The following is a 115,343-nucleotide window of genomic DNA, read 5'->3' as shown; positions in this document are numbered from 1 at the left end:
ATGAATTCCTTAAAAGGCTCAATCACTGCCTCTCTCATGGTTAGTGGCGGAGGGCCGTACTCTCTTGGCTCTGACACCAACAGCGTTGTCAAAATACCTGGGAGCATGAATAAGCCGGTGATAAAAAACACCCAGTCCCAAGTGATGATGTCTGACAAAATCAATGACAGTGATCCAGGCACCAGTGTTGACAACTTATAAGCATTCACAAAGAGCGCTGTACCAGAACCCATTTGACCTTCGGTCAACCACTCGCGTCGATGAGCATCGACCACGATGTCTTGGCTTGCGGAGAAAAAAGCAACAATAGATGCTAAAAAAACCACGATCCAAATTTCGGTACTTGGATTGAATTGACCCATCAAGATCACAGCCAACATCACAGCAATTTGTGTCACGACCATCCAGCCGCGGCGACGTCCCAAAAATGGTAACTTGAATCTATCCATCGCAGGAGCCCACAAGAACTTCCACGTGTAGGGCATGCCGACCAAGGCAAACAAACCAATTGCTTTTAAATCGACGCCCTCACTTTTTAACCATGCTGAAAGCAAGTTATAAAGAATGAATAAAGGCAGTCCACTAGAGAACCCTAGAAAAATACAAACAAGTAATGCTTTGGTTCTACTTGGCCCGACGTGCACGATAGACTGCAAGACTTCCCCTTAGGTTAGGCAAAAATTCCACCGACTGTCCGTCATGGAAAACCACGCGATCAAGTAATTCAAGACCAACCGCTGGTGCTAAAGCTTCAAAATCAGCAATCGTTAAAACTCTGACGTTGGGCGTGTCGTACCATTGGTATGGCAGCGACTTAGAAACGGGCATCCTACCCAATAAAACTGCTGAGCGGTGCGACCAATGGCCAAAGTTAGGGAATGAAACAACGCATTCTTTTCCGACCCTGGCAATTTCACTCAAGATCCTGGCAGTTTGATGAATCGTTTGCAATGTTTGCGAGAGGATCACTTTGTCAAAACTTTGATCTTCAAACAAAGCCAAACCACCCTCAAGATCCTGCTGGATAACATTCAAACCTTTTTGCGCACAAGCCAAAACCTTGTCATCAGCCAACTCAACACCATACACATGGGCTTGCTTGGCTTCTTTTAAGTGGTGCAATAAGCTGCCATCACCACAGCCAACGTCTAACACCTGAGAGCCGGGCTCTACCCACTTCGCGATCGCGGCAAAATCTGAACGCATCATGATTGAAGCTCCTGGGCAATTTGCTCAAAGTAGGCTCTAACCAAGTTGTGATATCGAGGGTCTTCTAACAAAAAGGCGTCATGGCCATGAGGCGCATCAATCTCGCCATAAGTGACATCCAACTTGTTGTCCAACAATGCTTTAACAATTTCACGACTGCGCTCTGGCGCAAAGCGCCAATCGGTTGTGAAACTCACCACCAAAAACTTAGCGGCAATATTTTTCATGGCTGCGCTGAGATTGTTAGCAAATGATTTTGCAGGATCAAAATAATCCAAAGCGCGAGTGATCAACAGATAAGTATTTGCGTCAAAATAATCTGCAAACTTCTCGCCTTGATATCTCAAATAACTTTCAACCTCAAACTCAACATCAAAATTAAAGTTGTATTCATCAGAATCACCATCGGCACGTCTTAATTCACGACCAAATTTTTCAGCCATGTCATCGTCCGACAAATAAGTGATATGGCCAATCATGCGCGCCACTCTCAAGCCACGGCGTGGCTTGACATCATGGGCGTAGTAATCGCCTCCATGAAAATCTGGGTCGCTCAGAATCGCACTGCGAGCCACTTCATTGAAAGCAATATTTTGTGCTGATAATTTAGGGGTTGATGCAATCACAATGCAGTGACCAATACGCTTTGGATACATCATGCTCCAAGCCATGGCCTGCATGCCGCCAAGGCTGCCGCCCATCACTGCAGCAAATTTCTCAATTTGAAAATGATCGGCCACGCGTGCCTGAGCATTCACCCAATCCTCAACCGTCACAACCGGGAACGATGCGCCGTATGGCTTACCTGTTTCTGGATTCAAACTCATCGGCCCAGTAGAACCAAAACATGAGCCCAGATTATTTACGCCAATCACAAAAAATCGATTTGTATCTACAGGCTTGCCAGGGCCAACCATGTTGTCCCACCAACCCACATCATTGGGGTCGCTTGCACTGACGCCAGCCACATGGTGAGAAGCATTTAATGCATGACAAATCAGAATGGCATTACTTTTTTGAGCATTTAACTGCCCGTATGTTTCAACCACCAAGTTGTAATCAGCAATACTTGCCCCACTTTGCAACTTCAATGGTGTTGCAAAATTAAGTACTTGAGGCGTTACAAGCCCTAAACTCATGCTGAGAATAAAACTCTCATTGGTAACTCGTTAAATTCAGTCGGTGACTTCTTAAAGCCACTTCTTGCGTAACGATGCCAGCGACCAACCACATAGCTCATCATCATGGCTGCTCTGGCGCTCACCTCTTGACCATCTGAAGACTGTGTCAAACGACCCTGAGTTTGAGCAATGCGCAAAGATTGTTTCAATGAAGATTCAATGCGTTCAAAAATCTGCAAAATTCTTTCTTGCAAACGCTCATCTTCAAGCCATAAAGCATCACCCAATAAAACCCGAATCATTCCTGGATTCTTTTCACCAAAACCCAATAACAACATCAAAATTTCTTGAGCTTGGCGATCGCCCGCTTCTTCACGCTCTGTGATTTGATTGATCAAACCAAAAATGGTTTGCTCAATAAAGGCAATCAGCCCCTCAAACATCTGGGCTTTGCTAGCAAAATGTCGGTACAAAGCTGCTTCAGAGACCTCTAATTTTGCAGCCAAGGCAGCAGTGGTCACGCGATCACCCTTTGGGCTTTCTAACATTTCTGCCAATACTTGCAAAATTTGTATTTTTCGCTCGCCTGGACGAGGGCGTTTACGAACTGGTGCTGAGGCTGCGCTCTCGGCTTCGTCAGAGATGGGCATTTGATTAAATGGTGAGTTCATTTGAGTTTTTGCCAACTTTTAAATAAGTGATGCATTGATTGTACTTCCAGAGACACGCTTCCTCGATTTTGAGTGTAAGCCCTAACATGTCTTTTAAACCATACGGTCTTTATGCCCAATTTTGAGTACTCTAGCAAATGACCCAATGTGTCATCCACCAAAATAGCTCTTTGAGGAGCGCATCGGTACTTATTTAAGAGTCTTTTGAGCATCAAGTGATCGGGTTTGGGTCGCCATTGTTGATGAAGCTCCATATCTTCGATGGCCTCTACCGCTTTGAAACAACCCATGAGGCCCAGCTCCTTCAAAACCTTCAATGCGTAAGATTTTGGGGCATTGGTGAGTATGATTTTTTCACCAGGCAAACGATTCAATATCTGCCGAAGACCTTTTTCACCACGAACCATTCCTGAAAGATCTTGCAAATGCTTGCCGCTGACTTCGTTAAAGAGGTGGGTTTCACGCAAAAAATGGTGTGGATCAACCGCATGATGTTTGACCAAGCCCAACAATGTTGCGCCATACATGCGCCAGTAATGGTCTCTTAATTGACTGGCAGCTTGGGTATCTAAATTTAAATGACGAGCCACATAGCTCGTCATTGCATGATTGATAGAAGGAAAAATTGCACTTGATGCATCGTGCAAGGTGTTATCTAAATCAAATAACCATAAAGGTTGGCGCATGCCAATCTCAATTAGCTCAATGAGATCGGATCATCGTACCAAAAGCTTGCTCGGTCAGAATTTCCAAAAGCAAGGAGTGTTCGATTCGACCATCAATGATGTGCACTGAATTAACACCACTCTTAGCAGCATCTAAAGCAGAAGAAATCTTTGGCAACATACCGCCAGAAATTGTGCCGTCCGCAAACAAGGCGTCAATTTCTCTGGCAGTTAAATCAGTCAACAAATTACCGCTCTTATCCATCACACCAGGAATATTGGTCATCATGACCAATTTCTCGGCTTTCAGAATCTCAGCCATCTTGCCTGCCACCAAGTCAGCATTGATGTTGTACGCCTGACCATCTTCACCAAAACCAATTGGTGAGATCACTGGAATGAAGGCGTCATCTTGCAAGGCTTTTACAACGGCCGGGTTGATCGAATCAATTTCACCAACAAAGCCAATGTCTAGCATCTCGCCTGGCTTTTCTTTGTTTGGGATCATCATTTTGCGCGCATGAATCAAGCCACCATCTTTACCAGTCAAGCCAACTGCCTGCCCGCCAAAATGATTGATCAACATCACGATGTCTTGTTGCACTTCGCCGCCAAGAACCCACTCCACGACTTCCATGGTTTCTTCATCGGTCACACGCATGCCCTGAATAAAAGTTCCAGCTTTGCCAACTTTTTTCAAAGCATCATCAATTTGCGGGCCACCGCCGTGCACCACTACAGGATTCATGCCCACCAATTTCAACAAAATCACGTCGCGAGCAAAACCTTCTTTTAGACGATCCTCAGTCATAGCGTTTCCGCCGTATTTGATAACAATGGTTTTACCGTGGTACTTCTTAATGTACGGCAAAGCCTGTGCCAAAACCTCGGCTTTGACTGCAGGGGAAACGTCTTTAAGTTCAGCTAGTGGTGTGCTCATGCGCGGATTGTAAGATCAGTTGCCATGCTTGGCTAGAATTTTTATTCAATTATGTAAAAAGGCGGCCTAAAGCCGCCTTTTTACGCAATCTACTGGCCTTAAACACCAGTAGCTGGGTTAATTACCAAATAACTTTTGGCGCAGTTCGCGGCGCTCTTGTGCCTCTAAAGATAGATTGGCTGTTGGACGTGCCAATAAACGCGGGATGCCAATTGGCTCACCAGTTTCTTCACACCAACCATAGTCACCTGATTCAATGCTCAACAAAGATTGCTCTACTTTTTTGAGAAGCTTGCGCTCGCGATCACGTGTGCGCAATTCCAAAGCATGCTCTTCTTCAATCGTGGCACGATCTGCTGGATCAGGAACCAAAACGTTTTCACGTAGATGCTCAGTGGTTTCGTTAGCGTGCAGCAAAAGGTCTGCCTTCAAAGCCAATAACTTTGCTTTGAAAAATTCTAATTGAGCAGCATTCATATAATCCTTTTCAGGCATTTTTACGATATCTGCTTCTGTTAATGCTTTCTTGCTCATCTCTTGTCCTTTCGGGACTTTGTTCTTACTTCGCTTAATTTAAAACTCTTGTTGTCTCTTTACAAGCTCTTTACGAGTCATTTATTACGCCACAATGCCATTCAAATTTATAAGAGCTCAGGGCGCGGATTCTACTCTAATCTATAAAGATTACACCAAACATGTTTCAAGACCACCCAATAAAACGTCTTTAGGTAGGTCAATTCCAATGAAAACCATCCTGGTTTCTTTTTTATCTTTACCCCAAGGAGCACCCATATCGGAGCCCATCATTTCATGAACACCCTGAATGATGACTTTACGTGCACCGCCCTTGATGTACAAAACACCTTTATATCTCAACATCTTAGCGCCGAACACGGACAAAATTCCGCCCAAAAAGTCCTCAAGCTTCTGCGAATCAAAGGGGCGATCGCTTCTAAAAACAAAGGATTGGATTTTGTCTGTGTGGGTCTTTTTCATGAATTGCACAGGTTGAGCGTGCTGGTGACCATGCTGATGGTCATGCCCGTGGTTGCAGTCCGGGCCATGCTCGTGATGCTCGTGACCACAATTTGCATGATCATGGTCGTCTTGCTCCAAGAAATGCGGGTCAATATCCAACTTGTCATTCAAATTAAAGCCGCGCAAATCCAAGACCTGATCCAAAGACACAGTTCCCTGAGTAATCCCTGTGATTGGCGCACGAGGATTCATGTGCATCAATCGATGTTTTAACTGATCAACCGCTTTTGCATCGACCAAATCTGTTTTGGTGATAAAAATTCTGTCAGCAAAACCAACTTGCTGTTGCGCTTCTTCATGTTGGTCCAATTGTTGGTTGCCGTGCTTGGCATCAACCAAGGTCACAACGGCATCCAAAATGTAGTGGCTGGCAATCTCATCATCCATGAAAAATGTTTGAGCAACAGGGCCAGGATTAGCGACACCCGTGGTTTCAATCACCACGCGATCAAAAGAAATCTTCTTGTCTTTACGAGACTCGAATAAATCATTCAGCGCTTTGACCAAGTCACCGCGGATGGTGCAGCAAACACAACCATTGCTCATCTGAACAATTTGCTCATCACTGTCCTGAATCAAAATGTCATTATCAATATTCTCTTCACCGAACTCGTTTTCAATCACGGCAATTTTTTTGCCATGATTTTCATGAAGAATATGTTTGAGCAAAGTTGTCTTGCCACTACCCAAAAAACCGGAAAGAATTGTTACTGGTATCAAAGCCATGATTGCATCCTTGTGTGATCTATTAATTATGAGCCTATCGAGCGCAGATGGCTATAGCCTCTGAAGCAACAAGCCCTTTAAGTAATCCCCTTCGGGAAAACTTGTTAAAAGTGGGTGATCGGCGCCAGAAGATAAACGCTGCATTAATCTAAAATCCATCGAGGTGCTGCCTGAATGCGCCATCGCCTCGGCACTCGCCATCGCAATGGTTCTTTCGAACAATGCTGAATCAACCGCGCCAGAGCAAGAAAATGTGAACAGTAAGCCGCCTGGTTTTAATAACTGCATACCAGCACGATTAATCTCTTTGTAAGCACGCAAAGCCTTATCCAAATGATGTGAAGATGGAGCAAATTTAGGCGGATCTAAAACAACGATGTCGAATTGCTTTTCTTCTTTTCTTAACTGCGTCAAAACTGCGAACGCATCTGAATCAATCCATGTGGCTCGTGACTCATCAAATCCATTCAACAGCATCTGTCTTTGCGCCATCGCCAAAGCTTCACCTGAAGAATCAACGGAAGTGACATGCTTTGCACCACCTTTTAAGGCTGCCAAAGAAAAGCCGCCGGTGTAGCAAAACATATTTAAGACTTCTTTATCCTTTGATAGCTCACTTAAAAGATGTCGGCTATCTCTTTGGTCAATATAAAAACCTGTTTTGTGACCATGCACCACATCGACGCTGTAAAGAACACCGCATTCGTTCACATTGACAGGAGCCTCTGGCATCTCACCAAAGAGAGCGCCAATGTGTGGCTCAAGACCTTCACGGGCGCGAACTGCGGCATCCGATCTCTCAACAATGGTTTTGCACCCTGTTTGCTGAACCAATGCCTGCACAATCGCTTCTTTCCAATGCTCCATGCCAACGAATAAAAATTGACACACCAAGGTATCTGCATACTGATCAACCACCAAACCCGGCAGGCCATCGCTCTCGCCAAAAATCAAACGAATCGCGTTGGTGTTTTTTACCCACTGCGCTCTGTGCGCAAGAGCTTTAGAAATACGCTCTTTGAAAAAGGCATGGTCAATTGTTTTGCCTTCATCCCAAGTCAGCACTCGAACTCTGATTTGCGATGTTGGGCTGTAAAGACCTTTGGCAATGAACTTGCCTTCATCAGATAAAACTTGAACTGTTGCGCCAGGATAAATCTTGCCATCGACGCGTTCGATCGCATTCGAGTACACCCAAGGATGTCGTCTTAGGAGTGGGCGCTCTTTACCGGCTTTTAATGTGATGCTCGCTTGCATTATTGACTCTTCTTATTTTTAGCTCTTGGATGGGCCAAGTCATAGGCTTGAGCCAAATGCTGAAAATCCAAGGCGGTATAAATCTGCGTACTGGTGATGCTGGCATGCCCCAACATTTCTTGGACTGCACGCAAATCACCCGATGATTGTAGAACGTGGCTGGCAAAACTATGTCTCAACATATGTGGGTGAACATGTGTGGGCAATCCTGCCTTGACTGCCAGTGCTGCCAAATGTTGCTGAACTGTTCTAGCTGAAGCTCGTTTACCTTGTTTATTGATAAAAAGAGCCTGAACCACACCTTTATCAGTCGAGACGTAATTAGCCCGGACAACTAGCCAATCTTTCAAAGCATGTAAAGCTGCCTCACCAACGGGCACCGTTCTTCTTTTTTTACCTTTACCCAAGACCATCACTTCACCAGCATCAAAATCAATCCAGCCAGCAGAGGCATATTCTTTGGTTTCGATTGGGGTCAGATCAACACCGAGTAACTCTGATAAGCGCAAACCAGAGGAATACAGTAATTCAACAATCGCCCGGTCTCTTGCTCTTAAAAAATCATCTGCTTGAACGCTTTCTTTATTAGCGCTTTCCACCAAATTAATCGCCTGCTCAACAGACAGAGCTTTGGGTAAAGGCTTGTTGCGTTTGGGAGCCTTGATATCACTCAAAGGACTTTTATTGACCAAGCCTTTTTGATTGGCTAACCACAAATAAAAACCTCTCCAAGCCGACAACATCCTTGCAATGCTTCTTGATGCTTGACCCTGAGAGTGGAGCTTTACAACCCAGGACCGCACCTGATCTGATGTGACATCTGCCAGCTCCAGTCTTTGTTCCTCAAGTCTGGCCAACAAATAATCAAGGTCTTTTGTATAGGCAGCAATTGTGTGCTGAGATACCTGCCTGACCACATGAAGTTCACGCAGGTATTCTTGCGCGAGCAAAGACTTCATGATTAGATCAATCCTATTCTTTTGAGCGGGTTAATGCTGCTAAAGCAAGTTCGCCGATTTGATCTAAGTAAACGCGGCCCATGTCAGATGTGAACTTTTCGACATTGCGACTAGCAAGCAATATTTGAACTTTTAACGGTGATAGATTAACCACTGCAAGACTCTTCATCTCTTCGTTTAGATGAGCTTTGACAGCATCGCTGACCTGATCAGCTGAGCCACAAAAATTATCATGCTCGCCATCGAGAAGCTCAACTTGCTCAATATCAAAAATCTTGGCCAGTCCAGAGCTGATGGCAGCTCTGACGTCGGCTTCAGATTTGGCGGACAATAAATTTGATAACCACTGAATCATCAAACCCTGAGTTTTATCGTTTTGACTACCAAAGCGCAGCATGTCTGACAGGCGCTGATTCAAAGCTTGGTTTTGTTGACGCAAAACACCCAACTGACGCTCTTGCAAAGAAATGGCGCGATCACCATGCGGATTTTTTAATTGAATGTCTGCCAATAAATCAGCATGTCTTTCAAAAAAACCTGGGGTTGCCAAAAGCCACTCTGCCACTAAAGCTTCGCGCTCTTGTTGCTCAGCCGTTTGATTGTTTTCTTGTGTCATGATTGATTTAACTTATCCGTGAGTAATTTGTTGACTTGCTGTGGATTGGCCTTGCCTTGTGTTGCTTTCATGATCTGACCAATCAAAGCATTAAAAGCTTTTTCTTTGCCAGCGCGGAATTCCTCTACTGACTTTTGATTAGCAGCCAACACTTGATCAATGATCGTCTCTAAGGCACCGCTATCGCTGATTTGCTTAAGCCCTTTTGCTTCAATGATGCGATCAACCGCATCAAGGTCAGATGCTTTTTCATCCCACATCGCCGTGAAAATTTCTTTCGCGATTTTGTTAGAAATCGTGCCATCGGCAATTCGCTGAATTAATTGCGCCAACTGAGAAGGGTTCAGTGGTGATTGCGCTGCACTGATGCCTTCTTTATTCAGAGCTGAAGCAAATTCACCAGTCATCAAATTGGCGGCTGCCTTGGCTTGATCTTTGCCGACCTTTTTAAGCAGGTCTTCATAAAAATCAGCCGTGGCTCGCTCTTGCGTGAGAACCTGGCAATCGTACGCAGACAAACCGAACTCTGACTGCCAGCGTTCTGATTTTTGTGCTGGCAATTCTGTCATTTCAGAACGCTCTTTAGCAATCCACTCTTCAGAAATCATCAGTGGCAATAAATCAGGATCTGGGAAATAGCGATAGTCATTCGCGTCTTCCTTGCTGCGCATGCTGCGTGTTTCTTTTTTATCTGGATCGTATAGTCGCGTTTCTTGAACAACTCGGCCGCCATCTTCGATCAATTCAATTTGACGACGAACTTCGTATTGAATCGCCTCTTCTAAAAAGCGGAAAGAGTTCAAGTTTTTAATTTCGCAACGGGTGCCGTATTCTTTTTGCCCGACGGGTCTAACTGAAATGTTGGCATCGCATCGGAAAGAACCCTCTTGCATATTGCCATCGCAAACGCCCAACCAAACCACCAAACTATGCAGCGCCTTGGCATAAGCCACAGCTTCAGCTGCACTTCGCATATCTGGCTCTGTAACAATCTCCAGCAATGGCGTGCCAGCACGATTCAAATCGATACCGCTGGATGATTCGCCATGAGGACCACGAAAATCTTCATGCAATGATTTGCCCGCGTCTTCTTCCAAGTGAGCCCTGGTCAGCTGAACAGTTTTAGCTTCACCGTCTAAAACAATGTGAACCTTGCCACCTTGCACCACTGGAATTTCAAATTGACTAATTTGATAACCCTTAGGTAAATCAGGATAGAAATAGTTTTTACGGGCAAAAATACTCAATGGTGCAATGTGTGCGCCAACGGCCAAACCAAAACGAATCGCGTGGGCCACTGCGCCTTTATTTAAAACAGGTAAAACGCCTGGCAAAGCCAAATCAACCGCACACGCTTGTCTGTTTGGCTCTGCACCAAACTCAATCGAGGCGCCGCTGAATATCTTTGAATTGGTTCTTAGTTGCGCATGGGTTTCCATGCCAATCACGACTTCCCATTTCATCACGCACCACCTTTCACTGCAAAAGGTGATTGGGCTTGATGCCAATTGGTTTCTTGTTGATAAGCATGCGCCACCTGAAGCAAAGCAGCTTCAGAGAAGTAATTACCAATTAACTGCAAACCAACAGGCATGCCATGATCGCCAAAACCACAAGGCACACTCATCGCTGGCAATCCTGCCAAATTTGGTGAAAGCGTGTAAATATCTTCTAAATACATTTGTGTTGGATCTGAAACTTTTTCACCAAGCTTGCCTGCAACATTCGGTGCAACTGGTCCTGCGATGATGTCGCACGCATCAAATGCATTTTGAAAATCTTGCGCGATGATGCGACGAATTCTCTGTGCTTTTAAATAATAAGCATCGTAATAACCGTGCGACAAAACGTAAGCACCAATCATGATGCGGCGTTTAACTTCTGCGCCAAAACCTTCAGATCTTGAGCGCTTGTACATGTCTGATAAATCGCTGTACTCTGCTGCACGATGTCCATAACGAACGCCATCAAAACGACTCAAATTACTGGAGGCTTCAGCGGGAGCCAACACGTAGTAAACCGGAATCGATAATTCTGTTTTAGGTAAAGACACGGGCACACACTCGGCGCCCATTTTTTTCAATTGCTCAATGGCAGCATCAACCGCTGTTCTAACATCTGCATTCAAGCCATCGCCAAAATACTCTTTGGGCAATCCAACCCTTAAACCTTTGAGAGGCAAGCCTGGCTCACCTGACCAAGTTTTCCCAAGTGCTTTTGTGTAATCTTCTTTGGCACGATCCAAGCTTGTGGAATCTTTTGCATCATGTCCTGCCATGGCGTTGAGCATGATGGCGCAATCTTCTGCCGTCTTGGCCATTGGCCCGGCTTGATCAAGAGAAGATGCATAAGCAATCATGCCGTAACGTGACACTCGGCCATAGGTTGGCTTAATGCCCGTGATGCCGCAAAAAGCTGCGGGCTGACGAATCGATCCGCCAGTATCTGTTCCTGTTGAAGCAGGTGCTAAACCCGCAGCAATGGCTGCAGCAGAACCACCTGAAGAACCTCCGGGTACTCGCGCGAGATCCCAAGGATTTTTAGTGGGGCCTGCGTAAGCACTTTCATTTGAAGATCCCATGGCGAACTCATCCATGTTGACCTTGCCCAAACAAACCATGCCGGCACGACCAACTCCGAGCTCAGCAACCACATGCGCATCAAATGGACTGATGTAGTTATTCAATATTTTTGAACCAGCAGTTGTCTTCCAATGCTTGGTGACAAATATATCTTTGTGCGCCAATGGCACACCTGTCAAAGTAGTTGCAGAGCCATCGGCCAGCTGAGCATCAGCCGCCTTCGCTTGCAACAAAGTTTGCTCAACGTTCACATCAACAAATGCGTTTAGCTCATTAGATTGCGCAATGCGAGTCAAAAAGTAATTTGCAAGCTCTTGGCTGCTCACTTCTTTTGAATGAAGTGATTTTGATAGCTCTGCAATGGTTTTGGTGTGCCAACTCATTCGATCACCTTTGGCACAAGAAATAAACCATCATGCTCTGCGGGTGCATTTTTTAAATAAGCATCCCTTTGATCATGCTCCGTGACGACGTCTTCACGCAATGGCTGGGCAATGGCCATGATTTGCTCAATTGGATGAGCCAAAGGCTCAATACCATCGGTATTAACTGCCTGCATTTGCTCTACTAAATTGAAGACTTTCTGCAATTGGCCCAAAGTGGCCTTTGCCTCGTCTTCCGAGAGCGATAAATGGGATAAATGCGCTATGCGCTTAACATCTTCGAGATTCATTTGTCCTGCTACGGTATCATTAAAGGGTTCATTAACGTATTAATTAATCTATTTTCCTACTTATATTATGTTTGGTCTCTTTCGCAATTACTTTTCTAATGATTTAGCCATTGACTTGGGTACCGCAAATACCCTTATTTACATGCGTGATAAGGGCATTGTCCTTGATGAGCCATCGGTTGTGGCGATTCGTCAAGAAGGCGGTCCGAACGGCAAAAAGACTATTTTAGCCGTAGGTAAGGAAGCCAAGCAGATGCTTGGTCGAGTTCCAGGCAATATTGAAGCAATTCGCCCTATGAAAGATGGTGTTATTGCCGATTTCACGATCACTGAGCAAATGCTCAAGCAGTTCATCAAAATGGTTCATGAGACCAAATTGCTCAAACCAAGCCCAAGAATCATCATTTGCGTGCCTTGCGGCTCAACACAGGTTGAAAGACGCGCCATTCGTGAATCTGCCCTAGGTGCTGGCGCCTCACAGGTCTACTTGATTGAAGAGCCAATGGCCGCAGCCATCGGTGCCGGTTTACCAGTATCAGAAGCTTCTGGCTCAATGGTGGTGGACATCGGTGGCGGTACAACAGAAGTGGGCGTGATGTCCCTAGGCGGCATGGTTTACAAGGGTTCTATCCGTGTTGGCGGTGACAAATTTGACGAAGCCATCATCAATTACATTCGCCGTAACTACGGTATGTTGATTGGTGAGCAAACCTCTGAAGCCATCAAGAAAACGATTGGCTCAGCCTTCCCAGGCTCAGAAGTGAAAGATATGGAAATCCGTGGTCGCAACCTTTCTGAAGGTATCCCACGCAGCTTCACAGTAACAAGTAATGAAATTCTAGAAGCCTTGACCGATCCATTGAATCAAATTGTGACGGCCGTGAAGGTAGCCCTAGAGCAAACACCTCCAGAATTGGCTTCTGACATTGCTGATCGCGGCATGATGTTGACTGGTGGCGGCGCTTTGCTTCGCGACCTAGATCGCTTATTGCTTGAGGAAACTGGCCTTCCTGTTCATATTGCCGAAGATCCATTGACCTGCGTGGTCAGAGGCTCTGGCATTGCGCTTGAGCGCATGGACAAGCTAGGCGGCGTATTCTCACAAGAATAACTTCGCTAAGCAGCTAGAGAGATTTCATTGCAGCTTAGCCCACCTCCTCTCTTCAAACAAGGTACGCCAGCTCTTATCAAGCTGGCTATCTGCCTTTTCATCAGCATTTTGTTGATGGTCATGGACCATCAATTCAAGGCGCTGAATGAGGTTCGTTCGGTGGCAAGCTACTTGCTCACACCATTTCAATATGCCATGCAAATGCCCAGAAATGCTTTGGTGGGCAGTTACGACTATCTGACAAGCAAAGGCTCTCTAGAGGTTGAAAACGAGGCTCTCACCAAGCGAGTGGCCGAATTAACACTCTTAGCGAATCAGTCAGAGCTGTTCATGTCTGAAAATACACAATTGCGAAACCTGATTGGCATCAAAGAACAGGCTCGCTTCAAGATTTTGATTGCCCAAATTCTTTACAGTCCATCTAATCCAATGTCTCAACGCGTCGTGATTGATCGCGGGGCATCAGACAACATTTCACTTGGACAAGCAGTTTCTGATCACCAAGGCATTGTCGGTCAAGTGGTTCGGGTCATGGAAAACAAATCTGAAGTGACTTTGTTAGACGATAGAGACATGGTGATTCCAATTCAAGTTGCTAGAAATGGGCTCAGGGGCGCCCTACACGGCAACGGCAGAGGTCGACCACTGGAATTAAGACACATGGCCGCTGTGAGCGATTTGCAAGTGGGTGACGTTTTAATGACATCTGGCATTGATGGTATTTATCCACCAGGATTTGCAGTGGCCACCATCGATAAAATTGAACGCAACGTGGATAAGAACTTTGCCTACGTTTACTGCTCTCCTGTGGGCGGTGTGAATCGCTTTCGTCACGTGATGATTCTTTTCTACGATTCTGGATTTGGTCCTAAGCCAGAAGCAAGTAAAAATTTCAAAGAAACTGACTCAAAGTCCAATCGTTTATATAGAGGTAAGCCATGATAGATAGCGGCTACATCCTTCGTCCTGCGAATCCTCTTTTTATTGCCTTTAGCTTGCTAGCGGCCACCTTGCTGAATTTCTTGCCTCTTGGCAATGCTCCATGGGTGCCTGATTGGTTGTTGCTTTGCTTGGTGTTTTGGACCATTCATCAACCAAGAAAAGTCGGTGTGATTTGGGCCTTTTGTTTAGGCTTGGTCATGGATGTTCACAATGGCAACTTGCTTGGTCAATACGCATTCATGTACCCGCTCGTTGCTTACTTCGGTATTTTTTGGCAAAGACGAGTGATGGGCTTTACGCGCATCCAGCAAGCCTTGCATCTATTACCTCTTTTCATCTCCGCCTCTATTTGGCCACTGATCATTCGTTGGGTTGCAACTGGTGAAATTCCATTCTGGGCATGGTCTAGTCTTTTCTCTGGTTTTATTGAAGCCCTTTTGTGGCCAGTAGCAGTGTTCTTATTATTAGCACCGCAACGCAGGCCGACCGATGTTGACCTCAACCGTCCGATTTAATTGACGGCACATGAATCGATTTAAACAATCTCAACCAACAGTTAAGTCATTTCAAGATCGACTTTCTGTTGCAATGATTTTTGTATTGATTTGTTTTTCAATACTTTTATTGAGATTTGTTTGGTTGCAAGTGGTCACGCATCAACGCCACTCTTTGGCGGCCGAAAATAATCGCATTGCCTTGATTCCAGTTCCAGCCAATCGCGGCCTCATTTATGATCGCAACGGCATTGTGATTGCGCGCAATTACTCTGCTTACACCCTAGAAATAAATCCTTCGCAAGTTGAGACTAACTTAAATGATTTGCTTGATCAACTATCAGCAGTCGTTGATATTCAAGCAAAAGATCGTCGTAACTTTTTGAAGTTAGCAGCAGAGTCAAAAACCTTTGATTCATTCCCGGTCAGAACTTTACTCAGCGATGTTGAAGTTGCCAGATTCACAGCTCAACGCTTCAGATTTCCTGGCGTTGAAATTCGTGCGCGCTTATTTAGACAGTACCCGTATGGTGAGCTTGGCTCACATCTGATTGGATACATCGGCAGAGTTTCACAAAAAGATCGTGAAAAATTAATTGCCGAATTAGACTCCAGCAAAAGTATGGATGAAGATTGGGCTCAGAGAAAAAATATCAACTTATTAGGCATGCCATACATAGGCAAAGTTGGCATTGAACAAAGTTACGAACAAGCGCTCAGAGGCTCTCCAGGATTTGAACAAGTTGAAATCACCGCTGGCGGAAGAGCAGTCAGAACACTTTCAACATCTTCCTCTACGCCAGGAAAAAATCTAGTACTAGCCGTTGATATCAAACTTCAACATATGGTTGAACAGCTATACGGAAAAAGGCGCGGCGCATTTGTGGCGATTGAACCAAAAACTGGCGACATCCTTGCGTTTGTTTCAAAGCCTAATTTCAACCCAAATGATTTTGTGGAAGGTATTGATGCAAGCACCTGGAAAGACTTGAATGATTCTCCAGAAAAGCCTCTCTACAATCGCCCATTAAAAGGCACCTACGCCCCTGGATCAACTTATAAGCCATTCATGGCACTGGCAGCTCTTGAAACCGGTAAACGTACTCCTAGTCAATCGATCGCGGATCCTGGCTACTTCATTCTCGGCAACAATACCTTCCGAGACGATAAGGTCGGCGGTCACGGTTCAGTCGACATGGCCAAATCGATTGTTGAATCTTGCAACACCTATTACTACCATTTAGCACGTGATATGGGCGTCAACCCGATGCACGACTTCATGAAGCCGCTTGGGCTTGGTCAAATCACTGGCATTGATCTTGTGGGCGAAGCACGAGGCATCTTGCCTTCGACCTCCTGGAAAGAAAAAGCATTTAAAAAACCAGAACAACAAAAATGGTTTGAAGGTGAAACCATCTCTTTAGGTATTGGGCAAGGCTACAACAGCTTTTCTATTTTGCAATTGGCTCATGCCACAGCAAATATTGCCAATCAAGGTGTTGTGATGAAACCTCACCTGGTGAAATCAATTGAAAACCCAATCACCAAAGAGCGTTTTTTAACAACGCCGCAAGAGAGTTACAAAATCGATCTCAAGAAAGAAAATATTGATGTGATCACTAACGCCATGGTGGATGTGAATAGATTCGGCACATCAGCAGGCGCATTTAAAGGAGCTGGTTACAACGCTGCCGGTAAAACTGGTACGGCCCAGGTTTACAGTTTGAATGCCAAAAACTATAACCACGGCGCTACCCCAGAATTTTTAAGAGACCATGCTTTATACGTCGTCTTTGCTCCAGCAGAAAATCCAAAAATTGCCATTGCCATGATTGTTGAAAATGCTGGCTTCGGCGCTGCTCACGCAGCCCCTATCGCACGACGTGCGCTTGATTACTATCTTGAGGGTCGCTGGCCTAAGGAGGTTCCTGAATGGAAAAACGCTCCTTAATTCATAAAATTGATTTTCTTTGGAACGGCCTAGACAAAACTTTAGGTCTGATTGTTCTGGCTCTTGTAGCCATCAGTATCGTCACATTTATTTCAGCGACGAGCGGAACGCATGTGCAATTTGTTGATCAAGCACGCAATCTGATTGTATCGATTGGTTTGATGTTGATTGTTTCCAGAATTCCACCCAAGTGGCTAGAAAAATCTGCGATTTGGATTTACACCATTGGTATTGCATTACTTCTTGCAGTAGCGGCTTTTGGCTTGATTAAAAAAGGTGCGCGACGCTGGGTCAATATTGGCATCGTAATACAACCCTCAGAGATCATGAAGATTGCTATGCCGATGATGTTGGCTTGGTACTTTCAACGTCGTGAAGGTGTCTTAAAGACTTGGGATTACGGTGTTGCAGCTTTGTTGTTAATTTTGCCGGTTGCCTTGATTGGTAGACAGCCTGACCTTGGCACAGCGTTACTTGTTTTAGCATCTGGTCTTTACGTCATCATTCTTGCAGGCTTTCCATGGAAGTACATCATTCCAGTGGTTGGTGCAGGAACACTCGGCATTTTATTGATCATCATTTTCGGTGGTTATATTTGCGAACCAGAAGTTAAGTGGCCCTTTCTTCATGAGTATCAAAAAAATCGTGTCTGTACGCTTTTAAACCCTAGTTCAGATCCTCTTGGTAAAGGCTTTCACACGATTCAATCAATCATTGCGATTGGCTCTGGCGGACTTTTTGGCAAGGGCTGGCTCAACGGTACTCAAGCACACCTTGAGTTCATTCCAGAAAAACATACTGACTTTATTTTTGCTGTTTTTGCAGAAGAATTTGGATTGCTTGGCAACATCATTTTGTTGGGCTTATTTACTGCCTTGATTCAAAGAGGTCTTGCTATTTCGTCTAATGCCCCAACGCTCTTCACAAGACTTTTGGGCGGTGCTGTGACAATGATTTTCTTCACTTATGCCTTCGTTAATATGGGCATGGTCAGCGGTCTGCTACCAGTGGTCGGTGTACCACTTCCATTCATCAGCTATGGTGGCACAGCCCTTGTGACCTTGGGCATCGGTGTTGGTATTTTGATGAGTATTCATCGCTACCGAAGACTCGTACAAAGCTAGAGACTAATAAAGTTATCTATCGAGATAGATTAAAAAGAGTCATAAAAAAAGCCCAGCTAAACAGCTGGGCTTTTTAATATTGCAAATCAGCGAATTACTTCTTACGCTTATTCACGGCATCTTTAAATGCTTTACCTGCAGTAAATTTAACTGTCTTAGCTGCAGCAATCTTGATTGCTTCGCCAGTCTTTGGGTTACGGCCCATACGAGCAGCACGCTTACCAGAACCGAAAGTACCGAAACCAATTAACTGAACGCTATCACCTTTAGTAACAGCCTTCTTGATGTTATCCATAACTGAATTCAATGCAAATTCAGCCTTGGCTTTTGACAATTCTGATTCTTCTGCAATTGCGGAAATAAGTTCTGCTTTATTCAAGTGATGCTCCTTATCAATCATTGTTGGATAGTTGCACGTAGAACCCTACGTGCTTCAAATTGTAACCATAATTTTTGGAAAGAATATTAAATTTGAGTTAAATGTTTAAAGTAACAAAATAGCGAACAATTTGTTATATTGAAGGCAATGTACTCCGCCGTTTTTCTAAGTCCCGCCCTGATCAGTATTGCCGCCATTCTTTACGCGGCAAGCTTTTCAATCAACTCTTATGTCATGGGCTCGTTTTCATTTTCGCTTGGGGTATCTTGGGTTTTTTTGCCGGCAGGATTAAGGCTTTTGCTGACTTTGCTATTAGACAAAAATGGGGCTCTAGGCATTGCCATTGCTTCAATTGCCATCAGCTTGGGCTTCTATTTTGAGGATCCAATCCTTGGCATTGGCGCAGGAATCATCAGTGGTCTTGCGCCCTATATTGCGAAATTACTCGTGTTTAGAGACTCTGACTTAAAGCAAGACCTCTCACAACTCGATGCGAAGCAATTGCTTAACTGTGTTTTTGTTTTTTCAATTGTCAGTCCTCTCATGCACCAAGCATGGTACTCACTGCATAACAAAGATGGTTTCTTCTTTGAACACTTGGGGGTGATGATCATTGGAGATCTGATTGGTACCTTCATTGTTATTTACTTTGCCAAGGCTGTTATTTTTCTTTACAAGAAAAGAAGCTTTAATCAAAAAGCTTGAGTCACGCCACTAAACCACTGAGGGCTTAATCCCTATTTTGAGTGTTGATTTGATGCTTTAGAATCACATCTTCTTTCAAAAGAAGAGTGTCTTATGACCAAAGAAAATAATCACTTCTCCACAAGAGAAGCAGAAAAAACAGATATTAAATTGATTGATAGCAAAGAATTGATGGGTAAGTCCAATTACTTGGACATTGCACATGAGGGTGAAGTCTATCGACTGAGAATCACCAAATACAGAAAACTAATTCTGACCAAGTAATTAATCAACAATTAGTATGTCTTTAACAAAATGACCTGTGTCACCAAAACAGGTCGTTGGAATGCCCACGTGCTCTTCATATACCAATGAAACGCGCTTACCCATGCTTTCATTGATTTTTTTGACCACCGCTTCATCATGAACAGTGAAATTGAATTTTTCAGTCAAAGTTCCGGGCATGTTAATCATGGCCAACTCACCTTCCCAGGTTTTACATACCCAACCTTTTTTAGAAAACTTTTGCACATACCCAGCGCGTTCACCAGCTGAATAGCTCCAAGTCAAAGCCAACCAGGTGTAAAGGCAGAAAAGTAAAACCAATAACAACAAGAATCCTAAAAATTTTTTCATGCTCACTCCGGGGTTGAATCGTGCCAAGTTGGGTATTTATGCATCACACTCAAAAACAAAGGTGACTCGGTATGTTCATTTAACCACTGTTTTAAGAATTTCAGGCCTGATTGATCAATCCAGTCAGGATTCACCATTGCAAACTGGCGCACAAAAGGAAATATCGCTATATCAGCCAAACTGATCTTTGGCCCTAACAAATAAGCGCCTTTCTTTAGCTCCTCATTAATTGGACCTAGAAATAATGATGTTGCTTGACTCAAAGTCTCTTCAAGAGAAATATCTGGGTATCTATCGGGGTACTTGTATTGATCCAATAACTTTTTAAAAGGGCCATCATTCTTCTCAATCCATTCATCGGTGACATTTTCCGTCTCTGCAGAAAGCCACTGGTCTGGATCAAACTGTTTTAAGGCCCACTTCATGATGTCGTAACTTTGTTCAATCACTAGATCATCACTTTGCAATACTGGAACAGTTCCTTTGGGTGATATGGCCAATAAAGAGGCTGGCTTTTCTCTTAAAGAAATTTCTCGGATTTCAACTGGAATGCCTGAATAAGCCAAAGCCATTCTGGCTCTCATGGCATAAGGACATCTTCTGTATGAGTAAAGAATGTTTGAGGCCATCAATTATTTTAGATAAGCCATCTCTAGCATTTTCACCAAGGCATAAACGCTTTGATTAGCCGGTGTTGGAATCTGGTGAACCAAGCCACGCCTAACAATGTAGCCATTTAAAAAATCAATTTCAGTTTTTTTAAACTTCATCAAATCTTGCGCAGTAGAAGACTTTTGTTTTGTCATGGTCTTAGCAATTTGCTCATTTGCCAAGATTGCTTGCTCAAGGGTGATGTTAAGACCTTCTTTTCCTGCAACAGCTAAAAACTCTTTGGTGATCTGCTCAATAAGGGTATTGATGTGCGTTGATTGAACCATTTGCCCATACTCAATTTGGCCAATTCCAGAGATTGCGTTGTAACTGCAATTCACTAAAAATTTTAACCACATATCATGTTTAATATTTTTAGAAATGCCGCAAGGAATATTTCCCTTTTTTAGGTACTCTTGAAGCATGTTCAGCTGATCAAGGCAAGCTTCGTTACCTTCTAGATCACCAATCACCAACTCGCCTCGACCAAAATGCTTCACGTGACCGGGGCCAGCCATTCCTGTTGCAACATAGACAACGGCTGGGTAAACAGGATTTAAAAGCACTGCTCTTATGCGCCCAGCGTTATCAACCCCATTTTGTAGGCTCAATATGATTGAGTCTTCGGACAAATAGGGTTTGATCTCTTTAGCAACAGATTCTGTATCAGGTGACTTAACACAGAACAAAATAAGGTCTGCGTTCTTGATGGCTTGATATTCGGTGCTGGCTTTGACTGAAACGCGCTCTTGAAAAGATTGGCACTCCATATACAAACCATTTTCTTGAATGGCTTTCACATGGTCTTGGCGCGCAATCAAGGTGACGTCATACCCGGCTCTTGCCAACAATCCGCCAAAGTAACTGCCAACAGCTCCAGCGCCAATAACCGCTACCGCTGATATTTTATTTTTCATTTCTTAATTTTACGCCTTTGAATCCAGCACAGCATCAGCAAATTTATCAAAAATCCTTTAGAGTGGGTAAGGTATACATACTCTAGAGGCAAGCCCATGAAAGCATTCTTAATCAACCCCAAGCTCAAAGAAGTCACAGAAGTTGAAATTGAACCAACCATTGAAGCAGTTCAAGATTTGATTGGTTTCAAAACGGTCGACTCTGATGAAATCGATGCTAATTTTGACCAGCTATTCTTTGATGAAGAATGTTTTATTCGCCAACAAGATCAGGTTGGCCGCTTCAAGGTTGATAACTTGGCACCCATCGCAGGCAAGGGGGTGGTTGCCAACAGTGCAGACAATGGCAAAACAATCGCCAGCCCTCAAGTCACCCTAGAAGCTCTGACCAAACGTGTCACATTTTTGTGATCTAAATGACCATTGATAAAAACAGCTATCAGATAGATATCTCTGATGGCATTGTGCTGATCAAGAATCAAAACACGACGATTGCTTATTGTAGATTTTTAGATTCTGGTGACATTGAGTACATCTATGTCAACTTGGCCTATCGACGCCAAGGCTATGGCAGGATCTTGATCGATGAAGTAAAAAAGATCACGGGCAAGATTGGCGAGGTTCATGAACCAATCTCACCCTTGGGCTCTCAGTTCTTCAAGGGCATTGGAATTCTTTAAATACTGCCCAAAGTATTTAAATACTACCAAAAGCCCCTCGATTGAAATCATTAATCGCTTGTTCGATCTCTTCTCGGGTGTTCATCACAAAGGGTCCATGACCAACGATGGGCTCATTAATTGGTTCACCACTTAATAACAATGCCACTGTATCTTCAAGGGCTCTGACTTTGATATCTTCTCCATCTTGACTGAACATCAGCATCTTTGCGTCTTTTGCAACAACGCCATGATCTCCAGCATTGCCAGAGCTCTCTAATGCTCCGCGCAAAACGACCACAGAAGTATTCCAACCATTGGATGCCGGCAAAACAAGTTCTTCACCTTTTTTCAAACGAATATCAAACACATTCATGGGTGTGAAGGTTTTTGCAGGGCCCATTCGTCCTTCATAATCGCCCGCAATCACTCTGATTGATCCGCTTGAGTTTGATAATTCAATCTCTGGAATAGTTTGACTCAAGATAGGCTGATAGCCAGGCGCAGTCATTTTATGTTTTGCTGGCAAGTTCACCCACAGCTGAACCATTTGCAAAACTCCGCCTTGCTTTGCAAAAGCATCTGAATGAAATTCTTGATGAAGAATCCCTGCACCAGCAGTCATCCACTGAACATCTCCTGGGCCAATCGTTCCACCTTGACCCGTTGAGTCTTTATGTGAGACCTCGCCGTCATAAACAATCGTCACAGTCTCAAAACCACGGTGAGGATGAGTGCCCACGCCCTTGCGCTCTGTTGTTGGCGGGAACTCCGCAGGACCGGCCAAATCAAGCATTAAAAATGGGCTCATCTCTTTACCCAGTTGCTGATAGAAGAATAGAGTGCGCACGGGGAAACCATCGCCCACCCAATGGCCTTGATCATTTCCCTGAATACCCAGAAGACGCTTCATATTATTTACCTTAGCTCGCTCATTTGTTTAATCTTATCTTTCAATATTAATCACTATCTGAATAATTTTCAGGCGCATTGCATAATAAGGACATCTTCTGTCTTCTTATAAACATTAAATAAGTCATCAATTCATGTTCAGCACACCAACCCTCAGCTTTTTCCAAGAAATCATTGAGTTGATTGGTATCTTCTCGTTTGCTGCTTCAGGACTGATTGCAGGTCTAAAGAAAAAATTAGATCTGGTGGGTGTCAGCATCGTGGCTGGTTTGACGGCTTTTGGTGGTGGCACATTAAGAGACATTCTTTTGGATCGCAGGCCCTTCTTTTGGGTTGAACACTCTTACTGGCTTTGGGTCATCATTGCACTGACCAGCATCAGCATTTGGTTCATCAAAAATAAACACTTGATCTATACAGAAAAAATGATTCAGCTACCTGATGCCATGGGTCTTGCCTTGGCAACCATACTGGGCACTCAAATTGCACTTCAATTTGACATGCCTTTGGTGGTGGCTATTTTGCTGGGTGTTATTTCTGCAACTTTTGGCGGTGCCCTGCGAGACATCGTTTGCGGAGAAATTCCTCAACTGTTCTCTGACAACCGACCCTATGCAGTGATTGCCTTTGCTGGAAGTGGTTTGTACATTCTACTAAGCACTTACTTGCTAGATGAATCAATGGCTGCAGTTATTTCATTCATGTTTATTTTCATTATTCGTGCCATTGCTTTGTATAAGAATTGGCACCTACCCACATTCAGGGCTTAACCATGAACATCAATGCAGACTTCAGCCAAAAAGCTGTGGTCAACACTCACGAATCAGCTTGGTTGCCATCACCCATGGCAGGCGTTAATAGAAAACCTTTGGATCGCATCGGTGATGAAGTTGCCATTGCAACAACCATCGTGAGCTATGCACCGAATTCTTCTTTTCCAAAACACGCTCATCCTGCTGGGGAAGAAATCTTGGTGCTTGAAGGCACCTTCTCAGACGAAAGTGGTGATTACTCAGCGGGCATGTACCTGCGCAATCCACCCAACAGCTCGCACACGCCTTACTCAAAAGAAGGCTGTACGATTTTTGTCAAATTAAGACAATTTCATCCAGACGATTCAGCCACCATCCGAATCGATACCAACAACACTGCTTGGTATCCAGGTCTTGTTCCTGGACTATCAGTGATGCACTTGCATGAATTCGATGGCGTGAGTACAGCGCTTGTAAGGTGGGCACCGAATACCATCTTCAATCCTCATGTTCATCCAGGTGGCGAAGAGATCCTCGTTTTAGAAGGTGTCTTTCATGATGAGCACGGTTCGTACCCGAGTGGCACGTGGATCAGAAGTCCTAGATACAGCAAGCACGCACCCTTCACAAAAGAAGAAGGTGCGCTCATCTATGTCAAAACAGGGCATCTGAATCACAAGCTAGAGCAGTAAATTAATCATCGACGCAATAAAAAACCACCCGAAGGTGGTTTATTGATTCTTTGTAAAGTGAAAAAATCAACAAAGTCTCAGACCCAATAAATTTATCTGGACTAATGGACTTGTTGTCATCCAAAACCCAATTACACAAATAACAATTCCAAACCCATACATTAGGGCTTTTTGAATTTTTAAATTGTCCTTAAGCCGTTGCATGTGCGGTCCTATCAATCGGAACTTCTTTGATTGGTAAGTTAATTAATGCGGCCATTATTCCTAAGCCTATTGAAATAATCCATACGGAATCATATGACCCTACAAGATCGTACATTTTGCCGCCAAGCCATCCGCCTAAAAATGCGCCAACTTGATGAGCTAAAAAAACAAAGCCGCCCAACATTGAAAGGTTCTTCACTCCAAAAATAGTAGCAATTGCGCCATTGGTTAGAGGAACTGTACTCAACCACAAGAACCCCATGATGAAACCAAAAACATAAGCAGTTATTTGGCTCATAGGAAGCATAATAAATAACAAAAACAATAGCGCTCTTCCAAAATAAAGTGCGCTCAGTAATTTAGCTTTTGGATACTTTCCACCCCACAAGCCTGCGTAATATGATCCTAAAATATTTCCAAGCCCTATCAAACCCAAAACAATTGATCCATCTAAGGCTGTTAAACCACTGTCAACCAAATAAATTGGTAAATGAACAGCAATAAACACAATATGAAAACCGCACACAAAAAAGCCGCCGCACAACATCCAAAATGCTTTTGAATAAAATGCCTCACTTAGTATTTCTTTGAGTTTCATTTCTGGCTCAGGAGCTTTAGTTTCAGTTGCATTCTTTTTTTCCATCAAAGGAACCGCCAATGGAAAGATCAATAAGGATAAGAAGGCCATCGCTATCAAGGCGCCAGACCAGCCCAATCCATCAATTAACCCAACCGATCCCGGTAGCAAAACAAATTGCCCCAATGAGCCTAAAGACATACATACACCCATGGCCATACTTCTTTTTTCTGGAGATACAGACCTGCTAACCACACCAAAAACAATTGGAAATGTAGTTCCTGATAAGCCCAGGCCAATGAGCAGGCCTGCGGAAATCGTGAACTCTGTTGTGCTGGTGGTCAGTGCCATTAAAAGCAACCCTATCGCATAAAGCGCTCCGCCTGCGAGAATCACTTTACCGGCGCCATACTTATCAGCAATGCGACCTGTAATTGGTTGTGCAAGACCCCACATTAAATTTTGTAGCGCTATACCAAAACCAAATACTTCTCTACCCCAATGAAAATCAGAAATCATGGGCATCATGAACATGCCAAATGAATGCCTAATACCCAACGATAATGTCAGAATGACACCGCCACAAAAAATAATATATTTATAGTTCTTGATGGTTTGTGTGTTCATGCTGTTTCCTTAACCAATTGATTGAGATAACTCACTTAGTTTTTTATTGAGCTCAATATAAAACTCAAGGTCTTTACCCAACACTTTTTTTGCTTTCTTTTGAACATCTTCCCAAGAGGTCTGAGCTTTTTTTAAAGCCCTCTCACCACCCTTAGTAAGTCTCACAACGCTTCTACGCAGATCCTCGGGATCGCTAATGAGTTCAATAAGTTCGCCGCTTTCCAAGATTGCTAGATTTCTTGTCAACGTTGTACGATTTAATTTAGTTAGCTTAGAAAGCTCATTAATAGTGATTTCGGAAGCGCCATATATCTTTTTTAATAAAGAATACTGGGTCACTTTAATCCCAGATTTTGCCAATGCCTCATCATATAAATTGGTTAGGGCATTAGCGGCTTTTCTAGTTGAAATACAGACGCATGGATCTGTAAGAGTTTGATTATTTAAGTGCATATACACATATTAGCACAAGGATGAATAACTAATTTGTCCCTTTAAAAGACATTTCTTGCGGAAGATATCTGAGGATAAGGGCTGCCAATTCCCAAAAACGAAAAAACCACCCGAGGGTGGTTTATTGAATCTTGGTGGCCCGGGGCGGAATCGAACCACCGACACAAGGATTTTCAATCCTCTGCTCTACCGACTGAGCTACCAGGCCAAGAATCGAGAATTGTACTATAAAAGGCTTTTTACCCCAAACTGCCCACCCCAACTAAAGGCTTGAGTACCCATGGAGCCTAAAAACATCCTTGGCTTTGGGGCTTTGCAGATAGGCATAAAAATCCACAACCGACCTGGGCGGGTTCTTCAATAACACCATTCTCTGCTTGATTGGCTCATGAAAGTTATTAGGAATTAAAAGATGATCTGCTAATTGCAGCACCTCTTTAGATTTGGCCAAAGAATAGGCTGTTAATCCGATGCCTGCCGAACCAGAAGTCACAAACATGGTTGCCGATGAAATGTTTTCGCCAAAAACAATCTTATTCTTTGCTGACTCATATAAACCTAGAGCATTCAAAAAATCAGTCGCTGCCTTTCCATAGGGGGCTGTATCAGGCTTTGCAATCGCAATCTTATTTGTATCCTCAATGATTTTCTTCAACTCAACTGGATTGAGGCTCAACTTGATTTTTCTTGATTTATGAGCAATCAAAGCCAATCGGCCAATCGCATAAACCTTTCCCTCATCCACTGTTAAACCCTGGTGATGCAAAGCTATTGGAAAGCTCTCGTCAGCAGACACAAATAAATTAAACGGTGCGCCCTGTTGTATCTGACGAGCAAAATTACCGGATGAGCCATAAATGATTCTGAGATCTTGGCCACCCGCCATTTTGTATTGCCGGTAAATCTCTTCCATGGCTGGCTTCATATTTGCAGCAACCACCACCGTTGCCTGTTGAGCATTTACCAATGTGGCAAAGAAAACTGTTACTACTGATAACAGAGTCTTTGATAGAAAAAATCTTTTAAGCTTCATGGTCACGCGTAACTTAGCAAAAGACCAGCTAGTCACCTTTGTAATTACCAACATCAATGCCAAGGGCCTTAAGTTTTCGGTAAAGGTGCGTTCTCTCCAGACCCGTCTTTTCAGCAACGCGTGTCATGCTGCCTGAGGCTTGATTGAGATGGTATTCAAAATAAGCTTTTTCAAATAAATCCCTGGCTTCTCTTAATGGCAGATCGATGTAACTTAAATTGAATTCAGCTTGATTGCTTTCAGCTTCTTCAACAATGAATTCCTCAATCTTGCTGCTTATTTGTATAGATCCATCGGCCTTGATGTCCGTTTTAGTTTCAACAGAAAATAGCTCTTTGGGTGGCGCTTTTTCTAAAGCTTGCTCAACTGTTTTTAATAACTTCTGTAAAGCAATTGGTTTCTCTAAAAAGTTCACTGCACCAATTCTGGTGGCTTCCACGGCCGTATCAATGGTGGCGTGTCCTGACATCATCACCACCGGCATCGTCAGCTGACCATTGTTAGACCATTCTTTTAAAAGAGTCACGCCATCAACATCAGGCATCCAAATGTCTAAGAGAACCAAATCAGGCTCAAGATTTTCTCGGGCCTTTCTGGCCTCATCTGCATTCTGCGCAGACACCACTGAGTGCCCCTCATCCGTAAGGATCTCATTGAGGAGCTCTCTGATGCCCATCTCGTCGTCAACAACTAAGATACTTGCCATAACTAACTTTGCTTTACCAGTTGATTGAAATAAATAGACACCTCAGCACCAATGAGCTGATTGTCTGCCATGCGATTGCGTAATTCAATTCTTGCGCCATGCTCATCCACAATTTTCTTCACGGTAGCAAGGCCTAAGCCGGTTCCCTTTGCTTTAGTTGTTACATAAGGCTCAAAGGCACGACTTAAAATTCTTGGGGCAAAACCTGTGCCCGCATCCAAAATACTCAACTTAACAATGCCCTTGCCAACTTTATCAACATCATTTGAATCTGGGTAAGGCAAGAACTCTGTTTTCACCAAAATTGAAAATTCGCCTTTGTTGGCCTCAACGCTGGCATCTAAACCATTTTGAATCAGGTTATGAATCACCTGACGAATTTGCGTCGCATCAGCCAAGATCAGTGGACACGCTTGATCAAGATCGGCGCGAACCGGAGTGCCGCCATATAAGCCCAAGACATCAAGCACCAATTCATTGATTGATAACTCTTGTAACTGCGCATCTGGAGTTTTGGCAAAATCTCTAAAGTCGTTCACCATTTGTTTCATGGCCTCAACTTGAGTGATGATCGTGGTTGTGCTGCGCTCAAGGAATTCTTGCTGCTGAGGATCTAAATGCTCTTTTAACTTCAGTTGAATTCTCTCAGCAGACAATTGAATTGGCGTTAAAGGATTTTTGATTTCATGAGCCAAGCGTCGCGCCACATCACCCCAAGCAATCGATCGCTGGGCGGTAATCACTTCTGAAATATCATCAAACACCACAATGAACAGACCGCTTGGTAAATGTGTGCCACGCACCAATAAGGTAATGCCATGATCATGCTGTGAATCTATATGACTTGATGCATCCAAAATAATTTGTTTTTGCCAGTGATCACTTTGGCCATTGCTGGAGACTTCATGAGCACTGAACGCATCTTTGATGGCGGCCTCAAACTCTTGCAAGCGCGGGATGCCCCCCAAACTCTTCCCGATAAACTCATCTAATGGAGTTCCAAAAATTCGGGAAGCGCCCGCATTAGAAACCACCAACTTAAATTCTTTATCTAGAACACAAACACCCGCAGTTAAGTTAGATAAAACACTTTCAGAAAATGTTTTTGAATCTTCTAATAAGTTTCTAGCTTCTAAGAGCTGTCTGGTCATTACATTGAATTGCTTGGTTAACAAACCAAGTTCATCGCCGGTGTTCAATTCTGGTCTGGGCGAGAGGTCGCCCTCTGCAACTGCCTTGGTTCCCTTGAGCAGCATGATCAAAGGGGTGGCCAACTGACGACCCAGTAACAAGGCTAAGGCCATTGCGATGAATAGGGCTAAAAATAAAGTGATGGTCAGGGTACCGATATACATCTTTCGCAAACCGGAACGACCAAGCGCTTTCTCTTGATACTCAATATAAGCACTTTGAACAGCCAAAGCGTTATTGCTGAGACTCTCTGGCATATTTTTAACCAGTAGCAAATACCTGTCTTCTGACTGAGAGCGCAAATTAAATCCACCCAAACCACCCCCAGAAAGACCATCAATTGGAATTAATAATTTGATCGTATAAGTCTTTTTAGACAGATCTGGATTCGGCTCATCTATCTGCGTGAAATATCCCACTGATTTTGCTTGTTGCAATTTATCCGCTTGAGACATCTCCGAGACAGCGGAACTTAATCCAAGGCTTGCGCTGGCAACAACCTTCGAGCCCAAGCCAAACAAAGTGATTTCTTCAAGGCTGTTTTGATCCCGCTGCCTTGATAACAACAAGGTTAAAGCACCTTCACCTGAGGCGCGTGAAGTCGCTTGAATCTGGCTAGCAATCTCGCGGCCCTTGCTCAACAACTCTGTGCGAGAAATCTCAATCGATGTTCTACCAAGCTGTAAGCCCGCCTCAAGAGCGCGCTCAACCTTGACGTCAAACCATGATTCAATACTGCGCGACACAAACTGCAAAGAAACGCCGTAAAGAATAGCTCCTGGCAAAACACCCACCAAAGCAAAGAACATCGCTAACTTTGCAATCAATCTTGAGCCAAAATACTTTTGGCGCAAGCGCATGGCCAAGTTAAAAACTAAGGCAATGATCACCAGTAAAAACAGGGTGCCAATCAATACATTGGCCACGAACAGTAAAGCAAAATATTCATCAAAAAATGATGTGTTGGCCGAAGCAAAGGCCAATAACAACAATAAAATAAGCGCTAAAAATACTACAAGCCCAATCAAAAATGGCTTAGCCAACAATCTCATCATGGCTGTGCTCCTGGGGCTTGCGAAGCTGGCTGTGCGATTGGCGCGAAGTCAAAACGATGCCAATCACTTTGTAAATTCCAAGATTTTGAATTGATCGCATTGACCTGAAATGGCTTTGCTAATTGATTGGTGTCCAAGCGTATCCGAAGAGCCGCTTGATAGGTCTGTTTTGATTCAATGGCAGTTGCATCAAGAACCATCCAATCTTCAATCGTTTTAACGGCCGCTAATGCTTGCTTTAATGTCGCAGCAGTCAAGCTGAAGGTACCTAGGGTCACCCGGTATTGATTCGTTAATGCTTGATAAGATATTTTTGATACTCGTTGGACATCCACAATTTTGTTGTCCAACCAATACCATCTTTTTTTACTTAACTGAAACTCAGTGACAAAGTGAAGCGTCACTCCTTTGTTAACGAGTTGCTCAAGAGCGGGGCTGAGTTCTAATTGAACATCAGCGTTCAAAGCCCATGATTTTTCAAGGGGGGTCAGCCTAACATTGCTTAAGGTAATGTCATTGGCGTGCGCAAAGCTGACCGTTGCGATCAGCAAGAAAATCTTAGCAATCCAATTGAATAGTTGGCGCATGCTTATTGTTAATCTGAAGCTTTCATTTTTCAAAAAGCGCATAAAAAAATCCATCGTGCTGCTTTGATGGCAAAAGCTGTCCAGGGGCCTTCAATCTGACTGCATCTGGCATGGCATTCAGCCACCACTTAGCTTGCAGCTCTCCTTCATCTGGAAATACTGAGCAAGTGACATATAGTAACTTACCGCCTGGCTTTAACAAGCCCCAAAGGGCTGTGAGTATTTTTCGTTGTGCCACCTGCAGATTCTTGATGTCGCCCTCTTGGCGCAAATAAGTGATGTCGGGATGCCGCCTCACAATGCCCGAAGCAGAACATGGCACGTCTGCAATGATCGCATCGTACAACTCGCCGCCGAACCATTCTTTTGGATTTGAGGCATCACCAATGATGATGTGTCCACCTGTCAGTTTTAATCGTTTGAAATTTTCTTCAATTCTTTTGGCTCTTGATGCATCTATCTCTAGGGCATCTAGGTGAACATCGTATTTTTCTAAAAAGTGTGCGGCCTTACCACCAGGTGCAGCACATGCATCAAGTACCCTTTGTCCCGGTTCGAGTTTTAGCAATTCTGCCGCCACCTGTGCACCCGCATCCTGAACCGAACAAGAGCCATCAAAGAAGCCCGGAATCTGTGCAACTGGCATTGGGTTTTTTAGTTCGATCGCGCCTGATAACTTTTGCCCAGCAACTGTATTGATCAATTGATACTCAATATCAGCCTTGCTTAAATCATCTAAATATTTTTGAACGCCTGCTTCATCTTTCAGATATCTATGATTTAAACGCAGGGTTAATGGTGGCTTTTCTTTAGATGCGGCCAACATATTCAAATGCTGCTCTGGGTAAGAGTACTTTAATTTTCTTGTCCACCATTCTGGATAAGAAGGGTGCTGTTCTTCCGGAATTTCTTGATAAAGCTTTTCATTTCTAAGAGCTCTGCGCAATACAGCATTGATCAAGCCTCTGGCAAAGCCAAGATTGCTATCCAAGCTACTTGCATTTACCGCCTCATTCACCAAAGTATGTGTGGCATACATGGGCTCGCCATTTTTTTCTGGCAACAAAGCAATCGCAGCCCAAAGCAAATAAAGGGTTAGGCCCGGTGGAGTTTTTTGAACATATTGATTCAAAACCTCCTGAGCCCAAAAACCTCTTCTCAGGGCCTGAAAAGCAATGCTCTGTACAGCAGGCCTTAAATCTTGGGGTGTGCTCTGCAGAGCAAGGGTCAGCGAGGTCCCGTTTTGAACATCCTGCAATACCTTGGCAGATGCAAAAAGTGCTTTTGAAAGACTGATGCCTTGTTGTTTGATATCAGCCAGGATATGTTCCAGTTCTTGCCATTTGCATCAAACGAGCAACGCGCTCTTCGGTTGGCGGATGAGTTGAAAACAAACCCGCTAGACCACCACCAGATAGAGGGCTCATGATCATCATTTGTGCAGTTTCTGGGTGTCTTTCAACCGCATCAAAATGTCTGCCACTGGCAACTTGGTGAATCTTGTCCAATGCCATGGCCAGCGCCTCTGGGTCATTACAAATTTCTGCGCCACCTCGATCAGCTTCATATTCACGAGCACGAGAGATCGCCATTTGAATCAAGCTCGCCGCTAACGGCGCCAAGATTGCTACCAAAATACTCGCCATCGGATTGCTTGGACGACCATCAGAGTTTCTGCCGCCAAAGAACATGGCAAAGTTTGCAAGCGCAGACAAGGCGCCTGCCATTGTGGCTGAAATGGTTGAAATCAAAATATCACGATGTTTGACGTGTGCCAACTCATGGGCCATGACTCCACGAATTTCTCTTTCAGATAAAACTCTCAAGATACCCGTGGTCGCAGCAACTGCAGAATTTTGCGGATTGCGACCTGTGGCGAAAGCATTTGGAGAGTCTTCTTCAATTAAATAAACCTTTGGCATTGGTAACTCAGCTTTTTGCGCAAGCTCACGCACCATTCGATAAAAATGAGGTGCAGTCACTTCATCCACCTCTTTGGCATTCATCATCTTCAAGACCATTTTGTCTGAAAACCAATAGCTAAAGAAGTTCATGCCAAAGGCCAAAAGCAAGGCCATCAACATCCCCTGCTCGCCGCCAATCATTCCGCCCACCACGATAAACAAACCCGTGATGCCGGCCATTAATACGGCTGTCTTGAACCAATTAAACATCTTTAAAATCCTTCTTGAAAACAGATTTAGAAATTCTAAAATTAATACTCATCTCTAGCATACCCCGTCTTAATTGTTGATTATCGCTTGGGGTTGTTAATTCAGCACTTGGCCGGGCTTCCAGCCCAAGGTTTGAGCAAGCTGTGACGCTGACATTTTCTTGCCGCCAGCTCTTTGTAATTCAGTCAATAAAACGCTGCCCTTTCCACAGGCCAACTCCACACCCTCTTGAGTGATGTTCATGATCTTTCCTGGCTCACCCTGCAATTGATCATTGATCAAGGAGCTATTCCAAATTTTGATGATCGATGTTCCATCAAGCAACGTCGCTCCCGGAAAAGGATTGAATGCTCTTATTTTTAAATCTATTGCCTTGGCATCTTTCTGCCAATCAATCTTTGCCTCATCCTTCATGATCTTGTGAGCATATGTGATGCCTTCAAGTACCTGAGGTTCAGACTTCAAAATTCGCTCTTGTGCAAATCGGTTCAAGGTTTCCACAATCATCAAAGCGCCCATCTTTGCCAATGCGTCATGAAGTGTTGCTGTTGTTTCGTTGGCCGCAATCGGCATTTTGTTCATCGCAATCACGGCACCAGTATCCAAACCTAAATCCATTTGCATGATCGCAATTCCGGTCTCAAGATCTCCGGCTTCAATGGCTCTGTGAATCGGGGCGGCTCCTCGCCAGCGCGGCAATAAAGAAGCATGAATATTCAAGCATCCAGCTCGGCCAGCCTGCTCTGCAATATCAAAAACCTCTTGGGGCAGAATCAAACCATAAGCAGCCACGATCATCACATCAAAATCTAAGCTTTGTAAAACACTCAAAGCCTCTCGAGCTTCATCGCCATAAGGACCTGTTACTTTAAGTGACGTGGGCTGCATGACTGGAATATTTTTTTCTAACGCAAATTGCTTGACTGGGCTGGCGTGCAATTGCATCCCTCGGCCTGCAGGCCTGTCAGGCTGAGTCATGACCATCACCACTTCATGACCTGCATGAACGATTGCCTCTAGGGCAACTCTGGCAAATTCAGGGGTTCCTGCAAATACAACCTTCAACATCAGAGGGCGCCTGCTTTTGTTTTCTTTTTCAGTTTGCCGGCTATTCTCATGCGCTTTAATGATGACAAGTACTCAACAAACACTTTGCCTTTGAGGTGATCCATTTCGTGTTGGATACAAACTGCCAATAATCCATCAGCATGTATCTCAAATGACTTTCCCTCTAAATTTAATGCACGAACTTTTACTTCAGAGGGACGCAAAACCTCATCAAAAAAATCTGGCACCGACAAACATCCTTCTTGCCAAACTTTCTTTTCTTCACTGCTCCAAATAATTTCTGGATTGATGAAGACTTGTAGCTGATCTCTTTCATCAGATAGATCAATCACGATCACTTGTTGATGAACATTTACTTGGGTAGCAGCCAATCCAATACCAGGGGCTTCGTACATGGTTTGCGCCATGTCGGCCACCAATTGACGAACAGCATCGTTCACAGCCACAACTGGTTTTGCAACCGTGTGTAAGCGAGGGTCTGGGTAACAAAGAATAGGTAATGCAGCCATTTCAGAAATTTCTTACAAATAAGTTCAGGGTTCTCTGACAGTTCAATCAATCTTAATTCATAGACTGCTTGTCTATGAGCTCAATTATCACCGTTAAACAATCACACCCCTATTATCCAAGCAGATTGCTGGATTTGCCTGATGCCCCTCAAGAAATTTACTGCCTAGGTAATCTTGAAGCGCTGAAAATCCCAGGTCTTGGCATTGTTGGGTCTCGTCAAGCATCCAATGAAGGCTTGAAAACTGCCTCTTATTTTGCGAACGCTGTGGTTGACCATGGCTTATTGGTCGTTTCTGGGCTGGCCGAGGGTATCGACTCAGCGGCCCACTTAGGGGCTCTACAGGCTAGGCCGCTTCTATCGACCATAGCCGTTTGTGGGACAAGCTTAGATCGCTGCTACCCCAGCAAAAATCAATCCCTATTCCAAACTATTGCTCGTCAAGGCTTACTGATTTCAGAATATCCATCTGGCTCGGTCACCAAACCATACTTCTTTAGACAAAGAAACCGGCTGATTGCCGCACTCTCTTTAGGGATATTGGTGGTTGAGGCAGCTATTCGCTCAGGCTCTTTGACAACTGCAAAATACGCCAATGATTTGGGGCGCGAGGTGTTTGCCATCCCCAACTCCATTCACCAACCCCAATCATTGGGGTGTCACCAGCTCATTAAGGAAGGTGCAAAGCTAGTGGTGCGGCCTGGGGATATATTTGAAGAATTAAGGTTTTTTGAAAAATAATCCATATTAATCAAGGACTAATGGCTGGTTAGGGATATGGGTTTTCTTAATTATTTCCTTCTTTTCCATTTATCGGTTAATAATGAAAAAAGGAAATTCATTTAATTAGACCCATTGGGGAAGCTGTCACGTGGCAAAAACAACTGCTCAAACTGGACCTTTTAAGGCCTTAATCATTGCTGAAAAACCATCGGTTGCAGCGGATATCGCGCGCGCACTGGGCGGATTCACAAAACATGAGGATTACTTTGAAAGTGATCAGTTTGTTGTTTCATCTGCCGTTGGACACCTGCTTGAAATAGCCGCTCCTGATGCGTATGAAGTTAAACGAGGCAAATGGTCATTTGCTAACTTACCAGTGATTCCACCACACTTTGATCTTCGTCCGATTGCTAAAACAGAAGCCCGGTTAAAAGTTTTACAAAAACTGATCAAACGCAAAGATATCAACCGTTTGATCAATGCTTGTGACGCGGGTCGAGAGGGTGAACTTATTTTCCGCTTGATCGCACAGCACACCAAAGCCACTCAAAAAGTTGAGCGCTTATGGCTACAGTCCATGACGCCTCAAGCCATTAAGGATGGTTTTAGTAAATTGCGCAGCGATGAAGAACTGCTCAACCTTGCCAATGCAGCACGCTGTCGCTCAGAGTCTGATTGGTTGATTGGTATCAATGGCACGCGTGCCATGACCGCCTTTAATAGTAAAAGCGGTGGCTTTTTCTTAACCACCGTAGGGCGTGTGCAAACGCCAACGCTCTCGATCGTGGTTGAAAGAGAAGAGCTGATCAGAAAATTTATCTCTCGAGATTACTGGGAAGTCACTGCTGAATTCATTTGTGCAGCAGGTATTTATCAGGGCAGATGGTTTGACCCTAAGTTTAAAAAAGACTCTAAAGACGCGAACGCAGATCCAGAGAAAAAAGACAGTCGCTTGTGGAGCGAGGCAGCAGCTGCAAGTATTGTTGCCGCTTGTCACGATAAAACTGGCAAGGTCCGCGAAGAATCAAAGCCAAGTTCTCAGGCAGCTCCGCAGCTTTTTGACTTAACCAGTTTGCAACGTGAGGCGAACGCTAGGTTTGGTTTCTCAGCAAAAAATACCTTGGGCTTAGCTCAAGCTTTGTATGAAAGACACAAAGTTCTTACTTACCCAAGAACTGATTCGCGCGCCCTACCAGAAGACTATCTACCTACTGTCACCAGCACTTTAGAAATGCTGGCCGAGAGTTCTGATAACTACTATCCGCATGCCTCACAAATCTTGAATAACTCTTGGGTCAAGCCTAATAAGAAGATTTTTGATAACAGCAAAATTTCTGATCACTTTGCGATCATCCCAACTCTTCAGGCTCCAAAAAATCTTTCTGAGCCAGAGCAAAAACTTTATGACTTGGTGGTTCGTCGTTTCATGGCAATCTTTTTCCCATCTGCCGAATTCAAAGTCACCACTCGCATTACTGAAGTAAGTGGTCATCTATTTAAAACAGATGGCAAGATTTTGATCAATCCAGGTTGGCTAGCAGTTTATGGAAAGTCGTCACAAGACGACAAAGAGCTTGTTGTGGTCGGCGAGAATGAAAAGGTTCAAACTGAGTCCGTCACGCCAAATCCATTAAAAACAAAACCTCCAGCACGGTACACCGAGGCAACGCTTTTATCTGCCATGGAAGGTGCGGGCAAACTCATTGATGACGAAGACTTCCGTGAAGCCATGTCTGAAAAAGGCTTGGGTACCCCCGCCACTAGGGCAGCGATCATTGAAGGTTTGTTATTTGAAAAATACATGGTTCGTGAAGCAAGAGAAATTATTCCAACCGCCAAAGCTTTTCAGTTAATGACTTTGTTGCGAGGTCTGGGCGTTGAAGAATTAACCCATCCAGAATTGACGGGCAACTGGGAACACAAACTTGCGTTGATGGAAAAAGGTCAAATTGATCGCAATACCTTCATGCAAGAAATTGCACAAATCACTCAGCGAATTGTTAAGCGTGCCAAAGAATATGACAGCGATACGATTCCTGGTGATTACGCAGATCTAAAAACACCTTGTCCTCATTGTGGCGGCTTAGTCAAAGAAAACTACCGTCGCTTTGCTTGTGAAAAATGTGGCTTCTCTATCAGCAAAATTCCTGGTGGCCGCGCATTTGAATATCACGAAGCCGAAGAGTTCATTAAGAATAAAGAGATCGGCCCACTCCAAGGTTTTAGAAGCAAGATGGGGCGCCCATTTGCTGCGATCATTAAATTAGTCTCTATTCCTGAAGACGACAAAGACTATCCAAATGCTGGCTACAAACTTGAGTTTGATTTTGGTAACAGCGATGAAGACAACAATGAAGAAGTTGACTTCACTGGTCAATCGTCATTAGGCGCCTGCCCTAAGTGCTCAGGCGCAGTTTATGAGCATGGCATGAAATATCTCTGCGAACGCAGTGTGGGTCCGAACAAATCCTGTGATTTCTCTACCGGCAAAGTTGTCTTGCAACAAGAGATTTCTCAAGAGCAAGTATCAAAACTTTTGAATGAGGGTAAAACAGATTTACTCACCAATTTCAAATCGTCCAGAACTGGCCGAGGCTTTAAAGCCTATTTGGCACGTCAGGCGGATGGCAAAATCGGTTTTGAATTTGAAGCGCCCGCTAAAAAACGCGCAGGCAGCAAAGCAGAAACCAAGTCTTCTGATAAGCCTAAGCCAGCTAAACGAGCACCTGCAAAAAAACGCGCGTCCAAAAAAGCTGATTGACGAATCTCTTCTGCCAGATGTTCTGTGAACATCTGGTGGGCGAGCGCTGACCACATCACACCTCTTGATCCCAAAGAAGTCAAGATGTACAAACCGGGATATCCTTTGACAGGGCCCATGATTGGTAGACGATCGCTGGCCACGCAACGTATCCCAACAAACGCATCCAATGGTTCAATTTCTGCAAGGTCACATTCCTTGCCCAGCATTTCCTGAATGAGACTTAAGTTTTCTTGATGGCTTTTCTGCCATACATTCAAATCTTCTTCGTGCTCATCGTAGCTTGATCCAACCATCCATTGGTAAGAGCCATCATTCATTTCAATCGGGGGTAAACAATACGCCTTGCCAGAAATGGCCACGCTTGGTCGGCATCTAGCCCATGAGCTTTCTTTTTTGTAGCCAAAGGTTGATAGTTGTCCGCGAACAGGCTTCAAAGGCAAATCAATCTGTGTTGATGCTGCCAATGATTTAACTCCTAAACCGCTCGCCAAAAACAATCGAGGCGTCACCCCAATGATTTTTTGCTCTTCGTCATAAACAACCCAAAGTTTGTCACGATATGCAATTTTTGTAACTGTGCATGACATCCTGACCTGCTGGTCTGTTAATTCAGAAAACAGATCCTCGCAAATTTGCTTGAGGTTCACCCAGCCGCCTTCTGGGAAAAATGTGCCCGCCAATGACACCCCACAAAGTACCTTAGCTTCATCAGGAGAAACTACTTGAGCATTTTGATGATTGAATCCTTGGGATAGTAGGCGCTCACTCATTAGTTTTTTATCATGGTTTTCTGCATTTCTAGCCAGATGTAAAACACCCTTACCAGACCAATAATTAGCCCAAGTTTGCTTGGCTTCGTTGAAGGCAAGCATGCTCAAACGTTGAAGTCTTGAGGCTCCTCGCCCAACATAAGGATGACATAGCGCGCCATCATGCCCACTGGTGCCCTGAGCAGGTGAGCTTCCTGAGTCAATCACTAAAAAATTATTTAAGTCATTGTTTTTTAATGATTTTATGATCGATGAGCCCGCAATACCTCCGCCAATCACAATTGCTTCATGGGCTTGAGGGGGAGTTGGCATATTCATGGGAGCCTTTATAATGCATGTCTGATCAAAATGAGCAAGATTTATGCAGTTAATGTGGGTTTCTGGTCCAACAGGCCGGGTACGAAAAATATCGATTACCTTAAGAACCGTTTCAATCGCGGTTGGTATTCTCGCAGCACTTTTAGTGGCGGCGGGCGGTATTCTGCATTTTGTCGGCTTAAGAATTGCGATTGAAGCCAGGCCTGATTTGGCCAGAGCGATGGGCGGTGTTTTAACCCAGGCAGAACAAGATCAAATAGAACAAGCTTACAAAGAGCGTCTTCAAGCAATTCAAGAAAAGCTTCAAACAACCTCTGATGAAATTATTCAAATTCAAAAGCTAAAAGATAAATTCATGGACATGGCCACGCCAAGCGCGGTCAAGTCTCAGATTCCTGGCGGTAACGGCAAGGGCGGTCCTCACAAACTTCCCGAAATGAAAGTCAAAAAAGATGTTCGCCTGATTGACGCCCTTGATAGCTCGCTTCAAGACATGACGGAGTTCAAAAAGAGCGTTTCTGAAATCAATGCCTTATGGGAAAAGCAGCTCACTTGGTTGAATGGCTTGCCAACAGGCATTCCTGTTAAAGATAACTACAGCTTAAGCAGTGGCTTTGGCTTAAGGCTAGACCCTTTCTTGCACACCATGGCAAAGCATGAGGGCTTGGACTTCTCTGCACCTGTCGGCACGCCGATTCTTGCCTCTGCAGGTGGCGTTGTTAGCCGATCAGGCTGGGACTCTCAATACGGCAATGTGGTTGAAATCAATCATGCTGAAGGTTTTAAAACACGCTACGCCCACGCAAGCCAATTATTGGTCAGAGTAGGTCAAACAGTTAAACGTGGTGACATGATTGCCAAGGTTGGCAACACCGGAAGATCAACAGGCCCACATCTTCATTATGAAGTCATGAGAGCTGGCAATCACATCAATCCAGCAAACATGTTCCCAAAGCGCGCCAACTAATTAAGCCCCAATAAAAAAGCCCCTTGCTTGAAAACTCAAACAAGGGGCTTTTTGTTTCTATTGATTGTTTAGCTGGCTAAACGCTTTTCTAGAGCCTGCTTTGTTTCAACCAACTCTTTTGGCAAATGATATGAGAGCTGATCAAATAACTGATCATGCAACTTCATTTCTTCTTGCCATGCAGCTTTATCAATTGAAGTTACCTGATTGAACTGGTCTTCGCTGAAATCAAGACCTGCCCAATTGATATCTTTGTGTGAAGGTGTCGTGCCAAAAATATTTTCCTGTCCTTTGGCTTTACCTTCGATGCGCTCAAGCATCCAAGCTAGAACGCGCATGTTTTCACCGTAGCCTGGCCATACAAACTTTCCAGCTTCGTTTTTACGGAACCAGTTAACACAGTAAATGCTTGGCAATTTTGCGCCTTCTGCTTCAAGCTTTTTACCCATGTTCAACCAATGTTGGAAATAGTCGCTCATGTTGTAACCAGCGAAAGGCAACATCGCGAATGGGTCGCGGCGAACAACACCTTGCTGACCAGCAGCAGCGGCAGTTGTTTCAGAGCCCATGGTTGATGCCATGTAAACACCTTCAACCCAATTACGTGCCTCTGTCACCAATGGCACCGTTGTTGAACGACGACCACCGAAAATGAATGCATCAATTGCAACACCATCAGGATTGTTCCACTCTGGATCAATCACTGGATTATTAGTTGCGGCAACTGTGAATCGAGCGTTTGGATGTGATGCTTTTCTTCCTGCTGCGCCATCTGCAGGAGTCCAGTCTTTGCCTTGCCAATCGATGAGGTGATCTGGAGCTTTGTCAGTCATGCCTTCCCACCAAACATCGCCATCATCTGTTAGTGCCACGTTTGTAAAGATGACATTCTCATTCAAAGAAGCCATGCAATTAGCATTGGTCAATGTGTTGGTGCCTGGAGCAACACCGAAATAGCCTGCTTCTGGATTAATCGCAAACAAGCGGGTTTTTCCTGTGACAGGATCCTTACGTGGCTTGATCCAAGCAATGTCGTCACCGATGGTGGTGACTTTCCAACCTTGATAACCTTGTGGTGGAATCAACATGGCAAAGTTAGTTTTGCCACAAGCTGATGGGAATGCTGCAGCCACGTGGTATTTTTTACCTTCAGGTGATGTAACACCCAAAATCAACATGTGTTCAGCCAACCAGTTTTGATCGCGACCCATGGTTGAAGCAATTCTCAAAGCAAAGCATTTCTTACCTAACAATGCATTGCCGCCGTAACCGGAACCAAAAGACCAAATTTCACGAGTTTCTGGATAATGAACAATGTACTTGGTGCTGCTGCATGGCCAAGCCACATCTTTTTCACCCGCCTGTAGTGGCTTGCCAACTGTGTGAACGCAAGGCACGAAATCACCTGTGGAACCCAACACATCAAAAACACCCTTGCCCATGCGAGTCATGATGCGCATGTTGATAGCAACATACGGGCTGTCTGATAACTCAACACCAATGTGGGCGATTGGAGATCCTAGGGGCCCCATTGAAAAAGGCACAACATACATCGTTCTGCCTTTCATGCAACCTGTGAATAATGGCTGTAGCGTCGTGCGCATTTCAGCTGGATCCATCCAGTTATTGGTTGGGCCCGCATCTTCTTTATTTTTAGAACAAATATAAGTTCTGTCCTCAACCCTGGCCACATCGCTTGGGTCTGAACAGGCTAGATATGAATTTTTTCTTTTTGCTGGATTTAGCTTTTTTAGTGTTCCAGCTTCAACCATTTGAGCGCACAAACGATCGTATTCTTCTTCACTACCATCACACCAATAAACATTGTCTGGCATTGTCAAAGCAGCCACTTCAGCCACCCAGTCAATCAACTTTTGATGTTTAACATAAGATGGCACATTAAGGGTGGCCACGCCCTTCATCGTTGGTTGGTTCATAGTTAAGTTAGTTAAATTGGAATAGCATAAGGATACCACTTTGTAGGCTGTTTTACCCCCGGAAGGCTCCCTTGAGTCTGACCCTAATTAGACAAAAATGCCATTAGTGACAGCTTGCTGGGCATCCCTTTTTCCCAGCTCATAGGCCCGTGGCATCAGATCGTGTCTTGAATAGTCCCAGCTTGAAATTGGAACTTTTTGGCTTGGTTGTATGTATGTCAGCCTTAAACCTGGCAGCTCTTGAATAAATGGATTGGGAAGGTCATATCTTCTAGTTAACAAAACAAGGGCTTCCTGATTTTTTTCACCAGGAATTGCAGGAGTCAGCCCATCAATCGGCACATTATCAATTAAGCCCCCATCCAAAATGGCCTGACCATCTCGGTACATCACTGGCGTAAATGGCGGGGTACACGATGACTGCAAAATTGTTTCTATGAGTTCATCGATGTCGGCGCATGCTTTGGATGAAACAAACAACCTTGAAAAGCCAAGACGCTTGCCGGACTGAGGATGAAGTGGTCGCTGAAATTTCTTTTCAAGCTCGTATGCCAACAAACCCATGGCGACGGAAAGTTTGGGGCTTAAATAACTCGGAGTCTTAGCCAGCCCAATCAAAATCTCTGGGCCCTCCTGAATTCGCTCAAAACCATCAGCCAAAATATTTTCAAGGGCTGCTCTGTACAGGCGATAGTGGGGGAAAAGTGGCTCGCTTGAGAAAAGATTTTTCCAATCCACATTGCTTGAAACAGAAGCCAATGCTTTTGAGTAGTAATGAAGGCCCCATTGGGCACCTTCATCGCCAGGCCTGGCTGAAAACAAACAAGCAGTTGCAGCGCCAGCACTCACAGCAACAATTTTTGTGGGGCGCTGGGGAATGGCCTCATTCAGAGCATTCCAAAATCCGGCCTGCCACCAACAACGATTGCCGCCGCCCGCCAAAACAACTTGATCGAATTGCATGGCCACGACTTACTTACCAATGCAAAAGGTGCTGAAAATTTTTCCCAACAAATCATCTGGCAAAAATTGACCTGTGATGGTCGAAAGCTCATCTTGAGCAAGCCGCATTTCCTCAGCAGCCAACTCTATGGATGATGTTTGTGCCTTTAATAAAACCAAAGCATTCTTAATGTGTTGTTCTGCATTTAAAAGTGCTTCAACGTGTCTTTTTCTAGCCAGGATGCCGCCCTCTGACTCGGGCTGCCATCCAGCAACTTTTAATAATTCACTCTTTAATTGTTCTAGGCCCTGACCAGTTTTAGCAGACACAAACAATTGATCTTGAAGATCAATTGTTTGTTTTGATGATTGATCAAGCTTGTTCCACACTATTTTTATCGGAACGTTCTTAGATGTCTTGAGTTTGATTCGCTTAATTAAATCTTGGTCTTCTGTTGATATTTGAGACCCCTGGGTGAGATCCATTAAGTGCAAAACCAAGTCGGCCTGCTCAATCGCTTGCCATGTTCTTTCAATACCAATTTGCTCAACACTATCTTGAGTCTCTCTCAAGCCAGCGGTATCAATGATGTGAAGCGGAACGCCATCTAGCTGAATCGTTTCTTTGAGTCGGTCGCGCGTCGTGCCAGCCACGTCCGTCACGATGGCAATATCCTCGCCCGCAAGAGCATTCATCAAAGAACTTTTACCAACGTTTGGCTGACCAACCAAAACCACTGTTAAACCATCGCGAATAATCGAGCCTTGCTGAGCAGCGTTTTTTACGTCTTGAATGTTTGCAAGAATTTTCTCTAATCGATTAAAGACATCATGCTGCTCAATGAAATCAATTTCTTCTTCCGGAAAATCTAAGGTTGCCTCAGTCAAGGCCCTGATTTCAATTAACGCATTTAAGAACACATCAATTTTTTTAGAAAAATCACCTTTGAGAGATTTTGCGGCACCCTTAGCAGCCAAAGTACTGCTGGCATCAATCAAATCCGCCACAGCCTCGGCCTGAGCCAGGTCCATTTTTCCATTCAGAAAAGCTCTTTCAGTGAACTCACCGGGGCGAGCTAAGCGCAAGCCCATACTTTTTCCAAGCTGAAGACAATGATCGAGCAGTAGATTTAGTGCAGGCGTGCTGCCATGACACTGCAGCTCTAAAACATCTTCACCGGTATAAGAATGTGGCGCAGGAAAAGCAATCGCCAAGCCTTCGTCAATCAAATCACCTGCGGCATCATTGAATTGAACCAAGGTTGCATGTCTTGATGCTAGCTCTTTAAGACAAAGGGCCTTGCTAATCTGCAAGACCCCTGTTCCCGATAAACGAATTATTCCAACACTGGCGCGACCATTAGCCGTGGCTAAAGCAATGATTGGTTCGCGCTCATGAATCATACTTAAGCAGGTTTTTTAGCCCCGCCGTAAATTTTATTAATTTGCCACTGTTGTGCGATTGACAAGATGTTGTTCACGACCCAATACAAAACCAAGCCTGATGGGAAGAAGAAGAACATCACTGAGAAAGCAATTGGCATGAACATCATGAGTTTTGCTTGTATTGGATCTGGTGGCGTTGGATTGAGTTTTGTCTGAATGAACATTGAAACAGCCATTAGGATTGGCAACAAACCAATAGGCGCGCCGAACCAAACACCAAACAATGTATCTGGTTTTGACAAGTCCTGGATCCAGCCCAACCAAGGGGCGCCCCTCATCTCTACTGAAGACAACAACACCCAATACAAGGCAATAAAAACGGGAATCTGAATCAATACCGGGAAGCAACCACCCAAAGGATTGATTTTCTCTTTGCGGTACATTTCCATCATGGCCTGATTAAGCTTCTGTGGCTCACCCTTATGACGCTCTTTCAGTTCTAAAACTTTTGGCTGAACAAGCTTCATGCGAGCCATTGATTTATAGCTCGCTGCAGATAGTGGGAAGAAAACAAGCTTGATCAACATTGTCAAAAGAATGATTGACCATCCCCAGTTATTCACTAAGGCATGAATCTTTTCAAGCAACCAGAAAATTGGTTTCGCCAAAATAGTGAACCATCCATAGTCTTTAACCAACTCTAGGCCCGGAGCAATTTTTTCTAATACGTGCTCTTCTTGAGGACCAACAAATAATTTAAGTGTTTCTGTTTTCTCTTGGCCAACACCCAATATTTCTAGCTTTGATTTAACGCCAATTCTGTATTGGTTGCCATCTAACTTTCCTACATACAAATCTTTTTGGAAGTTATTAGATGGAATCCATGCAGAAGCAAAATAATGTTGCACCATGGCAACCCAAGTTGGACTGTCTTTCTGCTGAGAACCTGGTATTTTTGCTTTGTTTTTTTCAATGTCAGTAAATTCTATTTTTTGGAATTTTTCTGCATCGGTATAAAGCGCTGGGCCAGTGAACGTCGCATAAAACATGCTCTCTTCTAGCTTGCTGTTATCGCGAACCAATTCTGCGTACAAAGTCACATCTGCTGATGGGTTGCTCAAGTTTTTGATGGTGTGCTTTGCATCAACAACATAAGAACCATTTTCAAGCGTGAGAACCTTTTCTAGACGAACGCCATTCTTTTCAGCAACCAAAGTAACTGAGTTGCCTGCAGAGTTTTTACTGACTGAAAAAAGCTGCGTGTGATTTGGCAACTCAACACCAGACGCTGAAACCAAACCAGATCTCGCGAAATATTGACGCGCACTGCTACGCTCAAAAATTAAAACGCCAGATTTATCTTCTTCGAAATGTTTTGTTAATTGCGCTTTGCTGATAACGCCACCGAGCGTATCAATTTCCAAGCTAATGACATCATTTTTTAACGTAATGATTTCACCAGTTTTATTTGGTGCAAACAATGTTGGTGCATTTGGGGTAGCTGATGTTGTTGCTACAGCTTTAGGCAAATCAGCCTTTGGTGCGCTTGTTGTAGCTGGTGCATCTTTAGCAGCAGGTTGTTGAGCTTCAACTTTAGGCTTAGAAAAGAATGAGTTTTGGCCATTGTGCATCTGCCATGCATCGAACAACAAAATGGCCGATATTGTAAAAATTGCCCAAAGTAAGGTTTTTCTGATGTCCATTATTTTTTCTGTATTAAATAGCGTAAGCAGGAATTGTAGTGTTAGATTGTTACTTCTTTGTGTTCTTTTCTGGTACTGGGTCAAGACCACCATTGGCCCATGGATTACATCTCATTATTCTGTAGATTGCCAACCCCGAACCCTTGATCGCGCCATGTTTTTCCAAAGCCTCCATGGCATAACAAGAGCAAGTTGGGTGAAAACGACATTGCGCCCCCCAAAAAGGGCTTAGTAATAACTGATAAAGCCTAATCAAGCCTTTTAACAAGCTAGCAATCATTTGCTCGCGCCCACCTGATTAAACAGTTGTTCTTTAATTTGACGTCTTTCTCGCTCTCTTAGCTTGCCTCGACTAGATTCGCCAATTTTTTTTCGCAACCTTAAAACCACCAGCTGGCCATCTAAGTTAAGAAGGTTCTGACGATACGACTCTCTCATCAAACGCTTGATTCGATTTCGATCAATCGCTCTTTTGGCTAATTTTTTGGGAACGGTCAATGCGATGCCAGGCTCACCAGCAAGGGTGTGTATGGCGAGATGTTTGGTGTTGCTTGGTTTTTGAGCCAATATTGATCTAATCAAATTGGCGTCGGAAAGAGAAAAAGAGCGAGCCACTTGATTGCTCGCTTTTCTATCTTTTTCTTGCTGTTGCTTAAACAGCGAGGCGTTTACGACCCTTGGCACGGCGCGCATTCAAAACATGGCGACCACCTTTTGTTTTCATGCGAACACGAAAACCGTGGGTACGTTTACGACGGGTTACTGATGGTTGATATGTACGTTTCATAATTATTTCCTAGCGAACCTTAGATTCTCGCTTTTTTCCTTTACACCGTCAATAGCTATTTACGGTGTATTTTTTTATTTTGGCATTTATCTTGTTGTTTTTGCTAATTTTTTTATGTTATCAACATGTTATCCACAGCTTATCCACCGACTTATCCTTTGTGGATAACTTTTAACAGCATCTACAATTGCCTCGTGAATACAAATACCCTGACAAATTCCGCGTTAATAGCAAATTCAAACCTTGAGACATTTTGGGCGTTTGTAGCAGATTCTTTTTCTAAAGAGCTTTCCCCACAACAGTTTAAAACATGGATCAAGCCTCTTTTTCCTCTTTCTTTTGACCAAGAAAACTTAACTCTTTCCCTGGCGGCGCCCAATAGATTTAAGTTAGATTGGGCAAAAAACCAATTTAATCAAAGATTTATAGAGCTTGCTCAAACACATTTTGGGGCCCCAATTGCGCTTGATTGGGTGCTTGATCCTAAAGTGAAGCTTCTTAATACAGAAGAGCAGCAATCTGAATTTATTAGTGAAGATCTTGGTCAGACCAATCTCTCGGCTAGCTTTCCAGGCACAGGTGAGGGCGTAGATGAAGTTAACGAACTTCCAAGCATTGGTATTGATGGCCGGTCGCGCCTAAACCCCGGTCTTACTTTTGATAGTTTTGTTACTGGTAAAGCCAACCAGCTTGCTCGTGCGGCCGCAATACAAGTGGCCAATAACCCCGGTTCATCTTATAACCCAATGTACCTTTACGGTGGCGTAGGTCTTGGTAAGACTCATTTGATTCATGCTATCGGCAATCATTTGTTACAAGAAAAACCGAAGGCAAAAATCAGATACATTCATGCTGAACAATATGTATCTGATGTGGTCAAGGCCTATCAACAAAAGTCTTTTGATAAATTCAAACAGTACTACCACTCTTTGGATTTGTTGTTGATTGACGATATACAGTTTTTTGCTGGAAAGCCTCGCTCTCAAGAAGAATTCTTTTATGCATTTGAGGCTCTAACAGCCAATAAATCTCAGGTAATCATGACCAGCGATACATATCCGAAAGAAATTTCGGGTATTGATGATCGCTTGATTTCAAGATTCGATTCAGGTTTAACGGTCGCTATTGAGCCACCTGAACTTGAAATGCGGGTTGCCATCTTGATGAAAAAGGCATTGGCAGAAGGCTTGCCGCTGACCGAAGATGTTGCCTTTTTTGTTGCCAAGCATCTACGTTCTAACGTTCGCGAGCTCGAGGGTGCTTTAAGAAAAATCCTGGCCTATGTGCGTTTCCATGGAAAAGAAATCACGATAGAGGTTGCTAGAGAGGCCCTGAAAGACCTTCTTTCCGTACAAAACAGACAGATTTCTGTTGAAAATATTCAAAAAACGGTCGCTGATTTTTACAACATCAAAGTCGCGGATATGTACTCAAAAAAGCGACCTGCTAATATTGCTAGACCAAGACAAATTGCCATGTATATTGCTAAGGAATTGACTCAAAAAAGCCTTCCTGAAATTGGCGAGTTGTTTGGTGGCCGGGATCACACCACGGTGTTGCATGCAGTTAGAAAAATCACCGATGAAAGGTCTAGAGACAATCAACTAAACCATGAATTACATGTGTTAGAACAGTCTCTAAAAAATTGATTTTTGCTTGTGGAAATCCTTGTGGATAATTGCTGTATAAGTATGTTTATAAGTGTGTGAATGGATTGTTGATGAATTGTGGATAAGTACAACAAACATGACAAAACAGAAAAGTTATTAAATCTTATTCAAAGCTTATACAAAACATATCCACAGGTATTTATTGAAGGTAAAATACTGATTAATAAATGAATTTTTAGTTATCCACAGAATTTTGTTGCTTTATTAACTACTACTATAAATATATATACATATAAATAAATACAGGAATAAGAACCATGGAACTGGTCAGTACAACAAGAGACAAATTACTAAAACCACTTCAACTAGTGAGTGGCATTGTTGAGCGTCGTCACACGCTTCCGATCTTAGCTAATTTGTTATTCAAGAAAAATGGATCATCTGTTTCTTTGATTTCTACAGATATTGAAATTCAAATCACAACCCATGCAGACTTTGGTGTTGGTTCAGACAACCTCAGTACAACTGTTGGTGCAAGAAAATTAGTAGATATTTTGCGTGCGTTGCCAGAGGGTGCAATGACCTTGTCTTTGAAAGACAGCAAGATGGTTGTTCAAAGTGGCAAGAGCCGTTTCACTCTTCAAACATTGGCAGCCAACGAATTTCCAATCATGTCTGAATCACCAGATTTTTCAGCCAGTTGGGAAATGTCTCAAAAATCATTGAAGCAATTGATTAGCCAAGTGCACTTTGCAATGGCACAACAAGACATTCGTTATTACTTGAATGGTATGTTGTTTGTTTTAGAAGGACAAAGAATCATTGCTGTAGCGACCGATGGTCATCGCTTGGCCTACAGTCACGTTGATCTTGATAAAGCACCATCTGGTAATGGTCAAAAACAAGAAGTGATCATTCCACGTAAAACAATTCTTGAGCTACAACATTTATTGGAAGACTCAGAAGATCCAGTGGTTGTTTCTCTAGCAAGCAATCAAGTTAAATTTAACTTCGGCGATGTTGAACTTTTGTCAAAGCTTGTTGAAGGTAAATTCCCTGATTTCCAGAGAGTGATTCCAAAAGGTCAGAATAACAAGTTGGTGGTCAGCCGTGATGCACTACAAGCATCATTACAAAGAGCAGCGATCTTAACAACCGATAAATTTAAGGGTGTGCGCTGTATTCTTTCTGATAACTGTTTAACTATTCAATCAACTAACGCAGAACAAGAAGAAGCTCAAGAAGATATTGAAACTGAATACAGTGGTGACAAGATTGATATTGGTTTCAACGTGTCTTATTTGTTAGATGTTTTAGCAAACCTAAAAAATGAATCAATTCAAATTTGTTTGGGTGACTCCAATAGTAGTGCAGTGATCACCCTTCCAGAACAAGAAGGTTTCAAATACGTTGTCATGCCAATGCGCATTTAATAGAGTTACTAGAAAAGAATAATCAATGACTGTTGAAGCAAAAACACCAGAGCAGTATGGCGCATCCTCGATTCAAATTTTAGAAGGATTAGAGGCAGTAAGAAAAAGACCAGGTATGTACATCGGCGATACGTCCGATGGAACTGGTTTACACCATTTAGTTTTTGAAGTTCTAGATAACTCAATTGACGAAGCGTTGGCTGGTCATTGTTCAGAAATTACAGTAACAATTCATACTGATAATTCAATATCAATTATTGATAATGGTCGCGGCGTGCCAACAGGCATTAAGTACGACGATAAGCACGATCCAAAGAGAAGCGCTGCTGAAATCGTGATGACTGAATTGCATGCGGGCGGTAAGTTCGACCAAAACAGCTATAAAGTTTCTGGCGGTCTCCATGGCGTAGGTGTGAGTTGCGTGAACGCACTCTCAAAGTGGTTACGCTTGACGGTTAAGCGCGATGGCAAAGTTCATTTCATGGAGTTTGCAAGAGGCGTTGCTCAAAACCGTGAATTGGTTGAGGACGCAGGCAGCATGACTTCTCCAATCAAAGTCATTGGTGAAACAGACAAGCGCGGTACAGAAGTTCATTTTTTGGCCGACGTAGAAATTTTCGGTAATGTTGAATACCACTATGAAATTCTTTCTAAGCGAATCAGAGAACTCTCATTCTTAAATAACGGCGTTCACATTCGTTTGATTGACCAGAGAACTGGCAAGGAAGAAAACTTTGCCTTTTCAGGTGGAGTAAAAGGTTTCGTTGAGTACATCAACAAGAGTAAAACAGTTTTACACAGCAATATTTTCTATGCAGAAGGCGAAAGACCATCTGATTTAGGCGGAACAATCACGGCCGAAGTGGCCATGCAATGGAATGATGGTTTTAACGAACAGGTTCTTTGCTTCACGAATAACATCCCTCAGCGTGATGGCGGTACACACTTAACTGGTTTGCGTGCTGCAATGACTCGCGTCATCAACAAATACATTGATGAAGAAGAGCTAGCGAAAAAGGCAAAAGTAGAAGTTACTGGCGATGACATGCGTGAAGGTTTAACTTGCGTTCTTTCGGTCAAGGTGCCAGAGCCAAAGTTTTCTAGCCAAACAAAAGATAAATTGGTATCAAGTGAGGTGCGTGGCCCGGTTGAAGAAATCGTCAGCTCCTTGTTGACTGATTATTTACAAGAAAACCCACAAGACGCAAAAATCATTTGCGCAAAAATCATTGAAGCGGCTAGAGCCAGAGAGGCTGCTCGTAAAGCGCGAGACATGACTCGACGCAAGGGTTTGTTGGATGGCCTGGGTCTTCCAGGTAAGCTGGCTGATTGCCAAGAAAAGGATCCAGCCAACTCTGAACTATTCATCGTCGAGGGCGACTCTGCGGGAGGTTCTGCGAAGCAGGGTCGTGATAGAAAATTCCAAGCCATTTTGCCGCTTAAAGGAAAAATCCTTAACGTTGAAAAAGCGCGCTTTGACAAAATGTTAAGCAGCCAAGAGGTTGTTACTTTGATCACAGCCCTAGGCACCGGTATTGGTAAAGAAGAATATAACGCTGATAAATTGCGCTATCACCGCATCATCATCATGACCGACGCGGACGTTGACGGAAGCCACATCAGAACCTTGTTGTTAACTTTCTTCTATCGTCAAATGCCAGAGTTGATTGAACGCGGTCACATTTATATTGCACAGCCGCCGCTGTATAAGGTCAAGCAAGGTAAAAATGAGCAGTACATCAAAGATGATGTTGCATTGAATGCTTATTTGCTTAACTTGGCACTTCAGGGCGCTAGCGTTTCATTGGCGGATGGCTCTTCAATTGATAACGATCGTTTGGTTAAGCTGTCGTCTGACTATCAAACCATTCAAAGCATTGTTGATCGTCTATCAAGAACCATGGATGAAGGCGCTTTAAGAGCTATCGCCAATGGCGTACGTTTAAATCTAGATACAGAGGCGGAAGCCAACAAGTCTGCAGAGGGCCTTAATAACTATTTTGCAAACTCTCACGAGCGCATCGCTAAGCCACAGATCATTGTGCAAAAAGATGAGCGTACTGAGCGCTATCGCTTGTTGCTTTCAAGAAAAGTACACGGCAACACAAAGCTATCTTTAATTGACTCTGATTTTGTGCACGGCGCTGATTATGAGTCTTTGGCAAAAGCATCCGCAGCCCTTACAAACGTTTTGGGTACGGGCGCAACAGTTAAGCGTGGCGATCCAGATAAAACAATTAAGGAAGCCAGCGTTAAAGATTTCCGCGAAGCCATGGAGTGGTTACTTTCAGAGGCTGAACGAGGCGTTAGCCGTCAACGCTACAAGGGTCTTGGTGAAATGAACCCAGGTCAACTTTGGGAAACAACGATGGACACCAACACAAGAACCTTGTTGAGGGTTCAAATTGAAGACGCTATTGCTGCTGATCAAGTATTCACAACATTGATGGGTGATGAAGTTGAGCCACGCCGCGCATTCATTGAGTCTAATGCGCTGATTGCAAGAAACATTGATGTCTAAAAAGATGGCGGGTAACAAATTGATTGTGGTTCGGGAGTCTGGTGTTCACGGTAATGGTGTTTTCGCTAAACGCGATATTCCAAAGGGCACCAAGATCATTGAATACACGGGCGAAAGAATCAGCTGGAAAGAAGCGGTTAAGCGCCATCCACACGATTTATCTCAACCGAATCACACGTTTTATTTTGGCCTCGAAGACGGTTCAACTATTGACGCTAAATTTGGTGGCAATGAATCAATGTGGGCAAATCACTCTTGTAACCCAAACTGTGAAGCCCTAGAAGAAGACTTTGGAAAAACAACCCGGGTATTCTTGTATGCCAAAAAAGACATTGCTGCTGGCGATGAACTTTTCTACGACTACGGCTTGGTGGTTGAGGGCAAGCAAACCAAAAAGTTAAAAAAAGAATACGAATGCCGTTGCGGACAAAAAAAGTGTCGCAAAACCATGTTGGCAAAAATTAAATAAGCCATATGTTTATCAGCATTCAAGAGCTAGAAGCGGCCATTAATTTTTGGCGTGAGCAATCCCCTTCCCGCGGCGAAGCTTTGCAGCTTTGCCCTCAGGCTGCAGCCCTTGCAAAACCCTATGCAATGATGATCATTCAATCGTCCCAAAGGGTTCCTTTGGACGGATTAAGCGATTCCGCGCAAGCGGCTTGGAAAGAATACCTCTCTCGCAAAGGTTAATGATGAGCAACCACGCCACATTTGATTACATCGTTGTTGGTGCCGGAAGTGCCGGTTGCGTATTGGCAAATAGACTTTCATCAGATCCACGCTATAACGTGTTGCTGATTGATGCTGGTAGCAAGGACGACTATCTTTGGATTCACATCCCAGTTGGTTATTTGTATTGCATCAACAATCCTAAAACTGATTGGATGTTTAAAACCAAACCCCAGCCAGGGCTTAATGATCGTAGTCTCATCTATCCTCGCGGAAAAGTATTGGGCGGCTCGTCATCAATCAACGGAATGATTTACATGCGTGGTCAGGCTGAAGATTACGATCAGTGGGCTCGCGAAACTGGCGATTCATCATGGTCGTGGCGCAATGTTTTGCCTTACTTTAAAAAGATGGAAGACTATCACTCGGGCGCTTCAGAGTTTCACGGCGTTGGTGGTGAGTGGCGCGTAGATCGCCAGCGTCTGAAATGGAAAGTGTTAGATATTTTTCGGGGCGCGGCGGAGCAAGCCGGCGTTCCTCCAATCAATGACTTTAATTGCGGCAATAATTTCGGGTCTTCCTATTTTGATGTTTCTCAAAAAAATGGCTGGCGCCTGAATGCATCCCAAGCTTTCATCAAACCCATAAGAGATCGCAAGAATTTAACTGTTTTAACGGGCGCGAACATCGATCGTTTGGTGATCAATGGTTCACGTTGCGAGGGCATTGCTTTTTCATATGATGGACAGCAGCAAATTGCGATAGCAGAAAAAGAAGTTCTTCTGTCGGCGGGCTCAATTGGTTCCGTACAAATTCTTGAGCGCTCAGGCGTGGGTGACGAAAAAAGATTGCAGTCTTTGAATATCCCAGTTGTGAAACATTTGCCTGGTGTCGGAGAAAATCTTCAGGACCATCTACAGATCAGGTTAGTTTACAAAGTAAGTGGCTTAAAAACATTGAACATGTTGGCTTCTCGCTGGTGGGGCAAATTATTAATTGGTCTTCAATATGTTTTAACCAGAAGCGGCCCCATGTCGATGGCGCCCTCTCAGCTGGGAGCTTTTGCGCACTCATCTGCGGAGCACGACCGACCAAACATTCAGTATCACGTTCAGCCACTTTCTCTGGATAAGTTTGGTGATCCACTTCACTCTTTCAATGCATTCACAGCAAGTGTTTGTAATTTACGCCCAAGCTCGAGAGGAAGCGTTCATATAACCACTAAAGAGTTGACTGAGCCACCTGCTATTAATCCTAATTATTTGTCTTCTAGTGAAGATAGACGGGTTGCTCTTGACGCTCTTCGCTTCACCAGAAACATCATGCAGCAAAAAGCATTTGATGGTTTTGATGTCAAAGAGTTTCGGCCGGGCCCTTCTTTCAATACAGATGAAGAGCTGTTAAAACAAATCGGCGAAATTGCCACAACGATCTTCCATCCGGTTGGCACATGCAAAATGGGTAAGCCTGATGATCCTATGGCGGTTGTTGATTCTGAATTGAAAGTATTTGGCTTGAGTGGGTTGCGAGTCGTGGATGCAAGCGTTATGCCAACGATTACCTCCGGCAATACCGCAGCCCCAACCATGATGATTGCTCAAAAAATAGCTGACAAGATTTTGGCTGACAACGAATAATGGAATTCGACCTTTTCCATTGGACAACCCTGCTTTTATTTGTTGCTGCATTTGGCGCAGGCTTTGTTGATTCTGTTGCAGGCGGTGGCGGATTGATTCAAGTCCCTGCTTTATTTGCAATATATCCCAATGCCAACCCCGCAACATTGCTGGGAACCAATAAGCTTGGCTCGATTGGTGGGACGCTAATTGCTGCTAAAAGATATCTAAATGTTGTTAAATTACCGTATTTTATTGTAATACCAGCTATTATTGCTGCTTTCATCGGCTCCTTCTCTGGTGCAGCAGTGGTTAAAAGTATGTCAGCTGATGTATTTAGAGTGTTGTTACCAATTATTTTGATTGCTCTATTGGTTTACACCATCAAACAGCCGTCCATGGGTATGGCCCACGCACCAGTCGTTGATGGAAGAAAGAAAATTGTTCATGCTGCCCTACTTGGAGGAACCATTGGTTTTTACGATGGATTCTTTGGACCGGGCACTGGTAGCTTTTTGTTGATTGGCTTTATTCGAATATTTGGCTTTGACTTTTTACACGCGTCGGCCGCAACTAAGTTGGTCAATGTAACTACTAATTTTGCTGCCATTCTATTGTTTGCCTCATTTGGCCATATTGCTTGGCAAATTGGTTTTGCCATGATGGCCATGAACATTGCTGGCAGCATCTTTGGATCACATTACGCTTTGCGCCATGGAAACACATTTATTAGAAAGGTGTTTGTTGGTGCTGTTGCTGCATTGATTCTAAAGACGGTGTTTGATGCTTTGCGTTATTTCGGGGTAATCGCATAGGCGCTTGTTGCGCGCTCAAAAAGTTTCACGTGAAACACTCATAATTAGCCTAAAACAATTGAGTCAAAATGGCGGGGGTGATATCATCGCCGCCCTAAGCAAGGTTTTCTATGGACTTTTCAATTAAATATGATGTGATAGTTATTGGCGGGGGGCATGCTGGCTCAGAAGCCGCTTTGGCTTCAGCCAGAATGGGTTGCCGCACCCTTCTTTTGACTCATAGCATAGAAACCTTGGGGGCCATGAGCTGCAACCCTTCAATTGGCGGGATTGGTAAGGGCCACCTGGTTAAAGAAATCGATGCTCTTGGTGGAGCAATGGCCGAAGTCACTGATTTGGCTGGAATTCAGTTCAGGATTCTAAATTCCAGTAAGGGCCCTGCGGTTCGGGCAACAAGGGCTCAGGCAGATCGCGCTCTTTATAAGACTGCCATGCGCAGCAAATTAGAAAACCAAGAAAACCTCACTATTTTCCAGGCGGCGGTTGATGACCTGATCGTTCGTGACGATCAGGTATGTGGCGCAACCACACAATTGGGCTTGAGCTTTTATGCTTCCCAGGTGGTTTTAACTGCTGGAACCTTTCTGGATGGAAAAATACACGTTGGTCTAGATAACCACTCCGGTGGTCGCGCTGGAGATCCGGCCGCGATAAGACTGTCCAGCAGATTAAAAGAACTGAAGCTTCCGCAGGGGCGTTTAAAAACAGGTACGCCCCCAAGAATTGATGGGCGCACCATTAACTTCTCAGTGATGCAAGAGCAGCCTGGCGACTTAGATCCTTTGCCAGTCTTTTCTTATTTGGGGCGACCAGAGTTCCACCCTAAGCAGCTTCCCTGCTGGATCAGCCATACCAATGAGAAAACCCATGAGATCATTCGTGGAGGACTTGATCGTTCACCAATGTATACAGGGGTGATTGAGGGTGTTGGCCCAAGGTACTGCCCTTCTATAGAAGACAAGATACATCGGTTTGCTGGCAAGGACAGCCATCAAATATTTTTGGAGCCCGAGGGCCTAACAACCCATGAGTTTTATCCAAACGGCATTTCAACGAGCCTTCCCTTTGATGTTCAGTGGAGTTTGGTGAGAAGTATTCGAGGTCTTGAGAATGCCATGATTGTCCGCCCGGGCTATGCCATTGAATATGACTACTATGACCCAAGAGGCCTAAAGCCAAGCTTGGAAACCAAAGCCATCAAGGGCTTGTTCTTCGCTGGCCAAATCAATGGTACAACTGGTTACGAAGAGGCTGCTGCGCAGGGCTTGTTAGCCGGCATCAATGCTGGATTGAGCGCCAAAGGCAAGGATGCCTGGTATCCAAAGCGTGATCAGGCCTATTTGGGTGTGTTGGTGGACGATTTGATTACCAAGGGTGTTCAAGAGCCCTATCGGATGTTCACAAGTCGCGCCGAGTATCGTTTAAGCCTAAGGGAAGACAATGCTGATGTCAGATTGACAGAGCAAGGCCGTGAACTAGGGCTGGTGGATGATTACCGCTGGGAGTTCTTCTGTAAAAAGCAGGAGGCTGTTTCACGTGAAACACAGCGACTTAAGTCAACCTGGGTGAGTCCAAAGCTTATTAATGCAGCAGAATCAGAGTTTTTGCTTGGTCAGGTCATTGCTCATGAATACAGTTTGGCTGAGTTATTGAAGCGACCAGGAATCACTTACGAAAACCTCACAACCTCATTTGATGGCCGGTGGTCGGCAGAACCGCTTGATCAAGACGTTGTTTTAAGAGATCAAATTGCTGAACAGGTTGAAATTGCCATTAAATACCAGGGCTATATTGATAGACAGGCAGCAGAAATTGCTCGCCATGCCTACCATGAAGAAATGACCCTGCCGCCAGATATCAACTATTCAAAGGTTTTGGGCTTGTCAATGGAGGTTCAGCAGAAGCTCAGTCTTCATAAACCAAGCACCTTGGGGCAGGCATCAAGAGTATCTGGTGTGACGCCAGCAGCCATTTCTTTATTGTTGATCCATTTAAAAAAGGGTTTGGGTCGACGCCCCAGTGCTGATTGATGGAAAAAGACACACAACAAGCCCTGCTTGCTCAATTAAGTGATGGTGTGAGAGGTCTCAATTTAGACCTTTCTGCAGAGACCATTCAGCGTTTATTAGATTATTTAATTGAGTTTCAGCGTTGGAACAAAACCCATAATTTGTCATCAATTCATGATTTAAATCAGTCGGTTACCTTGCACCTACTTGATTCCTTGGCGGTCCTTCCCTACTTGGATAGTTACGTTGAGAAATTACCAAAAGCCGATGGCGTTTTTACTCTAGCGGATCTTGGGTCTGGCGGCGGCCTACCCGGCATTCCTTTGGCCATTTGCCGACCTTCATGGCAGCTTCATTTGATGGAGGCTGTGCAGAAAAAGGCGGTCTTTTTACAGCACATCGTGACCAAGTTACATTTAGATAACGTTAAAGTGCATGGCGCAAGAATTGAAGACACTGCCCCAGGCCTAGCAGACTCTGTAAGTTGTTGTATTTCAAGGGCTTTTTCAGATTTTGGCAAGTTTATAACCTTGTCTGAGCCAATGCTTAAAACGGGTGGCTTGTTGTGGGCCATGAAAGCGCGAGCCCTAGAGGATGATCTAAAAACCATTCCAGATACTTGGAAGATTGAAAAAGACTATTTGTTCAACGTTCCGGGGCTTGATGCCGAAAGACGGCTCTACGAGTTGGCACGCGTGAGAGAATTCAAGGCTTAATTAAAAGAAGACATATATGGCAAAAATATTTTGCGTGGCAAACCAAAAAGGTGGCGTTGGCAAGACCACTACCACTGTCAATTTAGCAGCAAGCTTGGCAGCACAAAAACAACGAGTGTTGGTCGTTGACCTTGACCCACAAGGCAATGCCAGCATGGGTTCTGGCATCGATAAGATGGGATTGCAGCAGAGTGTTTATCACGTCTTAATTGGCATGTCTGATGTTTTAACTGCAAGAGTTAAATCAGAAACCGGTGGATATGATGTACTTCCAGCAAACCGAGAGCTTGCTGGCGCTGAAGTTGAGTTGGTGGAGTTCGATGAGCGTGAGGAAAGACTAAAAAATGCTCTAGCTCCAGTGCTCAATGAATATGACTTTATCTTGATTGACTGCCCTCCTGCCCTTTCGCTGTTAACGTTGAATGGTCTGTGTGCAGCCAATGGCGTGATTGTGCCGATGCAATGTGAATATTTCGCCTTGGAAGGCTTGTCGGATTTAGTTAACACCATCAAACAAGTGCACGCGAATCTCAATCCAAATTTAACCATCATTGGTTTATTGCGCGTCATGTTTGACCCGAGAACAACCTTGCAGCAACAGGTTTCAGATCAATTAATGGCGCACTTTGGAGACAAAGTTTTCAACACCATCATTCCAAGGAATGTTCGCTTGGCTGAAGCGCCTTCGTATGGCATGCCAGGCGTGACATTTGATAAAGCCTCGCGTGGTGCGCAGGCCTATATGCAATTCGGCGCAGAGATGATTCAGCGCATAAAAACAATGTAATGGATAAGAAAAGAATATGACAACAATCAAGAAAAAAGGTTTGGGGCGCGGCCTAGAAGCACTACTGGGCGCCAACGATAAAAGCACTGCCAATGCTGGTGGTGTTGCAATGCTTCAGATCAGCCAGTTACAGGCCGGCAAGTATCAGCCACGTAAAAATATGGTGGATGCATCATTGCAGGAACTGTCTGAAAGCATTAAAGAACAAGGCATCATGCAGCCTTTGCTAGTTAGAAGTGTTGCTTCAGGGAAGTATGAAATCATTGCTGGTGAGCGTCGTTTTCGTGCGGCCACTATGGCGGGCCTCAAGGAGGTTCCAGTTTTAATTAAGCAGGCCAATGATCAAGCCACGGCTGCCATGGCCTTGATTGAAAATATGCAGCGCGAAGATTTGAATGCCTTGGAAGAGGCCAACGGCCTTGCGCGACTCATCGAAGAATTTGGATACACGCATGACAAGGCGGCTCAAGCTGTTGGAAAGTCACGCAGCGCGGTTTCAAACCTATTGAGATTGATCCAGTTGGCAAAGCCGGTTCAGCTGATGCTTGCCAAAGGCGAAATAGACATGGGCCATGCTCGCGCCCTTTTGCCCCTTGAGGCGGCGGCCCAGGTAAGCCTTGCTCAAAAAATCATCATTCAAAAACTCTCAGTGCGTGAAGCAGAGCAAATGGCAACCAAATTGGTTTTGAATAAAACCCAAGTTGGCGGCTCCAAAAAGGCCAAAATCAAGGCTGATCCGGACTTAAGACAGCTTCAAGAGAAGTTATCCGACCAGCTAAACCTTGCGGTTGAGATCAAGCAAAAAAGACGTGGCGGTGAAATCAGCATTAAATTCAGCCAATTTGATGAATTGGACGGGTTTTTAAAGCGCCTGGGCATTGATTAAAGTAAGTGTGAATTTTTTATGAATTGCATTGACCCAAAGGCCTCAGATTCTGTAAAATCTCGTGGCTTTGTACCTGGAGTTGTGCAAAAAGCTGAAATTGACAAAAATGCTAATTGGGACAATGAGTTAGGTGATTCTGAGGAATTATCCAAACCGTTGACAAGAGCTGAACTAGAGGTAATTTTGGGTTCAGAGGCTCTCAAGCCAAGCAAAGTTTCAGTTAAGCGGTTATTTGTACTTCAGGCGCTTGTAACGTTGCTCTCCTGCTTTGCTTGGGCTTGGTCAGTAAAGGGTAAGCCGTTTGGCTTAGACTCTTCCGCCATATCCTCACTGCTTGGTGGTCTTATAGCAATCATCCCTGCGGGGTTGTTCGCAATGAGAGCAAAGCTACTAGCTACAAAGGCGGTTGGATCGAATGTTGCAGGATCTTCAGTAGTTGGTCTTGTAACGGGGGAATTAATAAAAATCATTGCAACTGTTGCAATGTTTATTTTGGTAATAGTTTTTTATCCAGAATTGGATTGGTTACCGTTGTTGTTGACTTATGTACTGGCGCTGAAATGTTATCTATTGGCGTGGTTTTTTAAGTGAACAAGCGGTTTGACAAGAACAGAGGAAAGTAACGATGGCAACTGAAGCAACCGGCAAGGCTTTAACACCTACCGAATACATTGCAGAGCATTTGCAAAATTTAAATACATTGCATGCTAAGCAAGAGGCTATTGTTGATTTCTCAGTGGTTAACTTAGACACAGTTTTTTGGTCTTTGATGATGGGTTTGATTGTTGTGGGCTTTTTGCTCATGGCAGCTCGTCGTGCAACGGCTGGTGTTCCGGGCCGCTTTCAAGCATTGGTTGAGTTATTGGTAGAGATGGTTGAGAGTCAATCAAAGAGCATCGTTCACGGTGATCGCTCTTACATTGCACCTTTGGCACTATTTGTTTTCTGCTGGATTATTTTGCTCAATACGCTTGACTTGGTTCCGGTGGATTGGGTTCATGGCGTTAACGGATTCTTAGGAATTTTTGGAAGCATCCACGTTCCTCACCATAAGCTTGTGCCAACAACAGATTTGAACGGCACACTTGGCTTATCAATGTCAGTTTTAGTTTTGATGATTTTCTACAGCTTCAAAGCAAAAGGTGCTGGCGGCTTTTTACACGAACTACTTTCAGCACCGTTTGGCGCAAAGTGGTACTTGGCACCATTTAACTTGGTATTGAACATCATTGAATTTATTGCCAAAGCAGTTTCATTGGGTATGCGATTGTTTGGCAACATGTATGCAGGCGAATTGGTCTTTTTGCTAATCGCTCTGTTAGGCGGCATCTGGCATTTTGGTGTCGACTTATCGTTCCTAGGTTTTGTGGGCCATGTGATTGCAGGTTCCGCTTGGGCGATTTTCCATATTTTGGTGATTTTGTTGCAGGCCTTCATTTTCATGATGTTGACCTTGGTCTACATCGGGCAAGCACATAGCCACCACTAATTTTTTTACTAACTGTTTTTTTATTTAGGAGTCAACATGCAAGAATTTCTAGCTCACGTTCAAGGTTTAACAGCTATCGGTATCGGCATCATCATCGGCTTAGGCGCGATCGGTGCTTGTTTGGGTATCGCATTGATGGGTGGTAAGTACATTGAAGCATGTGCACGTCAACCAGAATTGATGGAGCCACTACAAACTAAGATGTTCTTGTTGGCTGGTTTGATCGACGCTGCTTTCTTGATCGGTGTTGGTGTTGCGATGTTGTTCGCGTTCGCAAACCCATTGCTTGCTGTAATCAAGTAATAGGCGTAGTTATTGACGGGCGCAATTTGAGCGCCCGTGGATATTTGTCATTGTGACCGAAAGGAACTAAACGTGAACCTAAACGCGACGCTATTCGCGCAGATGGTCGTCTTCTTTATTTTGTGGTGGGTTGTAGCCAAATTTGTTTGGCCACCATTGGTAAAGGCATTAGACGAGCGAGCCACAAAAGTGGCTGATGGTTTGGCTGCCGCTGAGCGCGGTAAGGCTGATCTTGAGTCTGCAAAAAAACGTGCTGAACAAGCATTGTCAGAAGCTCGCAATGAAGGCACTCAGCGTATTGCTGATGCTGAAAAGCGTGCTCAATTATCGGCTGAAGAAATTAAAGCAAATGCTCAAGCAGAAGCTGCTCGCATCATTGCTCAAGCCAAAGCTGAAGCAGAACAACAAGTAGCGCGTGCAAGAGATGCCTTGCGCACTGAAGTAGCTGCATTAGCAGTGAAAGGTGCCGAGCAAATTTTGCGTCGTGAAGTTGATGCAAAAGCACATGCAGGTTTATTAGATCAGCTAAAGGCAGAGCTTTAATATGGCAGACTTAGCTACTATTGCCCGCCCATACGCTGAGGCTCTTTTTAGAAGTGCAAAGCCAGCAGAGTTATCTGCTATTGCTGAGCAATTAGAAGAGTTAGCTCAAGTTGCCAGCAACCCAGATTTACTGGCAGTAGCTAATAATCCAAAGTTGGCCGATGCTGATTTATTGCAAATTTTGTTGGGCGGCATGAAAACAAAGCCAGCGGATATTGTGAAAAACTTCGTTGAAGTTTTGACACACAACAATCGCTTGTTGGCTATGCCAGAAATTGCTGCTCAATTTACAGCGTTAAAAAATGCTCAAGAAGGTGCTGCAGAAGTTTTGATCACAAGCGCGTTCCCGCTGCAAGGCGAAGAACTAAATACCTTGTTATCAACATTGAAGAAGCGCTTTGGTGGAAGAGAGCTACGTCCTACAGTAAATGTAGACCCAGAATTGATTGGCGGAGTGTGCGTACAAGTTGGCGATGAGGTGTTAGACACTTCAGTGAAAGCCCGCTTGGTATCGATGCAAACCGCCCTTAGCGCATAACCGAATAAGATCCCAGGAGTAAGCAAATGCAACTCAACCCATCAGAGATCAGTGAACTGATCAAGAGCCGAATCAGCGGTGTAGGCGTTGGCGCCGAAGTCCGTAACCAAGGCACCGTAATTTCAGTAACAGACGGTATTTGCCGTGTTCATGGCCTCTCAGGCGTGATGCAAGGTGAAATGCTTGAATTCCCAAACAACACGCTTGGTCTTGCGCTTAACTTAGAGCGTGATTCAGTAGGTGCTGTTATTTTGGGTGAATATGAGCACATCAGTGAAGGCGACCCAGTTAAATGTACCGGTCGTATTCTTGAAGTTCCAGTAGGTCCAGAATTATTGGGTCGTGTTGTTAATGCTTTGGGTCAGCCTATCGATGGCAAGGGTCCAATCAATGCAAAAATGACAGACTTTATTGAAAAGGTTGCCCCTGGCGTTATTGATCGTCAGTCAGTTAGCCAACCTCTTCAAACAGGTTTGAAGTCAATTGATGCGATGGTGCCTATCGGACGTGGTCAGCGTGAGTTGATCATTGGCGACCGTCAAACTGGTAAAACAGCTGTTGCTGTTGATGCCATCATCAACCAAAAAGGTAAGGGCATTCGTTGCGTATACGTGGCGATTGGTCAAAAAGCTTCTACGATTGCAAACGTATTGCGTAAGCTAGAAGAGCACGGCGCGATGGAGTACACAGTGATCGTTGCTGCAACAGCGTCTGACTCTGCAGCGATGCAGTACTTGTCAGCATATGCTGGTTGCACAATGGGTGAGTATTTCCGTGATCGCGGTGAAGATGCATTGATTGTTTACGATGACTTAACTAAGCAAGCGGTTGCTTATCGTCAAGTATCACTATTGTTGCGTCGTCCACCAGGTCGTGAAGCTTATCCTGGCGACGTATTCTATTTGCACTCACGTTTGCTTGAGCGTGCTGCTCGTGTTAACGAAGTGTATGTTGAGAAATTCACAAATGGTGCAGTTAAAGGTAAGACAGGTTCATTGACCTCATTGCCAATCATTGAAACTCAAGCGGGCGACGTTTCTGCTTTCGTTCCAACCAACGTGATTTCTATTACTGACGGCCAAATCTTCTTGGAAACAGACTTGTTTAACGCGGGCGTACGTCCAGCGATTAACGCGGGTATTTCAGTTTCACGTGTGGGTGGTGCAGCTCAGACTAAAGTTATTAAGAAATTATCTGGCGGTATCCGTACAGACTTAGCCCAGTACCGTGAATTGGCAGCGTTTGCTCAGTTTGCTTCTGATTTGGACGAAGCAACACGTAAGCAGTTGGAGCGCGGTCGTCGTGTTACAGAATTGCTTAAGCAACCACAATATCAGCCACAACAAGTTTGGCAGTTGGCATCTTCATTGTATGCAGCTAACAACGGTTTCTTGGATGACTTGGATGTGAAACATGTTTTGGCCTTCGAAAAAGGTTTGCATGATCATCTAAAGAGCAAGTTTGCTGATTTGATTGGCCGCATTGAAGACACCAAGGATCTCTCGAAGGAAGACGAAGCTGCATTGCGCGCTGCGATCGAGGACTTTAAACGTTCGGCTTCTTTCTAAGAAGTAAGGAGAGCCGATATGGCCGGAACTAAAGAGATACGGACAAAGATCAAGAGCGTACAAAATACGCGCAAGATCACCAAGGCGATGGAAATGGTCGCCGCATCTAAGATGCGGCGTGCTCAAGAGCGCATGCGCAATGCACGTCCTTACTCAGAAAAAGTAAGAAATATTGCTGCGAACTTGGGCAAGGCCAATCCAGAATACCGCCCTGCTTATTTGGTTGAGCGTGAAGTTAAAAATGCTGGCGTGATTGTTGTGACAACAGACAAAGGTCTTTGCGGTGGCATGAATACCAACGTATTAAGAGCTTTGACAAACACCATGAAAGAGTTGGACTCTAAAGGTGTTTCATTGTCATGCACTCCAATTGGCATGAAGGGCTTCCAGTTCTTAAATAGGATCAAGGCAAAGGTTGTTTCTCATGTAACTCAAATGGGTGACACACCGCACTTGGAAAAACTCATTGGCGCAATCAAGGTTCAATTGGATGCGTATGAAAATGGTGAAGTAGATGCTGTTTATTTGGCATACACAAAATTCATCAACACAATGAAGCAAGAGCCAGTAGTTGAAAAACTATTGCCTCTTTCAAGTGAAAAATTAACACAAACGACTGAAGAAGCTCGTGAGTATGGTTGGGACTATTTGTACGAACCAGACCCACAATCAGTTGTGGATGAATTGTTGAAACGTTACGTTGAAGCGTTGATTTACCAAGCAGTTGCAGAAAATATGGCATCTGAGCAATCAGCTCGTATGGTTGCTATGAAAGCTGCTTCTGATAACGCGAAAAACGTGATTGGTGAATTGCAGTTGGTTTACAACAAAACACGTCAAGCAGCCATTACCAAAGAGTTGTCCGAGATTGTCGGCGGCGCTGCGGCGGTTTGATAACCAAAGTATTGTAAAAAATTAGTGATCGGAGAACTACGATGAGCAACGGAAATATCGTTCAGTGTATTGGCGCGGTGGTGGACATTCAGTTCCCTCGTGACAAAATGCCAAAAATTTATGACGCATTGATCTTGGAAGAGAGCAGTGAGGCATCTTTTGCAGAAAAAGGTTTGACCTTTGAAGTGCAACAACAATTAGGCGATGGCGTTGTTCGTGCCATTGCGATGGGCTCAAGCGATGGCTTGCGTCGCGGCATGGGTGTTAAAAATACAGGCAAGGGAATTTCAGTGCCTGTAGGTCCAGCAACATTGGGCCGCATCATGGACGTGTTGGGTCGCCCAATCGACCAAGCTGGTCCAATCGGCACAGAAGAGCGTCGCGCGATTCACCAATTGGCGCCAAAGTTTGATGAGCTATCACCATCAGTTGACCTACTAGAAACAGGCATCAAAGTTATTGACTTGGTTTGCCCGTTTGCTAAAGGCGGTAAAGTTGGTTTGTTCGGTGGTGCCGGTGTGGGTAAGACAGTTAACATGATGGAATTGATCAACAACATCGCTAAGCAACACTCAGGTTTGTCAGTGTTCGCAGGTGTTGGTGAGCGTACTCGTGAAGGTAACGACTTCTACCACGAGATGAAAGACTCTAACGTTCTTGATAAAGTTGCGATGGTGTTTGGTCAGATGAACGAGCCACCAGGAAACCGTTTGCGTGTTGCCTTGACTGGTTTGACAATGGCTGAGCGTTTCCGTGACGAAGGCCGTGACATTTTGTTCTTCGTTGACAACATCTACCGTTACACATTGGCCGGTACAGAAGTTTCTGCTTTGTTGGGTCGTATGCCATCAGCGGTGGGTTACCAGCCAACATTGGCTGAAGAAATGGGCCGTTTACAAGAGCGTATTACTTCAACAAAGACTGGTTCTATTACATCGATTCAGGCCGTTTACGTTCCTGCCGACGACTTAACAGACCCATCACCTGCTACAACATTCTTGCACTTGGACTCTACAGTTGTGTTGTCACGTGACATCGCTGCTTTGGGTATCTACCCAGCGGTTGACCCACTTGACTCAACAAGCCGTCAGTTGGACCCTCAAGTTGTTGGCGAAGAGCACTATGCAGTTGCTCGCGGTGTACAAACAACATTGCAGCGCTATAAAGAATTGCGCGACATTATTGCTATTTTGGGTATGGATGAATTGTCACCAGAAGACAAGCAAGCTGTTGCACGTGCGCGTAAGATTCAGCGTTTCTTGTCACAGCCATTCCACGTAGCGGAAGTATTTACAGGTTCACCTGGTAAATATGTTCCACTTAAAGAAACTATCCGCGGCTTCAAGATGATTGTTGACGGTGAGCTTGACCATTTGCCAGAGCAGGCATTCTATATGGTTGGCGGCATCGACGAAGCTATCGAAAAAGCTAAGAAGTTGCAGTAAACCAAGGAATTTAAATGTCTAGCATCCATGTTGATGTAGTTAGCGCTGAGCAGTCAATTTTCGCCGGTGAAGCAAAGTTCATTGCTTTGCCAGGCGAAAGTGGTGAGTTGGGTATTCTTCCGGGACATACTCCTCTCATTACAAGAATTAGACCAGGTGCAGTTCGTATTGAGAAAGCTGATGGCGACGAAGAGTTTGTTTTCGTTGCTGGCGGCATTCTTGAAGTACAGCCAAATAAAGTAACTGTACTTGCTGATACTGCTATTCGCGGTCACGATCTTGACGAAGCAAAAGCCTTAGAAGCCAAAAAAGCTGCTGAAGAAGCCATGCAAAATCGCGGTACAGATATTGATTTTGCGCACGCTCAATCAGAGTTTGCAATGGCGGCAGCACAACTTGCAGCAATTGCAAAGTTACGTCAGAAAAGATAATTGACTTTAATTAACGATCGCTTCCTGCGCGCATGCCTTCGGCAGCCAACAGATAGAACACCTCTGTGGCTAATGCGCCAGGCAGGACGTTATTTACCTGAATACAACGCAACAAGAGCTAAAGCAGGAAGTTTTTTAGCGCTTGCAAAAAATCCTCAGCTAGCAACAGAAGTTACTTTGCAACCATTGGATAGATATCCATTGGATGCAGCCATTCTGTTTTCAGACATTCTGACGATTCCAGATGCAATGGGATTGGGCTTGAGTTTTGAGGCAGGTGAAGGACCAAGATTCAGTCGCCCATTGAGAGACGAACAAGCGGTTAATAATTTAAGACCTGCTGATCTTAATCAATTGAAATATGTATTTGATGCTGTATCTGAAATCAGAAAAGCACTCACTCAAAATGGTCAACAAAGAGTTCCGCTGATTGGTTTTTCAGGAAGCCCGTGGACTCTGGCTTGTTACATGATTGAAGGTTCAGGATCATCTGACTTTAAGAATACAAAAGAAATGTTGTACCAAAGACCCGATTTAATGAAAAAGGTTTTGGATACAAACATCCAATCAGTCGCTGATTATTTAAAGGCGCAGGTTGATGCTGGTGCACAAGCATTGATGATTTTTGATACTTGGGGTGGTTTATTGCCAGATGGTTGGTATCAAAAAACTTCTTTGGCCAGCATGAAGGCCGTGATTGATTTATTACCAAGACAAAAAGATGGTCAACAAATTCCAATTTTAGTATTCACCAAGGGTGGTGGAATTTGGTTAGAAGATATCGCTCATTCTGGCGCAGATGTCATCGGATTAGATTGGACGGCATCAGTTGCAAAGTCACGTAAGCGTTTACTTGCAAATAAAACCCCGCTGGCCCTTCAAGGAAATTTTGATCCATTGGCTCTATTTTCAAGTCCGGAACAAATCGGAACGGAAGTTAAGAGAATTTTGAATGAATTGGCAGCGGTACCGGCTTTAGCCGAAGGCCTTCACTCCTTAGATGGCCATGTCTTTAATTTGGGCCATGGCATATCTCAGTTCACCAATCCGGACCATGTTATTGCCCTGACCGAGACGGTTGTCAGTCACTCAAAAGCGCTTAGAAATAAGTAAAAATAAGCATGTGAGTGGTAACTTATGCACAGGCATCTTCTGGCATAAAACCCCAACATCAAGCGGTTAATAATCACCCCAAGAGCCAAATTAAATTCTATAAGTCATTGATTTATATGTATTTTAAATCATCATACAATATAATTAAAATACGTAAAAAAAGCTTCCTAATTTGAAATGCTGGGATAATTAAGCAGTTATCCACAAGGTTTTCCACAGATAAATTAAACCTTTTTAAAAAACCAATAAGTGCAATGCTCTTCATCATGGACTTAAAGTAAAACATGAGCTTTGAAGTTAAACACCAAGAAAAAATAATTGTTCAAGTGGCTATTGATAGCCCATTAAATCAATTATTTGACTACGCTTGGAATGAAGACTTTGACTCTGAGCCTCAAAAAGGACAAATAATTCAAGTAAGTTTTGGCAGACAAGAATGCATCGGAGTGGTGATGCAGATTTTGGACAAAACCGAATACAACTTAGAAAAAATTAAAAAAGTACAAGCCATCGCACCGCTGCCACCAATTTCAAGTGACGTTGTGGAAATGGCAGAGTTTGCAGCTATTTACTATCAAAGACCCATTGGTGAGGTGTTGATTCCTTCGATTCCTAAAATGTGGCGACAAAAAAATAAATGGGAATTGCTTGGCAAAGAAAAAAAACGCAGTAAAGCAAGCTCAATAACAAAAAACAAAAAAGCCGCACCAGAGAATGAAATCAGTCTGAACAAAGAGCAATTGAACATAGTAGAAAAACTCTGGAAGCAGAGTAATAGTCAAAAATTCAGTTGTAATTTGTTACAAGGCGTTACGGGTAGTGGCAAAACTTTGACTTATTTAAATTGGTTAAAAAAAATATTGGCTGATGACCAGTCGCAAGTCATGATCATGGTGCCAGAAATCAATCTAACCCCTCAGCTAGAGAAATCCGTTGAACAGGCATTTCCAGGGAAAAAATTAGTGGTGATGCACAGCGGCATAACGGATAGAACTCGGGCCGACAACTGGGAAAAAGCACATTCAGGTAAAGCCCAAATTATTCTTGGCACACGAATGGCGGTAGCAACATCCTCACCAAATCTAAAAGCCATCGTGGTGGATGAAGAGCACGATTTGTCTTATAAGCAGCAAGAAGGCGTGAGGTATTCAGCCAGAGACCTTGCGGTTTGGCGAGCAAAAAAACTTAATATCCCAGTTGTGTTGGCATCCGCAACTCCTAGCCTAGAAACATGGTTTCATGCACAAGAAGGAAGATATGAAACTCTTACCCTCAAAGAGCGTGCAGCAAAAAATGCAAAGCCACCACTGATACAAATATTAGATTTAAAGCAAGAGCAAAAAGCTGGCAAAAAGAATGAGCATGGAATCAGCGAGCACCTTCTCAATGAATTGCAAAATAATATTGAGCAAGGGCGCCAAAGCATCATTTACATCAATCGCAGAGGATATTCCCCAGTACTGAACTGTCAAGCTTGTGGATGGTTATCGGATTGCGTGAAATGTTCTGCACACATGGTGTTGCACAAAATAACAGAACACAAAAAGAACTTGTGCTGTCATCACTGCGGAATAATGAAGCTTGTACCAAAGGCATGCCCTGATTGTGGAAATACAGATTTGAGCCCATTGGGTAAAGGAACTCAAAAAATCGAAGAGTTTTTATCAGAAAGATTCCCCAAGGCAAAAATATTGCGCATCGATGCTGATACAACAAGAGCAAAAGGAAGCGCAGAAAGTTTGTTCAGTGAAATACACGATGGTGATGCCGACATCATCGTCGGAACTCAAATGATCGCAAAGGGGCATGACTATCAATCAGTGTCACTCGTTGGCGTGATTGATGCAGACGCAAGTCTTTTCTCCCAAGATTTCAGGGCTTCTGAGAGATTGTTTGCTCAACTCATGCAAGTGTCTGGAAGAGCTGGTCGCAGCGAAGGGGCTGGAGAATCAAAAGTAGTTATTCAAACCAATTATCCAGAAGCGCCGCCTTATAAGTACTTACGAAATGCTGATGTTGATGGTTTTTTAGAAGAAATAAAAAATGAAAGACAGTTGGTTGGTTTGCCACCATTTTCATATCAAGCATTGGTACATGGGGAACATAAAACATTAGTGCAAGCAATTGATATGCTGAAGGATGCTGCACAGTTGGCAAGGTCAGACAAAATTTGGCCAGCCAATGTCATGCTAAGTGATGTGATTCCTCGCGCCATGATGAGAATTGCAGGAAAAGAGCGGGCTCAAATGTTGGTTGAATCCGAGAGTCGGCAAGACCTGCAAAAGAGCATAGAGATTTTGCAGCACTATTTGACAGAGGCCCACACCAAAAGAAAAGGGGTCGGCTGGTATATCGAGCGCGACCCCATCAACATCTAAAGAAAATCTAATTTATGCGTATTCAGAAATTGGTACGCAAGTACAAAATAGATTTCTATCGCCATACACGTTATCCGCTCTACCAACTGGAGGCCAGTACTTATTTTTACGTAAGCGACTCACTGGATATGCTGCTTCCTCCCTCGTATAAGGTCTATCCCACTCATTAGCCAAAATGACTTCAGCTGTGTGAGGGGCATTTTTAAGAGGATTATTCTCTTTATCAAATGAGCCATTTGTTACTTTGCGGATCTCTTCTGCAATGGCAACCATGGCTTCAATGAAGCGATCGAGTTCAAACTTTGATTCACTTTCGGTTGGCTCAATCATCAGTGTTCCCGGAACAGGGAAGCTCATTGTTGGCGCATGAAAACCAAAGTCCATCAAGCGTTTGGCAACATCCTCGTTGCTAATGCCAGACTCTTTTTGTTGAGGACGCAAATCCAAAATGCACTCATGAGCCACCAAGCCTTTATTGCCTTTGTACAAAACTGGATAGAAATTTTCTAGTTTTTTAGCAACATAGTTAGCAGAAACAATCGCTGTTTCGGTCGCTTTGGTAAGACCGGCAGCACCCATCATCGCAACGTACATCCATGAAATAGGCAAAATAGATGCAGAACCAAATGGAGCAGCACTGATTCTCATCCAATTCAAATCGTTCCACTTTGAAGCCGTACCAGCCGTATAAGAGCAAGGTAAAAACTTGGCAAGGTGTGAGCGCACTGCTACAGGGCCTACACCTGGGCCGCCGCCGCCATGAGGTATGCAGAAAGTTTTATGCAAATTAAGATGGCTAACGTCACCACCGAAGTGACCAGGCGCTGCTGTGCCAACCAAGGCATTCATGTTGGCGCCGTCGATATAAACCTGACCGCCATGCTGGTGAATGATTTCACATAATTCTTGAACGCCCGCCTCAAATACACCATGTGTACTTGGGTAAGTGATCATGATGGCAGCAAGGTTCTTTGAATGCTCTTCAGCTTTGTTTTTCAAGTCAACTAAATCAACGTTGCCATTGGTATCGCAGCTAACAACAATCACTTCCATGCCAGCCATTTGAGCTGAAGCAGGATTTGTGCCATGTGCAGATGAAGGAATTAAGCAGATATTGCGATGCCCTTCCCCGCGTGACTCATGATAGGCACGAATCACAAGAAGTCCCGCATACTCACCCTGTGAGCCGGCGTTTGGTTGCAAAGACACTGCATCGTAGCCAGTAGCAGCACACATCATGCGCTCAGTATCTTCAATTAACTTAGCGTATCCCGCCCACTGAGTTTCTGGTGCAAGAGGGTGAATTTGTGAAAAGCTAGGCCATGTCACAGGCAGCATTTCACTGGTGGCATTTAATTTCATGGTGCATGAACCAAGCGGAATCATGGTTCTATCAAGCGCCAAGTCTTTGTCAGCCAAACTTCTCAAATAACGAAGCATTTCATGCTCAGAGTGATAGCGATTAAATGTTGGATGAGTCAAATACTCGCTGTTACGGATTAATGAGCTTGGAACTGCACTTGAAACTGATTGATCAATAGCATCAATATTTATTTCGCCTTCGCCACCAAAAATCGTCCACAACATCTGCAGCTCTTTTCTGCCAGTTGTTTCGTCAATTGATACACCAACATGCTCTGAATCAATGGCTCTTAAATTACAAGAAAGTTTTTGAGCTGCCTCATGAATTTTCTTTGCGTTAGCAGTTTTAATCGTCAGAGTGTCAAACCAATGTGTATTGACAACTTCAAGTCCAAGTTGTTTGAGAGCTAACGCCAAGATGCTTGTTTGGCGATGAACGCGCAATGCGATTTTTTTAAGCCCTTCTGGCCCGTGATAAACAGCGTACATACTTGCCATCACTGCAAGCAACACTTGAGCTGTACAAATATTCGATGTGGCTTTTTCACGTCGGATGTGCTGTTCTCTGGTCTGAAGAGCAAGGCGGTAAGCAGAGTTACCTTGAGCATCGATTGTTACACCCACCAAGCGACCAGGCATGCTTCTCTTAAAAGCATCTTTTGTAGCAAGATATCCAGCAGAAGGACCGCCAAAACCCATCGGTACACCAAAGCGTTGTGCACTACCGATGGCAACGTCAGCGCCCCACTCTCCTGGCGGAGTAAGCAGTGTCAAGGCCAACAAATCAGCCGCAGCAATTAATAAGCCACCTTTGCTATGGACAGCCTCTGCAATGGCGAGGTATTTTTCTTTTTCTAAAAGCGTACCATCAACACCTGGGTATTGCAGCAAAACAGCGAAGGCATCAGTTTTTAGTGCATCTTCATGAGAGCCAATCACAAGTTCAATGTTTAATGGCTTTGCCCTTGTCTTAATGACCGCCAGGGTTTGTGGCAAAACATCATTGCTCACAAAGAAAGTCATCGACTTTGATTGACAGGTTCTGAGCGCCAAGGTCATGGCTTCTGCAGCAGCAGTACCTTCATCCAACATAGAAGCATTGGCAATATCCATACCTGTTAAATCAATCAACATTTGTTGGAAGTTAATGATTGCTTCTAGACGACCTTGAGAAATTTCTGGTTGATAAGGCGTGTAAGCCGTATACCACGCCGGGTTTTCAAGAATATTTCTTTGAATAACGCCCGGGGTGATGTTGTTGTAATAGCCCTGACCAATGAATGACTTGAAAACTTTATTTTGATTGGCAATGCTGGCCAATAATTCAAGCGCTTCGTTTTCACCTTTGGCATTTGTGTAGTCGCCCAAAGGTAGGGCAGACTTACTTCTGATGTTGCTTGGAATAACTGCATTGATCAGTTCATCGCGCTGATTAAATCCTAAGAATTTCAACATCGAGGATTCATCGCTGGCCGATGGGCCAATATGACGGCTTAAAAAAGCGTCATGATTTTCGAGTGTGGTCAGGGAGCTTTTCATTCTTTATGCACCAATGTTTTTTCCGTATGCTTCTGCTGAAAGAAGGCCATCAACTTTGCTGATGTCTGCCGGTTTAATCTTGAATAACCATGAGCCATAAGCATCTGAGTTAACTGTTTCAGGTGCAGACGTTGCTGCATCATTGATGGCAATCACTTCGCCGGACAAAGGCGCGTAGATATCACTGGCAGCCTTCACAGACTCAACCACAGCACAAGCATCGCCTGCATTTAAAGACTTGCCGACATTTGGCAATTCAAGGAAAACAATATCGCCCAATGCTTCTTGAGCATGGTCAGTAATTCCAACGGTGATTGAGCCGTCAGCTTCTTTACGAACCCATTCATGAGATTCTGTGTAACGTAGGTCTTGAGGAATGTTCATAGTAGTTTCTCCAAAATTAAACCAAGGCTTTGCCATGGCGAACAAAAGGGGGTTTAACAACAACTGCATTTAATTCTTTGTCACGAATAACAACTTTTACTGTCTCGCCAATTTCAGTTGCTAAAGGAAGTTTGGCAAGCGCAATAGATTTTTGAAGTGATGGGCTGAATGTACCGCTGGTTATTTCGCCCTCACCTTTGCTTGATTTAACAATTTGATGGGCGCGCAACACACCTTTGTCTTGAAGTATCAAACCAAGAAAAATAAATTTTTGAGGTTTTCTTTCTAAAGCAGATTTACCAATGAAATTACGGTCACCTGAACGATCAATGGTCCAAGAAAGACCAACATCCAGAGGATTTGTTTGATCATTCATGTCCTGGCCATATAAGTTCATGCCAGCTTCTAAGCGAAGAGTGTCTCGTGCTCCTAGGCCTGCAGGTTGTGCTCCCTGAGCAATCAAAAGATTCCACACGGTCACTGTGTGATTCAGTGGCACCAATAACTCAGCACCATCTTCACCCGTGTAACCTGTTCTTGCGATCATGATTTCTCCAAAAGGAGTTTCTTCACATGAAGCATGAAAGTTTTTCAATTCAGATGCCGCATTAGCAAGTGATGGAATAGCCTTTTTAATGAGTTCAAGCGCTTTAGGACCCTGAACCGCAATCATGCCCTGTGGATTTTGATTGGCGGTCAGATCTGATCTTCTGGGAATAAGCCTCACATCTTGAAAGCCAGTTGCTTGCTTATTCAACCATTCAAGATCTGTGTGAGCTGTTGCGGCATTGATCACCAAGCGATAGTTAGGGTCTAGGCGATAAACAATCAAATCATCAATAACGCCAGCCTCATCATTCAACAAGCAGCCATAAAGAGCTTGTCCATTGTTTTTTAGTTTGTTGACATTATTAGCAACAACTTTTTCTAAAAAAGCTTTTGCATCTTTACCAATAACATCGACTGCTGCCATGTGAGAAACGTCAAACACGCCACAATTTGTTCGGGTGGCAACGTGTTCTTCAATTTGAGAGCCATAGTTGACGGGCATTTCCCATCCGCCGAAATCAACAAGCTTTGCTCCAGCCAAGTGATGAGCGTCAAAAAGGATTGTGCGTTTTAGATTTGTAGGGACAGCCGACATCCAAACTCCTTAAAGGAATTGATGCCCCCCTGTCCTGTTACCTGAGAGATTGAAGAGTTCAAACCATTTGTACTCTTTTAGCCCCTTCGGTGGGCAACTGAATGCCGCTCTCCAGAGTGTAAATATCGACGGTCCATTTGCCTGAGCGTTCATGGGCATTGCGCCTTCGGCGTTGGTAAATCCAAACTCTCCCATCGATGCGACATTGTACCCAAGCTACCGGAAACCAACAAAAATATCCTACGCACAAATTTGGTGCATAAGTGGGTATTTTTGTGCACCAGAACCTTCATAATTCGAACCTTATTAAAGGTCATCTAGGGGTGATAAATGGAAAACTTTAAGTCAGGGGTTGACGCCCTTTTCATCATGACTGGCGCCATCATGGTGCTAGCAATGCACGCAGGCTTTGCTTTTTTAGAGCTAGGAACTGTTCGTAAAAAGAACCAAGTCAATGCGCTTGTCAAAATCTTGATTGATTTTGCTGTTTCAACTATTGCTTATTTCTTTATTGGTTACAGCATTGCCTACGGCCTGAACTTCTTCTCTAGCGCAGAGGTTTTGGCACAAAAAAGTGGTTTTGAGCTGGTTAAATTCTTCTTTTTATTGACGTTTGCTGCTGCAATCCCAGCGATTATTTCTGGCGGTATTGCAGAGCGTGCAAAATTCAATCCTCAACTAATTGCCACATTCATTTTGGTGGGTTTTGTTTATCCATTGTTTGAAGGAATGGTCTGGAATCAGCAGTTTGGTTTCCAAGCATGGCTTAAAGAATTAACCGGCGAAGAGTTCCATGATTTCGCGGGCTCTGTGGTTGTTCATGCGGTGGGCGGTTGGATTGCCTTGCCAGCAATTATTTTGTTGGGCGCACGTCATGGCCGCTATACAAAGGATGGCAGGATTTCTGCCCATCCACCTTCAAGTATTCCATTTTTGGCCCTTGGTGCGTGGGTGCTAGCAGTAGGTTGGTTTGGTTTCAATGTGATGAGCGCTCAGACTGTTGATAAGCTCAGCGGCTTGGTTGCCATGAACTCATTGATGGCCATGGTTGGAGGAACATTGGTGGCTTGGGCTGCTGGTAAAAATGACCCTGGCTTTAGCTATAACGGACCTTTGGCCGGGCTTGTTGCGGTGTGTGCGGGATCAGATTTAATGCATCCAATGGGCGCCTTGATTGTGGGCGGAATGGCAGGCGGCTTATTTGTGGTGATGTTCACCATGGTGCAAAACCGCTGGAAAATTGATGATGTGTTGGGCGTTTGGCCTTTGCATGGATTATGCGGTGCTCTCGGCGGTATTGCAGCCGGTGTATTTGGACAAAAGGCTTTGGGTGGATTAGGCGGCGTGAGCTTTACTGCTCAATTGATTGGTACGGTAGCCGGAGTCGCATTTGCTGCAATTTCAGGATTGATTGTCTATGGAATACTGAAAGCAGTTTTAGGCTTGCGCATGTCTCAAGAAGATGAGTTTGATGGTGCTGACTTGGCCATTCACAAAATTACTTCAAGCCCTGATCGCGAATCTAGTTGGTAATTTTAGTTTGTTGCGATAATCGGAACTATGACTTTAAAAGTACTCATAGTTCCGGTAACGCCCTTTGAGCAAAACTGCTCGATATTGATTTGTGAAAAAACTAATCAGGCTGCTATTGTTGATCCAGGCGGCGATATCCCAAAAATATTGGATGCACTAAAACAAGCGGGCGCAACCCCAGAAAAAATTTTATTAACGCACGGCCACATTGATCACTGTGCTGCGGCAGCATCATTAGCAAATGATTTGGGCATTCAAATTGAAGGACCTCACGAAGATGAGCGCTTTTGGATTGATCAGCTTCCTGAGCAAAGTAAGCGATTTGGATTCCCAATGGCGCAGGCCTTTGAGCCAAATCGGTGGCTGAAAGACGACGATATTGTTACTGTCGGACATGTTGAATTATTGGTGAAGCATTGCCCTGGCCATACCCCAGGACACGTTATTTTTTATGCCAAAGATGATCGCTTGGCGATTGTTGGAGATGTTTTGTTTGCGGGCTCTATTGGGCGCACAGATTTCCCGAGAGGAAATCACGCTGACTTAGTAAGAGCTATCAAAGAAAAGCTTTTCCCTTTGGGCGATGACATTACATTTATACCTGGTCACGGCCCAGTCTCCACCTTTGGTGAGGAAAGAAAAAACAACCCTTATGTAGGTGAAATGGCTAATTAAGCCTTGGCAGAACCAGTGCGGTGGGTTCTGTTGTACAAGCAGCTCGCACATATCCAGCGTTGCTTGCGATTGCTTGTAGGAATCCATGTGCCACCCTCTAGAGGCTTTTCTCTACTGCAGGAAGAGCAAAACTTCATGACTCTTGTATTGCTTTCCAGTGTGCTTGGCGGGGTTGACATATAAACTTCTCTTAAAGATTCAAGTTGCTATTTTAACGGCTTTTTGAAAAACGCCCTTTAAAGGGCGTTTTTGTCGGACTTTTAACTTAAAACAACTTTGATTGAGTCTGCTGTTTTATTCCCGTCAAAATCTAACCAACATTTCTTTTCTGTGTCGTAAAGTTTGCACTGTTTGGCAGTATCAAAATACCAAGCCCAAGAAAACTTTTGAATGATGATTCTCTCAGGAAGCATATTTTCTAGCTTTGCTTGAGCCTCTTTAAGTTTGTATAGAGGCACGCTCATGTCAACGTGGTGAGCTGTGTGTTCCATGATGTGATGCATCCACGCACCCCATTTAAATGGGAACACCAAATGCACAGTTGTAGAAACAAAAGGCTGTGCTCTTAGCCACTCAGATTTATCTGAGTACCAAGAGACACTTGGATGAGTGTGATGAACATACACAACAAATCCAATCATGGCATTCCAGAAAATGAATGGAATCAAAAAGCCCATGATCACTGTGAGCACGATTGATTGATTGGTTTGAATTGCTGCAATCACCAAAGCACTAACCCAAATAATTGCAAATGCAGAAACTAAAACGTTGTCCCATAAGAACGCTGGGCGGGTTGCAGGCATTGCCTTCTTGCTTGGGAAGAACATCTTCTTCCACCAGATTTCTAGGAAGTAATACAAGGCTGGACCCCAACCACTTCTGTAGTGGCGCTCCAATGCTTTTTCAGCAGGACTTAGCTTGTTATATTCTTCAAGAGATAAAGGCGCCCAAACAAAATCAAAACCTTTTAAATTTGTTTGTCCATGGTGAACCACGTTATGGCCAACTTCCCACAGGCTGTATGGCGTCAGTGATGGAAGAAATGCAAGGCGCCCCAAAACTTTATTAAGTCCGCGGTGCGGCGTAAAGCTCTGATGACATGCATCGTGACCCAAAATAAAAATACGACCAATCATGAAGCCAGAAAAAACTGCCAGCAAAAGTTTTACTAAAACTGATTCAAAATAAACGGTACCGACGATACCCGCAGTCAAAATCACTGAGTCAATGATTTGCAAGACAATTGCACGCACGACAGCTCGCTCAGTCAATGGCGTGAGCCAAGAACGGATGACTTTTCTGTGGGGAATGGGTTGACCGACCGGAATTGGCTGATCAATAGTGGCTTCTACAGTATTTGCGGACATAGCGACCTTTTTAAGGGCAAAATTCAAGAATGGCTTATTTTAGATGTTTTTCTTGATTTGGGCTTGATCTAGGTCTAATTGTGTGGGATTTGGGGTCTGGTGCGACCGACAGGAATCGAACCTGTATCGAGAGCTTCGGAAACTCTAATTCTATCCATTGAACTACGGTCGCGTCTCTAAGATTGTAAGGCTGAAGCGAATTATCCTCGCTATAATGCTTGCGAGTTAGATAAAAAGGAAAAATGCAATGAGTGAAGAACACGGAAATTTGATTAAATCACCCAAGCAGTTAATTGTGATGGTTTTTGCGAGCTTTTTTGTGCCGCTGATCATCATTGCTTTTTTAATGACATATGTGGGTAGTGGAAAAAAGCCATCAACGAATGCTGATGCGGCCGCTGAATCTGCTAACCAGTTGATTAAACCAGTCGCACTTTTAGACTTTAAGGACGCATCAGGCCCAAGAGTATTCAAGACTGGTGAAGAAATTTATAAGCAAGCCTGTGCTTCTTGTCATGCAACAGGTGCTGCTGGCGCACCTAAATATGGTGACGCGGGTGGCTGGGGCGCCCGCCTTGGCCGTGGCTATGATGGTCTTTTGAATGCTGTTGTTAAAGGCAAGGGCGCTATGCCTGCAAGAGCCGGAACTAGTCCAGCAGATATTTCTGACTATGAATTAGGTAGAGCCGTGGTTTACTTGGCGGCTTCAGCAGGCGGTAAATTTGCTGAGCCTAAAGCTCCGGCTCCAGAAGCCCCAAAGCAAGCTGAGCCAAAGAAATAAAGACGTCGCAATAATTAAAAAGCCCCTTAACGGGGCTTTTTTTATATCTCTTTTTTTTCAATCAATTCACGATAGGCATCCTTTTTGCTGATGCCCGTGATTTGAGAAATGATTTCAGAAAGCTCTTTGTGCCCTATTCTGCCGTTGATTGCTGAAATCCATTGAAGTGTCTGCTCGTCAAAAGTGGTTGGTGAGTCACTGCGCGCAGATCCTTCTATGCCAAGCACATACTCGCCCTGCCAACTATCAACAGTCTTCATCCAATCTGCTAAATCTCGAACTGCAATCACTTTAATTTCTTCAAAAATCTTGCTCAACTCTTTTGCGATGAGTACTTTTCGCTCGCCACCTAATTGAGCGCAAATGGATTTGAGCGTAGATTCAATGCGGTGTGGTGCCTCATAAAAGAAAGAGCTGATGTTTGATGTTGCTGCTACTTTGAGTAGCTCGTCTCGTTGATTTGCTTTAGCGGGTAAAAAGCCCAAAAACTGAAAGCCACCATTGCCATGTTTTAAAAAATCCCCCGCCCCCGAAACTGCGGCCGTGATTGCACTTGGGCCTGGCAAAGGGCAAACTTGATAACCCCCCTTTTTAATTTCTTCGCAAAGAATTGCACCTGGATCTGATATGCCTGGCGTTCCTGCATCTGATATGTATGCCCAACGTTCACCGTTGCGAAGCTTTTCTAAAAGATAGGCGCTTGCAGAAATTTCATTGTGTTCGTGCAAGGCGTAAAGTGGTTTAGAAATGCCGTATGCGTTGAGCAGCATGGCGCTATGTCGCTTATCTTCGCAAGCAATGCCATCCACCTGATTCAATATGTGTAGAGCCCTGATAGTGATGTCTGCTAAGTTTCCAATTGGTGTTGGAACTAGGTAGAGTGTTCCAGGAGGAAAACTTTGCCCATGAGCAAATTTAAATAAATCCATACAAACTTTCTATTTGAGTAAATGTGACTCAATTGAATGATGATGCATCAAAGATTCTGGCAAGGCAATTTTGATCGGTTAAAAGGTAATATATGTTTGTAGAAATAAGTCTTGAGGGCATAATCTAGTTATGAATGAAGAGATTAAAAACAATTTAGAAAAGCGCGTCAAAAAACATTTTTCTGACAGCATTGAAACAAAGCAAAAAGCCGCTGAAACAATGTCTGAAGATATTGTGCGCGCCATAAATCTCATGCATCAAGCCTTGAGCTCTGAAAAGAAAATATTGGCCTGCGGTAATGGCGGCTCAGCAGCTGATGCTCAACATTTTGCTGCAGAGTTGGTGGGCAGATTTGAACGCGAACGTCGCGAGTTGCCAGCCATAGCTTTGAGCACAGACTCTTCGATATTGACTGCAATTGCAAATGACTATAGCTATGAAGTTATTTTCAGCAAACAAGTTAGAGCGCTCGGTCAGGCGGGCGATGTACTTTTAGGCATTTCAACTTCAGGAAATTCTGCGAACGTGATTGCGGCGATTGAGGCGGCTCATCTCAAGGGTATGTCTGTGATTGCATTCACGGGCAAAGATGGCGGCAAGATTAAAAATATTTTAAAAAATTCTGATGTTCATTTATGCGTTCCCGCTGATCGCACAGCACGCATTCAAGAAACACATTTGTTGTTATTGCATTGCCTGTGTGATGGCGTTGATCACTTGATGTTCGATTAAATTTTAGAGGGTAAAAATGACTAAACAACTTAAACGCCAAACTTTGAAATTAATTGCACTTGGTGCGAGCGCTAGCGCTCTTGCAGGCTGCTTTCCTTTGGTGGCGGGCGGCATGGCTGGTGGCGCGCTCGTGATTGTTGACAGAAGAAATCCCGGCACACAAGCAATTGATCGCGGAATTCAGTTAGAGGCAGAAAGCTTTTTAACTAAAAAATATGGTGACAATATTCACGTCAATGTGAGCGTCTTCAATCGAAGAGTTTTATTGACCGGTGAGACGCGAACTGATGCTATCAAAAGCAGCGTTGAAGCAGACATTAAGAACATGAAAAATGTGACGACTGTTTTTAATGAAATGGTTCCTGCCCCTATCAGCGGTTTAAGTGCCAGAGCAAATGACAGTTATTTGACAACGCGCATCAAGGGCGTCTTTGTTGCTACTGAAGGCGTGCCTTCAAACTCAATGAAGGTGATTACTGAAGCGAGCAAAGTTTATCTGATGGGCATTGTGACCGATGCAGAGGCAAATCGCGCAGTTGAAATAGCGAGAAGCGTGCCCGGCGTGAAGCAAGTCACTAAGGTATTTGATTTGATCTCTGAAGCCGATAAAAAGAGGTTGGATGGTGCCAAATAGTCAGGGACGCCCTGCCAGACGATAAAAAGCCCACTTTTGTGGGCTTTTTTCATAAGGATGACCATGTTCTAGCGAAATTACATGCTAGATTCGAGTCTCTATCGGAGGTTAAATCTGGGCCAGAGTAAAAATCAAAAATATTTAAACAATTGATTCGAAATGGTTGCGCCAGGCCGAATCCACACTCATGAAAAATAACCAAATAAACCATTGTTTATAAACAAGAAAAATAAAAACTACAAAAATCATTAAATTATTTCCGCGGAATTTATTAAATATTTCTGCCAAAGGTGTTGACATGCCAAAAAGGGTATGGCATAGTCTCGTTTCTCTGCTGTTTGTGATTCGAAATTAACGAAAAACACACAGCCTTCTTTAAAAAGTAGTCAACCGATAAATGTGGGTACTGGGAAAAGACATCCAGTCCTTCGGGACAGATATAAAGCAGTACTCACAAAACAGTAAATTTGGTTCCGGTCGAAAGATTGGAGTCGATTCTGAATGAGTGAGCGACGATGCAGTAATGCATCACAGGAATTAAACTGAAGAGTTTGATCCTGGCTCAGATTGAACGCTGGCGGCATGCCTTACACATGCAAGTCGAACGGCAGCACGGGTGCTTGCACCTGGTGGCGAGTGGCGAACGGGTGAGTAATATATCGGAACGTACCTTATTGTGGGGGATAACGCAGCGAAAGCTGTGCTAATACCGCATAATCCCTTAGGGGGAAAGCGGGGGACCGTAAGGCCTCGCGCAATTAGAGCGGCCGATACCTGATTAGCTAGTTGGTGAGGTAAAGGCTCACCAAGGCAACGATCAGTAGCTGGTCTGAGAGGACGATCAGCCACACTGGGACTGAGACACGGCCCAGACTCCTACGGGAGGCAGCAGTGGGGAATTTTGGACAATGGGGGCAACCCTGATCCAGCAATGCCGCGTGAGTGAAGAAGGCCTTCGGGTTGTAAAGCTCTTTTGTCAGGGAAGAAACAGCAGCTCTAACACAGTCTGCGAATGACGGTACCTGAAGAATAAGCACCGGCTAACTACGTGCCAGCAGCCGCGGTAATACGTAGGGTGCAAGCGTTAATCGGAATTACTGGGCGTAAAGCGTGCGCAGGCGGTTATGTAAGACAGGCGTGAAATCCCCGGGCTTAACCTGGGAATTGCGCTTGTGACTGCATAGCTAGAGTATGTCAGAGGGGGGTAGAATTCCACGTGTAGCAGTGAAATGCGTAGAGATGTGGAGGAATACCAATGGCGAAGGCAGCCCCCTGGGATAATACTGACGCTCATGCACGAAAGCGTGGGGAGCAAACAGGATTAGATACCCTGGTAGTCCACGCCCTAAACGATGCTGACTAGTTGTTCGGGAATTTATTCCTGAGTAACGTAGCTAACGCGTGAAGTCAGCCGCCTGGGGAGTACGGTCGCAAGATTAAAACTCAAAGGAATTGACGGGGACCCGCACAAGCGGTGGATGATGTGGATTAATTCGATGCAACGCGAAAAACCTTACCTACCCTTGACATGCCACTAACGAAGTAGAGATACATTAGGTGCCCGTAAGGGAAAGTGGACACAGGTGCTGCATGGCTGTCGTCAGCTCGTGTCGTGAGATGTTGGGTTAAGTCCCGCAACGAGCGCAACCCTTGTCTTTAGTTGCTACGCAAGAGCACTCTAAAGAGACTGCCGGTGACAAACCGGAGGAAGGTGGGGATGACGTCAAGTCCTCATGGCCCTTATGGGTAGGGCTTCACACGTCATACAATGGTGCATACAGAGGGTTGCCAACCCGCGAGGGGGAGCTAATCTCAGAAAATGCATCGTAGTCCGGATCGTAGTCTGCAACTCGACTACGTGAAGCTGGAATCGCTAGTAATCGCGGATCAGAATGTCGCGGTGAATACGTTCCCGGGTCTTGTACACACCGCCCGTCACACCATGGGAGTGGGTTTTGCCAGAAGCCGTTAGCCTAACCGCAAGGAGGGCGACGACCACGGCAGGGTTCATGACTGGGGTGAAGTCGTAACAAGGTAGCCGTATCGGAAGGTGCGGCTGGATCACCTCCTTTCTAGAGAAAAGATGTTAATTCTTTAGTGCCCACACTTATCGGTTGATAAAGAGAGAAATGCCGCGGGTCTGTAGCTCAGGTGGTTAGAGCACCGTCTTGATAAGGCGGGGGTCGAAGGTTCAAGTCCTTCCAGACCCACCACAGATCAGCAGCAAGCCTAGCAATAAGTATTAGCTGGGGGATTAGCTCAGCTGGGAGAGCACCTGCTTTGCAAGCAGGGGGTCGTCGGTTCGATCCCGTCATCCTCCACCATTTACTTCTAACGGCAAAGATAAGCGCATCAAGGTGCTTTTATCTTTGCCTTTAATCGGCTGTTCTTTAAAAATTTGAGTAAGCAATGCGTATATTGAATTTATTGAGAGTTCAATATACATGGGTAGTTGATTGAATCAACAACAAATAGTTCTTCAAGTAATTAGATTTACTTGGATTACGGCACAAACATATCGCAACAAGTAGTTAGTAATATAGAGAAGAACTTATAACTTGTACCAATGGTGCTCGTTATAGGATCAAGCGAATAAGTGCATGTGGTGGATGCCTTGGCGATTACAGGCGACGAAAGACGTTATAGACTGCGATAAGCTACGGGGAGTTGTCAAATAAGCTTTGATCCGTAGATTTCTGAATGGGGAAACCCACCTCTTTTGAGGTATCCGTAACTGAATACATAGGTTACGAGAAGCGAACCTGGTGAACTGAAACATCTAAGTAGCCAGAGGAAAAGACATCAACCGAGATTCCCAAAGTAGTGGCGAGCGAAATGGGAAGAGCCTTCTAGTATTAATTAGTCTGTTATCAGAACGGAATGGAAAGTCCGGCAATAAAGGGTGATAGCCCCGTATGGGAAAACCGATTAATCGAACTAAGCTAGAGACAAGTAGGGCGGGACACGTGAAATCCTGTCTGAATATGGGGGGACCATCCTCCAAGGCTAAATACTCGTAATCGACCGATAGTGAACAAGTACCGTGAGGGAAAGGCGAAAAGAACCCCGGGAGGGGAGTGAAATAGATCCTGAAACTGCATGCATACAAACAGTAGGAGCCTCGCAAGGGGTGACTGCGTACCTTTTGTATAATGGGTCAGCGACTTACATTCAGTAGCAAGCTTAACCGTATAGGGGAGGCGTAGCGAAAGCGAGTCCGAATAGGGCGCTAGTTGCTGGGTGTAGACCCGAAACCAGTTGATCTATCCATGGCCAGGTTGAAGGTGCGGTAACACGTACTGGAGGACCGAACCCACTAACGTTGAAAAGTTAGGGGATGAGCTGTGGATAGGGGTGAAAGGCTAAACAAAACTGGAAATAGCTGGTTCTCTCCGAAAACTATTTAGGTAGTGCCTCGTGTATCACCTTCGGGGGTAGAGCACTGTCATGGTAGTGGGGTCCATTGCGGATTACTGCGCCATAGCAAACTCCGAATACCGAAGAGTGCGAGCACGGGAGACAGACGACGGGTGCTAACGTCCGCCGTCAAGAGGGAAACAACCCAGACCACCAGCTAAGGTCCCTAAAACGGGCTAAGTGGGAAACGAAGTGGGAAGGCTAAAACAGTCAGGAGGTTGGCTTAGAAGCAGCCATCCTTTAAAGAAAGCGTAATAGCTCACTGATCGAGTCGTCCTGCGCGGAAGATGTAACGGGGCTAAGCCAGTTACCGAAGCTGTGGATCACGTAAGTGATGGTAGGAGAGCGTTCTGTAAGCCTGTGAAGGTGTGGTGTGAACCATGCTGGAGGTATCAGAAGTGCGAATGCTGACATGAGTAGCGATAAAGGGGGTGAAAAGCCCCCTCGCCGTAAGCCCAAGGTTTCCTGTTCAACGTTCATCGGAACAGGGTGAGTCGGCCCCTAAGGCGAGGCAGAGATGCGTAGCTGATGGGAAACAGGTTAATATTCCTGTACCATTGTTAAATGCGATGGGGGGACGGATCGCGGAAGGTTGTCCGGGTGTTGGATGTCCCGGTCCTTGCATTGGAGAAGGCTAGTAGGCAAATCCGCTAGCGTAATTCAAGGGTGTGAGGCGAGCGAATTTATTCGCGAAGCAATCGGAAGTGGTTCCAAGAAAAGCCTCTAAGCTTCAGTTTAACAAGACCGTACCGCAAACCGACACAGGTGGGCGAGATGAGTATTCTAAGGCGCTTGAGAGAACTCAGGAGAAGGAACTCGGCAAATTGGTACCGTAACTTCGGGATAAGGTACGCCCAAGTAGCTTAACTATGAACAATAGAAGGGCAAAAGGGTTGCAATAAAATGGTGGCTGCGACTGTTTAATAAAAACACAGCACTCTGCAAACACGAAAGTGGACGTATAGGGTGTGACGCCTGCCCGGTGCTGGAAGATTAAATGATGGGGTGCAAGCTCTTGATTGAAGTCCCAGTAAACGGCGGCCGTAACTATAACGGTCCTAAGGTAGCGAAATTCCTTGTCGGGTAAGTTCCGACCTGCACGAATGGCGTAACGATGGCCACACTGTCTCCTCCTGAGACTCAGCGAAGTTGAAATGTTTGTGATGATGCAATCTACCCGCGGCTAGACGGAAAGACCCCATGAACCTTTACTGTAGCTTTGCATTGGACTTTGAACCGATCTGTGTAGGATAGGTGGGAGGCGTTGATATCAGGATGCTAGTTCTGATGGAGCCGTCCTTGAAATACCACCCTGGTTTGTTTGAGGTTCTAACCTTGTCCCATTATCTGGGTCGGGGACAGTGCATGGTAGGCAGTTTGACTGGGGCGGTCTCCTCCCAAAGTGTAACGGAGGAGTACGAAGGTACGCTTGGTACGGTCGGACATCGTGCCTAAAGTGCAATGGCAAAAGCGTGCTTAACTGCGAGACCGACAAGTCGAGCAGGTGCGAAAGCAGGTCATAGTGATCCGGTGGTTCTGTATGGAAGGGCCATCGCTCAACGGATAAAAGGTACTCTGGGGATAACAGGCTGATACCGCCCAAGAGTTCATATCGACGGCGGTGTTTGGCACCTCGATGTCGGCTCATCTCATCCTGGGGCTGTAGCCGGTCCCAAGGGTATGGCTGTTCGCCATTTAAAGAGGTACGTGAGCTGGGTTTAAAACGTCGTGAGACAGTTTGGTCCCTATCTGCCGTGGGCGTTGGAAATTTGACGGGGGCTGCTCCTAGTACGAGAGGACCGGAGTGGACGTACCGCTGGTGTACCTGTTGTTTCGCCAGAAGCATCGCAGGGTAGCTATGTACGGAAGAGATAACCGCTGAAAGCATCTAAGCGGGAAACTTGCCTGAAGATGAGATTTCCCGGAGGTTTAACCTCCATAAAGGGTCGTTGAAGACCACGACGTTGATAGGTCAGGTGTGGAAGCGCAGTAATGCGTTAAGCTAACTGATACTAATTGCCCGTTAGGCTTGATCCTATAACAAGCACATTTGTGCGAATATGTAGTGCCGTTTTTGATCGGTCACTCCCAATTGCTTACTCGAATTTGGTTGTTTGTTGAAAAACAGACAACCTACCCTCTATGCCTGGCGACAATAGCGAGTTGGAACCACCCCTTCCCATCCCGAACAGGACCGTGAAACGACTCTACGCCGATGATAGTGCGGATTACCCGTGTGAAAGTAGGTAATTGCCAGGCACCTTTAAGAAACGCCCAGATCGACAAGATCTGGGCGTTTTGCTTTCTGTTTTGCTGCTCAGTTTTAAGTGCAGAAGTTTGACAAAAGTAGTTGATTTAAGTAATAATATGCGGTTCACGGGGAGGTGCCCGAGTGGCTAAAGGGGGCAGACTGTAAATCTGTTGGCTTACGCCTACGTTGGTTCGAATCCATCCCTCCCCACCAGTAGTTTTATGGTGTAGCAGTGCAGTAAGAGTTTGTAGTTGTGGGTAAGTGAAGTGCCTGGCGGGTGTCGTATAACGGCTATTACCCTAGCCTTCCAAGCTAGAGACGAGGGTTCGACTCCCTCTACCCGCTCCAGTAGGTGTGGCATTAGTTTGCTCATGTGGCTCAGTGGTAGAGCACTCCCTTGGTAAGGGAGAGGTCGGCAGTTCGATCCTGCCCATGAGCACCAGAGTTTTGTATTCATTTTATTGAGGCTGAAAAATGGCAAAAGAGAAATTTGAGCGGACAAAACCGCACGTAAACGTAGGCACAATTGGTCACGTTGACCACGGTAAAACAACATTGACTGCAGCGATCGCTACAGTGTTGTCAGCGAAGTTTGGTGGCGAAGCAAAAGCTTACGACCAGATCGATGCTGCACCAGAAGAGAAGGCACGCGGTATTACGATTAATACAGCACACGTTGAGTACGAGACAGCAAACCGTCACTACGCACACGTTGACTGCCCAGGTCACGCTGACTACGTTAAGAACATGATCACTGGTGCTGCCCAGATGGACGGCGCTATTTTGGTGGTGTCTGCTGCTGATGGTCCTATGCCACAAACACGTGAGCACATCTTGTTGGCGCGCCAGGTTGGTGTTCCATACATCATCGTGTTCATGAACAAGTGCGACATGGTTGATGATGCAGAATTGTTAGAGCTAGTAGAAATGGAAGTTCGCGAACTGTTGTCTAAGTACGACTTCCCAGGCGATGACACACCAATCGTTAAAGGTTCAGCAAAGTTGGCGCTTGAGGGCGACAAAGGTGCGTTGGGTGAAGAGGCCATCATGAAGTTGGCTGAAGCATTGGACACATACATTCCAACACCAGAGCGTGCGATTGATGGCGCGTTCTTGATGCCAGTTGAAGACGTGTTCTCTATTTCTGGTCGCGGTACAGTTGTGACTGGTCGTATTGAGCGCGGTATTGTTAAGGTTGGTGAAGAGATTGAGATCATCGGTATCAAGCCAACATTGAAGACAACATGTACAGGCGTTGAGATGTTCCGTAAGTTGTTAGACCAAGGTCAAGCTGGTGACAACGTGGGTATCTTGTTACGCGGTACAAAGCGTGAAGAAGTTGAGCGTGGTCAAGTATTGGCTAAGCCAGGTTCTATTACGCCACACACACACTTCACAGCTGAAGTGTATGTGTTGAGCAAAGACGAAGGTGGTCGTCACACACCATTCTTCAACAACTACCGTCCACAGTTCTACTTCCGTACAACGGACGTAACAGGTTCAATCGAATTGCCGAAAGACAAAGAGATGGTGATGCCTGGTGATAACGTGACAATTACAGTTAAGTTGATCGCTCCGATCGCGATGGAAGAAGGTCTCCGTTTTGCGATCCGTGAAGGTGGCCGTACTGTAGGCGCCGGTGTTGTTGCTAAAGTTTTAGATTAATGAACGTAAGGGGCGTAGCTCAATTGGCAGAGTGTCGGTCTCCAAAACCGAAGGTTGGGGGTTCGATGCCCTCCGCCCCTGCCACAGCAAACTGAAAAATATGGCGCAAACATCTGTAGAACAAGAAAATAAAACCGGCTGGATGACTATCCTGGCCGGTCTTTTTGTTATTCTTTCTTTGGTCGCATATTACATGCTTGCCGGTCAAACCATTTGGGTTCGCTTAGCGGCGTTGCTTGGTGGCTTTGCCGTGGCAATTGTTATTGCGGCAATGTCTTCAGATGGTAAGCGCTTTTTTGCTTATGCAAAAGAATCAGTAGCTGAGGCTAAAAAAGTTGTGTGGCCAAGTCGTAAAGAAACAACGCAGATGACATTGATTGTTTTTGCATTTGTTGTTGTTATGTCTTTGTTCTTGTGGGCAGCTGACAAACTCATTGAGTGGTTAGTTTTCTCTGTATTCCTCGGTTGGAAGTGAGTAAAAGATGTCTGAACAAGCAATCATCAATCCACAATCCACAGGCAATATGCGTTGGTATGTGATTCACGCTTACTCTGGTATGGAGAAGAGTGTGCAAAAAGGTTTGACAGAGCGCATCGCGCGTTCTGGCATGGCGGATAAGTTTGGAAAAATTTTAGTGCCGTCAGAGGAAGTTGTTGAGATCAAGAGCGGCCAAAAGGCTGTTTCTGAGCGTCGCTTTTTCCCTGGCTATGTACTCATCGAAATGGAAATGACAGATGAGACTTGGCACTTGGTAAAAAATACACCGAAGGTTACTGGTTTCGTTGGTGGCGTTAGAAATAAACCATCACCGATTTCTCCTGCTGAAGTTCAAAAAATCATGGACCAAATGCAGGCTGGTGTTGATAAGCCAAAACCAAAAACATTGTTTGAGGTGGGTGAAATGGTTCGCGTTAAAGAAGGTCCATTCACAGACTTTAATGGCAACGTTGAAGAAGTTAACTATGAGAAGTCTCGCTTGAGAGTTTCAGTAACAATCTTCGGTCGTGGCACACCTGTAGAACTAGAGTTCGGTCAGGTAGAAAAGATGTAAAGATTTACAGACCTGTGCAAACAGGTTTGTATGAGGAGCTGAGTTAGGGTTGCCGCTCTAACAAGGCGTTTTACTCAACGGTGGTCTTTTTAAATTAAAAGATGCACCATTATTGGAGTGTAAAAATGGCAAAGAAGATTATTGGCTTTATTAAGCTACAAATCCCAGCCGGTAAAGCGAATCCATCGCCACCTGTTGGTCCTGCGTTAGGTCAACGCGGTTTGAACATCATGGAATTCTGTAAAGCGTTCAATGCTCAGACACAAAGCATGGAACCAGGTTTACCAATCCCAGTTGTGATCACAGCGTTTGCAGACAAGAGCTTCACATTCGTGATGAAGACTCCTCCAGCAACAGTCTTGATCAAAAAAGCTGCTAAGTTGGAAAAAGGTTCTCCACGTCCACATACAGACAAGGTTGGCAAAATTACTCGCGCTCAAGCTGAGGAAATTGCAAAGGCAAAAATGCCTGACCTAACAGCCGCCGATATGGATGCAGCTGTTCGCACAATCGCTGGTAGCGCCCGCTCTATGGGTATCACTGTGGAAGGACTCTAATCATGGCTAAAGTTTCTAAACGCGTAGCTGCTTTTCAAGCAAAAGTAGACCGTAATAAGTTTTACCCTATTGATGAGGCATTGAGCCTTGTTAAAGAATTTGCAACAGCTAAGTTCGATGAGTCTATCGACGTTGCTGTTCAGCTTGGTATTGACGCTAAAAAATCTGATCAAGTGGTGCGTGGTTCAGTTGTGTTGCCTGAAGGTACTGGTAAGTCAGTACGTGTGGCGGTTTTTGCTCAAGGTGAAAAAGCTGAACAAGCTAAAGCCGCTGGTGCAGAAATTGTTGGCATGGAAGATTTGGCTGACCAAATCAAAGGCGGAAAAATTGATTTTGATATTTTGATCGCATCTCCAGATGCAATGCGTATTGTTGGTACATTGGGTCAGATCTTGGGACCAAGAGGCTTGATGCCTAACCCGAAGGTTGGCACAGTGAGCCCAGACGTTGCTGGCGCAGTTAAAAATGCTAAAGCAGGTCAAGTTCAATTCCGTGTAGACAAAGCCGGTATCGTTCACGCAACAATCGGTCGTCGTTCATTTGAACCAGGCGCATTGAAAAACAACTTAGTAGCTTTGTTGGACGCTTTAACAAAAGCAAAGCCAGCAGCTAGTAAGGGTATTTATTTGAGAAAAGTTGCCGTCAGCAGCACCATGGGTGCTGGTGTGCGCGTTGACCAAAACTCATTGGCTGCTTAATTAGCAGCTAACAAAAGAACTTTGGGTCAAGCAGGGGGCAACCTTTGCTTGAACATCAAAGACCGTTGGTGAGTTAGAGATAACTCTTAATACTAGAAATAGTGCCAGCGCAGATGGCGATCCTGAAAAGATTTCGCCTGTGTGCAACCCCTAATTGGCAACAGTTAGGTTAATAGGAGTTAAACAGTGCCTTTAAATATGGAAGACAAAAAGGCGGTCGTGGCCGAGGTAAGTGCAGAAGTTGCACAAGCTCAAACCATGGTGCTAGCTGAATACCGCGGTATTCCAGTGGGCGAACTGACTTCTCTACGAGCTCAAGCTCGTGCAAATGGTGTTTATCTTCGTGTTATGAAGAACACCTTGGCACGTCGCGCGGTTCAAGGAACGTCGTTCGAATCATTGGCCGGTGAAATGGCTGGTCCGCTTATTTACGGTATCTCCGCAGACCCAGTTGCGTCAGCAAAAGTTTTAAACGACTTTTCAAAGACGCAAGCAGCTTTAGTAATCAAAGCGGGTTCATACAACGGCAAGGTAATGGATGCAGCAGCTGTAAAAGCATTGGCATCTATTCCAGGTCGCAATGAACTTATCGCAATGTTACTTGGCGTTATGCAAGCCCCAGTTTCTGGTGCGGCTCGCGTATTGGCAGCGGTTGCAGAAAAGAAAGCTAAAGAAGCTGCGTAATAGCAGTCTCACTTTAATTAACTAAAGAAATTTGAATTAGGAGTTTTAAAAATGGCAGTTACTAAAGACGACATTCTAGAAGCCGTTGGCAATATGTCTGTAATGGACTTGAACGATCTAGTTAAAGCATTTGAAGAGAAGTTTGGTGTATCAGCAGCTGCAATGGCTGTTGCTGCTCCTGGTGCTGGTGGCGGTGCCGCTGCTGGTGCAGCTGAGCAAACAGAGTTCACAGTTGTGTTGGCTGAAGCTGGCGCAAACAAAGTGAGCGTGATTAAAGCAGTTCGCGAAATCACTGGTCTTGGCTTGAAAGAAGCTAAGGACTTGGTTGATGGCGCACCAAAACCAGTTAAAGAAGGTGTTGATAAGGCATCTGCTGAAGACGCTAAGAAGAAGCTTGAAGAAGCTGGCGCTAAGGTCGAACTTAAGTAATTGGTTTGATAGGGCAGCGATGCTGCCCGGTTTGCTTAGAAGGCAAACCAGATATTAAAAAAGTTTGGTATCTGGTTTGCCTTCTGATACGACTGCAGAAGGCAAGTTTGGTCGGGTTGTGCACACGCACACCGTCAGCCATGATTGGTAGAGGCCAATCACCAAATCTCTGCTCAGTCGCTTAAATTCGGAGATGACATGGCTTATAGTTTCACCGAACGCAAGCGTATCCGTAAAAGCTTCGCTAAGCGCCCTAATAATCATCAAGTACCTTACTTGTTGACAACGCAACTTGAGTCTTATGCAAAATTCTTGCAAGAATCAAGAGGCCCTGCTGACCGTTTAAATGAAGGCTTGCAATCTGCATTCACTTCAATATTCCCTATCGTGTCGAACAATGGTTTCGCTCGTATGGAATTCGTTCAGTACAACCTTTCAACCCCACCGTTTGACGTTAAAGAATGTCAACAACGTGGTTTGACATTCCACTCAGCCTTGCGCGCCAAAGTTCGCTTGATCATCAATGATCGCGAAGCGCCAACAAAGGTGAAAGAAGTGAAAGAGCAAGAAGTCTACATGGGTGAAATTCCTTTGATGACTGATACAGGCTCATTCGTGATCAACGGTACAGAGCGTGTGATTGTTTCTCAGTTGCACCGTTCACCAGGCGTGTTCTTTGAACACGACAAGGGTAAGACTCACAGCTCAGGAAAATTGTTGTTCTCTGCTCGCGTGATTCCTTACCGTGGTTCATGGTTAGACTTTGAGTTTGATCCAAAAGATATTTTGTATTTCCGTATTGACCGTCGTCGCAAGATGCCAGTAACTATTTTGCTTAAAGCAATTGGCATGAACGATGAGCAAATTTTGGAAAACTTCTTCGGCTTTGATAACTTCAAGCTACAAGCTGCTGGCGCACAAATGAACTTTGTTGCTGAGCGCTTAAAAGGTGAAGTTGCAAGATTTGATATCACTGATAAGGCTGGCAATGTTGTTATTGCAAAAGACAAGCGTATCAATGCTAAAAACATTCGCGATCTTGAAGCAGCTAAAACAACAACCATCAATGTTCCTGATGATTATTTGATTGGCCGCGTTGTTGCTAAAAACATCGTTGATGGCGACACAGGTGAAGTTCTTGCAACTGCTAACGAAGAAATCACAGAAACTCTTTTAGCTAACTTAAGAGAAGCTGGCGTTAAAGAGTTACAAACAATTTACACAAACGACCTAGATCAAGGCTCATTCATTTCGCAAACATTGCGCATTGACGAAACAGCTGATCAGATGGCTGCGCGTATTGCGATTTATCGCATGATGCGTCCTGGTGAGCCTCCAACAGAAGATGCTGTTGAAGCTTTGTTCCAAAGATTGTTCTACAACGAAGATACCTATGATCTTTCACGCGTAGGTCGCATGAAAGTTAATAGCCGTTTAAATCGTCCAGTGATGGAAGGTTTGATGGTTCTCTCAAACGAAGACATCTTGGACACAATCAAGTTATTGGTTGATTTAAGAAACGGTAAAGGCGAAGTAGACGACATCGATCACTTAGGTAATCGTCGTGTGCGTTGCGTTGGTGAGTTGGCAGAAAACCAATTCCGTGCCGGTTTGTCACGTGTAGAGCGAGCAGTTAAAGAGCGTTTGGGTCAAGCTGAAACAGAAAACTTGATGCCTCATGATTTGATTAACAGCAAGCCAATTTCTTCAGCAATTCGTGAGTTCTTCGGTTCTTCACAGTTGTCACAGTTTATGGATCAGACAAACCCATTGTCAGAGATCACGCACAAGCGTCGTATTTCAGCATTGGGCCCTGGTGGTTTGACGCGTGAGCGCGCAGGTTTCGAAGTTCGCGACGTGCATCCAACGCACTATGGTCGTGTTTGTCCGATTGAAACACCAGAGGGTCCAAACATTGGTTTGATCAACTCTTTGGCTTTGTTTGCTCGTTTGAATGAGCATGGTTTCTTGGAAACACCATACCGTAAAGTTGTTAATAGCAAGGTAACTGATCAAGTTGATTATTTGTCAGCTATTGAAGAAGCCAAATACGTGATTGCTCAGGCAAACGCATCAATTGATAAGTCAGGCAAATTAACGGATGAATTAGTTTCATCACGTGAAGCTGGCGAAACAATGATGGTGAGCCCAGAGCGTATTCAGTACATTGACGTGGCGCCAAGCCAGATCGTTTCTGCTGCTGCATCACTCGTGCCATTCTTAGAGCACGACGACGCAAACCGTGCGTTGATGGGTGCGAACATGCAACGTCAAGCGGTACCATGTTTGCGCGCAACAAAGCCTTTGGTAGGAACAGGCTTAGAGCGTACAGTGGCGGTTGACTCAGGCACTGTCGTAATGGCAACTCGTGGTGGTAAGGTTGATTACGCTGATGCTAACCGTATCGTGATTCGTGTGAATGACGAAGAAACTGCGGCTGGCGAAGTGGGTGTTGATATTTACAACCTCATCAAGTACACACGTTCAAACCAAAACACAAACATCAATCAGCGCCCAATCGTTAAGGTTGGAGACATTGTTGATCGCGGCGACGTGATTGCTGATGGCGCATCAACTGATTTGGGTGAGTTGGCTTTAGGTCAGAACATGGTTGTTGCGTTTATGCCGTGGAACGGCTACAACTTCGAAGACTCAATTTTGATTTCTGAAAAAGTTGTTGCGGACGATCGCTACACATCAATTCACATCGAAGAATTATCTGTAGTTGCTCGTGACACAAAACTAGGCCCTGAAGAAATCACACGCGATATCTCAAACTTGGCTGAAACACAGTTAAGCCGTTTGGATGACAGCGGTATCACTTACATTGGTGCTGAAGTTGAAGCTGGTGACGTATTGGTTGGTAAGGTAACGCCAAAAGGCGAAACACAGCTGACCCCAGAAGAAAAACTTTTGCGCGCAATTTTTGGTGAAAAAGCTTCTGACGTTAAGGACACTTCATTGCGTGTTCCTTCAGGTATGACTGGCACAGTGATTGACGTGCAAGTATTTACACGTGAAGGCATTGAGCGTGATGCACGTGCGCAAGCAATTATTGACGAAGAGCTTAAGCGTTATCGCTTAGACTTGAACGATCAGTTGCGCATCGTTGAAGGTGACGCATTCAGCCGTTTAGAAAAACTATTGTTGAACAAAGTGGCTAATGGCGGACCTAAGAAGTTGGCAAAAGGCACAAAGATTGCTAAAGATTACTTAGCGGATCTTGAGAAATATCACTGGTTTGATATTCGTCCAGCCGATGAAGATGTTGCTGCTCAATTAGAAGCCATTAAAGAAGCTATTGAAGCTAAGCGCACACAGTTTGACCAAGACTTTGAAGAGAAGCGTAAGAAGTTGACTCAAGGTGATGAGTTAGCTCCAGGCGTGATCAAGATGGTCAAGGTTTACTTGGCGGTTAAGCGTCGCTTGCAACCTGGTGACAAGATGGCTGGTCGTCACGGTAACAAGGGTGTGGTTTCAAAGATCACTCCAGTAGAAGACATGCCTTACATGGCTGATGGCTCACCTGTTGATATCGTGTTGAACCCATTAGGCGTTCCATCACGTATGAACGTTGGACAGATTCTTGAGGTTCACTTGGGATGGGCTGCGCTTGGTATTGGTAAGCGTATTCAGGAGATGCTAAAGGCTCAAGCTAAAGCAGAGCAATTGCGCAAGTTCTTGAAGCAGCTATACAACGAAACTGGTCGCGTAGAAGATTTAGACAGCTTTACAGATGAGCAAATTCTTGAGTTAGCGAATAACTTGAGAGATGGCGCTCCATTTGCAACGCCAGTCTTTGATGGTGCAACAGAGGGTGAAATTGCCAAGATGTTAGAAATGGCATACCCAGCAGACGTTGCGAAGAGTCTATCAATGACACCTTCACGTCAACAAATCACTTTGTTTGACGGAAGAACAGGCGAAGCGTTTGAAAGATCTGTAACAGTTGGTGTGATGCACGTCTTGAAACTTCACCACTTGGTGGATGACAAGATGCACGCTCGTTCTACAGGCCCTTACTCATTAGTAACGCAGCAGCCATTGGGCGGTAAAGCTCAATTCGGTGGTCAGCGTTTTGGTGAGATGGAAGTTTGGGCTTTGGAAGCCTACGGCGCATCTTATGTGTTGCAGGAAATGCTCACAGTTAAGTCAGATGACGTTAACGGTAGAACCAAAGTTTACGAAAACATCGTCAAGGGTGAGCACAGCATTGATGCTGGCATGCCTGAGTCCTTTAACGTGCTGGTAAAAGAAATCCGCTCGTTAGGTATCGATATCGACATGGAGCGCAGCTAATATGAAAGCATTGCTAGATCTATTTAAGCAGACGCATGGCGAAGAGCAGTTTGACGCCATTAAGATTGGTTTAGCTTCACCAGAAAAGATCCGTTCTTGGTCTTTTGGTGAAGTTCGTAAACCAGAAACAATTAACTACCGTACTTTCAAGCCTGAGCGCGACGGTCTTTTCTGTGCTAAGATTTTTGGCCCAATCAAAGATTACGAGTGCTTATGCGGTAAGTACAAGCGCTTAAAGTATCGCGGTGTGATTTGCGAGAAGTGCGGCGTTGAAGTGACATTGGCCAAAGTGCGTCGTGAGCGCATGGGTCACATTGAATTAGCAGCTCCTGTTGCGCACATTTGGTTCTTGAAATCATTGCCTTCTCGTTTGGGCATGGTTTTGGACATGACCTTGCGTGATATCGAGCGCGTGCTTTACTTTGAAGCATATGTGATCGTAGACCCAGGTTTAACACCTGAAGGTGCAATGCGCCGTGGTCAGATCATGTCTGAAGACGAGTACTACGCAAAGCTAGAAGAGTTCGGTGATGGTGCGTTCACAGCGATCATGGGTGCTGAAGGCGTTCGTGAATTACTTCGCTCTATCGACATCGATCGTGAAGTTGAAGTGTTGCGTGCCGATTTGAAAGCAACTGGCAGCGAAGCAAAAATTAAGAAGTTTGCTAAGCGTCTAAAAGTTCTTGAGGCATTCCAACGCTCTGGCATCAAGCCTGACTGGATGATTTTGGAAGTGTTGCCAGTATTGCCGCCTGAATTGCGCCCATTGGTGCCATTGGATGGTGGTCGTTTTGCAACATCTGACTTGAACGATTTGTATCGTCGCGTGATCAACCGTAACAACCGCTTGAAGCGTTTGTTAGAGTTGCGCGCCCCAGAAATCATCGTGCGTAACGAAAAGCGCATGCTACAAGAAGCAGTGGATTCACTATTGGATAACGGTCGTCGCGGTAAAGCAATGACTGGTGCCAATAAGCGTCCATTGAAGTCTTTGGCAGAGATGATCAAGGGTAAGGGTGGCCGTTTCCGTCAAAACTTGTTAGGTAAGCGCGTTGACTACTCTGGTCGTTCAGTGATCGTGGTTGGTCCAACACTTAAGTTACATCAGTGCGGTTTGCCAAAATTGATGGCTCTTGAACTATTCAAGCCATTCATTTTTAACAAACTAGAAACATTGGGTATTGCTACAACAATCAAAGCCGCTAAGAAAGAAGTAGAAAACCAAACGCCAATCGTTTGGGACATCTTAGAAGAAGTGATTCGCGAGCATCCAGTGATGTTGAACCGTGCGCCAACATTGCACCGCTTAGGTATTCAAGCGTTTGAGCCAATGTTGATCGAAGGTAAAGCTATTCAGTTGCACCCACTCGTTTGCGCGGCATTCAACGCCGACTTCGACGGTGACCAAATGGCTGTTCACGTTCCATTGTCTTTGGAAGCTCAGATGGAGGCTCGCACATTGATGTTGGCTTCAAACAACATCTTGTTCCCAGCCAACGGTGAACCTTCAATTGTTCCATCTCAAGATATCGTTTTGGGCTTGTACTACACAACACGCGAGGCAATTAATGCCAAGGGTGAGGGTATGACATTTGCCGATATCAGCGAAGTGATTCGCGCTTATGAAAATAAGCAAGTTGAGTTGGCCACACGCATTGCAGTTCGTATCACTGAATATGATTTAGTTGATAAAGAAGCAGAAGGCGATGCACGCTTTGCTAAGAAAGTGACATTGCGTCACACAACAGTGGGTCGTGCCATGTTGTCAGAGATCTTGCCTAAAGGCATGTCATTCGACAGCATTAACAAAGCGCTTAAAAAGAAAGAAATTTCTCGCTTGATTAACTTGTCATTCCGTCGTTGCGGTTTGAGAGAAACAGTTATTTTTGCTGACAAACTATTGCAGTCTGGTTTCCGTTTGGCAACACGTGCTGGTATCTCAATTGCGATTGACGACATGTTGATCCCTGCTCAGAAGGAAACAATTATTTCTGAAGCGGCCGGTAAAGTTAAAGAGTATGACAAGCAATTTATGTCAGGCTTGGTAACTAACCAAGAGCGTTATAACAACGTGGTTGATATTTGGGGTGCTGCTGGTGATCAGGTCGGTAAGGCCATGATGGAGCAGTTATCTCAAGAAAACGTTGTTGATCGTCACGGTAAAACAGTTAAGCAAGAATCTTTCAACGCTATTTACATGATGGCTGACTCTGGTGCGCGTGGTTCTGCTGCTCAGATTCGTCAGTTGGCTGGTATGCGTGGTTTGATGGCTAAGCCAGACGGCTCAATCATTGAAACACCGATTACTGCTAACTTCCGTGAAGGCTTGAACGTTCTTCAGTACTTCATCTCAACACACGGCGCTCGTAAAGGTTTGGCTGACACTGCTTTGAAGACAGCTAACTCTGGTTACTTGACTCGTCGTTTGGTGGATGTGACTCAAGACTTAGTAGTTCTTGATGATGATTGCGGCACAACTAATGGCGTTTCAATGAAGGCCTTGGTTGAGGGTGGCGAGGTGATTGAGCCATTGAGCGATCGTATCTTGGGTCGTGTGTGTATCGGTGATGTTGTTAATCCAGACACACAAGAAACCATCATCGTTGACGGCACAATGTTGACAGAAGATGACGTTGAATTAATTGACTCATTGGGTATCGATGAAGTTAAGGTTCGCACACCATTGTCATGTGCAACACGTTTTGGTTTGTGCGCGAAGTGTTATGGCCGTGACTTAGGTCGTGGCACGATGGTGAACTCTGGTGAGGCAGTTGGTGTGATCGCTGCTCAATCAATTGGTGAGCCAGGTACACAGTTAACAATGCGTACATTCCACATCGGTGGTGCTGCGTCACGTGCTGCTGTTGCAAATAACGTTGAAGCAAAATCAAACGGTATTTTGCGTTTCACGCCAACAATGCGTTTTGTAACAAATGCTAAAGGTGAGCAGATTGTTATTTCACGTTCAGGCGAAGCGTTAATCACTGATGACAATAGTCGTGAGCGCGAGCGTCACAAGGTTCCATACGGTGCAACATTGACACTTAAAGAAGGTGCCACCATCAAGGCCGGCGCAACTTTGGCAACTTGGGATCCGTTGACTCGTCCAATCATTACTGAGTACTCAGGCGTGGTTCGCTTTGAAAACGTTGAAGAAGGTGTGACAGTTGCTAAGCAGGTTGACGAAGTAACTGGCTTGTCTACTTTGGTTGTTATTGATGGTAAGCGTCGTAGTGCGGCAGCAAAGGGTGTTCGCCCAATGATTCGCTTGTACGATGCAGCTGGCGCTGAAGTTCTCATCGCTGGTACAGATCATCCAGTAACCATTGGTTTGCAAGTGGGCGCTTTGATCACTGTGAAAGACGGTCAAAAAGTTCACGTTGGTGAAGTGTTGGCGCGTATTCCAATCGAAGCGCAAAAGACACGAGACATCACGGGTGGTTTGCCACGTGTGGCAGAACTATTCGAAGCTCGTTCACCAAAAGATGCAGCGATCTTGGCAAAAGTAACAGGTACAGTTTCTTTCGGTAAAGAAACCAAAGGTAAGCAGCGTCTAGTTATCACTGATATGGACGGCGAATCTCATGAGTTCTTGATCCCTAAAGAGAAACAAATCTTGGTTCACGACGGTCAAGTTGTGAACAAGGGTGAAATGATTGTTGAGGGTCCTGCTGATCCACACGATATTCTTCGCTTGAAGGGTATCGAAGAGTTGGCAACCTACATCGTTGATGAAGTTCAAGACGTTTATCGTTTGCAAGGCGTGAAGATTAACGACAAGCACATTGAAGTGATTGTTCGTCAAATGTTACGTCGCGTTCAAATCACGGACGCAGCTGATACGAAATTCATCACTGGTGAACAAGTTGAACGATCAGATATGTTGGATGAAAACGACCGCATGATTGCGGAAGGTAAGCGTCCAGCGTTGTATGACAACGTTCTATTGGGTATTACAAAAGCATCATTGTCTACAGACAGCTTCATTTCTGCTGCTTCCTTCCAGGAAACAACCAGAGTTCTTACTGAAGCCGCCATCATGGGCAAAGTTGATACGCTTCGTGGTCTCAAAGAAAACGTCATCATTGGTCGCCTCATTCCTGCCGGTACCGGTTTGGCCTACCGTCGCGCACGTAAAGTACGCGAACAGTTGGACCGTGAACGTGCGGAAATGATTGCTGCTGAAGAGGCTAAATCTGAAGAAATCGTGGATTTAGAACCTACAGGAGAGGCTGAATAAGGCCAAAAAGGACAAAATAGACCTAAAAAGTCAGCTTTTGCCGTCTTGACGGCAGGAGCTGACCGGTCTAGAATGTCGAGTTCTTCGCAAACCGCAGAATTTTCTGCTTTGAAAGTAAGCTATGCCAACAATTAATCAATTACTTAGAAGTCCCCGTACTTCTGAGATCGTAAAAAGTAAGAGCCCAGCGCTTGAGAACTGTCCTCAGCGCCGTGGCGTATGTACTCGCGTATACACAACTACTCCAAAAAAGCCTAACTCGGCTTTGCGTAAAGTAGCCAAAGTACGCTTGACTAATGGATTTGAAGTGATTTCCTACATTGGTGGTGAAGGCCACAACTTGCAGGAACACTCAGTGGTTCTTATCCGCGGTGGTCGTGTGAAAGACTTGCCAGGTGTGCGTTATCACATCGTGCGTGGTTCACTTGACTTACAAGGCGTTAAAGACCGTAAGCAATCTCGCTCCAAGTATGGTGCGAAGCGCGCTAAGAAAGCTTAATAGCTTTTTTACGCAAGTAGCAAGCTCAATTGGAGCTTGCTAAGTAAGTGGTTACTTCGGATTAATTGTGATCTAGTTGAGTAACTTTGAGGAATGGTCCTCTAACTGAATAAAATTAGGAGTTGTAATGCCGCGTCGTCGCGAAGTACCCAAGCGTGAAATTCTTCCGGATCCAAAATTTGGAAACGTTGAAGTTGCTAAATTCATGAACGTTTTGATGTTGGATGGTAAAAAATCCGTTGCAGAACGTATCGTTTATGGCGCTTTCGAGCACATCGAAAAGAAAGCCAACAAAGAACCCCTAGAAGTATTTTCAATCGCCATGGGCAACGTTAAGCCTGTGGTTGAGGTGAAGAGCCGTCGTGTTGGTGGCGCAAACTACCAGGTGCCTGTTGAGGTTCGTCCATCACGTCGTTTGGCTTTGGCTATGCGTTGGTTGCGTGAAGCAGCTAAGAAGCGTGGCGAAAAATCAATGGCTCAGCGTCTTGCTAATGAATTGATCGAAGCGTCTGAAGGACGTGGCGGTGCGATGAAGAAGCGTGATGAAGTTCACCGTATGGCAGAAGCTAACAAAGCTTTCTCTCATTTCCGTTTCTAACAGCTCAGAAAAGACGAGGATAAAGTGGCACGTAAAACCCCTATTGAGCGTTATCGTAATATTGGTATCTCTGCGCACATCGACGCAGGAAAAACGACAACAACAGAACGTATTTTGTTTTATACCGGCGTTAATCACAAGATTGGCGAAGTTCATGATGGCGCAGCTACCATGGACTGGATGGAACAAGAACAAGAGCGCGGCATCACCATTACTTCAGCGGCTACAACAGCTTTCTGGAAGGGTATGGCTGGTAACTATCCAGAGCACCGCATTAACATCATTGACACACCGGGTCACGTAGACTTCACGATTGAAGTTGAGCGCTCAATGCGCGTGTTGGACGGTGCTTGCATGGTTTACTGTGCTGTGGGTGGTGTTCAGCCACAATCAGAAACAGTATGGCGCCAAGCAAACAAGTACAAGGTTCCACGTTTAGCGTTTGTGAACAAGATGGACCGTACTGGTGCAAACTTTTTCAAGGTTTACGATCAAATGCGTTTGCGTTTGAAAGCAAACCCAATTCCAGTTCAGATTCCTATCGGTGCAGAAGAAAACTTCAAAGGTGTTGTTGACCTAATCAAGATGAAGGCTATTTTCTGGGATGAGGCATCACAGGGTACTAAGTTCACTTACGAAGATATTCCTGCGGAATTACAAGCAAGTGCTGAAGAGTGGCGCGAGAAAATGGTTGAAGCTGCTGCTGAGTCATCAGAAGATTTGATGAACAAGTATTTGGGCGGCGAAGCTTTGACTGAAGAAGAAATTAAAAAAGCATTGCGTACACGTACGATTGCCAGCGAAATTGTTCCAATGATGTGCGGTACTGCATTTAAGAACAAGGGCGTTCAGGCGATGTTGGACGCTGTGATCGATTTCATGCCTTCACCAATTGATATTCCACCAGTGACTGGTGAATTGGAAGATGGCACTCAAGGTGTTCGTAAAGCTGCTGATGATGAGAAGTTCTCTGCATTGGCATTCAAGATCATGACAGACCCATTCGTTGGTCAGTTAATTTTCTTCCGTGTTTATTCTGGTGTTGTTAAATCAGGCGACACTGTTTACAACCCGATCAAAGGTAAGAAAGAGCGTCTAGGTCGTATTCTTCAGATGCACGCTAACCAACGTGAAGAAATTAAAGAAGTTCATGCTGGCGATATCGCTGCTGCGGTTGGTTTGAAAGAAGCAACAACAGGTGAAACTCTTTGTGATCCAGACAGTGTGATTGTTTTGGAGCGCATGGTGTTCCCAGAGCCAGTGATTTCTCAGGCGGTTGAGCCAAAGACAAAGGCTGACCAAGAGAAGATGGGCTTGGCATTGAATCGTTTAGCACAAGAAGATCCTTCATTCCGCGTTAAGACTGACGAAGAATCTGGCCAAACAATTATTTCCGGTATGGGTGAGTTGCACTTGGAAATTTTGGTTGACCGTATGAAGCGTGAGTTTGGTGTTGAAGCAACAGTGGGTAAGCCACAGGTTGCCTACCGCGAAACGATCCGCAAGGTTTGCGAAGAAGTTGAAGGTAAGTTTGTTAAGCAGTCTGGTGGTCGTGGTCAGTATGGTCACGTTGTGTTGAAGTTGGAGCCACAAGAGCCAGGTAAAGGTTTTGAGTTCGTTGACGCTATCAAGGGTGGTGTGGTTCCTCGTGAATACATTCCAGCGGTTGATAAAGGTATTCAAGAAACATTGAACAATGGTGTGCTAGCTGGTTACCCAGTGGTCGACATCAAAGCAACATTGTTCTTCGGTTCATACCATGACGTTGACTCAAACGAGAATGCTTTCAGAATGGCCGGTTCAATGGCGTTCAAAGAAGGTATGCGCAGAGCTAGCCCAGTATTGCTAGAGCCAATGATGTCTGTTGAAGTTGAAACTCCAGAAGACTTCATGGGTAACGTAATGGGTGACCTATCTTCACGTCGCGGTATTTTGCAAGGTATGGATGACATTCCTGGCGGCGGCAAGATTGTTCGCGCTGAAGTGCCTTTGGCTGAGATGTTTGGTTATTCAACAGGTTTGCGTTCATTGACTCAAGGTCGTGCAACATACACCATGGAATTCAAACATTATTCTGAGGCTCCAAAGAACGTGGCTGACGCAGTGATTGCTGCAAAGTCTAAGTAATTTTAATTAACAATTATTTGAATTAGAGGCTGAAAAATGGCAAAAGAGAAATTTGAGCGGACAAAACCGCACGTAAACGTAGGCACAATTGGTCACGTTGACCACGGTAAAACAACATTGACTGCAGCGATCGCTACAGTGTTGTCAGCGAAGTTTGGTGGCGAAGCAAAAGCTTACGACCAGATCGATGCTGCACCAGAAGAGAAGGCACGCGGTATTACGATTAATACAGCACACGTTGAGTACGAGACAGCAAACCGTCACTACGCACACGTTGACTGCCCAGGTCACGCTGACTACGTTAAGAACATGATCACTGGTGCTGCCCAGATGGACGGCGCTATTTTGGTGGTGTCTGCTGCTGATGGTCCTATGCCACAAACACGTGAGCACATCTTGTTGGCGCGCCAGGTTGGTGTTCCATACATCATCGTGTTCATGAACAAGTGCGACATGGTTGATGATGCAGAATTGTTAGAGCTAGTAGAAATGGAAGTTCGCGAACTGTTGTCTAAGTACGACTTCCCAGGCGATGACACACCAATCGTTAAAGGTTCAGCAAAGTTGGCGCTTGAGGGCGACAAAGGTGCGTTGGGTGAAGAGGCCATCATGAAGTTGGCTGAAGCATTGGACACATACATTCCAACACCAGAGCGTGCGATTGATGGCGCGTTCTTGATGCCAGTTGAAGACGTGTTCTCTATTTCTGGTCGCGGTACAGTTGTGACTGGTCGTATTGAGCGCGGTATTGTTAAGGTTGGTGAAGAGATTGAGATCATCGGTATCAAGCCAACATTGAAGACAACATGTACAGGCGTTGAGATGTTCCGTAAGTTGTTAGACCAAGGTCAAGCTGGTGACAACGTGGGTATCTTGTTACGCGGTACAAAGCGTGAAGAAGTTGAGCGTGGTCAAGTATTGGCTAAGCCAGGTTCTATTACGCCACACACACACTTCACAGCTGAAGTGTATGTGTTGAGCAAAGACGAAGGTGGTCGTCACACACCATTCTTCAACAACTACCGTCCACAGTTCTACTTCCGTACAACGGACGTAACAGGTTCAATCGAATTGCCGAAAGACAAAGAGATGGTGATGCCTGGTGATAACGTGACAATTACAGTTAAGTTGATCGCTCCGATCGCGATGGAAGAAGGTCTCCGTTTTGCGATCCGTGAAGGTGGCCGTACTGTAGGCGCCGGTGTTGTTGCTAAAGTTTTAGATTAATTAGTTTTGCAGAAAACGGTGACGTGAATGTTGCACGTCACCGCGCTCTTTAGTTATATCGCGACAACATCGCACTGCTCTTTAGGATAAAAAATGCAAAATCAGAAAATTCGTATCAGATTAAAAGCTTTTGACTATCGTTTGATCGACCAGTCAGCTGCTGAAATCGTAGACACAGCCAAGCGCACTGGTGCGGTTGTTAAGGGTCCAGTACCTTTGCCAACACGTATTGAGCGTTTTGACATCCTACGTTCACCACACGTTAACAAGACTTCACGTGACCAATTAGAGATCCGCACGCATTTGCGCTTGATGGATATCGTTGATCCTACTGAAAAAACTGTTGATGCGTTGATGAAGTTGGATCTTCCAGCTGGTGTAGACGTAGAAATTAAGCTTCAGTAAGCAGAAAAAGGCTATTGCAGGGCCCAAAAAAAGGCGCTACAATAGTCGGCTTTCCAGAAATATCTGGAAAAAGTAGTAAAAAAGTATTATTTATATAAATTTCCGCTGACCAATCGTAGTCGGCATTGGAGTAATGATATGAGCCTAGGCTTAATCGGCCGTAAGGTCGGCATGACCCGCCTCTTCACAGAAGAGGGTGATGCTGTGCCGGTCACAGTTATCGACGTAAGCGATAACCGCATTGCGCAAGTTAAAACCGAGGAAACTGACGGCTACACAGCTGTTCAGTTGGCATTTGGAACTCGCCGTGCTTCACGCGTTGTAAAACCTCAAGCTGGTCACTATGCAAAAGCTGGTGTATTGGCAGGTAGCGCACTTAATGAATTCCGTATTGACGCAGCTAAAGCTGGTGAGCTTAAGGTTGGCGACATTATTGGTCTTGATACATTTGCCGTTGGTCAAAAAGTTGACGTGCAAGGTACCACGATTGGTAAGGGTTACGCCGGTACCATCAAGCGTTATCACTTCGCTTCAGGTCGTGCTTCACACGGTAACTCACGTTCACACAACGTTCCTGGCTCTATCGGTATGGCCCAGGATCCAGGTCGTGTTTTCCCAGGTAAGCGCATGACAGGTCACTTGGGTGACGTGACACGCACAGTTCAAAATCTTGAAGTTGCTCGTATCGATGCAGAACGCAAATTGCTCTTGATCAAAGGTGCAGTTCCAGGTTCTCGCGGCGGCAAAGTCATCATCACACCAGCAGTGAAAACTGCTGCTGCTAAATAAGGGGCCCGCAAATGGAATTAAAGCTCCTACAAGCTGACGGAAAACTGGGCGCAGGCGTTTCTGCTTCACCAGAAGTTTTCGAGCGTGAATATAACGAAGCATTGATTCACCAGGTAGTTGTTGCTTATCAAGCCAACGCCCGCAGTGGTAATCGTGCTCAAAAAGACCGTGAACAAGTTAAACATACAACGAAAAAGCCATGGCGCCAAAAAGGCACAGGCCGTGCTCGTGCAGGTATGTCATCTTCACCATTGTGGCGCGGGGGTGGTCGTATATTCCCTAACTCACCAGAAGAAAACTTCTCACAAAAAGTTAACAGAAAGATGTATCGCGCAGGTATGCGTTCAATCTTGTCTCAGTTGGCGCGCGAAGGTCGTTTGAACATCGTTGAGAGTTTCTCAGTTGATGCGCCTAAGACTAAGTTGTTGGCTGAAAAAGTTAAAGCAATGGGCTTGGAGTCAGTATTGATCATCGCTGATAAGGTTGATGAAAACTTGTACTTGGCTTCACGTAACTTGCATAAAGTTGGCGTAGTTGAAGTGCAGCATGCAGATCCACTTTCATTGATTCACTTCCAAAAAGTGTTGATCTTGAAGTCAGCTGTTGCTCAAATTGAGGAGATGCTCAAATGATCACAACACGTAAAAACGATCATCGCTTGATGCAAGTATTGGTTGGCCCAGTGATTTCTGAGAAAGCAACATATGTTGCAGAAAAGAATGAGCAAGTGGTTTTCCAAGTAATGCGCGATGCAAACAAATTAGAAATCAAAGCTGCTGTTGAATTGTTATTCAAAGTAGAGGTGGAGTCTGTTCAGGTGGTTAATCAAAAAGGTAAAGCGAAGCGCTTTGGCCGTTTTGAAGGTCGCCGCAATCACACCAAGAAGGCTTATGTTTGTTTGAAGCCTGGTCAAGAAATCAATTTTGAAGCGGAGGCAAATTAATCATGCCTTTAATGAAGACTAAACCGACTTCACCTGGACGTCGTTCCATGGTGAAAGTGGTAAATCCAGATTTGCACAAGGGTAAACCTTTTGCAGGTTTGTTGGAGCCACAACATCAAAAATCAGGTCGTAACAATAACGGTCACATCACGACACGCCATAAAGGCGGTGGTCATAAGCATCACTATCGTGTTGTTGACTTTAAACGTAATGACAAAGATGGTATTCCAGCGAAAATTGAACGCTTAGAATACGATCCAAACCGCACTGCAAACTTAGCTTTGTTGCTATTTGCAGATGGTGAGCGCCGTTACATCATTGCTCCTAAGGGTGCAGTGGTTGGTCAGGCAATCATGAGCGGTTCAGAAGCCCCAATCAAAGTTGGTAACAACTTGCCATTGAGAAATATTCCTGTTGGTAGCACGATCCACTGCGTGGAAATGTTGCCAGGTAAGGGTGCTCAAATGGTTCGTACTGCTGGTGGTTCAGCAGTGCTTTTGGCTCGTGAAGGCGTGTATGGTCAAGTGCGTTTGCGCTCTGGCGAAGTACGTCGTGTACACATTGAATGTCGTGCAACGATTGGTGAAGTAGGCAATGAAGAACACAGCCTACGTCAAATCGGTAAAGCTGGTGCAAATCGCTGGCGCGGTATTCGTCCAACAGTTCGCGGTGTTGCAATGAACCCAGTCGATCACCCACATGGTGGTGGTGAAGGTCGTACAGGCGAAGGTCGTGTTCCAGTATCTCCATGGGGCACACCAACGAAGGGTTACAGAACACGTCGCAATAAGCGTACGACAAGCATGATTGCTCAACGTCGTCAAAAGCGCTAATAGAATAAGGAAATAGACATGACGCGCTCAGCTAAAAAAGGCCCATTCTGCGAAGTAACCCTTGTTAAAAAGGTTGAAACTGCAGTAGCCAACAAAGATAAGAAGCCCATCAAGACATGGTCACGCCGTTCGACCATTCTTCCAGACTTCATTGGTCTCACAATTGCCGTCCACAATGGTCGTCAGCATGTACCTGTGTACATCACTGAAAACATGGTTGGACATAAATTGGGTGAGTTTGCCCTAACGCGCACCTTCAAAGGTCACGCGGCAGATAAGAAAGCGAAGAAGTAAGAGGACGATGATGGAATCTAAAGCTATTCACCGCAGCGCCCGCATTTCAGCGCAAAAAACACGTTTGGTCGCTGACCAAATTCGTGGATTGCCAATTGCTCGCGCGCTAAATATTCTCACATTCAGCCCTAAAAAAGCTGCATTCATCATGAAGAAAGTAGTTGAATCTGCTATCGCTAACGCGGAGCACAATTCAGGTGCTGATATTGATGAGTTGAAAGTGAAGACAGTCACTGTTGATAAGGCCACATCGCTCAAGCGTTTTACTGCTCGTGCTAAGGGTCGCGGCAACAAGATTGAAAAACAAACTTGTCACATCACTGTGACTTTGAGCAACTAAGGAAGAGACATGGGTCAGAAAATACATCCAACCGGATTTCGTCTCTCGGTAAGCCGTAACTGGACTTCACGCTGGTACGCTAACAGCAACGACTTTGCAAAAATGTTGCAAGAAGACGTTGAAGTTCGTAGCTACCTTAAGAAGAAGTTGAAAAATGCATCAGTGAGCAAAGTGATCATTGAGCGTCCTGCAAAGAACGCAAAGATCACTATCTACAGCTCACGTCCAGGTGTTGTTATTGGCAAAAAAGGCGAAGACATCGAAGTGTTGCGCAAAGAATTACAAAAGCGCATGGGTGTTCCAGTTCACGTCAATATCGAAGAAATTCGCAAGCCTGAAGTTGATGCTCAGTTAATCGCTGATTCAATCACGCAACAGCTTGAAAAACGTATTATGTTCCGTCGCGCGATGAAGCGTGCAATGCAAAGCGCGATGCGCTTGGGCGCTCAAGGCATCAAGATCATGAGTGCTGGCCGTTTGAACGGTGCTGAAATTGCTCGTACAGAATGGTACCGTGAAGGTCGTGTGCCTCTTCATACATTGAAGGCTGATATTGATTACGCAACATCAGAAGCAGAAACAACATACGGCATCATTGGTGTGAAGGTTTGGGTTTACAAAGGTGACACATTGGGTCGCGTTGATGTGAACGCAGTTGCACCTGCAGCACCTGAAGCAGATCAAGAGAAAAAGACTCGTCGTCCTAGCACACGTGCACCACGTAAAGCTAAAGAAGACGGTGATAAGCCAGCAGCTGATGCTAAGCCAGCAGTAAAACGCGTGCGCAAAGTAACTAAGCCTGCTGAGAAGGCTGGAGAATAATTATGTTGCAACCAAAACGTCGTAAGTACCGTAAGGAACAAAAAGGCCGTAATACTGGTGTTGCCACTCGTGGTAGCAGCGTAGCATTCGGTGACTTTGGTTTGAAAGCAGTTGGTCGTGGTCGATTAACAGCGCGTCAAATTGAGTCTGCACGTCGTGCTATGACTCGTCACATTAAACGTGGCGGTCGTATTTGGATCCGTATTTTCCCAGATAAGCCAATTTCTCAGAAGCCTGCAGAAGTTCGTATGGGTAACGGTAAGGGTAACCCAGAGTACTACGTAGCTGAAATCCAACCAGGTAAAGTTTTATACGAGATGGATGGTGTTGACGAAGTATTGGCGCGCGAGGCTTTTAGACTTGCTGCTGCTAAGTTGCCAATTCAAACTACATTTGTTGTGCGCCAGCTTGGCGCCTAATTTGGACGGGACAAAATGAAAGCTTCCGATTTGAACGCCAAAGACGTTAAATCTTTAAACCAAGAGCTATCTGAATTGCTCAAGGCCCAATTTAAATTGCGTATGCAAAAGGGCACTCAGCAACTTTCAGATACAAGCCAACTCGGCAAAGTAAAGCGCGACATCGCTCGTGTAAAAACTGTTATTGCCCAGAAAGCGAGCAAATAATGACTGAAACTACAAAAAAATCATTGCGCCGCACCTTGATCGGTCGCGTAGTGAGCGACAAAATGCAAAAAACTGTGACTGTATTGGTTGAGCGTCGTGTTAAGCATCCTTTGTATGGCAAATATGTTGCTAAATCAAAGAAATACCATGCTCACGATGAAACAAACCAGTACAAAGACGGTGATACGGTTGAGATTTCAGAGTCAAAGCCAATTTCACGCAGCAAATCATGGGTTGTAACAAGATTGGTTGAGGCAGCGAAAGCTGTTTAAAAACTAACAAAACAGGCTTGCAACGACTGTTCAAGCCTGTTATAGTAGAGGGCTTTCCAGCGAAGTATGCTGGGAAGTAATTGATTCAGAAGTATTAATCCGGGATTTTGATCGAAAGATTGAGGTCCCTCAACGGAACCAAGACTGATTGCCTATGGCGCTCAAGTTGGGGATAAAAAGATGATTCAAACTGAAAGCAGACTAGAGGTTGCCGATAACACCGGTGCCCGCGAAGTATTGTGCATCAAGGTGCTCGGTGGTTCAAAACGCCGTTACGCCAGCATTGGTGACATTATTAAAGTGACGGTTAAAGACGCCGCTCCGCGTGGTCGTGTTAAAAAAGGTGATATTTATAACGCCGTGGTGGTTCGCACTGCCAAGGGTGTACGTCGTCCAGACGGTTCACTGATCAAATTTGATTCCAATGCGGCTGTTTTGCTTAACGCAAAACTAGAGCCAATTGGTACACGTATTTTCGGGCCAGTAACACGCGAATTGCGTACTGAACGCTTCATGAAAATCGTTTCTCTCGCGCCAGAAGTTATTTAAGGGGTCGATATGAACAAGATTCGTAAAGGCGATCAAGTAGTAGTTATTACTGGTCGTGACAAAGGAAAAAAAGGCACAGTTTCTGAAATCCTCGAGGGTAAATTACTCGTTGATGGCGTTAATGTGTACAAGAAAAACGTTAAACCAAACCCATCGACAGGTGCAACTGGCGGTGTAGTTGATAAGACTATGCCAATCCAAGCATCTAACGTTGCATTGGTTGACGCAAACGGTAAACCTTCACGCGTTGGCATCAAAGTGGCTGACGGCAAGAAGGTTCGCTACCTCAAGACAACTGGCGCTGTAATCGCTGCCTAAGACGAGGATAACTAAATATGTCAACACGTTTACACAACTTCTATAAAGAAAAAGTTTCAGCTGATTTGATGAAAAAATTCGGTTACAAATCTGTTATGGAAGTGCCGCGCATCACCAAGATCACATTGAATATGGGCTTGGGCGAAGCGGTGAATGATAAGAAAATTATTGAACACGCTGTTGGCGATCTAACAAAGATCGCTGGACAAAAGCCTGTTGTAACCAAAGCGCGTAAAGCTATTGCGGGTTTCAAAATCCGTCAAGGCTACCCAATTGGTGCAATGGTGACTTTGCGTGGTCAAACAATGTACGAATTCCTAGATCGTTTTATTACAGTTGCATTGCCACGTGTGCGCGATTTCCGCGGTATCTCTGGTAAGGCATTTGACGGTCGCGGTAACTACAACATTGGTGTTAAAGAGCAGATCATTTTCCCGGAAATCGAGTACGACAAAATCGACTCACTACGTGGATTAAATATCAGCATTACCACTACTGCTAAAACTGATGACGAAGCAAAAGCTTTGTTAGCAGCGTTTAAATTCCCATTCCGCAATTAAGAGGTCATCGTGGCTAAATTAGCATTGATTGAACGCGAAAAGAAGCGCACCAAGACTGTCGCAAAGTATGCCGCAAAGCGTGCAGAGTTAAAGGCGATTATTGATGACGTCTCTAAGAGCGAAGAAGAACGTTATGAAGCTCGTTTGAAGTTGCAACAGCTTCCACGTAACGCAAGTCCAACTCGCCAGCGTAATCGCTGTGCATTAACTGGCCGTCCACGCGGCACGTTCCGCAAGTTCGGCTTGGCCCGTAGCAAAATCCGTGAAATCGCCTTCCGTGGCGAGATCCCTGGTGTAACCAAGGCCAGCTGGTAAGCGGCGAAAGATTAGGAGAACACATGAGTATCAGCGATCCAATCGCCGACATGCTGACGAGAATCCGTAACGCGCAAGCGGTACAGAAGACAAACGTCGCCATGCCTTCTTCCAAGCTCAAGGTAGCGATTGCCAACGTTCTAAAAGACGAAGGTTATATCGACAGCTTTGAAATTGCTGGAGAAGCGGCTAAACCTGTATTAAATATCAGCCTAAAGTATTACGCAGGCCGTCCAGTTATTGAGCGCATTCAACGCGTATCAACACCTGGTTTGCGTATCTACAAAGGTCGCCATGACATTCCAAAGGTTTTGGACGGTCTAGGTGTTGCAATCATTTCTACGCCACAAGGCGTGATGACAGATCGTAAAGCTCGCGCTATTGGCGTGGGTGGCGAAGTCATCTGCTACGTAGCTTAATAGGGAGAACGAAGATGTCAAGAGTCGGTAAAAGCCCTATTGAGTTGCCAAAAGGCGCGGATGTGCAGATTGCTGCAAATCAAGTAACAGTTAAAGGCCCATTGGGTACGTTGTCACACACATTGCACCCACTCGTTGGTTTGCAACAGAAAGATGGCGTTCTTCAAGTCGTTTGTAACGATGAGTCTGCAGAATCAAATGCTTTGTCAGGCACAACACGTGCTTTGGTGAGCAACATGGTTAAAGGCGTAACAACAGGTTTTGAGCGCAAGCTTAGCTTGGTGGGCGTTGGTTACCGTGCTTCTGTTCAGGGTAACGCATTGAAATTGCAATTAGGTTTCTCACATGATGTGATTCATGATTTGCCAGCAGGTGTTAAGGCAGAAACTCCATCACAAACTGAGATCATTATTAAAGGCGCCAACAAGCAGCAAGTTGGCCAGGTAGCCGCAGAAGTTCGCGCATACCGTCCACCAGAGCCATACAAAGGCAAGGGTGTACGTTATGTTGATGAAGTGGTTCGCCTCAAAGAAACCAAGAAGAAGTAATCGGGGTTAGATATGAACAAAAATGAAACACGAGTTCGCCGCGCACGCCAAACCCGCATCAGAATTGCGGAACAATTGGCTCATCGTTTGACGATTTATCGTTCTAACCAGCATATCGTTGCTCAGCTTTACAGCGCAGATGGCACCAAAGTTCTTGCAGCTGCTTCAACTATGGAAGCAGATATTAAAAAAGCATTGAACGGTAATGGTGGTAACAGTGCTGCAGCTCAGCATGTTGGCAAAACTATTGCTGAACGTGCCATCAAGGCAGGCGTTACAGAGGTAGCGTTTGACCGTGCTGGTTTCCGTTACCATGGCCGCGTGAAAGCGTTGGCAGAGGCTGCGCGTGAAGCCGGCCTTAAGTTCTGATCGCGAAGGCTCAAGGAAATAATATGGCAAAGATGCAAAATAAAGTTCAATCTGAAGAGCGTGATGATGGTCTACGCGAAAAGATGATCGCTATCAACCGAGTGACCAAAGTTGTTAAAGGTGGTCGTATTCTCGGTTTTGCTGCACTAACAGTGGTTGGTGATGGTGATGGCGGCATTGGTATGGGTAAGGGCAAGTCAAAAGAAGTGCCAGTAGCTGTACAAAAAGCAATGGACGAAGCACGTCGCAAGATGTTCAAGGTTTCTTTACGCAGCGGCACATTGCAGCACACAGTGGTTGGTCAGCATGGCGCGTCACGCGTTTTGATCTCTCCAGCTAAAGACGGTACTGGTGTTATTGCTGGTGGCCCAATGCGTGCGGTATTTGATGTGATGGGTATCACGAACGTGGTTGCAAAATCACTTGGTTCAACAAACCCATACAACATGGTTCGTGCAACTTTGGATGGCTTACGCAAAATGAGCACTCCTTCAGAAATCGCTGCAAAGCGCGGTAAATCTGTAGAGGAGATCCTAGGTTAATCGCCAGGAAAAATATATGAGCACAGTAAAAATTCAATTAGTACGTAGTCTTATTGCTACTCGTGAAGATCATCGCGCAACTGTACGTGGCCTAGGCTTGCGTCGCGTGAATTCTGTTTCTGAGTTGCAAGATACGCCAGCAGTTCGCGGCATGATTAACAAAGTGTCTTACTTGGTCAAAGTCATCAAGTAATACTTAGGGATAGATATGGAACTCAATAAAATTAAACCTGCAGAAGGTGCTAAGCACGCTAAGCGTCGCGTGGGTCGTGGTATTGGCTCAGGCTTAGGTAAGACTGCTGGCCGTGGACACAAAGGTCAAAAATCTCGTTCAGGTGGTTTCCACAAAGTTGGATTCGAAGGCGGTCAAATGCCTTTGTATCGCCGCTTGCCAAAACGTGGTTTCGTATCTTTGAGCAAACAGTTTGACGGTCAAGTGACATTAACTGATTTGCAAAAGCTTGGTTTGGCTGAGATTGATCTAGTAACTCTTAAAAAGAGTGGCTTGGTATCTGGCTTAACTAAGAGCGTAAAAATCATTAAAACTGGTGAGTTATCAATGGCAATCACAGTGCGTGGCATTTTAGCTACTGCCGGTGCTAAAGCTGCTGTTGAAGCTGCTGGTGGCAAATTTGTTGAAGCAGCTTAAGAGTTAATACTTAATGGCCATTGCATCTCCAAACCTCGCAAGCATGAAATCAGGAAGCAAGTTCGCCGACTTACGTCGTCGCTTGATTTTCTTGGTTTTGGCATTGGTGGTTTACCGCATTGGCGCGCATATTCCAGTTCCGGGTATTGATCCTGACCAATTGGCTCAATTATTTGATAGCCAAAGTGGTGGAATTCTTGGAATGTTCAACCTGTTCTCAGGCGGAGCACTTTCTAGATTCACAGTGTTCGCACTTGGAATCATGCCTTACATTTCTGCATCGATCATCATGCAGTTATTGACCATCGTGCTTCCAACATT

116 protein-coding genes, 8 tRNA genes, 3 rRNA genes, 3 pseudogenes and 1 riboswitch (2 of these 131 running past the window's edge) are annotated in these 115,343 nt (G+C 44.7%); of the genes and pseudogenes, 85 read left to right on the top strand and 45 right to left on the bottom strand.

Annotated features, from left to right (window positions below):
• From ICE88_RS04600 to gatC, 14 genes are all read right to left on the bottom strand, one after another.
• Positions 1-656: the 5' portion of an AmpG family muropeptide MFS transporter gene (locus ICE88_RS04600; RefSeq protein ID WP_216249916.1), read on the bottom strand. The gene continues 604 nt to the left of window position 1, outside the view; 656 of the gene's 1,260 nt are visible here — the first part of the coding sequence; its start codon is at positions 654-656; its stop codon lies beyond the left edge, outside the window.
• A complete protein-coding gene (gene metW, locus ICE88_RS04595) occupies positions 625-1,209 on the bottom strand; it encodes a methionine biosynthesis protein MetW (RefSeq protein ID WP_216249912.1) in 585 nt (194 codons plus the stop codon). The genes ICE88_RS04600 and metW overlap by 32 nt, the downstream gene beginning before the upstream one ends.
• The gene (locus ICE88_RS04590; protein WP_216249911.1) at positions 1,206-2,348 is read right to left on the bottom strand and encodes a homoserine O-acetyltransferase; all 1,143 of its coding nucleotides are present in this window, start codon (positions 2,346-2,348) and stop codon (positions 1,206-1,208) included. The genes metW and ICE88_RS04590 overlap by 4 nt, the downstream gene beginning before the upstream one ends.
• Positions 2,345-3,001 (bottom strand): nucleoid occlusion factor SlmA, encoded by a 657-nt coding sequence (slmA, locus tag ICE88_RS04585; RefSeq protein ID WP_216249909.1) that lies wholly within the window; start codon positions 2,999-3,001, stop codon positions 2,345-2,347. Before slmA ends, ICE88_RS04590 begins: the two co-directional genes overlap by 4 nt.
• Positions 2,998-3,687 carry a pyrimidine 5'-nucleotidase gene (locus ICE88_RS04580; RefSeq protein ID WP_216249907.1) on the bottom strand — a complete coding sequence of 230 codons (690 nt, stop codon included), beginning with the start codon at positions 3,685-3,687 and terminating at the stop codon, positions 2,998-3,000. The genes slmA and ICE88_RS04580 overlap by 4 nt, the downstream gene beginning before the upstream one ends.
• Positions 3,688-3,703: 16 nt before the next feature.
• Positions 3,704-4,606, bottom strand: coding sequence for an acetylglutamate kinase (gene argB, locus ICE88_RS04575; RefSeq protein WP_216249905.1), 903 nt, complete (start codon positions 4,604-4,606; stop codon positions 3,704-3,706).
• Positions 4,607-4,723: 117 nt separating this feature from the next.
• The gene (gene dksA, locus ICE88_RS04570; RefSeq protein WP_089514906.1) at positions 4,724-5,140 is read right to left on the bottom strand and encodes an RNA polymerase-binding protein DksA; all 417 of its coding nucleotides are present in this window, start codon (positions 5,138-5,140) and stop codon (positions 4,724-4,726) included.
• Between the two features lie 150 nt (positions 5,141-5,290).
• Positions 5,291-6,373, bottom strand: coding sequence for a GTP-binding protein (locus ICE88_RS04565; protein ID WP_216251858.1), 1,083 nt, complete (start codon positions 6,371-6,373; stop codon positions 5,291-5,293).
• A 48-nt stretch (positions 6,374-6,421) separates the two neighbouring features.
• Positions 6,422-7,627 (bottom strand): class I SAM-dependent rRNA methyltransferase, encoded by a 1,206-nt coding sequence (locus tag ICE88_RS04560; RefSeq protein ID WP_216249902.1) that lies wholly within the window; start codon positions 7,625-7,627, stop codon positions 6,422-6,424.
• Entirely contained in the window at positions 7,627-8,586 is a 960-nt protein-coding gene (xerC, locus tag ICE88_RS04555; RefSeq protein WP_216249898.1) for a tyrosine recombinase XerC, read from the bottom strand. Before xerC ends, ICE88_RS04560 begins: the two co-directional genes overlap by 1 nt.
• 13 nt (positions 8,587-8,599) lie before the next feature.
• Positions 8,600-9,202 carry a DUF484 family protein gene (locus ICE88_RS04550; RefSeq protein ID WP_216249896.1) on the bottom strand — a complete coding sequence of 201 codons (603 nt, stop codon included), beginning with the start codon at positions 9,200-9,202 and terminating at the stop codon, positions 8,600-8,602.
• Complete coding sequence (gatB, locus tag ICE88_RS04545) at positions 9,199-10,668, bottom strand: Asp-tRNA(Asn)/Glu-tRNA(Gln) amidotransferase subunit GatB (protein WP_216249894.1); 1,470 nt, start codon at positions 10,666-10,668, stop codon at positions 9,199-9,201. Before gatB ends, ICE88_RS04550 begins: the two co-directional genes overlap by 4 nt.
• Positions 10,665-12,167, bottom strand: a complete 1,503-nt coding sequence (gatA, locus tag ICE88_RS04540; RefSeq protein WP_216249892.1) for an Asp-tRNA(Asn)/Glu-tRNA(Gln) amidotransferase subunit GatA — start codon at positions 12,165-12,167, stop codon at positions 10,665-10,667. Before gatA ends, gatB begins: the two co-directional genes overlap by 4 nt.
• Positions 12,164-12,457: an Asp-tRNA(Asn)/Glu-tRNA(Gln) amidotransferase subunit GatC gene (gatC, locus tag ICE88_RS04535; RefSeq protein ID WP_216249890.1), complete on the bottom strand. Its 294-nt coding sequence runs from the start codon at positions 12,455-12,457 to the stop codon at positions 12,164-12,166. Before gatC ends, gatA begins: the two co-directional genes overlap by 4 nt.
• Before the next feature lie 67 nt (positions 12,458-12,524).
• Between gatC and ICE88_RS04530 the strand changes: the two genes are divergently transcribed.
• The 5 genes from ICE88_RS04530 to rodA are packed head-to-tail and all read left to right on the top strand — an operon-like array spanning position 12,525 to position 18,079.
• Positions 12,525-13,568 (top strand): rod shape-determining protein, encoded by a 1,044-nt coding sequence (locus ICE88_RS04530; RefSeq protein WP_089514914.1) that lies wholly within the window; start codon positions 12,525-12,527, stop codon positions 13,566-13,568.
• Between the two features lie 27 nt (positions 13,569-13,595).
• Positions 13,596-14,510: a rod shape-determining protein MreC gene (gene mreC, locus ICE88_RS04525; protein WP_216249887.1), complete on the top strand. Its 915-nt coding sequence runs from the start codon at positions 13,596-13,598 to the stop codon at positions 14,508-14,510.
• Complete coding sequence (gene mreD, locus ICE88_RS04520; RefSeq protein WP_216249883.1) at positions 14,507-15,025, top strand: rod shape-determining protein MreD; 519 nt, start codon at positions 14,507-14,509, stop codon at positions 15,023-15,025. The genes mreC and mreD overlap by 4 nt, the downstream gene beginning before the upstream one ends.
• 10 nt (positions 15,026-15,035) lie before the next feature.
• Positions 15,036-16,955: a penicillin-binding protein 2 gene (gene mrdA, locus ICE88_RS04515; RefSeq protein WP_216249880.1), complete on the top strand. Its 1,920-nt coding sequence runs from the start codon at positions 15,036-15,038 to the stop codon at positions 16,953-16,955.
• Complete coding sequence (gene rodA / locus ICE88_RS04510) at positions 16,937-18,079, top strand: rod shape-determining protein RodA (RefSeq protein ID WP_216249878.1); 1,143 nt, start codon at positions 16,937-16,939, stop codon at positions 18,077-18,079. Before mrdA ends, rodA begins: the two co-directional genes overlap by 19 nt.
• A gap of 94 nt (positions 18,080-18,173) precedes the next feature.
• Here rodA and ICE88_RS04505 read toward each other — a convergent pair whose 3' ends face one another.
• Positions 18,174-18,479: an HU family DNA-binding protein gene (locus tag ICE88_RS04505; RefSeq protein WP_216249875.1), complete on the bottom strand. Its 306-nt coding sequence runs from the start codon at positions 18,477-18,479 to the stop codon at positions 18,174-18,176.
• Between the two features lie 126 nt (positions 18,480-18,605).
• On the opposite strand from ICE88_RS04505, the gene ICE88_RS04500 reads away from it, so the two are divergent.
• Positions 18,606-19,163 carry a hypothetical protein gene (locus ICE88_RS04500; protein ID WP_216249863.1) on the top strand — a complete coding sequence of 186 codons (558 nt, stop codon included), beginning with the start codon at positions 18,606-18,608 and terminating at the stop codon, positions 19,161-19,163.
• 93 nt (positions 19,164-19,256) lie between these two features.
• Complete coding sequence (locus ICE88_RS04495) at positions 19,257-19,427, top strand: hemin uptake protein HemP (protein WP_216249859.1); 171 nt, start codon at positions 19,257-19,259, stop codon at positions 19,425-19,427.
• Here the strand turns inward: ICE88_RS04495 and ICE88_RS04490 are convergent, their stop codons facing one another.
• The 3 genes from ICE88_RS04490 to ICE88_RS04480 are packed head-to-tail and all read right to left on the bottom strand — an operon-like array spanning position 19,428 to position 21,346.
• Positions 19,428-19,778 carry a hypothetical protein gene (locus tag ICE88_RS04490; protein ID WP_216249855.1) on the bottom strand — a complete coding sequence of 117 codons (351 nt, stop codon included), beginning with the start codon at positions 19,776-19,778 and terminating at the stop codon, positions 19,428-19,430.
• A 2-nt stretch (positions 19,779-19,780) separates the two neighbouring features.
• Entirely contained in the window at positions 19,781-20,407 is a 627-nt protein-coding gene (locus ICE88_RS04485) for a glutathione S-transferase (RefSeq protein ID WP_216249852.1), read from the bottom strand.
• Between the two features lie 3 nt (positions 20,408-20,410).
• The gene (locus tag ICE88_RS04480) at positions 20,411-21,346 is read right to left on the bottom strand and encodes a ketopantoate reductase family protein (protein ID WP_216249850.1); all 936 of its coding nucleotides are present in this window, start codon (positions 21,344-21,346) and stop codon (positions 20,411-20,413) included.
• A 96-nt stretch (positions 21,347-21,442) separates the two neighbouring features.
• On the opposite strand from ICE88_RS04480, the gene ICE88_RS04475 reads away from it, so the two are divergent.
• Positions 21,443-21,757: a hypothetical protein gene (locus ICE88_RS04475; protein ID WP_216249847.1), complete on the top strand. Its 315-nt coding sequence runs from the start codon at positions 21,443-21,445 to the stop codon at positions 21,755-21,757.
• A gap of 5 nt (positions 21,758-21,762) precedes the next feature.
• The gene (locus ICE88_RS04470; protein WP_216249844.1) at positions 21,763-22,026 is read left to right on the top strand and encodes a GNAT family N-acetyltransferase; all 264 of its coding nucleotides are present in this window, start codon (positions 21,763-21,765) and stop codon (positions 22,024-22,026) included.
• Between the two features lie 16 nt (positions 22,027-22,042).
• Here ICE88_RS04470 and ICE88_RS04465 read toward each other — a convergent pair whose 3' ends face one another.
• Positions 22,043-22,918, bottom strand: coding sequence for a pirin family protein (locus ICE88_RS04465; protein ID WP_216249841.1), 876 nt, complete (start codon positions 22,916-22,918; stop codon positions 22,043-22,045).
• A gap of 133 nt (positions 22,919-23,051) precedes the next feature.
• Here ICE88_RS04465 and ICE88_RS04460 point away from each other — a divergent pair, with 133 nt between their 5' ends.
• Together ICE88_RS04460 and ICE88_RS04455 are read left to right on the top strand one after the other, a co-directional pair.
• Complete coding sequence (locus ICE88_RS04460) at positions 23,052-23,687, top strand: trimeric intracellular cation channel family protein (protein ID WP_216249838.1); 636 nt, start codon at positions 23,052-23,054, stop codon at positions 23,685-23,687.
• Between the two features lie 2 nt (positions 23,688-23,689).
• On the top strand, positions 23,690-24,361 hold the full coding sequence (locus tag ICE88_RS04455; protein WP_216249836.1) for a cupin domain-containing protein: 672 nt from the start codon (positions 23,690-23,692) through the stop codon (positions 24,359-24,361).
• A gap of 190 nt (positions 24,362-24,551) precedes the next feature.
• Here ICE88_RS04455 and ICE88_RS04450 read toward each other — a convergent pair whose 3' ends face one another.
• From ICE88_RS04450 to def, 12 genes and pseudogenes are all read right to left on the bottom strand, one after another.
• Positions 24,552-25,769 carry an MFS transporter gene (locus tag ICE88_RS04450; RefSeq protein WP_216249833.1) on the bottom strand — a complete coding sequence of 406 codons (1,218 nt, stop codon included), beginning with the start codon at positions 25,767-25,769 and terminating at the stop codon, positions 24,552-24,554.
• A gap of 9 nt (positions 25,770-25,778) precedes the next feature.
• Entirely contained in the window at positions 25,779-26,222 is a 444-nt protein-coding gene (locus ICE88_RS04445) for a MarR family winged helix-turn-helix transcriptional regulator (RefSeq protein WP_216249831.1), read from the bottom strand.
• 132 nt (positions 26,223-26,354) lie between these two features.
• Positions 26,355-26,430, bottom strand: a tRNA-Phe gene (locus tag ICE88_RS04440).
• 54 nt (positions 26,431-26,484) lie between these two features.
• Positions 26,485-27,309 carry a molybdate ABC transporter substrate-binding protein gene (modA, locus tag ICE88_RS04435; RefSeq protein ID WP_255535209.1) on the bottom strand — a complete coding sequence of 275 codons (825 nt, stop codon included), beginning with the start codon at positions 27,307-27,309 and terminating at the stop codon, positions 26,485-26,487.
• Positions 27,284-27,460: pseudogene (locus ICE88_RS08630) on the bottom strand (helix-turn-helix domain-containing protein); the annotation flags it as partial. The gene modA and the pseudogene ICE88_RS08630, both read right to left, overlap by 26 nt.
• 146 nt (positions 27,461-27,606) lie before the next feature.
• Positions 27,607-27,961: pseudogene (locus tag ICE88_RS08625) on the bottom strand (response regulator); the annotation flags it as partial.
• A 2-nt stretch (positions 27,962-27,963) separates the two neighbouring features.
• Entirely contained in the window at positions 27,964-30,207 is a 2,244-nt protein-coding gene (locus tag ICE88_RS04425; protein ID WP_216249826.1) for an ATP-binding protein, read from the bottom strand.
• Positions 30,204-30,794: a DUF4390 domain-containing protein gene (locus ICE88_RS04420; protein WP_216249823.1), complete on the bottom strand. Its 591-nt coding sequence runs from the start codon at positions 30,792-30,794 to the stop codon at positions 30,204-30,206. Before ICE88_RS04420 ends, ICE88_RS04425 begins: the two co-directional genes overlap by 4 nt.
• A gap of 22 nt (positions 30,795-30,816) precedes the next feature.
• A complete protein-coding gene (rsmB, locus tag ICE88_RS04415; protein WP_370624450.1) occupies positions 30,817-32,091 on the bottom strand; it encodes a 16S rRNA (cytosine(967)-C(5))-methyltransferase RsmB in 1,275 nt (424 codons plus the stop codon).
• 16 nt (positions 32,092-32,107) lie between these two features.
• On the bottom strand, positions 32,108-32,968 hold the full coding sequence (htpX, locus tag ICE88_RS04410; protein WP_216249819.1) for a zinc metalloprotease HtpX: 861 nt from the start codon (positions 32,966-32,968) through the stop codon (positions 32,108-32,110).
• A gap of 96 nt (positions 32,969-33,064) precedes the next feature.
• Positions 33,065-34,036, bottom strand: a complete 972-nt coding sequence (gene fmt, locus ICE88_RS04405) for a methionyl-tRNA formyltransferase (protein WP_216249816.1) — start codon at positions 34,034-34,036, stop codon at positions 33,065-33,067.
• Positions 34,036-34,545 carry a peptide deformylase gene (gene def / locus ICE88_RS04400; protein WP_216249813.1) on the bottom strand — a complete coding sequence of 170 codons (510 nt, stop codon included), beginning with the start codon at positions 34,543-34,545 and terminating at the stop codon, positions 34,036-34,038. The genes fmt and def overlap by 1 nt, the downstream gene beginning before the upstream one ends.
• Positions 34,546-34,619: 74 nt before the next feature.
• Here def and dprA point away from each other — a divergent pair, with 74 nt between their 5' ends.
• Positions 34,620-35,285 carry a DNA-processing protein DprA gene (gene dprA, locus ICE88_RS04395; protein WP_216249811.1) on the top strand — a complete coding sequence of 222 codons (666 nt, stop codon included), beginning with the start codon at positions 34,620-34,622 and terminating at the stop codon, positions 35,283-35,285.
• Positions 35,286-35,415: 130 nt separating this feature from the next.
• Positions 35,416-38,028 (top strand): DNA topoisomerase III, encoded by a 2,613-nt coding sequence (locus ICE88_RS04390; RefSeq protein ID WP_216249810.1) that lies wholly within the window; start codon positions 35,416-35,418, stop codon positions 38,026-38,028.
• A 98-nt stretch (positions 38,029-38,126) separates the two neighbouring features.
• Here ICE88_RS04390 and mnmC read toward each other — a convergent pair.
• Positions 38,127-39,113, bottom strand: a pseudogene (gene mnmC / locus ICE88_RS08525) (FAD-dependent 5-carboxymethylaminomethyl-2-thiouridine(34) oxidoreductase MnmC); the annotation flags it as partial.
• 49 nt (positions 39,114-39,162) lie between these two features.
• Between mnmC and ICE88_RS04385 the strand changes: the two are divergent.
• The gene (locus ICE88_RS04385) at positions 39,163-40,086 is read left to right on the top strand and encodes a M23 family metallopeptidase (protein ID WP_216249809.1); all 924 of its coding nucleotides are present in this window, start codon (positions 39,163-39,165) and stop codon (positions 40,084-40,086) included.
• Positions 40,087-40,154: 68 nt separating this feature from the next.
• Here ICE88_RS04385 and ICE88_RS04380 read toward each other — a convergent pair whose 3' ends face one another.
• The 7 genes from ICE88_RS04380 to rpmH form a co-directional block, all read right to left on the bottom strand.
• The gene (locus ICE88_RS04380; protein WP_216249807.1) at positions 40,155-42,023 is read right to left on the bottom strand and encodes a phosphoenolpyruvate carboxykinase (GTP); all 1,869 of its coding nucleotides are present in this window, start codon (positions 42,021-42,023) and stop codon (positions 40,155-40,157) included.
• 87 nt (positions 42,024-42,110) lie between these two features.
• A complete protein-coding gene (locus tag ICE88_RS04375; RefSeq protein WP_216249804.1) occupies positions 42,111-42,986 on the bottom strand; it encodes a patatin-like phospholipase family protein in 876 nt (291 codons plus the stop codon).
• A gap of 9 nt (positions 42,987-42,995) precedes the next feature.
• Positions 42,996-44,369: a tRNA uridine-5-carboxymethylaminomethyl(34) synthesis GTPase MnmE gene (gene mnmE, locus ICE88_RS04370; RefSeq protein ID WP_216249801.1), complete on the bottom strand. Its 1,374-nt coding sequence runs from the start codon at positions 44,367-44,369 to the stop codon at positions 42,996-42,998.
• A gap of 2 nt (positions 44,370-44,371) precedes the next feature.
• The gene (yidC, locus tag ICE88_RS04365; protein WP_216249797.1) at positions 44,372-46,054 is read right to left on the bottom strand and encodes a membrane protein insertase YidC; all 1,683 of its coding nucleotides are present in this window, start codon (positions 46,052-46,054) and stop codon (positions 44,372-44,374) included.
• 49 nt (positions 46,055-46,103) lie between these two features.
• Entirely contained in the window at positions 46,104-46,334 is a 231-nt protein-coding gene (gene yidD / locus ICE88_RS04360) for a membrane protein insertion efficiency factor YidD (RefSeq protein WP_216249794.1), read from the bottom strand.
• Positions 46,331-46,747: a ribonuclease P protein component gene (locus tag ICE88_RS04355; protein WP_370624428.1), complete on the bottom strand. Its 417-nt coding sequence runs from the start codon at positions 46,745-46,747 to the stop codon at positions 46,331-46,333. The genes yidD and ICE88_RS04355 overlap by 4 nt, the downstream gene beginning before the upstream one ends.
• Positions 46,707-46,841: a 50S ribosomal protein L34 gene (gene rpmH / locus ICE88_RS04350; RefSeq protein ID WP_088812781.1), complete on the bottom strand. Its 135-nt coding sequence runs from the start codon at positions 46,839-46,841 to the stop codon at positions 46,707-46,709. Before rpmH ends, ICE88_RS04355 begins: the two co-directional genes overlap by 41 nt.
• Before the next feature lie 227 nt (positions 46,842-47,068).
• Between rpmH and dnaA the strand changes: the two genes are divergently transcribed.
• The 22 genes from dnaA to priA all read left to right on the top strand — a co-directional run bounded on the left by dnaA (position 47,069) and on the right by priA (position 70,605).
• A complete protein-coding gene (dnaA, locus tag ICE88_RS04345) occupies positions 47,069-48,490 on the top strand; it encodes a chromosomal replication initiator protein DnaA (RefSeq protein WP_370624449.1) in 1,422 nt (473 codons plus the stop codon).
• Between the two features lie 278 nt (positions 48,491-48,768).
• Positions 48,769-49,884 (top strand): DNA polymerase III subunit beta, encoded by a 1,116-nt coding sequence (dnaN, locus tag ICE88_RS04340; protein WP_216249784.1) that lies wholly within the window; start codon positions 48,769-48,771, stop codon positions 49,882-49,884.
• A gap of 25 nt (positions 49,885-49,909) precedes the next feature.
• Complete coding sequence (gyrB, locus tag ICE88_RS04335; protein WP_216249780.1) at positions 49,910-52,405, top strand: DNA topoisomerase (ATP-hydrolyzing) subunit B; 2,496 nt, start codon at positions 49,910-49,912, stop codon at positions 52,403-52,405.
• A complete protein-coding gene (locus ICE88_RS04330) occupies positions 52,398-52,874 on the top strand; it encodes an SET domain-containing protein (protein ID WP_216249778.1) in 477 nt (158 codons plus the stop codon). Before gyrB ends, ICE88_RS04330 begins: the two co-directional genes overlap by 8 nt.
• Positions 52,875-52,879: 5 nt before the next feature.
• Positions 52,880-53,095 carry a DUF3717 domain-containing protein gene (locus tag ICE88_RS04325; protein ID WP_216249774.1) on the top strand — a complete coding sequence of 72 codons (216 nt, stop codon included), beginning with the start codon at positions 52,880-52,882 and terminating at the stop codon, positions 53,093-53,095.
• Positions 53,096-53,097: 2 nt separating this feature from the next.
• Positions 53,098-54,711: a GMC family oxidoreductase gene (locus tag ICE88_RS04320; RefSeq protein ID WP_216249770.1), complete on the top strand. Its 1,614-nt coding sequence runs from the start codon at positions 53,098-53,100 to the stop codon at positions 54,709-54,711.
• The gene (locus ICE88_RS04315; protein ID WP_216249766.1) at positions 54,711-55,505 is read left to right on the top strand and encodes a TSUP family transporter; all 795 of its coding nucleotides are present in this window, start codon (positions 54,711-54,713) and stop codon (positions 55,503-55,505) included. Before ICE88_RS04320 ends, ICE88_RS04315 begins: the two co-directional genes overlap by 1 nt.
• A 110-nt stretch (positions 55,506-55,615) precedes the next feature.
• Positions 55,616-57,535, top strand: a complete 1,920-nt coding sequence (gene mnmG / locus ICE88_RS04310; RefSeq protein WP_216249763.1) for a tRNA uridine-5-carboxymethylaminomethyl(34) synthesis enzyme MnmG — start codon at positions 55,616-55,618, stop codon at positions 57,533-57,535.
• Positions 57,535-58,230: a 16S rRNA (guanine(527)-N(7))-methyltransferase RsmG gene (gene rsmG / locus ICE88_RS04305; protein WP_216249762.1), complete on the top strand. Its 696-nt coding sequence runs from the start codon at positions 57,535-57,537 to the stop codon at positions 58,228-58,230. Before mnmG ends, rsmG begins: the two co-directional genes overlap by 1 nt.
• Before the next feature lie 16 nt (positions 58,231-58,246).
• A complete protein-coding gene (locus ICE88_RS04300) occupies positions 58,247-59,017 on the top strand; it encodes a ParA family protein (RefSeq protein ID WP_216249759.1) in 771 nt (256 codons plus the stop codon).
• 16 nt (positions 59,018-59,033) lie between these two features.
• The gene (locus tag ICE88_RS04295; protein WP_216249756.1) at positions 59,034-59,903 is read left to right on the top strand and encodes a ParB/RepB/Spo0J family partition protein; all 870 of its coding nucleotides are present in this window, start codon (positions 59,034-59,036) and stop codon (positions 59,901-59,903) included.
• An 18-nt stretch (positions 59,904-59,921) separates the two neighbouring features.
• Complete coding sequence (locus ICE88_RS04290; RefSeq protein ID WP_216249753.1) at positions 59,922-60,494, top strand: ATP synthase subunit I; 573 nt, start codon at positions 59,922-59,924, stop codon at positions 60,492-60,494.
• 34 nt (positions 60,495-60,528) lie between these two features.
• The gene (gene atpB, locus ICE88_RS04285) at positions 60,529-61,392 is read left to right on the top strand and encodes a F0F1 ATP synthase subunit A (RefSeq protein WP_215290557.1); all 864 of its coding nucleotides are present in this window, start codon (positions 60,529-60,531) and stop codon (positions 61,390-61,392) included.
• Positions 61,393-61,428: 36 nt separating this feature from the next.
• A complete protein-coding gene (atpE, locus tag ICE88_RS04280; RefSeq protein WP_215290558.1) occupies positions 61,429-61,695 on the top strand; it encodes a F0F1 ATP synthase subunit C in 267 nt (88 codons plus the stop codon).
• A gap of 72 nt (positions 61,696-61,767) precedes the next feature.
• Complete coding sequence (locus ICE88_RS04275; protein ID WP_215290559.1) at positions 61,768-62,238, top strand: F0F1 ATP synthase subunit B; 471 nt, start codon at positions 61,768-61,770, stop codon at positions 62,236-62,238.
• 1 nt (position 62,239) lies between these two features.
• The gene (locus ICE88_RS04270) at positions 62,240-62,776 is read left to right on the top strand and encodes a F0F1 ATP synthase subunit delta (RefSeq protein ID WP_216249750.1); all 537 of its coding nucleotides are present in this window, start codon (positions 62,240-62,242) and stop codon (positions 62,774-62,776) included.
• Positions 62,777-62,802: 26 nt separating this feature from the next.
• Complete coding sequence (atpA, locus tag ICE88_RS04265; RefSeq protein ID WP_215290561.1) at positions 62,803-64,344, top strand: F0F1 ATP synthase subunit alpha; 1,542 nt, start codon at positions 62,803-62,805, stop codon at positions 64,342-64,344.
• A gap of 18 nt (positions 64,345-64,362) precedes the next feature.
• Positions 64,363-65,238, top strand: coding sequence for a F0F1 ATP synthase subunit gamma (gene atpG, locus ICE88_RS04260; RefSeq protein WP_215290562.1), 876 nt, complete (start codon positions 64,363-64,365; stop codon positions 65,236-65,238).
• A 41-nt stretch (positions 65,239-65,279) separates the two neighbouring features.
• Positions 65,280-66,683, top strand: coding sequence for a F0F1 ATP synthase subunit beta (gene atpD / locus ICE88_RS04255; protein ID WP_089514964.1), 1,404 nt, complete (start codon positions 65,280-65,282; stop codon positions 66,681-66,683).
• Positions 66,684-66,697: 14 nt separating this feature from the next.
• Positions 66,698-67,114: a F0F1 ATP synthase subunit epsilon gene (locus tag ICE88_RS04250; RefSeq protein WP_215290563.1), complete on the top strand. Its 417-nt coding sequence runs from the start codon at positions 66,698-66,700 to the stop codon at positions 67,112-67,114.
• Complete coding sequence (gene hemE, locus ICE88_RS04245) at positions 67,115-68,227, top strand: uroporphyrinogen decarboxylase (protein ID WP_216249747.1); 1,113 nt, start codon at positions 67,115-67,117, stop codon at positions 68,225-68,227.
• A gap of 284 nt (positions 68,228-68,511) precedes the next feature.
• The gene (gene priA, locus ICE88_RS04240; protein WP_216249743.1) at positions 68,512-70,605 is read left to right on the top strand and encodes a primosomal protein N'; all 2,094 of its coding nucleotides are present in this window, start codon (positions 68,512-68,514) and stop codon (positions 70,603-70,605) included.
• A 12-nt stretch (positions 70,606-70,617) separates the two neighbouring features.
• On the opposite strand, the gene gcvP is transcribed toward priA, so the two are convergent.
• Genes gcvP through gcvT form a run of 3 tightly spaced genes read right to left on the bottom strand, consistent with a single transcriptional unit; the run spans position 70,618 to position 75,034 of the window.
• On the bottom strand, positions 70,618-73,506 hold the full coding sequence (gcvP, locus tag ICE88_RS04235) for an aminomethyl-transferring glycine dehydrogenase (protein WP_216249740.1): 2,889 nt from the start codon (positions 73,504-73,506) through the stop codon (positions 70,618-70,620).
• A gap of 3 nt (positions 73,507-73,509) precedes the next feature.
• Complete coding sequence (gene gcvH / locus ICE88_RS04230; protein WP_216249738.1) at positions 73,510-73,890, bottom strand: glycine cleavage system protein GcvH; 381 nt, start codon at positions 73,888-73,890, stop codon at positions 73,510-73,512.
• 16 nt (positions 73,891-73,906) lie between these two features.
• Complete coding sequence (gene gcvT / locus ICE88_RS04225; RefSeq protein ID WP_216249735.1) at positions 73,907-75,034, bottom strand: glycine cleavage system aminomethyltransferase GcvT; 1,128 nt, start codon at positions 75,032-75,034, stop codon at positions 73,907-73,909.
• A 19-nt stretch (positions 75,035-75,053) separates the two neighbouring features.
• Positions 75,054-75,159, bottom strand: a riboswitch (glycine riboswitch).
• Between the two features lie 205 nt (positions 75,160-75,364).
• Between gcvT and ICE88_RS04220 the strand changes: the two genes are divergently transcribed.
• Together ICE88_RS04220 and ICE88_RS04215 are read left to right on the top strand one after the other, a co-directional pair.
• Entirely contained in the window at positions 75,365-76,567 is a 1,203-nt protein-coding gene (locus tag ICE88_RS04220; RefSeq protein WP_216249731.1) for an ammonium transporter, read from the top strand.
• A 27-nt stretch (positions 76,568-76,594) separates the two neighbouring features.
• Positions 76,595-77,242 (top strand): MBL fold metallo-hydrolase, encoded by a 648-nt coding sequence (locus tag ICE88_RS04215; RefSeq protein ID WP_216249728.1) that lies wholly within the window; start codon positions 76,595-76,597, stop codon positions 77,240-77,242.
• 260 nt (positions 77,243-77,502) lie between these two features.
• Here the strand turns inward: ICE88_RS04215 and ICE88_RS04210 are convergent, their stop codons facing one another.
• Positions 77,503-78,609, bottom strand: a complete 1,107-nt coding sequence (locus tag ICE88_RS04210) for a fatty acid desaturase (protein ID WP_216249726.1) — start codon at positions 78,607-78,609, stop codon at positions 77,503-77,505.
• A 97-nt stretch (positions 78,610-78,706) separates the two neighbouring features.
• Positions 78,707-78,781 (bottom strand) — tRNA-Arg (locus ICE88_RS04205).
• A gap of 75 nt (positions 78,782-78,856) precedes the next feature.
• Here ICE88_RS04205 and ICE88_RS04200 point away from each other — a divergent pair.
• Complete coding sequence (locus ICE88_RS04200; protein WP_216249723.1) at positions 78,857-79,390, top strand: cytochrome c5 family protein; 534 nt, start codon at positions 78,857-78,859, stop codon at positions 79,388-79,390.
• A gap of 41 nt (positions 79,391-79,431) precedes the next feature.
• On the opposite strand, the gene rsmI is transcribed toward ICE88_RS04200, so the two are convergent.
• Positions 79,432-80,319, bottom strand: coding sequence for a 16S rRNA (cytidine(1402)-2'-O)-methyltransferase (gene rsmI / locus ICE88_RS04195; protein ID WP_216249721.1), 888 nt, complete (start codon positions 80,317-80,319; stop codon positions 79,432-79,434).
• Positions 80,320-80,449: 130 nt separating this feature from the next.
• Between rsmI and ICE88_RS04190 the strand changes: the two genes are divergently transcribed.
• The 46 genes from ICE88_RS04190 to secY all read left to right on the top strand — a co-directional run.
• Positions 80,450-81,052 (top strand): phosphoheptose isomerase, encoded by a 603-nt coding sequence (locus ICE88_RS04190; RefSeq protein WP_216249718.1) that lies wholly within the window; start codon positions 80,450-80,452, stop codon positions 81,050-81,052.
• Between the two features lie 16 nt (positions 81,053-81,068).
• Entirely contained in the window at positions 81,069-81,686 is a 618-nt protein-coding gene (locus tag ICE88_RS04185) for a BON domain-containing protein (protein ID WP_216249715.1), read from the top strand.
• A 539-nt stretch (positions 81,687-82,225) separates the two neighbouring features.
• Positions 82,226-83,758, top strand: a 16S ribosomal RNA gene (locus ICE88_RS04180).
• 64 nt (positions 83,759-83,822) lie between these two features.
• Positions 83,823-83,899, top strand: a tRNA-Ile gene (locus ICE88_RS04175).
• A 35-nt stretch (positions 83,900-83,934) separates the two neighbouring features.
• Positions 83,935-84,010 (top strand) — tRNA-Ala (locus tag ICE88_RS04170).
• A 258-nt stretch (positions 84,011-84,268) separates the two neighbouring features.
• Positions 84,269-87,140, top strand: a 23S ribosomal RNA gene (locus ICE88_RS04165).
• Positions 87,141-87,248: 108 nt separating this feature from the next.
• Positions 87,249-87,362 (top strand): 5S ribosomal RNA (rrf, locus tag ICE88_RS04160).
• Together the 16S, 23S and 5S rRNA genes with 5 tRNA genes alongside form the textbook arrangement of a ribosomal RNA operon.
• 119 nt (positions 87,363-87,481) lie before the next feature.
• A tRNA-Tyr gene (locus tag ICE88_RS04155) sits at positions 87,482-87,567 on the top strand.
• A gap of 60 nt (positions 87,568-87,627) precedes the next feature.
• Positions 87,628-87,702, top strand: a tRNA-Gly gene (locus ICE88_RS04150).
• A 19-nt stretch (positions 87,703-87,721) separates the two neighbouring features.
• Positions 87,722-87,796 (top strand) — tRNA-Thr (locus ICE88_RS04145).
• 32 nt (positions 87,797-87,828) lie between these two features.
• Positions 87,829-89,019 (top strand): elongation factor Tu, encoded by a 1,191-nt coding sequence (gene tuf / locus ICE88_RS04140; protein WP_216249702.1) that lies wholly within the window; start codon positions 87,829-87,831, stop codon positions 89,017-89,019.
• A gap of 8 nt (positions 89,020-89,027) precedes the next feature.
• A tRNA-Trp gene (locus tag ICE88_RS04135) sits at positions 89,028-89,103 on the top strand.
• A 16-nt stretch (positions 89,104-89,119) separates the two neighbouring features.
• A complete protein-coding gene (secE, locus tag ICE88_RS04130) occupies positions 89,120-89,494 on the top strand; it encodes a preprotein translocase subunit SecE (protein WP_216249713.1) in 375 nt (124 codons plus the stop codon).
• Positions 89,495-89,501: 7 nt separating this feature from the next.
• Positions 89,502-90,071, top strand: coding sequence for a transcription termination/antitermination protein NusG (gene nusG / locus ICE88_RS04125; protein ID WP_089514980.1), 570 nt, complete (start codon positions 89,502-89,504; stop codon positions 90,069-90,071).
• Between the two features lie 125 nt (positions 90,072-90,196).
• Positions 90,197-90,628 carry a 50S ribosomal protein L11 gene (gene rplK / locus ICE88_RS04120; protein WP_089514981.1) on the top strand — a complete coding sequence of 144 codons (432 nt, stop codon included), beginning with the start codon at positions 90,197-90,199 and terminating at the stop codon, positions 90,626-90,628.
• A 2-nt stretch (positions 90,629-90,630) separates the two neighbouring features.
• On the top strand, positions 90,631-91,326 hold the full coding sequence (gene rplA / locus ICE88_RS04115; RefSeq protein WP_089514982.1) for a 50S ribosomal protein L1: 696 nt from the start codon (positions 90,631-90,633) through the stop codon (positions 91,324-91,326).
• Between the two features lie 186 nt (positions 91,327-91,512).
• Complete coding sequence (gene rplJ / locus ICE88_RS04110) at positions 91,513-92,010, top strand: 50S ribosomal protein L10 (RefSeq protein ID WP_089514983.1); 498 nt, start codon at positions 91,513-91,515, stop codon at positions 92,008-92,010.
• 51 nt (positions 92,011-92,061) lie between these two features.
• Positions 92,062-92,439, top strand: a complete 378-nt coding sequence (gene rplL / locus ICE88_RS04105; protein ID WP_216249710.1) for a 50S ribosomal protein L7/L12 — start codon at positions 92,062-92,064, stop codon at positions 92,437-92,439.
• A gap of 198 nt (positions 92,440-92,637) precedes the next feature.
• A complete protein-coding gene (gene rpoB, locus ICE88_RS04100; RefSeq protein WP_216249708.1) occupies positions 92,638-96,738 on the top strand; it encodes a DNA-directed RNA polymerase subunit beta in 4,101 nt (1,366 codons plus the stop codon).
• A gap of 1 nt (position 96,739) precedes the next feature.
• Positions 96,740-100,978: a DNA-directed RNA polymerase subunit beta' gene (rpoC, locus tag ICE88_RS04095; RefSeq protein WP_216249706.1), complete on the top strand. Its 4,239-nt coding sequence runs from the start codon at positions 96,740-96,742 to the stop codon at positions 100,976-100,978.
• Positions 100,979-101,099: 121 nt separating this feature from the next.
• Positions 101,100-101,477, top strand: coding sequence for a 30S ribosomal protein S12 (gene rpsL, locus ICE88_RS04090; protein ID WP_215287687.1), 378 nt, complete (start codon positions 101,100-101,102; stop codon positions 101,475-101,477).
• 127 nt (positions 101,478-101,604) lie between these two features.
• Entirely contained in the window at positions 101,605-102,075 is a 471-nt protein-coding gene (gene rpsG / locus ICE88_RS04085) for a 30S ribosomal protein S7 (protein WP_089514988.1), read from the top strand.
• Positions 102,076-102,099: 24 nt separating this feature from the next.
• Positions 102,100-104,202 (top strand): elongation factor G, encoded by a 2,103-nt coding sequence (gene fusA, locus ICE88_RS04080; protein WP_216249704.1) that lies wholly within the window; start codon positions 102,100-102,102, stop codon positions 104,200-104,202.
• A 36-nt stretch (positions 104,203-104,238) separates the two neighbouring features.
• On the top strand, positions 104,239-105,429 hold the full coding sequence (tuf, locus tag ICE88_RS04075) for an elongation factor Tu (protein ID WP_216249702.1): 1,191 nt from the start codon (positions 104,239-104,241) through the stop codon (positions 105,427-105,429).
• Positions 105,430-105,522: 93 nt separating this feature from the next.
• Positions 105,523-105,834: a 30S ribosomal protein S10 gene (gene rpsJ / locus ICE88_RS04070; RefSeq protein WP_011901899.1), complete on the top strand. Its 312-nt coding sequence runs from the start codon at positions 105,523-105,525 to the stop codon at positions 105,832-105,834.
• Between the two features lie 138 nt (positions 105,835-105,972).
• On the top strand, positions 105,973-106,623 hold the full coding sequence (gene rplC, locus ICE88_RS04065) for a 50S ribosomal protein L3 (RefSeq protein ID WP_215290583.1): 651 nt from the start codon (positions 105,973-105,975) through the stop codon (positions 106,621-106,623).
• A gap of 11 nt (positions 106,624-106,634) precedes the next feature.
• Complete coding sequence (rplD, locus tag ICE88_RS04060; RefSeq protein WP_216249700.1) at positions 106,635-107,255, top strand: 50S ribosomal protein L4; 621 nt, start codon at positions 106,635-106,637, stop codon at positions 107,253-107,255.
• Complete coding sequence (gene rplW, locus ICE88_RS04055; protein WP_216249697.1) at positions 107,252-107,566, top strand: 50S ribosomal protein L23; 315 nt, start codon at positions 107,252-107,254, stop codon at positions 107,564-107,566. The genes rplD and rplW overlap by 4 nt, the downstream gene beginning before the upstream one ends.
• A 2-nt stretch (positions 107,567-107,568) precedes the next feature.
• Positions 107,569-108,399 (top strand): 50S ribosomal protein L2, encoded by an 831-nt coding sequence (gene rplB, locus ICE88_RS04050; protein WP_089514993.1) that lies wholly within the window; start codon positions 107,569-107,571, stop codon positions 108,397-108,399.
• An 18-nt stretch (positions 108,400-108,417) separates the two neighbouring features.
• Positions 108,418-108,693, top strand: a complete 276-nt coding sequence (gene rpsS, locus ICE88_RS04045; protein ID WP_088812730.1) for a 30S ribosomal protein S19 — start codon at positions 108,418-108,420, stop codon at positions 108,691-108,693.
• A gap of 10 nt (positions 108,694-108,703) precedes the next feature.
• Entirely contained in the window at positions 108,704-109,033 is a 330-nt protein-coding gene (gene rplV / locus ICE88_RS04040; protein ID WP_089514994.1) for a 50S ribosomal protein L22, read from the top strand.
• A 9-nt stretch (positions 109,034-109,042) separates the two neighbouring features.
• Positions 109,043-109,855: a 30S ribosomal protein S3 gene (rpsC, locus tag ICE88_RS04035; RefSeq protein ID WP_215290586.1), complete on the top strand. Its 813-nt coding sequence runs from the start codon at positions 109,043-109,045 to the stop codon at positions 109,853-109,855.
• A gap of 2 nt (positions 109,856-109,857) precedes the next feature.
• Positions 109,858-110,274 carry a 50S ribosomal protein L16 gene (gene rplP, locus ICE88_RS04030; RefSeq protein ID WP_215290587.1) on the top strand — a complete coding sequence of 139 codons (417 nt, stop codon included), beginning with the start codon at positions 109,858-109,860 and terminating at the stop codon, positions 110,272-110,274.
• Positions 110,275-110,289: 15 nt separating this feature from the next.
• Positions 110,290-110,481 carry a 50S ribosomal protein L29 gene (gene rpmC / locus ICE88_RS04025; protein ID WP_089514997.1) on the top strand — a complete coding sequence of 64 codons (192 nt, stop codon included), beginning with the start codon at positions 110,290-110,292 and terminating at the stop codon, positions 110,479-110,481.
• A complete protein-coding gene (rpsQ, locus tag ICE88_RS04020; protein ID WP_216249694.1) occupies positions 110,481-110,753 on the top strand; it encodes a 30S ribosomal protein S17 in 273 nt (90 codons plus the stop codon). The genes rpmC and rpsQ overlap by 1 nt, the downstream gene beginning before the upstream one ends.
• A gap of 180 nt (positions 110,754-110,933) precedes the next feature.
• Positions 110,934-111,302 carry a 50S ribosomal protein L14 gene (rplN, locus tag ICE88_RS04015; RefSeq protein ID WP_088812724.1) on the top strand — a complete coding sequence of 123 codons (369 nt, stop codon included), beginning with the start codon at positions 110,934-110,936 and terminating at the stop codon, positions 111,300-111,302.
• Between the two features lie 9 nt (positions 111,303-111,311).
• Positions 111,312-111,620 carry a 50S ribosomal protein L24 gene (gene rplX, locus ICE88_RS04010; RefSeq protein WP_216249693.1) on the top strand — a complete coding sequence of 103 codons (309 nt, stop codon included), beginning with the start codon at positions 111,312-111,314 and terminating at the stop codon, positions 111,618-111,620.
• 17 nt (positions 111,621-111,637) lie between these two features.
• On the top strand, positions 111,638-112,180 hold the full coding sequence (rplE, locus tag ICE88_RS04005; RefSeq protein WP_216249689.1) for a 50S ribosomal protein L5: 543 nt from the start codon (positions 111,638-111,640) through the stop codon (positions 112,178-112,180).
• A gap of 9 nt (positions 112,181-112,189) precedes the next feature.
• A complete protein-coding gene (gene rpsN, locus ICE88_RS04000; RefSeq protein ID WP_089515001.1) occupies positions 112,190-112,495 on the top strand; it encodes a 30S ribosomal protein S14 in 306 nt (101 codons plus the stop codon).
• Between the two features lie 23 nt (positions 112,496-112,518).
• A complete protein-coding gene (rpsH, locus tag ICE88_RS03995) occupies positions 112,519-112,914 on the top strand; it encodes a 30S ribosomal protein S8 (RefSeq protein WP_089515002.1) in 396 nt (131 codons plus the stop codon).
• A 14-nt stretch (positions 112,915-112,928) separates the two neighbouring features.
• On the top strand, positions 112,929-113,462 hold the full coding sequence (rplF, locus tag ICE88_RS03990) for a 50S ribosomal protein L6 (protein ID WP_089515003.1): 534 nt from the start codon (positions 112,929-112,931) through the stop codon (positions 113,460-113,462).
• A 12-nt stretch (positions 113,463-113,474) separates the two neighbouring features.
• Positions 113,475-113,831 carry a 50S ribosomal protein L18 gene (rplR, locus tag ICE88_RS03985; RefSeq protein WP_089515004.1) on the top strand — a complete coding sequence of 119 codons (357 nt, stop codon included), beginning with the start codon at positions 113,475-113,477 and terminating at the stop codon, positions 113,829-113,831.
• A gap of 23 nt (positions 113,832-113,854) precedes the next feature.
• A complete protein-coding gene (gene rpsE, locus ICE88_RS03980; RefSeq protein WP_089515005.1) occupies positions 113,855-114,373 on the top strand; it encodes a 30S ribosomal protein S5 in 519 nt (172 codons plus the stop codon).
• Positions 114,374-114,389: 16 nt separating this feature from the next.
• A complete protein-coding gene (gene rpmD / locus ICE88_RS03975) occupies positions 114,390-114,566 on the top strand; it encodes a 50S ribosomal protein L30 (protein ID WP_088812716.1) in 177 nt (58 codons plus the stop codon).
• 15 nt (positions 114,567-114,581) lie between these two features.
• Entirely contained in the window at positions 114,582-115,022 is a 441-nt protein-coding gene (rplO, locus tag ICE88_RS03970; protein WP_215290591.1) for a 50S ribosomal protein L15, read from the top strand.
• 13 nt (positions 115,023-115,035) lie between these two features.
• Positions 115,036-115,343, top strand: the 5' portion of a protein-coding gene (gene secY, locus ICE88_RS03965; protein ID WP_215290592.1) for a preprotein translocase subunit SecY. It continues 1,030 nt past the right edge of the window; only the first 308 of its 1,338 coding nucleotides appear in the window; it begins with the start codon at positions 115,036-115,038; its stop codon lies off the right edge, out of view.

The organism is Polynucleobacter sp. AM-26B4, from assembly GCF_018882285.1.
Classification (GTDB): domain Bacteria; phylum Pseudomonadota; class Gammaproteobacteria; order Burkholderiales; family Burkholderiaceae; genus Polynucleobacter.
Note: the sequence above shows the minus strand (reverse complement) of the source record. Positions and strands in the feature narration are given on the sequence as shown.

Bases quoted from the DNA above. Each gene is read 5' to 3' on its own strand.
- ICE88_RS04185 (WP_216249715.1), top strand. From the start codon at position 81,069: ATGACTAAACAACTTAAACGCCAAACTTTGAAATTAATTGCACTTGGT.
- ICE88_RS04485 (WP_216249852.1), bottom strand. From the start codon at position 20,407: ATGGCCTCAAACATTCTTTACTCATACAGAAGATGTCCTTATGCCATG.
- rpsS (WP_088812730.1), top strand. From the start codon at position 108,418: ATGACGCGCTCAGCTAAAAAAGGCCCATTCTGCGAAGTAACCCTTGTT.
- ICE88_RS04550 (WP_216249896.1), bottom strand. From the start codon at position 9,202: ATGACACAAGAAAACAATCAAACGGCTGAGCAACAAGAGCGCGAAGCT.
- gatA (WP_216249892.1), bottom strand. From the start codon at position 12,167: ATGAGTTGGCACACCAAAACCATTGCAGAGCTATCAAAATCACTTCAT.
- rpmH (WP_088812781.1), bottom strand. From the start codon at position 46,841: ATGAAACGTACATATCAACCATCAGTAACCCGTCGTAAACGTACCCAC.
- ICE88_RS04210 (WP_216249726.1), bottom strand. From the start codon at position 78,609: ATGTCCGCAAATACTGTAGAAGCCACTATTGATCAGCCAATTCCGGTC.
- priA (WP_216249743.1), top strand. From the start codon at position 68,512: ATGAGCTTTGAAGTTAAACACCAAGAAAAAATAATTGTTCAAGTGGCT.
- atpA (WP_215290561.1), top strand. From the start codon at position 62,803: ATGCAACTCAACCCATCAGAGATCAGTGAACTGATCAAGAGCCGAATC.
- metW (WP_216249912.1), bottom strand. From the start codon at position 1,209: ATGATGCGTTCAGATTTTGCCGCGATCGCGAAGTGGGTAGAGCCCGGC.
- gyrB (WP_216249780.1), top strand. From the start codon at position 49,910: ATGACTGTTGAAGCAAAAACACCAGAGCAGTATGGCGCATCCTCGATT.
- rplB (WP_089514993.1), top strand. From the start codon at position 107,569: ATGCCTTTAATGAAGACTAAACCGACTTCACCTGGACGTCGTTCCATG.
- atpE (WP_215290558.1), top strand. From the start codon at position 61,429: ATGCAAGAATTTCTAGCTCACGTTCAAGGTTTAACAGCTATCGGTATC.
- dprA (WP_216249811.1), top strand. From the start codon at position 34,620: ATGAGCTCAATTATCACCGTTAAACAATCACACCCCTATTATCCAAGC.
- ICE88_RS04270 (WP_216249750.1), top strand. From the start codon at position 62,240: ATGGCAGACTTAGCTACTATTGCCCGCCCATACGCTGAGGCTCTTTTT.
- ICE88_RS04500 (WP_216249863.1), top strand. From the start codon at position 18,606: ATGTACTCCGCCGTTTTTCTAAGTCCCGCCCTGATCAGTATTGCCGCC.
- rplO (WP_215290591.1), top strand. From the start codon at position 114,582: ATGGAACTCAATAAAATTAAACCTGCAGAAGGTGCTAAGCACGCTAAG.
- ICE88_RS04320 (WP_216249770.1), top strand. From the start codon at position 53,098: ATGAGCAACCACGCCACATTTGATTACATCGTTGTTGGTGCCGGAAGT.
- atpB (WP_215290557.1), top strand. From the start codon at position 60,529: ATGGCAACTGAAGCAACCGGCAAGGCTTTAACACCTACCGAATACATT.
- rpoB (WP_216249708.1), top strand. From the start codon at position 92,638: ATGGCTTATAGTTTCACCGAACGCAAGCGTATCCGTAAAAGCTTCGCT.
- dnaN (WP_216249784.1), top strand. From the start codon at position 48,769: ATGGAACTGGTCAGTACAACAAGAGACAAATTACTAAAACCACTTCAA.
- rplN (WP_088812724.1), top strand. From the start codon at position 110,934: ATGATTCAAACTGAAAGCAGACTAGAGGTTGCCGATAACACCGGTGCC.
- rpoC (WP_216249706.1), top strand. From the start codon at position 96,740: ATGAAAGCATTGCTAGATCTATTTAAGCAGACGCATGGCGAAGAGCAG.
- rpsC (WP_215290586.1), top strand. From the start codon at position 109,043: ATGGGTCAGAAAATACATCCAACCGGATTTCGTCTCTCGGTAAGCCGT.
- ICE88_RS04330 (WP_216249778.1), top strand. From the start codon at position 52,398: ATGTCTAAAAAGATGGCGGGTAACAAATTGATTGTGGTTCGGGAGTCT.
- rplL (WP_216249710.1), top strand. From the start codon at position 92,062: ATGGCAGTTACTAAAGACGACATTCTAGAAGCCGTTGGCAATATGTCT.
- gcvP (WP_216249740.1), bottom strand. From the start codon at position 73,506: ATGAAAAGCTCCCTGACCACACTCGAAAATCATGACGCTTTTTTAAGC.
- rodA (WP_216249878.1), top strand. From the start codon at position 16,937: ATGGAAAAACGCTCCTTAATTCATAAAATTGATTTTCTTTGGAACGGC.
- rplR (WP_089515004.1), top strand. From the start codon at position 113,475: ATGAACAAAAATGAAACACGAGTTCGCCGCGCACGCCAAACCCGCATC.
- rpmC (WP_089514997.1), top strand. From the start codon at position 110,290: ATGAAAGCTTCCGATTTGAACGCCAAAGACGTTAAATCTTTAAACCAA.
- atpD (WP_089514964.1), top strand. From the start codon at position 65,280: ATGAGCAACGGAAATATCGTTCAGTGTATTGGCGCGGTGGTGGACATT.
- ICE88_RS04475 (WP_216249847.1), top strand. From the start codon at position 21,443: ATGAAAGCATTCTTAATCAACCCCAAGCTCAAAGAAGTCACAGAAGTT.
- ICE88_RS04465 (WP_216249841.1), bottom strand. From the start codon at position 22,918: ATGAAGCGTCTTCTGGGTATTCAGGGAAATGATCAAGGCCATTGGGTG.
- rsmI (WP_216249721.1), bottom strand. From the start codon at position 80,319: ATGGATTTATTTAAATTTGCTCATGGGCAAAGTTTTCCTCCTGGAACA.
- atpG (WP_215290562.1), top strand. From the start codon at position 64,363: ATGGCCGGAACTAAAGAGATACGGACAAAGATCAAGAGCGTACAAAAT.
- argB (WP_216249905.1), bottom strand. From the start codon at position 4,606: ATGAGCACACCACTAGCTGAACTTAAAGACGTTTCCCCTGCAGTCAAA.
- ICE88_RS04385 (WP_216249809.1), top strand. From the start codon at position 39,163: ATGCAGTTAATGTGGGTTTCTGGTCCAACAGGCCGGGTACGAAAAATA.
- ICE88_RS04590 (WP_216249911.1), bottom strand. From the start codon at position 2,348: ATGAGTTTAGGGCTTGTAACGCCTCAAGTACTTAATTTTGCAACACCA.
- rplC (WP_215290583.1), top strand. From the start codon at position 105,973: ATGAGCCTAGGCTTAATCGGCCGTAAGGTCGGCATGACCCGCCTCTTC.
- ICE88_RS04200 (WP_216249723.1), top strand. From the start codon at position 78,857: ATGAGTGAAGAACACGGAAATTTGATTAAATCACCCAAGCAGTTAATT.
- rplV (WP_089514994.1), top strand. From the start codon at position 108,704: ATGGAATCTAAAGCTATTCACCGCAGCGCCCGCATTTCAGCGCAAAAA.
- rplW (WP_216249697.1), top strand. From the start codon at position 107,252: ATGATCACAACACGTAAAAACGATCATCGCTTGATGCAAGTATTGGTT.
- ICE88_RS04220 (WP_216249731.1), top strand. From the start codon at position 75,365: ATGGAAAACTTTAAGTCAGGGGTTGACGCCCTTTTCATCATGACTGGC.
- xerC (WP_216249898.1), bottom strand. From the start codon at position 8,586: ATGAAGTCTTTGCTCGCGCAAGAATACCTGCGTGAACTTCATGTGGTC.
- rpsL (WP_215287687.1), top strand. From the start codon at position 101,100: ATGCCAACAATTAATCAATTACTTAGAAGTCCCCGTACTTCTGAGATC.
- ICE88_RS04530 (WP_089514914.1), top strand. From the start codon at position 12,525: ATGTTTGGTCTCTTTCGCAATTACTTTTCTAATGATTTAGCCATTGAC.
- rpsQ (WP_216249694.1), top strand. From the start codon at position 110,481: ATGACTGAAACTACAAAAAAATCATTGCGCCGCACCTTGATCGGTCGC.
- ICE88_RS04480 (WP_216249850.1), bottom strand. From the start codon at position 21,346: ATGAAAAATAAAATATCAGCGGTAGCGGTTATTGGCGCTGGAGCTGTT.
- slmA (WP_216249909.1), bottom strand. From the start codon at position 3,001: ATGAACTCACCATTTAATCAAATGCCCATCTCTGACGAAGCCGAGAGC.
- ICE88_RS04425 (WP_216249826.1), bottom strand. From the start codon at position 30,207: ATGATGAGATTGTTGGCTAAGCCATTTTTGATTGGGCTTGTAGTATTT.
- mreD (WP_216249883.1), top strand. From the start codon at position 14,507: ATGATAGATAGCGGCTACATCCTTCGTCCTGCGAATCCTCTTTTTATT.
- ICE88_RS04215 (WP_216249728.1), top strand. From the start codon at position 76,595: ATGACTTTAAAAGTACTCATAGTTCCGGTAACGCCCTTTGAGCAAAAC.
- rplF (WP_089515003.1), top strand. From the start codon at position 112,929: ATGTCAAGAGTCGGTAAAAGCCCTATTGAGTTGCCAAAAGGCGCGGAT.
- rplA (WP_089514982.1), top strand. From the start codon at position 90,631: ATGGCTAAAGTTTCTAAACGCGTAGCTGCTTTTCAAGCAAAAGTAGAC.
- ICE88_RS04450 (WP_216249833.1), bottom strand. From the start codon at position 25,769: ATGAACACACAAACCATCAAGAACTATAAATATATTATTTTTTGTGGC.
- mnmE (WP_216249801.1), bottom strand. From the start codon at position 44,369: ATGATTCATGAGCGCGAACCAATCATTGCTTTAGCCACGGCTAATGGT.
- ICE88_RS04420 (WP_216249823.1), bottom strand. From the start codon at position 30,794: ATGCGCCAACTATTCAATTGGATTGCTAAGATTTTCTTGCTGATCGCA.
- gcvT (WP_216249735.1), bottom strand. From the start codon at position 75,034: ATGTCGGCTGTCCCTACAAATCTAAAACGCACAATCCTTTTTGACGCT.
- ICE88_RS04560 (WP_216249902.1), bottom strand. From the start codon at position 7,627: ATGCAAGCGAGCATCACATTAAAAGCCGGTAAAGAGCGCCCACTCCTA.
- yidD (WP_216249794.1), bottom strand. From the start codon at position 46,334: ATGATTGCTAGCTTGTTAAAAGGCTTGATTAGGCTTTATCAGTTATTA.
- yidC (WP_216249797.1), bottom strand. From the start codon at position 46,054: ATGGACATCAGAAAAACCTTACTTTGGGCAATTTTTACAATATCGGCC.
- secE (WP_216249713.1), top strand. From the start codon at position 89,120: ATGGCGCAAACATCTGTAGAACAAGAAAATAAAACCGGCTGGATGACT.
- gcvH (WP_216249738.1), bottom strand. From the start codon at position 73,890: ATGAACATTCCTCAAGACCTACGTTACACAGAATCTCATGAATGGGTT.
- rplE (WP_216249689.1), top strand. From the start codon at position 111,638: ATGTCAACACGTTTACACAACTTCTATAAAGAAAAAGTTTCAGCTGAT.
- ICE88_RS04490 (WP_216249855.1), bottom strand. From the start codon at position 19,778: ATGAAAAAATTTTTAGGATTCTTGTTGTTATTGGTTTTACTTTTCTGC.
- ICE88_RS04190 (WP_216249718.1), top strand. From the start codon at position 80,450: ATGAATGAAGAGATTAAAAACAATTTAGAAAAGCGCGTCAAAAAACAT.
- ICE88_RS04380 (WP_216249807.1), bottom strand. From the start codon at position 42,023: ATGAACCAACCAACGATGAAGGGCGTGGCCACCCTTAATGTGCCATCT.
- ICE88_RS04455 (WP_216249836.1), top strand. From the start codon at position 23,690: ATGAACATCAATGCAGACTTCAGCCAAAAAGCTGTGGTCAACACTCAC.
- rplD (WP_216249700.1), top strand. From the start codon at position 106,635: ATGGAATTAAAGCTCCTACAAGCTGACGGAAAACTGGGCGCAGGCGTT.
- htpX (WP_216249819.1), bottom strand. From the start codon at position 32,968: ATGTTTAATTGGTTCAAGACAGCCGTATTAATGGCCGGCATCACGGGT.
- ICE88_RS04250 (WP_215290563.1), top strand. From the start codon at position 66,698: ATGTCTAGCATCCATGTTGATGTAGTTAGCGCTGAGCAGTCAATTTTC.
- ICE88_RS04355 (WP_370624428.1), bottom strand. From the start codon at position 46,747: ATGCGCGCCGTGCCAAGGGTCGTAAACGCCTCGCTGTTTAAGCAACAG.
- rsmG (WP_216249762.1), top strand. From the start codon at position 57,535: ATGGAAAAAGACACACAACAAGCCCTGCTTGCTCAATTAAGTGATGGT.
- rpsJ (WP_011901899.1), top strand. From the start codon at position 105,523: ATGCAAAATCAGAAAATTCGTATCAGATTAAAAGCTTTTGACTATCGT.
- rplK (WP_089514981.1), top strand. From the start codon at position 90,197: ATGGCAAAGAAGATTATTGGCTTTATTAAGCTACAAATCCCAGCCGGT.
- tuf (WP_216249702.1), top strand. From the start codon at position 104,239: ATGGCAAAAGAGAAATTTGAGCGGACAAAACCGCACGTAAACGTAGGC.
- modA (WP_255535209.1), bottom strand. From the start codon at position 27,309: ATGTTGGTAATTACAAAGGTGACTAGCTGGTCTTTTGCTAAGTTACGC.
- ICE88_RS04495 (WP_216249859.1), top strand. From the start codon at position 19,257: ATGACCAAAGAAAATAATCACTTCTCCACAAGAGAAGCAGAAAAAACA.
- ICE88_RS04505 (WP_216249875.1), bottom strand. From the start codon at position 18,479: ATGATTGATAAGGAGCATCACTTGAATAAAGCAGAACTTATTTCCGCA.
- fmt (WP_216249816.1), bottom strand. From the start codon at position 34,036: ATGTTGAAGGTTGTATTTGCAGGAACCCCTGAATTTGCCAGAGTTGCC.
- rplP (WP_215290587.1), top strand. From the start codon at position 109,858: ATGTTGCAACCAAAACGTCGTAAGTACCGTAAGGAACAAAAAGGCCGT.
- ICE88_RS04295 (WP_216249756.1), top strand. From the start codon at position 59,034: ATGACAACAATCAAGAAAAAAGGTTTGGGGCGCGGCCTAGAAGCACTA.
- rplX (WP_216249693.1), top strand. From the start codon at position 111,312: ATGAACAAGATTCGTAAAGGCGATCAAGTAGTAGTTATTACTGGTCGT.
- dksA (WP_089514906.1), bottom strand. From the start codon at position 5,140: ATGAGCAAGAAAGCATTAACAGAAGCAGATATCGTAAAAATGCCTGAA.
- def (WP_216249813.1), bottom strand. From the start codon at position 34,545: ATGGCTGCATTACCTATTCTTTGTTACCCAGACCCTCGCTTACACACG.
- gatC (WP_216249890.1), bottom strand. From the start codon at position 12,457: ATGAATCTCGAAGATGTTAAGCGCATAGCGCATTTATCCCATTTATCG.
- ICE88_RS04325 (WP_216249774.1), top strand. From the start codon at position 52,880: ATGTTTATCAGCATTCAAGAGCTAGAAGCGGCCATTAATTTTTGGCGT.
- rpmD (WP_088812716.1), top strand. From the start codon at position 114,390: ATGAGCACAGTAAAAATTCAATTAGTACGTAGTCTTATTGCTACTCGT.
- ICE88_RS04445 (WP_216249831.1), bottom strand. From the start codon at position 26,222: ATGCACTTAAATAATCAAACTCTTACAGATCCATGCGTCTGTATTTCA.
- mnmG (WP_216249763.1), top strand. From the start codon at position 55,616: ATGGACTTTTCAATTAAATATGATGTGATAGTTATTGGCGGGGGGCAT.
- rpsG (WP_089514988.1), top strand. From the start codon at position 101,605: ATGCCGCGTCGTCGCGAAGTACCCAAGCGTGAAATTCTTCCGGATCCA.
- rpsH (WP_089515002.1), top strand. From the start codon at position 112,519: ATGAGTATCAGCGATCCAATCGCCGACATGCTGACGAGAATCCGTAAC.
- ICE88_RS04300 (WP_216249759.1), top strand. From the start codon at position 58,247: ATGGCAAAAATATTTTGCGTGGCAAACCAAAAAGGTGGCGTTGGCAAG.
- ICE88_RS04470 (WP_216249844.1), top strand. From the start codon at position 21,763: ATGACCATTGATAAAAACAGCTATCAGATAGATATCTCTGATGGCATT.
- ICE88_RS04375 (WP_216249804.1), bottom strand. From the start codon at position 42,986: ATGCAATTCGATCAAGTTGTTTTGGCGGGCGGCGGCAATCGTTGTTGG.
- mrdA (WP_216249880.1), top strand. From the start codon at position 15,036: ATGAATCGATTTAAACAATCTCAACCAACAGTTAAGTCATTTCAAGAT.
- tuf (WP_216249702.1), top strand. From the start codon at position 87,829: ATGGCAAAAGAGAAATTTGAGCGGACAAAACCGCACGTAAACGTAGGC.
- nusG (WP_089514980.1), top strand. From the start codon at position 89,502: ATGTCTGAACAAGCAATCATCAATCCACAATCCACAGGCAATATGCGT.
- ICE88_RS04580 (WP_216249907.1), bottom strand. From the start codon at position 3,687: ATGCGCCAACCTTTATGGTTATTTGATTTAGATAACACCTTGCACGAT.
- rpsE (WP_089515005.1), top strand. From the start codon at position 113,855: ATGGCAAAGATGCAAAATAAAGTTCAATCTGAAGAGCGTGATGATGGT.
- ICE88_RS04460 (WP_216249838.1), top strand. From the start codon at position 23,052: ATGTTCAGCACACCAACCCTCAGCTTTTTCCAAGAAATCATTGAGTTG.
- ICE88_RS04290 (WP_216249753.1), top strand. From the start codon at position 59,922: ATGAATTGCATTGACCCAAAGGCCTCAGATTCTGTAAAATCTCGTGGC.
- ICE88_RS04315 (WP_216249766.1), top strand. From the start codon at position 54,711: ATGGAATTCGACCTTTTCCATTGGACAACCCTGCTTTTATTTGTTGCT.